The sequence below is a fragment of the Actinospineispora eucalypti genome, assembly GCF_039543365.1.
Lineage (GTDB): Bacteria > Actinomycetota > Actinomycetes > Mycobacteriales > Pseudonocardiaceae > Pseudonocardia > Pseudonocardia eucalypti.
The window spans coordinates 1-96983 of record NZ_BAABJP010000056.1 but is presented as its reverse complement, the minus strand read 5'-3'; the positions used below and the strand labels follow the sequence as shown (position 1 = coordinate 96983).

Sequence of the window (96983 nt, the reverse complement as noted above, 5' to 3'; positions counted from 1 at the left end):
ACCACCCCGCCCTACCCGACCCGTGGACACGCACCCGACACACCCACACCCGCGGTGACGTGCTCGCCCGCTTCGTGGTCCGCGCCGAGGAAATCAGTGCATCTCTCGCCCTGATCACCTCACTGGTCGAGGTACTGGACGGACGCCTCACCGCCACTGCCCCGGCGCGCCCCGCCGACAACCCGCCCGATCGGGGAGCGCGTTCCGGGGTGGGGATCGTGGAGGGCTGGCGCGGCGCCGTCACCCACCGCGTCGAACTCGCCCCCGACGGCAGGTTGACCCGCGTGAAGATCGTCGACCCCAGCTTCTTCAACTGGCCCGCGCTGCCCGTCGCGCTCTCCGACACGATCGTCCCTGACTTCCCCCTCACCAACAAAAGCTTCAACCTCTCCTACCCCGGCAACGACCTCTAACCCGCGCCGTCGCGGAAGCCCTGCCCCGCAGGCGCAGGTGCGACGGATCGCACGATCCAGCACTTGCGAACTTCATCGGGCGGGCAGCGACGACAACGAACACGGCGACCGAAGATGTGGCATGCATGCCACCGCAAGGCGTTTGAGCGACCGCTCAAGGGCTGTGATAGCGTTGCCTTAAGCGATCGCTCAACACTGGGGGTTCGATGGCAACCGCAGGTCAGGCCGGGTCGGTGCTGAACGATGTGCGGTACGCCGAGGCTACGGTGCCACTGCGTATGGACCCGATCACCGCCGGGGCCGAGCTGACCCGCTCGGCGGGCGAGGGCTACATGCTCTACGAGCGGCCGGGCGAGGTTTCGGTCGGTTTCGGCGCGGCGGCGGAGATCGTGCTGACCCGCTCGCAGATCCGGTTCCGGGGTCCGCGGCGCGCCGACTGGACCGTCGAGCCGATGCCGGACGAGCCGCTGCACCGGGTCTCCGAGTTGCTCGCCGAGTGCGGCGTGGACGGTTGGCGGGCCTACGGATGGCTGGGGTTCGAGCTGAGCTACCTGCGGTTCGGCCGGCCGGAGGTGCCGGAGGGGCTGACCCTCGGTCACCTGGTCGTGCCGAGCCGGGAGGTGCGGCTGGGCGCCGGCACCGCGCTGCTGCGCGCGCTGCGCTGGGATGACCTCGCCGAGCTGCACGACCAGCTGGAACGGCTGCGCGAACCGGCCGGCTGGCCCGGCGTGGACGCCCCGGTGGACGACACCGTGGACCACGACGGCTACCGGGACGCGGTCGCCTCGGCGGTGGCGGAGATCCGGGCGGACCACATGCGCAAGGTGGTGCTTTCCCGCGAGGTGCCGGTGCCCGGCGGGATCGACCTGGCGGCCACGTACCAGGTCGGCCGCCGGAGCAACACCCCGGTGCGTTCCTTCCTGCTGGACCTCGGGGGGCTGCGGTCGGCCGGGTTCAGCCCGGAGACGCTGTTGGAGGCGCGCGGCGACGGGTCCGTGTCCACCCAGCCGCTGGCCGGCACCCGCGCGCTGTCCGGGGACCCGAGCCGCGACGCCGCGCTGCGCGACGAGCTGGTGAACGACGCCAAGGAGGTCTTCGAGCACGTCGTCTCGGTGCGGGCCGCGCAGGAGGAGCTGCGTGCGGTGTGCCGGGAGGGCTCGGTGCTGGTCGAGGAGTTCATGACGGTCGGGCGCCGGGGGAGCGTGCAGCACCTGGCCTCCCGGGTCACCGGGAAGCTGGCCGACACCCGCACCGGCTGGCACGCGCTGGCCCGGATGTTCCCGGCGGTGACCGTGTCCGGCCTGCCCAAACCGGCCGCCTACCAGGCGATCGCGCGCTATGAACGGGAGCCGAGGGGACTGTACGGTGGCGTGGTGGTCACCGCCGACGCACACGGGGCGCTGGATGCCGCCGTGGTCCTGCGCGCGGTCTACCAGGACGGTGAACGGACCTGGCTGCGCTCCGGGGCCGGCGTGGTGGCCCAGTCCCGGCCGGACCGGGAGTTCGAGGAGACCCGGGAGAAGCTGCGCAGCATCGCCCCGTTCCTGGTCCCCGCGCCCGTAGGGACGGCAACGGGGCCGACATGAGCACGGAGTCGACCACCGAGGCACCGGCGGGACGCGCCCGCGCGCAGGCGCGGGACGGCGCCGACACCCGGACCCGGTTGCTCGAGGGCGCACTGGAGACCCTCCGGGACCGGGGCATAGCGGGCGCCTCGGCGCGGGTGATCGCGTCGGCGGCCGGGGTGAACCAGGCGTTGATCTTCTACCACTTCGGCAGCGTCGGCGAGCTGCTCACCGAGGCCTGCGCGCACGGCTCGCGGGAACGCGCCGCCGTGTACGCCGCCGAGTTCTCCTCGGCCGACTCGCTGTCCGACCTGTTGGAGCTGGGCGTGCGGATCCACAAGCGGGAGCGCGCCGAGGGCAACGTGATCATGCTCGCGCAGATGCTGGCCGGCGCGCAGGCCGAGCCGAAGCTGGCCGAGGCCAGCGCCGCCGCGCTCAGCATGTGGGTCAGCCAGCTGGAGGGCGTGCTGGAGCGCGCGCTGTCCGGTTCGGTGTTCGCCGAGTGCCTGGACGTGCCCGGGCTGGCCCGGGCACTGGCGGCCGCGTTCGTCGGTTTCGGACTCTACGACGCCGCGGACCACGAGGCCGCCGAGCAGGCGCTGGCGGCGATGGGCCGCCTGGGCGCGCTCATCGAGATGGTCGACGACCTCGGCCCCATGGCCCAGACCATCCTGCGCGCCAAACTCCGCAAGGCGGCCGGCGCGGACTCGGTGGTCGGCTGAAGATCACGGACAGGGCGGGCGGTACGGCAGGTCCGCGGAGACGTACTCCCGCCATTCGGCCTCGGTGAGCACGTTGTGCGTGTTGGCGCAGATGTTCTGGATGGTCTGGTCCAGGTCCAGCCGCCAGATCCGGACGGTTTGATCGGCGCCGGCACTGGCCAGCAGCCGGCCGTCCGGGCTGAAGGCGATCGCGTGCACCGGCCCGGTGTGTCCGGTGAGCGGTTGCCCGAGGAGTTTCGGCGCCGCCGGATCGGTGACGTCCCAGCGCCGGACGGCCCGGTCGGTGCCGGCGGCGGCCAGTACCCGGCTGTCCGGGCTGAACGCGATGGCGTGCACCCCGCTGGTGTCTCCGGTGAGCGGCGGATCGACGAGCCGGGGGTGGGCCGGGTCACTGATGTCCCAGAGGCGGATGGTGTCGTCGGTGCTCCCGGCGGCGAGCATGCGGTCGTCCGGACTGAACGCGACCGCGTTCAGGAATCCGCCGCTCCCGGTGGGGAACGGCTCCCCGAGCGCCACCGGGTTGGCCGGGTCGGCGACGTTCCACAGCCGCACCTGCCGGTCGGCGCTGGCGTGCGCCAGGAGGCGACCGGAGTGGCTGAACCCGATCGCGTTGACGTAGCTCACCCGCATGCCGGGAACCGGCTGGCTCAGCGGGGGCCGTCCGGCCGGGCCGGTGGCGCTCCACAGCGAGAGGCTCTGGTCGGTGCCGGCCATGGCGAACACGCTCGCGTCCGGGCGCAGTGCCAACGCACCGAGGTGGGCGTTGCGCGGCGCGTCGGTCGCGCTCGCGGGGTCGGAGATGCGCCAGAGCCAGGGGACGAGGTCGGCACCGTTGGTCACCGGCGTACGGCCGTCGGGGCCGACGCCCAGCACGCCGATCTGGCCGCCGGAATCCAGGCCGTCCAGCGCCGCCGGCCGGCTCGGGTCGGTCAGGTCCCACCGCCGCACCGTGCGGTCCGCGCCGCCGCTGGCCAGGGTGCGGCCGTCGGGGCTGAACGCCAGCGCGTTGACCACACCGGTGTGCCCGGTCAGCACGGTCGCCGGCAGGTGCCACAACCGCACACTTCGGGCCGCGCCGATGGAGAACAGGGTGTGTCCGTCCGGGCCGAAGCGCAGCGCGCGGATCGCGCTGGAGTGGCCGGTCAGCGGCTGGCCGAGCGGCACCGCGTGCGCCGGGTTCGTGAGGTTCCACATGCGGATCGTGCGGTCGCCGTTGGCACTGGCCAGGATCCTGCCGTCGGGGCTGAACCCGATGGCTGTCACGTCGCCCGCGCCGACGGTCAGCTCCTGGCTCGGTCCGGCCGGGTCGGCGACGTTCCACAGCCGGACGCTCTGGTCGGCGCTCGCGCTGGCCAGCGTGCGGCCGTCGGGGCTGAACGCCAGCGAGTTGACGAAGCTCCGGTGGCCGGTGAGGAACCGCCCGGCGCCCGCCGGGTCGGCGATGTCCCACAGCCCCACCGTCCGGTCCGCGCTGGCCGTGGCCAGGGTGTGGCCGTCGGGGCTGAACACCAGCGCGTTGATGTAGCTGCGGTGGCCGGTGCGGGGCTGGCCGATCGGCACCGGCCGGCTCGGGTCCGCCACGTTCCACACCCGCACGCTGTGGTCGGTGCGGCTGGCGCCGGCCAGGGTGTGACCGTCCGGGCTGAACGCGAGCACGCCGACGCGGCCCGGCTGCAGCGGCTGGTTGGTCAGCGACGGGTCGACGACGTTGCGCAGCTCGCTGAGCTGTACCGGGTTGGCCGGGTCGGTGATGTTCCACAGCCGCACCGACTCGTCGACGCTGGTGCTGGCCAGCAGGCGGCCGTCCGGGCTGAACACCAGCGAGTTCACGTGGGCGGCGTGGGCCAGTGGGGACCGCCCGACCGGCTCCAGCACTCTCCGGTCCCGGATTCGCCACAGCTGGATGTGGTGATCCTGGGTCGCGGTGGCGATGGTCAGCCCGTCGGGGCCGAACGCCACCGCGTCGAAGTCGTCCAGCCGGCCGGTCAGCGGTTCGTTCAAGGGTGAGTCGTTCGCCCTGCTCAGCAGGGTGGCGCCGAGGTCGGTGCCGGGGCGCATCCGGTACGCGGTGAGGGTCAGCTGGGCGGCCATCGAGGCGTCCGAGCGGGCCAGCCGGGCCGCCTGGGCGGCGACCCGTTCGTACACCGCGCTGTCTCGCTCCCGCTGGGCCTGTTGGTTCGCCTCGAGTATCAGGGTCATGCCCAGCGCGACCAGGACGACCAGTGCGGCCAGGCCGATCCGGCGCATCCGGGCCAGCCGGCCCTGCTCGGCATCGGATGCCTTGACGAAGTCCTTGGCCGTCTCGTTCAACAGATCCTGACGACGCTCGTGCAGCTCGCGCGCCGAGGCCAGACGGTCGCCCCGGAGCAGGTGGTCCCTCGGCTGGCGGGCGTTCGTCCAGCGGTCGGCATCCCGCTCCAGGTTCTCCCGGGCCTCGTTCTCCTCCCGGTTGTTCTCGATCAGCCGGCGCAGCCGGCCCCATCTGCGGGCCAGGATCAGGTGGGCGAGCTCGACGGTCGGCTCGCCGGTGTCCGGGTCCCGGTCGCGGACGATCAGACGTTCGTCGGTCAAGATCCGCAACACCCGCTCGGTGGACGCGTCGGGATCGAGGCGTTCCTCCAGCACGCGCCGGCGGGTGTCCTCGCTTTCCCGCTCACCCAGGCGGACCAGGCGGACCAGGATCCTTTGCGCGGTGGCCCGGTCTTCCGGGCGAAGCTGGTCGTAGCAGGCGTCGGCACCTTGGCTGATCGCCTCGGAAACAGTTCCGATCTCGAGGTAGCTGGTGAGATCGAGTTCCCCGCTCGGCGCGCGTCGGCACATCTTCGACAGGGTGTAGGAGAGCAACGGCAGAGCGCCGTGTTCCGTCGGGCGGCCACCGCCATCGCTCACCATGAGATCGCTGAGCAGACGGTCGGTCAGGCCCGGCGCCAGCGTCAGGTTGGCCCGTCTGGCGGGTTGTTCGATGACCGCCCGGAGCTCCCGCTCAGTCATCACCGGCACGTTCAGCTGGTGATCGAACGCCCGGGCCCACCACGCCTCGGCCGCACAGAGCGGGTAGAAGTCGGAGCGCAGCGCGAGCACCACCAGCGCGCTGTCCCGGGAGGCCGCGCGCAGCGCCGCCACGAAGGCCAGCCGGTCGGCCTTCTCGCGGCAGGTGGTGAACACCTCCTCGAACTGGTCGACGATGAGAATCAGCCTGCGGTCGCCTGGCTGCCCGCCGGAGCCGCCGGCCAGCGCCCCGCGTATCGCCGAGCCCAGTGCCTCCGGCTCCGCGCCGAGTTGTTCGGCCAGCTCGTCGGCGTCGGCCTGGATGGCCGGCGCGAGCCGGATGGCCAGCGTGCGGAGCGGCTCGGACCCCGGCGCGCACACAATGACCGGCCAGGCGGACGAACCGGGAACCCCGGGCAGGCCCTCGCTCTCCAGCTCCGGGATCAGGCCGGCGCGCAGCAACGAGGACTTGCCCGAGCCGGAGGGGCCGACCACGACCAGCATGCGGCCGTCGGTGTCGGCCGACCGTGCGGTCAGCCGCTCCTTCAGCCGGGAGCGCAGCCGCTCGACTAGGTCCTCACGACCGAAGAAGTAGTCCGCGTGCTCCTTCTCGTATGCGGCCAGGCCGCGATAAGGGTTGTGCGGCCGGTGCCGGGGGTTCGGGGCGATCCGCAGCGTGCCGGCGTGCCCGGAAACCACCCGTTGGGGCGTCGGCAGGTTCCGGTCGTGCAGGTCCCGTTCGAGGAACTCGAACAGCGAGTCGAGGGTCCAGGCCGCCGGCCCGTTCGGCCGGCCCTCCGAGATGAGCTTGAGCAGCGTTCCGCTGAACGCGGTGTGCCGGGCGCCGTCCGGTGCGATGGAGACTTCCCCCGGTGCCGAGGACGCCAGCAGGTAGCTCCCGTCCGTGCGGAACGACTCGAGAGCAGGTAGGCCGTTCGTGGCGGTCAGTCCGCCGGCGCTGCCGGAGAAGCAGCAGTCGAGAACCACCGCCACCGTCCGCGCCCGGCACGGGCCGAGTTGCTCGCGCAGCTCGGCGAAGGCGTAGGCCCGGCGCCTCAGCCCGTCGGTGGGCCGCCGCGTGGCCCCGGTGGCCAGGTAGAGCTGGCCGTGTTCGTCGAGCAGTCCGTGGCCCACGTAGTGCACCAGCAGCACGTCCTCGGCCGCCCGCACCGCCGCGTCCACCGTGTCGCCGAACTCCTGGACGCCCGAAGGGTCGTGGCACACCGACACCCGGTCACGCGGTACCCCGCATTGGCGCACGTAGACGTCCGCCAGGTCCTCCAGCGTGGTCCGCACCGCCGGCAGGTTGGGCAGCTCGGATCGGTCGTAGCGGCCGGTGCCGATCAGCAGCACGCGGGTCCGCGTCCCGCCGAGGCCCGTCACCGGGGCTCACTCCGCGGCGCGGGGGCAGTGGTGCAGGGTCGCCGCGAGATCGGCGATCGCCTCGGGGGTCGGGTTGGGCACCTGCTTGGCTTCGATCGTGGTCTCCCGGCCGCAGGCGCAGGTGGCGCGTAGCGTCACCTCGCCGGTCCGCTGTTTGATCCAGGAGATCAGCACGCTGGCCAGCGCCGCCGCCACCCCGCTCGGCCCGAGCGCCACCACCAGCACATCGGTCACCGACCCCATGGTGCCCGGCTCCGGTGCCCTTGACCGGCGGCTCACCCGCCCCCTGAGTTCGTTGCGGCCGGACAGCCAGGAATTCAACGATCGCAGGTCGGCCGGATCCCCGGACCCGTCGATGCGCAGCGCAACGGCCATCAGCGCTCCCCTCGGCAGCGCGACCGACAGTATCGGTTGACCGCCGCGCCGCCGGTCCGACCAGTGGGATGTTGGGATACCGAGACGTTCGGCTACCGAGTTGTTACCCGGCGTTACTGGCGGTCCTCCAGGTCGGACTCGGTGTCCAGGTAGGCCTGGCGGAGGCGGTCCAGGGTGTCGGGTTCGGGGTGCTGCCACATGTCCCGGTCGGCGGCCTCGAGCAGGCGCTCGATGATGCCGTGGCGCGCCCACGGATTGGACTCGGCCAGGAACTTGGCGGTCTCCGGGTCGAAGACGTAGGCCTCGGCCAGCTTCTCGTACATCCAGTCGGCGACCACGCCGGTGGTGGCGTCGTAGCCGAACAGGTAGTCCACCGTGGCGGCCAGCTCGAACGCGCCCTTGTACCCGTGCCGGCGCATCGCGGCGATCCACCGGGGGTTGACCACCCGCGCGCGGAACACCCGGCTGGTCTCCTCGGACAGCGTCCGGGTGCGCACCGCGTCCGGCCGGGTGGAGTCGCCCACATACGCCGCCGGTGCCCGGCCGGTCAGCGCGCGCACCGTGGCGATCATGCCGCCGTGGTACTGGTAGTAGTCGTCCGAGTCGGCGATGTCGTGCTCGCGGGTGTCCACGTTCTTGGCGGCCACCGCGATCCGCCGGTAGGTGTGCTCCATGTCGGCGCGCGCCTCCCGGCCGTCCAGGCCCCGGCCGTAGGCGTAGCCGCCCCACGTGGCGTACACCTCGGCCAGGTCGGCGTCGTCGCGCCAGTTGCGGCTCTCCATCAGCGGCAGCAGGCCGGCGCCGTACGCGCCCGGCTTGGAGCCGAAGATGCGCGTGGTCGCCCGCCGCTCGTCGCCGTGCTCGGCCAGGTCGGCGGCCGCGTGCGCGCGCACGAAGTTGCGCTCCGGTGGCTCGCGCAGCCCGGCGGCCAGCCGCACCGCGTCGTCCAGCATGGTCACCACGTGCGGGAAGGCGTCCCGGAAGAAACCGGAGATGCGCACGGTGACGTCGATCCGGGGGCGGCCCAGTTCGGCCAGGCTGATCGGCTCCAGCCCGGACACCCGCCGGGACGCCTCGTCCCACCGCGGCCGCACACCGAGCAGCGCGAGGATCTCCGCGACGTCGTCGCCGGCGGTGCGCATCGCCGAGGTGCCCCAGGCGGACAGGCCCACCGAGCGGGGCCAGTCGCCGTGGTCGTCCTTGTAGCGGGCCAGCAGCGACTCGGCCATCGCCGACCCGGTCTCCCAGGCCAGCCGGCTGGGCACCGCGCGGGGGTCGATGGAGTAGAAGTTGCGGCCGGTGGGCAGCACGTTCAGCAGGCCGCGCAGCGGCGACCCGGACGGGCCCGCCGGGATGTAGCCGCCGTCCAGCGCGTGCAGCACGTGGTCGATCTCGTCGGTGGTGCGGGCCAGCCGGGGCACCACCTCGTTGGCGGCGAACCGCAGCACGGCGCCGACCCGTTCCAGGTCCGGGCCGTCGGTGATCCCGGCATCCGCCGCCCGGGGCGCCGCGACGCTCGACTCGCGGACCACGTCGCTGGTCGCGGCCGGGTCCCAGCCCCGCGCCTCCATGGCCTCCACCATCTCCCGGGCCTGGCGCTCCGCCTCGTCCGTGCGGGCGCCGGTCTCGCTGCCGTCCTCGCGCAGCCCGAGCGCCTCCCGCAGGCCGGGCAGCGACTGCTCGCCGCCCCACAGCTGGCGGGCCCGCAGCATGGCCAGCACCAGGTTCACCCTGGCCTCGCCGGTGGGGGCCGCGCCGAGCACGTGCAGGCCGTCGCGGATCTGCGCGTCCTTCACCTCGCACAGCCAGCCGTCCACGTGCAGCAGGAAGTCGTCGAACTCGGCGTCGTGCGGCCGGTCGGTGATGCCCAGGTCGTGGTCCAGCCGGGCGGCCTGGAGCAGGGTCCAGATCTGCTGCCGGATGGCCGGCAGCTTGGCCGGGTCCAGTGCGGCGATGTTGGCGTGCTCGTCCAGCAGCTGTTCCAGCCGGGCGATGTCCCCGTAGCTCTCCGCGCGGGCCATCGGCGGCACCAGGTGGTCCACCAGCGTGGCGTGCACCCGGCGCTTGGCCTGGGTGCCCTCGCCGGGGTCGTTCACCAGGAACGGGTAGATCAGCGGCAGGTCCCCGACGGCGGCGTCCGGGCCGCACTCGGCGGACAGGCCGGCCGTCTTGCCCGGCAGCCACTCCAGGTTGCCGTGCTTGCCGACGTGCACGATGGCGTCGGCCTTGAACCCGTCGGCGATCCACCGGTAGGCGGCCAGGTAGTGGTGGGTGGGCGGCAGGTCCGGGTCGTGGTAGATGGCGATCGGGTTCTCCCCGAAACCGCGCGGCGGCTGCACCATCACCACCACGTTGCCGGCTTGCAGCGCGGCCAGCACGATGTCGCCCTCGTGCACGTACAGCTCGCCGGGGGCCGCGCCCCAGTGCTCCTCCATGGACTCGCGCAGCGCGGCGGGGAGGGTGTCGTAGTAGGCCCTATAGCTCTGCGTGGAAATACGCACAGGGTTGCCGGACAGCTGCTCCTCGGTGAGCCAGTCCGGGTCCTGCCCACCGGCCGCGATCAGCGCGTGCATCAGCGCGTCGCCGTCCTCGGCGGCCAGTCCGGGCAGGTCACCGACCTGGTAGCCGGCTTCGCGCATGGCGGTCAGCAGCCGCAGCACGCTGACCGGGGTGTCCAACCCGACCGCGTTGCCGATCCGGGAGTGTTTGGTCGGGTAGGCGGACAGCATCAGCACCACCCGCCGCTCGGCGGCCGGGATGTGCCGCAGGCGGGCGTGCCGCACCGCGATGCCGGCCACCCGGGCCGCGCGTTCCAGGTCGGCCACGTAGACGCTCAGGCCGTCCCGGTCGATCTCCTTGAACGAGAAGGGCACGGTGATCAGCCGGCCGTCGAACTCGGGGATGGCGACCTGGGTGGCCGCGTCCAGCGGGGACAGCCCGTCGTCGTTCTGCTCCCACGCGGTGCGCGGCGACGTCAGGCACAGCCCCTGCAGGATCGGCACGTCCAGGGCGGCCAGCGCGCCGACGTCCCACGCCTCGTCGTCGCCGCCGGCCGACGCGGTGGCCGGGGTGGACCCGCCGGCCGCGAGCACGGTGACCACCAGCGCGTCGCACTGTCGCAGCTCGTCCAGCAGGTCGGGTGGGGCGGTGCGCAGTGAGGCGCAGAACAGCGGCAGCGGGCGGGCGCCGTGCGCCTCGACGGCCCGGCACAGCTGGTCGACGAACGCGGTGTTCCCTGCCAGCTGGTGGGCGCGGTAGTAGAGCACCCCGACCACGGGGGCGCCGTCTTCGGTCCGCGCGGCGTCGGGGCGGTCCAGGTGGCCCCAGACCGGCGTCGGCTCGGGCGGGGCGAAGCCGTGCCCGGTGAGCAGCACCGTGTCGGAGAGGAACCGGGCCAGCTCGGTGAGGTTGGCCGGCCCGCCGTGGGCCAGGTAGTTGTGCGCCTGGGCGCACACCCCGGCCGGCACCGTCGAGCACTCCATCAGCTCGGCGTCCGGAGCCTGCTCGCCGCCGAGCACCACCACCGGGCGCGGACCGGCGAGCAGCTCGTCCAGCCCGTACTCCCAGGCCCGCCGCCCGCCGAGCAGGCGCACCACGACCAGGTCCACGCCGTCGAGCAGCGCGGGCAGATCCGGGACGTCCAGCCGGGCCGGGTTGCCGAGGCGGTACTCCCCGTCGGAGGCGCGGGCGCTGAGCAGGTCCGTGTCGGACGTGGAGAGCAGCAGGATCACTGTTGCCACTCTATGGCACCAAATTCGGGATAGATAGCCCGGAAGGCTGACCCGGTCGTGTGTCACATTCTCGCTGGCCAGGGGCCAATTTGACCCCTTCGGAATACCCCCAGGGGAGTGTTCTCAATAGGCCGTTCGCGTGATTCAATTTCCTGATATACCGCACGTCAAAGGAGATGTCGTGACCCGGTTCGTTGCCCCCATGGACGCGGTCTGGCTGTGGATCGAGTCCGAGACCAGCCCGACCCACGTGGTGGTGCTGCAGATCTTCCGCCCGCCGGCCGGTTCCGGCCCGGAGTTCCTGGACGGGCTGTACGCGTCGATGCTCGACCCGACCTGGGTGAAACCCGGCTTCCGCCGGCGCGCGTACAAGTCCGCCAGCACCGGCGGCCAGTTCGCCTGGGCGCGGGACGACGAGCCGGACATGGCCGCCCACGTGCAGCGGGCCACGCTGCCCGCGCCGGGGCGGATCCGCGAGCTGCTGGAGTACGTCGGCCGGCTGCACGGCTCCGGCCCGATGACCAGGGAACGCCCGCAGTGGGAGGCCCGGCTGGTGGACGGGCTGGCCGACGGCCGGTTCGCGCTGTGCACCAAGCTGCACCACTCCATGTTCGACGGGGTGAACATGGGCCGGCACATGGTGAGCGGGCTTTCCCCCGAGGCGGACGCGAGCGACTGCGTCGCGCCGTGGATCACCCCGCCCCGGCACCGGGACCGTATCGAGCCGGCTCCGGAGGAGGGGCGGGGCTTCGTGGCCGGGGCCAAGCAGGTGTTCAGTACCGCCGGCGACGTGCTCGGGTCGTTCAGGACGCTGGCCAAGACGGTCCCGGCGACCATGCGCGAGCGGGAGGTGCCGTTCGCCGCGCCGGACTCGATCTTCAACGGCCGGGTGGGCATCGACCGCCGGTTCGCCGGCCAGGCCTGGCCGATCGCCCGGCTGAAGGACGTCGCCAAGCGCACGGGGACCAGCATCAACGACGTCAGCCTGGCCATGTGCGGCGCGGCGCTGCGCAGCTACCTGGTGGAGCGGGAGGCGCTGCCGGAGCGCTCGCTGGTCGCCGGGGTGCCGGTGTCGCTGTCCGGCACCGCCGCCGATGCGGCCAGCCGGGACGGCAACGCGATCGGCGCCGTGCTGTGCAACCTGGGCACCGACCTGGACGACCCGATCGAGCGGCTGCGCCGGGTACACGCGTCGATGGCCAACAACAAGTCCATGATGGCCGGCATCGACCCGCTCACCACCACGGCCATCACCTCGGGCAACATGGCCGGCTTCCTGCTCGGCGCGGTGCCTTCGCTGCCGAAGCTGCCCCGCCCGGCGTTCAACCTGGTGGTCTCCAACGTTCCCGGGCTGCGCCGGAGCCTCTACTGGAACGGCGCCGAGATGACCGACTACTACCCGTCCTCGGTGGTGATGAACGGGCAGGCGCTGAACATCACGCTGCTGTCCTACCGGGACGAGATCGCGGTCGGCCTCACCGCAGACCCGGACGTGGTGCCGCACACGCAGCGGTTGCTCATCCATTTGGATAACGCACTTACCGATTTGGAGAAGGCCTCGCTCGGGTAGGGGTTGGGTTTAAAGATTGCTTGGACGGGGCGGCGTGGGCGGTCTTCCGTGGCTTGGGTGCGGCCCGTTGCGTTCGGGTCGGGTGCACCGATGAGGCGGATGAGGCAGGTGCGGCCATCGGGTCGGCGTCGGCGGCTGATCAGTGATCAGCATGACATGGTGGTCGTCCCGGAGCGTCTCAGATGACCCTCATGTCATGGTGACCATGTAAGCGGTGATCAACAGGGCATGAGGGTCGTTTTGGCGCGCCTGACGCGGCCGCCATGCGCTGCTGGTCATGGGAAATCGTTTGCCGAAGTGGATGATCGTCGACTGTGGCGGTTCAGCCGCGAATTTCGCGGTCAAACCGCCAGGAACGACGATCACCCACTCCGGCACCCCACACGACGTAACGGGCCGCACCAGCCACATCCGCCTCACCGGCGCGCCTGACCCGAACGCAACGGGCCGCACCCAAGCCACGGCAGACCAGCCCACGCCGCCCCGTCCAAGCGATCCCTAAACCGCACCACCCACCGAACGGGATCAGCCCCCGGTCGTAACCCGGATGAACCCCAACGCCTGCGGCCACGACAACCGCGTGGCGGCCGCGTTCACCGGATCCTCCCGCCGGCCGGCCTCCATGAACCCGTGCCCCGCCCCCGGGTAGACCTGGATCAAACTCGGCCCGCTTTCCCGCCCGTCCAACGCATCCCGCAACGCGCGGAACGTGCTCGCCGGCACCAGGTGGTCTGCCCCGGGGTAGATCATCAGTACCGGGCAGGTGATCCGGCCGGCCGCCGCGACGGCGTCCTCCGGGCGGTTCGCCGGCGCCTCGGCGGGCACGGTGGGGTGGTAGGCGACGCAGCTGGCCAGCCTGGGCTCGCGGGCGGCCAGCAGGAACGCGTACCGCCCGCCCAGGCACCAGCCGATCACGCCGGCCCGCTGAACACCGAGCGGGCCGTACAGGTGGTCCAGCAGCTGGGCCTGTTCGGGCAGCGCGCGGTCGTCGCTCAGGTCGGCCATCAGCTCGGTGAGCTGCTCCCGGTCGTGGTCGTCGCCGGTCGGCCCGTGCCACGGGTCCCAGGCCAGCGCGGTCACCCCGGCGCGGGCGATGTCGTCCGCGTAGGCCCGCAGCTGTGCGCCCAGGCCGGTGATCATGGGGAGCAGCAGCATCCCGGCCGCCGATCCGCCGGCCGGGCGGGACAGGTAGGCGGTCAGCTCGCCGACCCTGGTCAGCTCGGACTCGATCACGGGTTCTCCTTCGCGCCGATCGCGGTGACCAGCCGGTCCAGGAAGGGGAGCTGGCCCTTGGTGATCTTCCGGCGGGCGGTCTCCAGGTCGAACCACTCGGCCCGGTCCAGCTCGGGGAAGGTCTGGGTGCGGCCGGAGCGGGGCGGCCACTCCAGCTCGAAGGTGTTGCTCCGCATCCCGGTGACGTCGAACTCCGCGCGCACGGCGAACACCCGCACCCACTTGCCGCTGGACGTGCGGGCTTCGCCGAGGTCCCACTCCTCGCCCTCGGGCAGCGGCCCGCCCAGCTCCTCGGCGAACTCCCGCGCGGCGGCGGCCCGAGGATCCTCGTCCGGCTCGTACTCGCCCTTGGGGATGGACCAGGCGCCGTCGTCCTTGCGGGCGAAGAACGGCCCGCCGGGATGGCCAAGCAGCACCTGGGGGTCGTGCCGTTCACCGCGCACCAACAGCGCCCCGGCGCTCCGTTTCACCACGGCCCGAGCGTATGGGTCGTGGTCGGCGGGCGTCGCCACGGGAGGCCGTTAGCATGGATCGAGTGGTGCTCTCCCTCGCCAACCCGCCCTCGGTGCACGCCGGCTCGGACCGATGCCCCGGGGTCATCGCGGTACACCGGGCCGAGGACGGCGGGCTGGCCCGCATTCGGGTGCCCGGCGGCACGCTGCCGTCGGCGGCGCTGCTGGCGATCGCCGGGTGGGCGCGCGAGCTGGGCAACGGCCGGCTGGAACTGACCGGCCGGGCCAACCTGCAGCTGCGCGGCCTGGCGCCCGGCGCCGAGCTGGTGCTCACCGAGCGGCTGCGCGAGCACGGCCTGCTGCCCTCGACGGCGCACGACCGCGCGCGCAACGTGCTCGCCTCCCCGCTGTCCGGCCGCGACGGGCTCGGCGCGCTGGACGTGCGGCCGCTGGTGGCCGAGCTGGATCGGCGGCTGTGCGCGTCGCCCGAGCTGGCCGACCTGCCCGGGCGGTTCCTGTTCGCCTTCGACGACGGGCGCGGTGACGTGGCCGGGCAGCGCGCCGACGTGGCGGTGCTGGCGCTGCCCGACCAGCGGGTGGCGCTGCTGCTCGCCGGGCAGGACACCCGGCTGCGGCTGCCGGTCGCCGACGCGGTGACCGGCGTGCTGGTCGCCGCATCGGCCTTCCTGCGCCGCCGCCCGGATGTCGGCGTGTGGCGGGTGGCCGAGCTGCCCGGCGGGCCGTCGCCGCTGGTCGACGACGTGCGCGCGGAGCTGGGCGGGATCATCGGCGTCGAGGTCAGCGTGCCCGAGCGGGATCCGATCGGGCCGGTGGGGCGGATCGAGCAGTCCGACGGGCGGGTCGCGCTGGCCGCCTCGGTGCCGCTGGGCGAGCTGACCCCGGCCCGCTGCCAGGTGCTGGCCACGGTGGCCGCCCGCGAGGTGGTGCTCACGCCGTGGCGCGGGGTGGTGCTGCCGGACCTGGAGCCGCCGGCCCTGGCCGCCGCCAAGCGCCGGCTGACCGCCGCCGGGCTGGTCCTGGACGGCTGCTCCCCGGCCGTCGGGGTGTCCGCCTGTACCGGCCGGCCGGGCTGCGCCAAGGCGTTGGCCGACGTGCGCGCGGACGCCTCGGTCGCCGCCGGGCGGGCCGCCGGCACGGCCACCGGGGCGCTCGACATGCCGGCGTTGCCGGTGCACTGGTCCGGTTGTGAACGCCGCTGCGGCCGGCCGATCGGGGACGTGGTGGACGTGGTCGCCGAGGGTGACGGCTACCGGGTGGAGCGGGCCGGCCGGCTGGTCTACGCCGGGTCGGACCTGAACGCGGTGCGTTCCGCCGCCGCGTCGGCGCGGACCGAACGGTGAGCCCCGGGCGGCTGTACGGCGTCGGCGTCGGCCCCGGTGACCCGGAACTGGTCACCGTCAAGGCGGCCCGGCTGATCGGTGCGGCGGACGTGATCGCCTACCACTCGGCGCGGCACGGCCGCAGCACCGCGCGCCGGATCGCCGAGTCCTACCTGCGCGGGGACCAGATCGAGGAGCCGCTGATCTACCCGGTCACCGTGGAGACGGTGGACCATCCCGGCGGCTACCGGGGCGCGCTGAACGACTTCTACGCGAATGTGGCGGACCGGCTGGCCGCGCACCTGGACGCCGGCCGGACCGTGGTGGTGCTGGCCGAGGGCGACCCGTTCTTCTACGGCTCCTACATGCACCTGCACGAGCGGCTGGCGCACCGCTACCCGACGGAGGTGGTGGCCGGCGTGACCTCGGTGAGCGCCGCCGCCGCCGCGCTGGGCCGGCCGCTGGTGGAGCGGGACGAGGTGCTCACCGTGCTGCCCGGCACGCTGCCGGCCGAGGAGCTGGCCCGGCGGCTGGCCGCCACCGACTCGGCCGCCGTGCTCAAGTTGGGCCGCAACTTCCCCGCGGTGCACACGGCGGCCGAGGCCGCCGGCGTGCTCGACCAGCTGCACTACGTGGAGCGGGCCAGCACCACCGAGCAGCGGACCGCCGAGTTCGCCGAGGTGGACCCGTCCTCCGTGCCGTACTTCTCCCTGGCGCTGAAGCCGAGCCCGCTGGCCCAGGAGACGATGGCCCGCGAGGCCGGGTCGATGCCCGGGGTGTCGCATATTTCCACGCAGAGCCAAAGCCCAGGTGTGTCGCATATTTCCACGCAGAGCCATAGCGGCGAAGTGGTGGTCGTCGGGCTGGGGCCGGCCGGGCGGCCGTGGCTGACCCCGGAGGCGCAGGAGGCCCTGGCCGCCGCCACCGACCTGGTCGGCTATGGGCCGTACCTGGACCGCGTGCCGGCCAACGCCCGGCAGCGCCGGCATCCCTCGGACAACCGGGTGGAGTCGGAACGCGCCGCGTTCGCCCTGGACCTGGCCCGGGAGGGCGCGCGGGTGGCGGTGGTCTCGTCCGGCGACCCCGGGGTGTTCGCGATGGCCAGCGCGTTGGTGGAGGTGGCCTGCGAGCCCCGGTGGAAGGACGTTCCGGTGCGGGTGCTGCCCGGGCTCACCGCCGCGTCGGCCGTGGCCGCCCGGGTGGGGGCGCCGCTGGGCCACGACTACTGCGTGCTCTCGCTGTCCGACCGGTTGAAGCCGTGGTCGGTGATCGCCGAACGGTTGGCCGCCTCGGCGGCCGCCGACCTGGTCATCGCGCTGTACAACCCGGCCTCCCGCAGCCGCACCTGGCAGCTCGGCGCGGCCCGTGACCTGCTGCTCGAGCACCGCGCGCCGGACACCCCGGTGGTGGTCGGCCGGGACGTCGGCGGCCCGGAGGAGCGGGTGACCGTCACCTCGCTGGCCGAGCTGGACCCGGCGGCGGTGGATATGCGCTGCCTGCTGCTGATTGGGTCCTCGCGCACCCGGCTGGTCGAGCGGGGCGACGGCGACCGGGTGGTCTACACGCCGCGCCGCTACCCGGTCTGAGCGGTCGCCCGGTACCACTCGCCCCAGCGCTCCAGCCGGTCGGTGATGTCCCGCAGGCTCTCGCCCACCTCGGTCACCGAGTACTCCACCTTGGGCGGCACCTGCGGGTACACCTCCCGCCGGACCAGCCCGTCCAGCTCGAGCTCGCGCAGCTGGCGGGTGAGCATCCGGGGCGTGACCCCGGGCATCTCCCGGTGCAGCTCGCCGAACCGGCGGGTACCGCCGAGCAGGTGCCGCAGGATGACCATCTTCCACTTGCCGCCGAGCACCTCCATGGCCGCTTCCACGGTGCACTCGTCAGCCATTGGTTTCACGGTTCCTTACTATACAAAAAGACCGTACTTGTCATGCGTATAGTGTCGCCGCAGACTCGGGGCATGACACGGATCGAACGCGTGACGCACGACCCCGACTGGTACGAGCCGTACAAGATCTCCCTGGGTATCCGGGCCGACAACCTGATCTTCATCTCCGGCCAGGCCGGCATCGACGAAGCCGGCCGCACGGTCGGCGGTGACGACGTGGAGGCGCAGGCCAGGCGCGCCTTCCACAACCTGGCGACGGTGCTGGAGGCGGCCGGGTCCAGCCTGGCCGACGTCGTCCGGGTGACCATCATGGTCACCGACATGCCCCGCACCCTGGACGTGATCATCAAGCTGCGGGAGGAGTTCTTCACCGAGCCCTACCCGGCCGACACCCTCTTCCAGGTCGCCGCCCTGGCCAAACCCGACTGGCTGATCGAGATCGACGCGGTAGCCCTGACCCGCCGCTGACTCCGGGACTAACGGGCTACGCCGTCGCCGTGGTTGTCGAGCAGGCGTAGTTCGTCCAGGGTGGGGGCGCCTTCCCAGTCGCCGGCGACGGTGACCGCGAAGGCTCCGGTGGTGGCGGCCACGGCCAGGCGGGTCCCCGGGTCGGCGCCTCGACAGCGGCTGGCCAGGTAGCCCGCCGCGAACGCGTCGCCCGCGCCCACCGGGTCCAGCACGGTCACCCGCCGGGGCGGCACCTCGTACGCCCGGCCGTCGATGCGGGCCAGTGCGCCGCGCTCGCCGCGTTTCACCAGTACCTCGGCCGGACCGAGTCCGGCCAGGCCGTCGCGCAGTGACTCGGCGTCGAGCGAGGAGGTGCCGAGGGCCATGGCGGCTTCCTCCTCGGTGGCCAGCACGATGTCCGCCCCCTCCACCAGCTCGCGGAACGCGGCGCCGGCCTGCTCCGGTGGCCACAGCGCGGCCCGGTAGTTCAGGTCCACCGACACCGTCACGCCGTGCGCCCGGGCCAGCTCGATGCCGGCGGTCACGGCGCGCCGGGCGCTGTCGCCGAGCGCCGGGGTGATGCCGGTGAGGTGCAGGATCTGGGAGCGGGCGATCAGTTCGGGGTCCAGGTCGTCCGGGGTGAGCCGGGAGCCGGCGCTGCCCGAGCGGTAGTACTGGACCCGGGTGCGGGTGGCGGTGCGCCGTTCCTTGAACAACAGGCCGGTGGGGGCATCCGGGTCCACGATCGCGGTGGTGGCCACGCCCTGGCCGGCCACGGTGGACCGGATCAGCTCGCCGAACTCGTCGGCCCCGACCCGCCCCAGCCAGGCCGCCGGCACGCCCAGCCGGCGCACCCCGATGGCCAGGTTGGACTCGGCGCCGGCGATGCCCAGCCGCAGCGACCGGGCGTGCCGCATCGGCCCCACCCCGGGGGAGCTGAGCCGCGCCATCGTCTCGCCGAAGGTGACGACACCGCCGCCCGGCGCCGGGAGCTCGCTCACGAAGCGGCCGCGAGCGCCTGCTCGGCGCGCCGGGCGAGCGCCCCGAGGTCCGGGTCGGCCGAGCTGAGCGCATCGCCCATGAGCTGGCCGCCGAGTCCGACCGCGACGGCGCCGACGGCCAGGTAGCCGGCCACCTCGTCGATCCGCACCCCGCCGGTGGGTACCAGCGGGATGTCGTCCAGCGGCGCGCGCACCTCGCGCAGGTAGTCCGCGCCGCCCAGCGAGCGCGCCGGGAAGACCTTCACCGCCGTGGCGCCCAGCGACGCCGCGTGCTCGATCTCGGTGGGGCTCAGCGCGCCCGGGTACCAGGCCAGGCCCAGCTCGGCGGCCCGCGCGCCGACCAGCGCGTTCGTCCCCGGCGCGACGACGAACCGGGCACCGGCGCGGGCGGCTTCATCCACCTGCGCCGGGGTGCGCACGGTGCCCACCCCCACCTCGGCGCCCGTGCCGGCCAGCCGGCGCACCGCGCCGAACCAGCCGGGCGTGTTGGTGGTGACCTCCAGGTAGCGCAGCCCGGCGCCGAGCAGGGTGTCGCACACCGCGTCCAGTCGCTCGCCCCGGCTGCCCCGCAGAATCGCGATCACCCGGTCCGCCGGGCCGTCCCCGCCGATCGTCATATCGGTTCCCCCATCCGCTTGATGCCTTCCAGCAGGTCCTCGGTCTCGGCCGCCAGGGAGAGCCGGATCCAGCCCTCCCCGGCCGGGCCGAACGCGGTGCCCGGCGCCACCGCGACGCCACGTTCGCGCAGCAGCCGCAACGCCCAGCCGGCCACGTCCGGCTCGCGGCCCAGCCTCCCGGACATGTTCACCCACAGGTAGAACGCCCCGTGCGGGACCAGGTAGGCCAGCCGCTGGGCGTCCAGCGCGGCCAGCGCCGCGTCCCGGCGCCGCCGGTAGGTGTCCCGCATCATGTGTACCGCGTCCCTCGGGCCGCGCAACGCGGCGAGCGCGGCCGCCTGGGCCGGCGCGTTCACACAGGCGATCATGGCTTCCTGCAGCTTGGCGGCGTGCGCGGCGGCCGCCTCCGGCGCCACCAGGTAGCCGACCCGGACCCCGGTCATCGCGTAGGTCTTGGAGAAGCTGAACACCGAGAGCACCCGGCCGTCGGCATCGAAGATCCCGGGACTGGTGTGCGGCCGGTCGCCGTAGACCAGGGCGTCGTAGCACTCGTCGGAGATCAGCCACAGGTCGTGCCGCCCGGCGAACTCGACCAGCGCGCGGATGTCCGCCTCGGGCAGCACCGAGCCCAGCGGGTTGGACGGCGAGTTCACCACGATCACCTTGGTGCGGTCCGTGACCAGCCGGTCCAGCTCCGCCGGGTCCGGCCGGAACGACCGGGAGGCGTGCAGCGGGTAGCGCACCGGGACCCCGCCGAGCAGCTGCACGGCCATGCCGAAGTTGGGCCAGCCGGGGTCCGGGACCAGTACCTCGTCGCCGGCCGAGACGGTGAGGCTGAACGCCACGTGCAGCGCCTGGGCGCCGCCGGCGGTGACCACCAACCGTGCCGCCGGGGCGTCCAGCCCGTTCTCCGCGCGCACCTTCTCGGCCAGCGCGGCGCGCAGCTCGGGCACACCGGCGTTCGGCACGTAGTGGGTGTGGCCCTCGGTGTAGGCGCGCCGGGCCGCCTCCAGCACGTGCTCCGGCGGGGCGAAGCTGGGTTCCCCGACGTGTAGCCCGAGCACCGGCCCGGGCAGGCTCCAGGCCAGGTCCATCACCTCGCGGATGCCGGATCGGGGCATGCCGGTGGCACCGGGGGACAGCTCGGGCACTAGCTACCTCGCAGCGACGGGAACAGCCGGCGCGCGGTGCCGCCGAACAGCTCGTCGCGGCCGGCCGGGGTGAGGTCGGGCAGCGCGGCGTCCACCAGGCCCAGCAGCTCCGGGTAGCCGGGCACCCGGCTGGGCCAGGGATGGTCGGAACCCCAGAGCAGCCGGTCGGGGCCGAACGCGGCGGCCAGCTTCCGGGTCAGCTCGAACAGGTCCGGGTACGGCGGCGGCCCGGCGGACAGCGCGTACTGGCCGGAGACCATCAGGTGCACGTTGGGCGCGTCGGCCAGGCGGAGCAGTCCGGTCACCAGGTCGGTCGGGAACGGGTCGTGGAAGCGTGGCCGCAGGTGCTCGTCCACCTGCATGTCGTGCGGGCAGAAGCCGAGGTGGTTGAGCACCACGGGCAGCTCGGGCAGCGCCGTCACCAGCTGTTCGAGCAGCCCGAACTGGCTCGGCGGCAGGTAGCTCCACAAGGGCATCCCGGCCTCGGCCAGCGCGCGCAACACGGGCAGCGCGGGGGAGTCGGCCAGCGGGCGGCTGGGCGTGCCCAGCCAGCTGGTGCGCAGTGCGTCGAACGGGAACTCGGCCCGGCGCTCGCGCAGCGCGTCCACCGGGTTGCCGGCGGTCCAGCCCAGCTCGTCGCCGCCGGCCACGGCCACCGAGGCGAACCGGCCCGGGTGCCGGTCCACGGCGTCGGCCACCGCCTGGTCGGCGCGCCAGCTGCCGTCCAGCGCGACCAGCACGGCCTGCCCGACACCGCTGGCCGCCATCAGCTCTAGCAGCCCCTCCACCGGCGCGTCCCGCCCGGGTGGCACCAGCTCGCGCTCGGCCGGGGTGTCCGCGTCGATCGAGCCGGCCGGCTTGCGGGGCCGCCGGCGCGCGGGCGCGGCGGCGAACACGTGCGCGTGACCGTCGACGATCATCGTGAACGCCTCGTCACGAATACCGCCGCGGCGATCAGGATGACCACTCCGCGGATCAGTTCGGTCAGCGTGGCGGGCAGCTGCAGCACCGTGACCGAGCCGGTGACCAGGGCGAGCAGCGCGACCCCGCCCAGCGTGCCGACCAGGCTGCCCCGCCCGCCGAGCAGCGAGGTGCCGCCCAGCACCACCACGGTGATCGCGGAAAGCTCCAGGCCCACCCCGGCGGTCGGCGAGCCGATGGTGGCCCGGGCGGCCAGCAGCACCCCGGCCAGCGCGGCCAGCGCGCCGCACAGCAGGTACGCGACCACCCGCACCCGGTTCACCCGCACGCCCGCCGCCCGCGCCGCCGCCGGGTCGCCGCCGACCGCCCGCAGGTGCCGGCCGAACGCGGTGCGGCGCAGCAGGAAGGCCACCAGGGCCACCGCCACGATCAGCACCACCAGCGCGTAGGGCAGCGGCCCCAACCGGCCCAGCGCGAACCCGGACAGCGCCGAGCTGACCTGGCCCGCCGGGCCGGTACTGATCATCAACGCAACGCCCTGCAGCAGGTAGAGGGTGGCCAGCGTGACGATGAACGGGGGCAGCCGGGCGGCCGAGACGAGCAGCCCGTGGGCCAGGCCGATCAGTGCGCCGAGCATGACCACGGCCAGCACCACCGGGACGGTGCGGATCGGGTAGCCGTCGATCAGGATGGCGGTGAGCAGCGCGGCCAGTGTGGCGGTGGACCCCACGGAGAGGTCGATGCCGCCGCCGAGCACCACCAGGTGCTGGCCCAGCGCGACCAGCCCGAGCACCACCGTGCCGGCCAGGATCCCGGCCATGTTGGCCGGCGACCAGAAGCCGGGGCCGTGCGCCAGGGTGAGCCCGGCCAGCCCGGCGAGCACCACCGCCCACACCGCGCCGCCGCCCCGGATCGCCCCGGCCAGCCCGTTCCCCGGGGTCCGGCGCTCGGTGGCCGCGGCCGTCAACGTGGTCATTCCGCCACCCCCAGGGCCAGCCGCAGCGCCCGCTCCTCGGTGCGCGCCTCCCCGGACAGCTCGCCGACCACCGCGCCGCCCCGGCACACCAGCACCCGGTGGCACATCCCGAGCACCTCGGGCAGCTCGCTGGACGCGATCAGCACCGCCATGCCCCGCCCGGCCAGCCGGCTGACCAGCCGGTAGATCTCGACCTTGGCCCCGACGTCCACGCCCCGGGTGGGTTCGTCCAGCAGCAGCACCGACGGTTGCCGGCGCAGCCACTTGGCCAGTACCAGCTTCTGCTGGTTGCCCCCGGAGAGCTGGCCGGTCGGCTGGTCGGGGCCGACGGCCCGGATACCCAGTTTGGCCTGGTCCTCGGCGAACGCGGCGCGTTCCCGGCGGACGGACAGCCAGCCCCGGGGCGCCTTGGCCAGCGTGACGTTGGCCCGCGCGGGCAGCTCCAGCACCAGCCCGTCCGCCTTGCGTTCCTCGGGCACCAGCACCAGGCCGGCGGCCACCGCCCGGCGCAGGCCGCCGCGCACCTTCCAGCCGTTCACGGTGACCGTGCCGGCGGCCCTGGGCCGCGCGCCGGCCACGGTTCGCAGCAGCCGGCTGCGCCCGGAGCCGACCAGGCCGGCCAGTCCGACGATCTCCCCGGCGCGCACGGTCAGGTCCACCGGCGCCGGTGCCGGCCCGGCCGTGCGGGGCACCAGCCCGCGCACCTCCAGCACGGTCGGTTCCCCGGCTTCCAGCAGCGACGGGTAGACCAGGTCGACCTCCCGGCCCACCATCTCCCGGACCATCCGGCGCACGTCGTACCCGTGCGCGAGGCCGGAGGAGACCACCCGGCCGTCCCGCAGCACGGTGATGTCGTCGGCCAGCGTGCGCACCTCGTCCAGCAGGTGGCTGATGTAGAGCACCGCCACCCCGTCCGTGGCCAGCGCGCGGATCACCCCGAACAGCGTCTGCCGGGCATCGCCGGAGAGCACCGCCGAGGGCTCGTCCAGGATGAGCAGCCGGCCGCCCCGCACCAGCGCCCGGGCGATCTCCACCAGCTGCCGGTTGGCCAGGGACAGCTCGCCGGCTCGCCGCGCCGGGTCCAGCCCGGCCAGGCCGACCCGGTCCAGCGCCTCGGCCACCGTTCTTCCGCCGGCGCGCCGGTCCAGCCGGCCGCGCGCGGCCGGCTCCTGGCCGAGCAGCACGTTCTCCGCCACGGTCAGCTCGGGCAGCACGGTCAGTTCCTGGTGCACGGAGGCGATGCCCAGCTCCAGTGCGTGGCGGGGGCTGGGCAGGGTGACCGGGCGGCCCCGGAAGCTGATCTCCCCGGCGTCCGGGGCGGTGTTCCCGGTGAGCACCCGCACCAGGGTGGACTTGCCCGCCCCGTTCTCCCCGACCAGCGCATGCACCCGCCCGGGCCGGCAGGAGATCGCCACCTCGTCCAGCGCCGTCACGCCCGGGTAACGCTTGGTCAGCCCGGTGGCGGCGACCGCGGCTACCCCGGTACCGATCAGCACAGCTTCAGCTCGCGCAGCTGGTCCGGCGGCAGCCCGCTGGGGATGAGCAGGTTGTCCCCGCACTCCGGCCGGACGTAGCGGTCCAGCTCGGCGTTGGTGAAGCTGGGCGAGTCGATGTAGACCTTGTCCAGCACCGGCTGACCGTTCAGCACGGCCAACGCGGTGTCCAGGCATTGGGTGCTCTGTTCCGGCGGGAACGAGGAGACCGCGAACTCCAGCCGGGGGTCGCCCTTGGCCGCCTTGAGGAAGCCGTTCACCGCGTCCCCGGTGAGCGGCGGCACGGGCTTGCCGGCGTCCTTGTAGGCGGCGACCACGCCCATGTCGCCGTAGCCCGAGTCGGACCAGATGCCGTTCAGGTCGGGGAACTGGGTGACCAGGTTCGCCGCCACCGTCTTGGCCACGGTCGGTGACCACTGGGTGTACTGCTCGGTGACGACGGAGATGCCCGGGTACTTGGCGAACACCCGCTTGGCCGCGTTGCGCTGGTGCTCGGCGGTGGGCACCCCGGCCAGCCCGGACAGCATGGCCACCTTGCCCTGGCCGCCCAGCTTCTGCGCCAGCCACTCGGCGTACATGCCGCCGAGCAGCTCGTACTGCCGGGTCACCGTGGACACCGCGCCGCTGCCCGGGCCGAGACGCCCGGAGCACAGCACCACCGGGATGCCCTGCCGGGCGGCCGCCTGCACCTGGCCGGTGATCGCGTCGCCCATGGGGACCACCACCATGGCGTCCGGTTCCTGGGCGGCCAGCTGGGCGATGTTGTCCACCTGGGTGGCCGCGTCCCCGCCGGCCGAGGCGTACAGCACCTGCACGTTGCGCGCCGCGGCCTGTCGCTTGAACGCCTCCTCGCTGCTCAGGCCCCACGAGTTGGTCGGCCCCTGGGCGGCGAAGGCGATCTTGTAGCCGTCCACGCCGGGGGGTTTCGCGTACTTCGTGGTCTCCACCTCACAGACCTGCTCGGGGACCGGGTCCAGGGTCCGCAGGCCCAGCTGGGTGCGGGCGGTCTGCCAGGCCTGCCGGTAGCGGTCCTGTGCCGCGGTGGCGCCCTGGCACTGTTCGCCGCCGGAACCGCCCGAGGCGCCGGGCTCCCGCTCGGTGCCACAGGCCGCCAGCAGGGTGAGTGCCGCGACCACGCCGACAGCTACACGTTTCACCAGGACCGCCTTTCAGTGTCTTCCTCGGCGGTGCGCAGCCACACCGCCGCCAGGATCACCGAACCGGCCACCACCAGCTGCGCGCCCGGACCCGCGCCGAGCTGTACCAGCCAGGTGAGCAGCGTGGCCAGCAGAACCACCCCGGTGACCGTCTGCGTCACCCGGCCGCGTCCACCGGTGAGGGCCACGCCGCCGATCACCGCGGCGGCGATCGAGTTCAGGTCCAGGTTGCGGGACAGCCGGGCGTCCACGTACCCGAGGTAGCCGGCGTTGACCAGCCCGGCCAGCACTGCCAGCCCGGCGCAACCCAGGTAGCAGGCCGCGATGACCCAGCCGGTGCGCACCCCGGACAGCGCGGTGGCCGCCCGGTTCGCCCCGGTGGCGTACACCCGGCGGCCGAAACCGGTGCGGGCCAGCAGGAGGCCGGCGACCAGGGCCAGACCGAGGAACACCCACGCCGGCACCGGCACCCCGAGCACCCGGCCGGTGCCCAGCGGGGCCAACGCCGGCGGGATGGCGCCCGCCGGCGCGCCCCGGGTCCACGCCGTGATCGCGCCCTGCACCAGCACGAACGTGGCGAAGGTGGCCACGAAGGGCGGCACCCGCCGGGCCAGCACCAGCCCGGCGTTCACCGCGCCCACCAACAGCCCGGCTCCCGCCGCGAGGCCCACCCCGGTCGCCAGCCGGTCCGGCGAGCCGCCCGAGTAGGCGGCCACGATCACCGTGGTCAGCCCGACCACCGCGCCCACCGACAGGTCGATCCCGCCGACCAGCAGCACCCCGGTCTGGCCCAGCGCGGTGATGCCGATCAGCCCGACCTGGAACAGCACCAGGGCCAACACCTCGGCCGAGTAGAACCCGGGCGTGGTGACCAGGGCGAGCACCAGCACCAGCGCCAGCCCGGCCGCCGGGGCGAGCGCCACGCGGGTCCCGGATTTCCGGAGAGCCGTGGTCATGCCGGCCCCGGGCAGAACTCGCGCACCAGCTCCGTGTACAGGGCCACCGACCGGCGGACCGCCTCCACGGACACCCACTCGTCGGCGGCGTGCGCCCGGCGCAGCAGGCCGGGTCCGAGCGCGGGCAGCGTGGGCAGGCCCTGCGCGGCCTGGAAGAACGTGGCGTCGGTGGTGCCGGGGAACACCGAGGCCGGCGGGGCGGTGCCGAGCACCTTGTGGCAGGCGTGCGCGGCGGCCAGGGCGAGCGGGTCGGCGGCCGGCACGCGGGCCGGGGGCAGCCAGTCGTTGGGCGGTTCGTCGAACTCGTGGGCGAGCGCGGCGCCGGTGCGCCGCGCGTGCGCCCGGACCAGCGCGCCGAACGCGTCCCCGACCTGCTGCCGGGTCATCCCGGGCAGCAGCCGCACCTCGGTGTCCGCGCCGACCCGCCCGGGCAGCACCCCGTAGCCGACGCCGCCGTGGAAGGCCAGCGCGGTGTTCACCGTGGGGGTCCAGCCGGTCAGCCCGTCCGGGTTGGGCGGCACCGGCAGGCGCAGCCGGTCGGCGACCTCGGTGACCAGCCGGGCCAGGTCCACGCCGGCGTTGCGGGTGCCCGGTTCGGCGGAAAGGCTGGAGTGCCCCTGGCGCCCGGTCGCGGTCAGCCGCAACCGGGCGATGCCCCGGCTGACCAGGTGCAGCCGGTCGAAGTCGGTTTCCATGCCGCCCGGCTCGCCGATCACCACGCCGTCCGCGCGCAGCGGCTTGGTGTAGGCCACGTGCCGGGCGCCGTACGCGCCGCCGTTCTCCTCGTCGGCGGTGAACAGCAGGCTCAGCCGGCCGCGGGCCGGGGGTTCGGCGGCGCACTGCCCGGCGGCGACCAGCATGGCGGCCAGCGCGCCCTTCATGTCGGCCGAACCGAGCCCGTAGAGCCGGTCGCCGTCCAGCTCGGCGCCCAGCGGGTCGGCGGACCAGGTGGCGTCTCCGATCGGCTTGGTGTCCAGGTGCCCGGAAAGCACCAGGTGCCGGCCGCCGGCCCCGAAGTCCAGGCTGACCAGCAGGTTCGGCCGGTGGTCCAGCGCGGCCAGCACGGTCGCGGCGGGCAGCCCGAGCGCGCTCAGCGCGTCCCCGACCACGTCCGCGACGGCCCGCTCGTCGCCCGGCGGGTTGGCGCTCGGCGCCCTGACCAGTGCCCGGGCCAGCTCGATGACGTCCGTCATGACTTGTACCTGGAAGCCCAGTCCTGGCCCTGCCAGGTCTGCATGGATTTGGGTTCCAGGCGGAACAGCCAGCGCGGCTGGTCCAGCGTGGGTTCCAGGTACTTCGGGCCGTTCTCGCCCAGGTAGCGCACGCTCATCCGTTCCGCGATGGCCACCCAGGCGCCGCCGGTGTTGGGCCGCTCGACCAGCCGGGCCAGGCAGCGCGCGACTACCTTCCGCTGCGCGCCCTCCTCGTCCACGGTGATCGCGCAGCGCGGCTCGGTGGCCAGGTAGCGCGCCCAGGCCGAGCGCTGCCGGGGAATCACCCAGAACGCCTCGCCGTCCCACTCCTGCCAGCAGGGCACCACGTACGGCCAGCCCTCGCCGTCCAGGCAGGCCAGCCGGGCTATCACCGGTTCGGCCATGAACGCGGCCAGCTCCTCGTCGCTCAGCCGCCCGACCTTGCCCCGCCAGCTCTCCGTCATGACATCTCTCCCTGGTAGCCGAGCCGGGCGGACAGTGCGCCGGCGACCCGCCGCAGGTCGGGGGCCAGCCGGCGCAGGTCGTCCGGCGAGAACCGATAGGTCGGCGCGGACACCGACATGCCGGCGACCACCGCACCGGTGTGGTCGCGCACCGGCGCCGCCGCGCAGCGCACGCCCTCCTCGTTCTCCACGTCGTCCAACGCGTAGCCGCGCTTGCGCACCGCGCGCAGCTCGGCGCGCACCGCGTCCGGCTCCACCAGCGTGTTCGCGGTGCGCCGGGCCAGCGGCGGGGTCAGCGCCGCGTCCACCCGGTGCTCGGGCAGCCAGGACAGCAGCACCTTGCCGATGGCGGTGCAGTGCGGCGGGTTGCGCGAACCGGTGGTCGCGGCCGGGCGGACCGCGTGCGGGCTGTGCGCGGCGTGCACGTAGAGAACGGTGTTCTGGTCCAGTACGCCGAGGTAGCAGGTCTCCCCGCTGATCTCCACCAGCTCGGCCATCAGGTCCTCGGCGGCGGCCGGCAGGTCCAGGTCACGCAGGAAGGAGTGGCCCCAGCCGGCCACCCTCGGGCCGAGCCCGTACCGGCCCTCCCCATCCACCCGCAGCACCCCGGCCCGGCACAACACGTCCAGCAGGCGGACGGCGGTCGGCCGGGTCAGCCCGCTGGCCGCGACCAGGTCGGCCAGGCGGGCGGGACCGCTGTGGTCGGCGACCAGGTCGACCAGGGCCAGGCCCTTCACCAAGGCCTTCGCCGACGGCGCGGGGCTGGCGACCACGCCGACTTTGGACATGCCGTCCATTCTCGGCATAGTCGACTAAAGAGTGCAAGGTTTAGACTTGCCGCTCCCGGGCGGCCGAGTAGAGGTGGCTGTCGCAGCCGGGCAACGCGAGCACCTGTCCGACAATGATCACCGCGGTTCGCCGGATGCCGGCGGTGTGTACCTGTTCGGCGATGTCGGCCAGGGTGCCGCGCAGGATCAGCTCGTCCTCCCGGCTGGCGTAGGCGACCACCGCGACCGGGCAGTCCGGACCGTAGCCGGGCAGCAGCTCGGCCACCACCTCGTCGATCCGCTGCACGGCCAGGTGCAGCACCATCGTGGCGCCCAGGGCGCCCAGGCTGGTCAGGTCCTCGCCCGGCGGCATCGGGGTGGCCCGCGCGGCGGTGCGGGTGAGCAGCACGGTCTGGCCGACCCCGGGCACGGTCAGCTCCTGGCGCAGCGTCGCGGCGGCGGCGGCGAACGCCGGCACCCCGGGCACGATCTGGTACGGCACCCCGGCTACTTCCAGTCGCCGGGTCTGCTCGGCGACGGCGGAGAACACCGAGGGGTCGCCGGAGCACAGCCGGGCGATGTCGTGCCCCTCGCCGTGCCGGGCGACCAGCTCGGCCACGATCTGGTCCAGGTCGAGGTGCTGGGTGTCCACCAGCCGCGCCCCGGGCGGGCAGTGGGCCAGCAGCTCCGCCGGCACCAGGCTGCCCGCGTAGAGGCACACCGTAGCCCTGGCCAGCAGGTCCCGGCCGCGCACGGTGATCAGGTCGGCCGCGCCCGGCCCGGCCCCGATGAAGTAGACGGTCACCGCGACAGTCTGCCTGGCCCGTCCCGGCGAGTGACGGTTCGCTCGCCAGGGAGGTGCGGGGGGATACCGTCACGGGCGTGTGGGTGACCCGGTGGGACGTAGCGCCGGCCGGGGCTGACCTACCGCGAGCTGCCGCACTCGCCCCTGCCCGCCGTGCCGTACGGCGCGCTGATCTGCGCGTACACCATCGGCGCGGCCGAGATGAGCCGTCCCCGGCCGCTGGTCGCGGCGGTGCTGGTGTCCCTGATCGTCCCGGGGGAGAACTTCGAGACCTACCAGTTCGTGATCACCGGGTTCGTCGCCGCGTTCGCGCTGGGGGTGAGCACCAGGGCCAACGCGGCCCGGCGGGCGGTGGAGGCGGAGCGGGTGCGCCGGGCGGTCGAGCTGGACCCCGACGTGGATGGACATCCGCATGCCGATGCTGGACGGGGTGGCCGCCACCGCCGAGATCTGCCGCCGCACCAGGGCGAAGGTGCTGGTGCTGACCACGTACGACCTGGACGACCACGTGTACCGCGCTCCGCGCGCGGGGCCAGCGGTTTCCTGCTGAAGGACGCCTCGCGCGACGAGCTGGTCCGCGCTGTGCGGCTGGTCGCGGCGGGGGAGCCTGCTCGCGCCCTCGGTCACCCGTCGGCTGGTGGACGACATGGTTGGGGGGCGGAGCCGCCCGCTCGGAGCTGCGCCGCCGGCTGTCCGAGCTGACCGAGCGCGAAGTGGACGCGCTCCGCCAGGTCGCCCGCAGGCGCTCCACGCGGAGATCGCCGCCGAGTTGGTGGTCAGCGAGCACACGGTGAAGACGCATGTGAGCAACATGCTGAGCAAACTGGGGCTGCGGGACCGAGTTCGGGTTGGTTGCTTCGGGGGAGGGCAGCTGAGGCGGTCGGGTGGGGGTTTAGAGATCGGCTTGGACGGCGGGGCTGGGTGGGTGGTCGGGTTGGGTGCGGCCGGTTGCGTTGTCGTTCGGTGCTGGGGTCGGCCCGGTTTGGTGCGGCGCTCGGGTTCGAGGGCCGGTCACTGAGCGTTCCGGTCGTTCTTCGCCGAGGGGTAGCTCAGTGGCCTTTCGATCATGTACTCGGGCGACTGAGCTGCCACTCGGCGAAAACCGAACCCGGGAAGCCGCCACACCCGGCTACGCTCCGCAAGCCAAACGCGACCGGCCGCACCCAACCCGAGTACCGCACCAACCGGGGCCGACCCGGCACCGAACGACAACGCAACCGGCGGCACCCAACCCGACCACCCACCCCCACCGTCCAAGCCGATCTTTAAACCCCCACCCGACCGCCTCAGCCCTCCCCCGGCACGGGAAAGCACAGGATCACTCCGTACGGCGATCCGCGCCCGGCCCTCCACACGGACAATTCCCCCATGTCGCCGCCGCGAACGATCCCAGCACTGATCGCCCTCGCCCTAGCGCTGGCCGGCTGCTCCGCCTCACCGGAACCCGACAACCGGCGTTGCCTCGCGCACACCCCGGCCGGGGACATCGCCGGCACCGGGAAAGACGGGCTGTGCGTGTTCCGGGGGATTCGGTACGCGGCGCCACCCACCGGCGAGCTGCGGTTCCACCCGCCACAACCGCCGCCGGCGTGGACCGGAACGCTGCGCGCGGACGACGGCTCAAGGGTGTGCCCGCAGGTGCGATCCAGCTCGGAGGAGTACCCGGACGACCGCGAGGTGTTCGGCGACGAGGACTGCCTGCGGCTGAACGTCTGGACGCCGGTCTCGGGTAAGGGCGACCGGCCGGTGATCGTGTTCGTGCACGGCGGAGCGGCCCGGATCGGCACGGCCAACGAAGCGCGGTACGCGGGAGACACGCTGGCCAGGGTCGGGGACGCGGTGGTCGTCACGATCAATTATCGGCTGGGCGTACTGGGCTGGTCGGAGCTGGGCGGGTTGGACCCGGCGCTGCGCGGCTCGGGCAACAACGGGCTGCGTGACCAGATTGCCGCGCTGGACTGGGTGCGCACGAACATCGCCGCCTTCGGCGGCGACCCGGCGAACGTGACCGCCGTGGGGGAGTCGGCCGGCGCGTTCAGCCTGAGCGCACTGCTGGCCACCGACCGGCCGGAGCGGCTGTTCCGCCGGGTGGTGCTGCAGAGCGGCAGCGGCTACCTGGTGCACCCCCGGCCCGGCCCGCCGCCCCCGATCGGCGACCTGGCCGCGCTGACCACGATGCCGGCCGCCGACCTGGTCACCCGCCAGGAGAAGACCCTGGGCCGGATCGCGCCGGGCACCACCAGCGCGGTCTACTTCGGGCCGAGCGTGGACGGCACGCTGGTGCTGGACACGCCCGAGCGCCGGCTCGCCGAAGGGCACGCGCGCGGGGTGGACCTGCTGCTCGGCACCACCCGGGACGAGGTCAACTTCTTCGGCCAGTTCGGCCCAGACCCGGCCGCCGGCCTGGCCGCCGTGGCCGAGGACCAGCCCCGTTTCTTCCCCGCCGCGCTCCGGGACCGGCGCGCGGAGATCGCCGCCGTGTACCGCCGCGATCGCTCGCCCACGGACGCCACCCTGGCCATGTTCTCCGACCAGGTGATGCGGCTGCCGGCGATCCGGATGGCCGAGGCCCAGGCCCGCTGGCGGCCCACCTACCTGTACGAGTTCGCCTGGTCGCCGCCGGGCGGGCTGGGCGCGGTGCACACGGCGGAGCTGCCGTTCGTGTTCGGCACGCTGCGCTTCGTCGGGGTTCCCGGCGGCGCGGAGGCGCTGAGCGGTGACCGCGCGGCGCTGGAAGCGCTGTCCGGCCAGATGGTGCGCGCCTGGACGGCGTTCGCCCGCACCGGCAACCCCGATTGGCCCTCCTACCGGCCGCCGACCCGGACCACCCGGATCTGGGACGTCCGGGGCCCGGACGTGCTGGACGATCCGCGGCGGGCCGAACGCGAGGCCTGGCCGGCGCTGCCGGACGCGCTGGAGCTCAGTTCAGCCGGTCGTTGAACGGCGGCCGGATGCCGGACGGCGGGGCCAGGCCCCACTCCTCGAAGGCCAGGCGCAGGTGTTCGGCGGCGTCGATGTTCAGCGGGCCGGAGGTCCACATCGAGTAGGGCAGGTTCAGCAGCCGGTTGTGCGCCATCGCGGGCAGCTGCGCGACCCCGGGGCGGCCGCGCAGCAGGGCCACCTTCTCCGCGAAGCTCTGCGACGGGTAGTCCACGAAGACCAGCACGTCCGGCTGGCTGGCCGCCACCCGTTCCCAGGAGACCCGGGTCCAGGTGTCGGCCACGTCGCTGGTCGCGCCGCGGGCGCCGGCAGCGGTGATGATCGCCTCCGGGCCGCCGAACCGGCCGCTGGTGAACACCGTGTCGGTGGCGCTGTCGAAGACGAACACGGTGATCGGCTTCGGCGGAGCCGGTGCGCGGCGCAGCGCCTCCCGGCGGCGGTCGATGTCGGCGACCAGCTCGGCGGCCCGCTGTTGCCGGCCGGTGATCGCGCCCAGGTTGGTCAGGTCCTCGCGGACCGCCATCCACGGGTCCATGGTGCCCCGCGCGCTCTCCCCGGCCCGCTGCAGGCAGCTCTCGCTGAGGATGTACGGCGCGATGCCGGCCGCGCGCAGCGTGTCCGGGGTGAGGCCGGTGCCCATCCGGTAGCCGTAGTTCCACCCGGCCACCATGACGTCCGGGCGGCGGGCCAGCACGATCTCCATGGCCGGCTGGCGCTGCGCGGCGACCGGGATGCGGTCCACCACGTCGCCGTAGTGGCGGCGCAGCATCGGCCCGTCCGCCTCCAGGCTGGAGATCGCCGCCACCTGGTCGGCGGCGCCCAGCGCGAGCACGCTGGAGATCATGTTGCCGTCGTTGACGAACATCCTTTTCGCCGGCGAGGGGAACTCCGCCGGCTGGCCGCAATTGGTGACCGTGACCGTTGGCCCGGGTGGGGTTGGGGTGGCCGGGAACTCGGCGGCGGACCCGCAGCCCGCCACCGACCCGGCCAATGCGAGGCCCAGTGCGGCCAGTGCGCGCGACATGGGCCGGTGAAATCCGCGATATGGGCCGGTCAACGGGGGGCCTCCGGCTCTGGGCGGGTGTGGGGGGTGAAGAGGAGATGGGTGTGGCCGGTGAAGGGGTGGGCGACCGGGACCGCCTGCACGCCGAACACCTCGAGTACCGCGTCCGGGGTGAGCGCACTGGCCGCCGGGGCCGGCGGGCGGGCGCCGCCGTCGTGCAGCACCACCAGCCGGTCGCACGCGCTGGCTGCCAGGTTCAGGTCGTGCATGGCCAGCACCACGGTCCGGCCCAGCCCGCGCACCACCTCCAGCAGGGTCAGCTGGTGGCGCACGTCCAGGTGGTTGGTCGGTTCGTCCAGCATGAGCAGCGGCGCGTCCTGGGCCAGCCCCCGGGCCAGCAGCGCGCGGCGCCGCTCGCCGCCGGACAGCTGGTCCACCGGCCGGTCGGCGGCGTCGGCCAGGTCGACCTGGCGCAGCGCGCGCCGCACCGCCGCCCGGTCCGCCTCGTCCTCGCCGGCCCACGGCGGCTGGTGCGGCACCCGGCCGAGCGCGACCAGCTCGCCGACCCGCAACTCGGCCGGTGGCTCCTCCTCCTGCCCGACCAGCGCGATCCGCCGGGCCCGCCGACGGGCCGGGATGCGGTCCAGCGGCGTGCCGTCCAGGTAGACCCGCCCGGCGGCCGGCCGGTGAATCCCGGCCAGCGTGCGCAGCAGGGTGGACTTGCCGGAGCCGTTCGGCCCGACCACGCCCAGGATCTCGCCGGTGCGCACGCTGAGCGAAACCCCGCGCAGCACGGTGTGCCGGCCGATCGCGCAGTCCAGCGCCTCGGCGCGCAGCCGTTCGGTGCCGTCCGGGCCGGTCGCCGGGGCCGGAAGCCGGCGCAGCTCCTCCGTGGTCACCCCGGCCTACCCGGCCGCCGCGCCGGTGAACCGGTACCGCCGCCGGCCCATGAGCAGCAGGAACACCGGCGCACCGATCAGCCCGGTGACCACGCTGAGCGGGATCTCCACCGGCCGCACCCAGATCCGGGCCACCACGTCCACCCAGACCAGGAACACCGCGCCGGCGCACGCGGCCACCGGCAGCACCCGGCGGTGCCGCGCGCCGACCAGCAACCGGGCCACGTGCGGCAGGATCAGCCCGACGAACCCGATGCCGCCGGACACCGCGACCAGCACCCCGACCAGCGCGGCGAACACCGCGAACAGCGTGGTTCGCACCGCGCGCACCGGAATGCCCAGCGCGGCGGCGGTGTCCGGGCCGGCGGCCAGCGCGTCCAGCCAGCCGGAGCCGGCGAGCAGCAGCAGGCCCAGCGCGGCCACGGTCACCGCCGGGAGTGCCAGCCGGTCCCACTGCGCCCCGGCCAGGCTGCCCAGCAGCCAGAACAGCACCGACTCGGCCGCGCGCGGGTCCGCCGCCCGGAACACCAGGTAGCTGGCGATGGAGGCGAACGCCGAGGCCAGCACGGTGCCGGTGAGCACCAGCCGCAGCGGCGTCAACCCGCCCTGGCCGACCGCGATGGCGAACACCAACAGCGCGCCGATCAGCGCCCCGGCCAGTGCACCGAGGAAGACGCTGGCCAGCGCCCCGGCGAATGCCCCGGTGGTGATCACCGCGACCGCGCCGACACTGGCCCCGGAGGACACCCCGAGCAGGTAGGGGTCGGCGAGCGGGTTGCGCACCAGGGTCTGGATGCCGGCGCCGGCGATGGCCAGCCCGGCGCCGACCACCACGGCGAGCAGCGTGCGCGGGATGCGCAGGTCCCACACGATGGTCTGGTAGGCCAGGTCCACTGGCCCGCCGGTGAACCGCGAGCGCAGCACGTCCAGCACCACGCTCGGCGGGAGCTGCTCGGCGCCGAACCCGGTGGAAAGGACCACGCTGGCGGCGAGCAGCAGGAGCAGCGCGAGCAGTATGGCCGCGGTCGGTACCCGGGGCACCCTGTGACCTCCTCGGGCTGGCGCGGCCCATCGGTGGTGGCACGGCGGGGAGAGGACTGGCTCCCGGGCCTTGGTCTTGGCCCGGTCACAGTGGCGCGACCGCCCCGGACTCACACCGGGTTCCCTCGCTCGCCGTCGGTCCAGCGCAGCGTACGTGAACCGAACCGCGTTCCGATAGGTGTGCTCGGCCTCAGCCCTTGGGCGGCTCAGCCCTTGGACGGCTCAGCCCTTGGTGAGCCGGGGAAGCAGCGCGGCGGCGACCGTGATCATCGCCGCGGCCGCCACGAACAGCACCCCGAAGCACACCCCGAACCGCGCCGGCGATCCCACCAGCAGCCCGCGCAGCGCCTCCACCTCGTAGCTCAGCGGGTTGATGTGGTTGACCACCTTCAGCCAGCCGGGCATCAGCTCCACCGGGTACAGCGCGTTCGACGCGAAGAACAGCGGCATGGTGATGGCCTGGCCGATGCCGAGCAGGCGGTCCCGGGAGAGCACCAGCCCGGCGATGGTGATGGACAGGCAGCAGAAGAACGCCGAGCCGAGCACCAGCACGACCACCATGCCGAGCAGGCGCAACGGGTCCAGCCGCAGGTCCGCGCCGAGCAGCAGTGCGATGACCATCACCGCCACCGCCTGCACCACCGCGCGCAGCCCGGCGGCGAACGCCTTGGCGGCCACCAGGGCCACCCGGGGCGTCGGGGTGGCCATGAGCTTGGCCAGCACGCCGGCGTCCCGTTCCCAGATGATCTGGATGCCGTAGAAGATGGCGATGAACAGGGCCGACTGGGCCAGGATGCCCGGCGCCAGGAAGTCCAGGTACGGCGTCCCGCCGGTGGGTATGGCGTGCAGCTGGGTGAACACCTGGCCGAACACCAGCAGCCACAGCGTCGGCTGCACCGCCCGGGTGACCAGTTCGGTGCGGTCGTGCCGCAGCTTCTGCACCTCGACCAGGCACATCGTGTACACCCGGGAGAACACGGTGCCTACCGCGCGCAGCGGCGAGGCCTCGATCGGCACGGTCATGACACCCTCCGCGCGGTCCGGCGGGCGCTGCGCACCTGGCGCATGCTCCCGTCCTCCGAGGCCTCGGCCAGCCCGTCGCCGGTGTAGGCCCGGAACACGTCGTCCAGCGTGGCGTCCGGGCCGAGGCCGGCGCGCAGCTCCACCGGGCTGCCCAGCGCGCGCACCCGGCCCCGGTGCATCAGCGCCACCCGGTCGCACCGCTGGTCGGCCTCCTGCATCAGGTGCGTGGTGACCAGCACGGTCATCCCGGTCTCCGCCTTGATCTGCTCGATGCGCGCCCACACCCCGTCCCGGGCGACCGGGTCGAGCCCGACCGTGGGCTCGTCCAGCACCAGCAGCCGGGGCGCACTGACCAGCGCCTGGGCCAGCTCCAGGCGGCGGACCATGCCGCCCGAGTAGGTCTTGGCCGGCCGGTTGGCCACCTCGGTCAGGTCCACCGCCTCGAGCACCTCGGCGACCCGGGCGGCGCGCTCCCGGCGCGGCACGTCGTAGAGCCGGGCGAACAGGCTCACGTTCTCCCGGCCGGTCAGCGTGCCGTCGGCGGACAGCTGCTGCGGCACGTACCCGAGCAGCCGGCGGACCGCCGTGCGCCGCTTGCCGGCGTCCACGCCGAACACGGCGATGGAGGACGGCGGCGCCGGCAGCAGTGTGGTGATCATGCGGATGGTGGTGGTCTTCCCGGCGCCGTTCGGGCCGAGCAGGCCGAACACCTCACCCGGGCGCACCTCCAGGTTCAGGCCGTCCACCGCGACGGTGTCGCCGAACCGCTGGTGCACGTCCGTGCAGCGCACGGCGGGTACCTCCGTTACCCGCCCCGCCGGCTTCGCCGGGTTGCCGTCCCCCGTGTCGGGCATCAGGGTGCCTCCTCGCGTTCGTCCAGTTCGGTGAGCAGCCGGTGCAGTGCCGGCATCGCGTCGGCCAGAGCCCGCCGGTCGGCCTCGGGCAGCCGGTACAGCGCCTTGTCCACGAGCTCCGCCCGGGCCGCCCGCCAGCCGGTCAGGTGGTTGCGCGCGCCCTCGGTGAGCTCCAGCCGCGCGGCCCTGCGGTCCGCCGGGTGAGACTCGCGCCGCAACATCCCGTCCCGCACCAGCTGGTTGACCTGGGTGCTCACCGAGTTGCCGGCCAGGTGCAGCGCACGGGCGGCCGCGGCCACCCCCGTACCCGGGTGCCGCTCCACGTAACGCAGCAGCTCGATGTGCCCGCTGGCCGGGTGGCTGCCGTTCCCGTGCGGCCCCGGCAACCGCTGGCGCAGCCGCCGCCGCACCACCCGGCGCAACGCGGCCAACGCCGTCATCAGCTCTTCCCCGGTCACCTGGCTCACGGAAACATATTACCTCTGCGAACGAGATACCTGCACCCCCAGTTTCCCGAGTCGGCGGTCCCAGCACTCCGAGTCGACGCTTCCAGCACACCGGGATTGCTCGCCGACCCCGTTTCATCAAATCTTGCTCAATTCCGGTTTGCCGATCCGTCCCGACGGCAAATCTAGCGGCAGCTAGCCCATTGGCACTGGTGAGGAGGGGTTCACGATGACCGGATTCGTGATTGTTGTTATCTTGATCGCATTCATTGTGCTCATCGGAATTGTCGGTGGAAAGGCCAACCGAGCGGCCGCCCGCAACTCCGGCAGCCGTTACCGTTCGTACTCCTCGTCGTACACCGGCTCCGGTGACGGCGGCGGTGGGTTCGGGGGCTTCGGCGGGTTCGGCGGCGACGGGGGCGGTAGCTGCGGTGGTGGGGACGGCGGCGGCGGTGGCGGCGGGAGTTGCTGATCCGTCCGCGTCCAGCCGGAGCCGACCCGCCCATCTGCTCTACGGCGAATGGCTGCGCCGCGAGCGCCGCCGGGGCGAGGCGCGCGAGCAGCTTCGTACCGCGCACAGCATGCTCGAGGCCATGGGCATGGCGGCCTTCGCCGAGCGGGCGGGCCGGGAATTACGGGCCACGGGCGAGACCGCCCGCAAACGGGCCGACGCCGCCCGGCACGAGCAGTTGACGGCCCCGGAGGCCCAGATCGCCCGCCTCGCCCGGGACGGCTTGTCCAACCCCGAGATCGGCCCGCGCCTGTTCATCAGCGCGCACACCGTCCAGTACCGCCTCCGCAAGGCCTTCGCCAAGCTGCGCATCAACTCGCGCAGCCAACTTGACCGCGTGCTGCCCCACGAATTCGGCAGCGATCGAGATGCTCACTAATCCTCACTTTCAAATCTTTACGCGGTGATCAATGTCCGGGGTTTTCGGCGTGGTGTTTGGGTGAGGTCTATCCATTTTGGAGGGATGAATTCGGGCCATCCGTTGTGGATGCGGATCTCCCACCCGGCGTGGTGGATCATCCGGTGATGCGCCCAGCAGAGCATCACCAAGTTGTTGAGGTCGGTGCGACCACCGTGCGCCCAGGGGATGAGGTGGTGGATTTCGCAGTGTCGGGGTTTCTTCCCGCAGCCGCGGAAGGCGCAGCCTCGGTCGCGGGCGGCGATGGCGCGGCGTTGGTAGCGGTCCACGGTCCGGCGGATGCGTCCAACGTCGACAACCATGCTGTCCCCGTCCAGCACGACTGGGAGGACGGAGCAGTCGCAGGCGAGTTGGCGGATCTGAGCGGCGGTGGCCCAGCCAAGTCCCAGGGTGGCCCCGCGCATCCGCTCCCGCAGGTCCTTCTCCTGAATGACCACGGTCAAATGGGGTCGTTCCCCACCCTGGGTGGGCAGGTCTCCGTCGTTGAGCGCCTGGACACACAGGGCGCCGAGGGCGTCAGCGTCACGTTCGGGCAGGGATTTGTCTTCGTCGTCGCCGCTGGTGCGGTGTCCTTCCAACGCCAAGGACAGAGCGGTGAAGGTCGCGGTGTCGAGCTGGCCCTTGACCCGCCCACCGCCACCATCCCGGCGGCGGTACAGGTGTAGTTCGTTGAGCTGTGGTTTCTCGTCTTCGGGTGTCGGGCCGTCTTGGTCCAGAGTGGTGAGCAGCTGAGTGCCGAGGCGGCGTAGTTCGTCGGGTCGACACGTGGTCGCCCACTCGGCGAGTTGGGCCTCGGCGCCGCTCCACATTGCCGGGTCGAGGCGTCGTCCGGTGGGGGAGTTGAGCAGGTCTTCGATGACGTCGGCGTGCGCCTGGTCGATGGTGAGCGCGCCGAGGGCGGTGGCGGTGGCGGGCATGACCGGTTCCACCGGTTGTCCGTCCAAGGTCATGGGGAACACCGAGCGGGCCACCGCGACCATTCGTCGGGCTTTACCGGGGTGGTAGCCCAACAGGTCCGCGATCGCGGCGCGGGCGGTGACACATCGTTGGTCGAACTCCCCGGACCGGTCCAGGTGGGCGATCAGTGACAGCCGTAGGTGGGCGAGGTCCCGTCCCAGTCGTTCGACGGCTTTGAGTCCTTCGATTTGGGTGGGGCCGTCGGCGGTGTCGAGGCAGGCGCGCAGGGCGGCCACCGCGGCGACCGCTTCCTGAACGCTGGACTCGAACATGCGTTCATGTTAGCATGAGATGCAGTGCGAAACCAAAATGATTGAAGAGGTGGTGTGCGTCGTGTGCCGTACCCGGCTTGCAACTCAATCCAGGACCGGAACCGCCGCGTTCCGGAGCGGGTTTCCTGGCTGTGGTCCCGTCCAAAGAAGAATCTAAGACGAGGAGGGTTTCGATCCGTTTGGATGTCGGAGACATCCGGACGGGCCGGCGCCGCACCGCGGCGCCGAACAACCCGTGCGCCCCGCAACCCCGAAAGTGAAACGTGTTCTAGTCAACACTCGGGTTGCCGCTACCAAGGAGGGCAGCGATGATCTCGCGGTGGGTTACGCGAAATTTGACCTGACCGGCCACGTCTCCCTGGTCACCGGCGGGAACAGCGGGATCGGCCTCGGCATGGCGCGCGGGCTGGTGGAGGCGGGCGCCCAGGTGTGCATCTGGGGCACCAAGGCGGACCGCAACGCCGAGGTGGTCGAGTCGCTGGGCGAGCGGGCCAGCGCGATGCGGGTGGACGTCGGCGAGGAAGAAAGCGTGGTCGAGGCGCTGGCCGAGGTGGTCGGCCGGTTCGGTCGGCTGGACTCGTGCTTCGCCAACGCCGGCGTCGAGTCCAACCGCAAACCCCTGGTCGAGACCAGTCTGGCCGACTTCCGTCGGATCACCCGGATCAACCTGGACGGTGCCTTCGTCACGCTGCGCGAGGCGGCCCGGCACATGATCGAGCTGGGCAACGGCGGCAGCCTGGTCGCCACTTCCAGCCTGTCCGTGCTGATGGGGCAGGCCGGCGGGTACGCCTACACGGCGAGCAAGGGCGGCCTGGTGACCATCGTGAAGGCGCTGGCCGTCGAGCTGGCCCGGCACGGCATCCGCGCGAACGCCCTGCTGCCCGGGTGGACCGAGTCGGGGGTCACCGCCGGCTCGTTCGCCAACGAGAAGTTCGTGAGCAACGTGATGCCGAGGATGCCGGTGCGCCGGTGGGGCGTCGGCGACGACTTCGGCGGCATCGCGGTCTACCTGGCCAGCGAGGCGTCGTCGTTCCACACCGGCGACTCGATTCTGATCGACGGCGGGTACGCCGCGTTCTGAGCCGTAGCCAGCGACTCAGTGGATCGAGGTGTCGCCGCGCTCGGCGAGCACCTTGCGCATCAACCCGGCCAGCTGGTCGCGCTCGGCCGGGTCCAGCGTGCTGAACAGGCGCGCCTCGTTGGCCAGGTGCTTGTCCATCAGCCCGTCGACCATGCTCACCGCCTGGTCGGTGAGCCGCACCTTCACCGATCGCCGGTCCGCCGCGTCGGCCTGCCGGGTGACCAGGCCCTTGGTCTCCAGGCGGTCGATGCGGTTGGTCATCGCGCCTGAGCTGACCATCGCCGCCTTGAGTAGCGCGCCCGGGGTCAGGGCGTAAGGCGCCCCGGCCCGGCGCAGCGTCAGCAGCACGTCCATCTCCCACAGCTCGAGGTCGTAGCCGGCGAAGAAGTCCTTGAGCTCGCGCTCCAGGACCCGGTTCAGCCGCTGCACCCGGCCGACCAGCCCCATCGGCCAGAGCGTGTCCGTGAGGTCCGGTCGCTCGCGCCGCCACTGGTCGGTGATCTCGTCGACCGCGTCGCGCACCGTGACACTCCTCTCAATGTGAAGAGACTTGAAATCAAGACATCTCGGATGGTGTCATGTATCTCGACGTTAAGATTATCAGTGAGGGGATTTCTGGTGACCACGGCCACGGTCAGTTCGGTAACGGCCAGCCCGGCGACGGTGCGGCCCGAACGCATTGTCGATCAGCTCCTGACCATGCTCACCCCGATCAGCTGGGGCACCACGTACGTGGTGACCGCGACCCTGCTCCCGCCGGACCGCCCGCTCCTGGCAGCGGTGTTGCGCGCGCTGCCGGCCGGCCTGCTGATCATCCTGCTGGTGCGCCGGATGCCGCCTTCGCCGACCTGGTGGTGGCGGTTCACCGTGCTCGGCGTGCTCAACTTCGGGGCCTTCTTCCCGCTGCTGTTCTTCGCCGCCTACCGGCTGCCCGGCGGCGTGGCGGCCACGGTCAGCACCGTTCAGCCGCTGCTGGTGGCCGGTTTCGCCTGGTTGCTGCTGCGCACCCGGACGCCGGTCGGCCAGTTGCTGGCCGCGCTGGTCGGAGTGCTCGGCGTGGCGCTGATGACGCTCGGCGCAAAGGCCCACCTGGACCCGCTGGCGCTGGTCGCCATGGTGGTGGCCACCGGGATGCTGGGGTTCGGGATCGTGCTGGCCAAGCGGTGGGGCAGCCCGGGGTCGCCGCTGATGAGCGCCGGCTGGCAGATGACCCTCGGCGGGCTGCTGCTCGCGCCGTTCACGCTGGCCTTCGAGGGGCTGCCGGACACGCTGACCGGGGCAAACCTGCTCGGCTACCTCTACCTGGCCACCATCGGCGGCGCTATCAGCTACTGGCTCTGGTTCCGGGGCATCGAGCGGCTCACCCCGACCACTGTCTCGCTGCTCGGCCTGGCCAACCCGCTGACCGCGACGCTGGCCGGCCTGGTGATCCTGGGTGAGTTCCTCACCGCCGGGCAGACGGTCGGGCTGGCCGTCGCGCTGCTCGCGCTGGTGGCCGGGCAAACCGTTGGCCGACAATCATCCGGTGAGCCACAACGACCGGATTCTGGAGCAGTTCCGGCTGCAGGCGGAGACGTTCACCGACACCGGGTTCGCGACTAGCGGCCTGGAGTGGATCGTCCAGCAGCTCGGACCCCGCCCCGGCATGCAGGTTCTGGATGTCGCGGCGGGCGCGGCGCATCTGGGGCGGGCGCTGGCGCCGCACGTCGGGCACGTGTCGGCGCTGGACCTGACACCGGAGATGCTGGCCCAGGGGGACCGGCTGGCCCGCGCGGCCGGCCTGCGCAACATCACCTTCCTGCGCGGCGACGCCACCGCGCTGCCCTGGCTGGATGACCAGTTCGACCTGGTCGCCTGCCGGTTGACCCTGCACCAGGTAGCGGACGCGGCCGCGGTGGTGCGCGAGATGGTGCGGGTGTGCCGGCCGGGCGGCCGGATCGGCGTCTCCGACATGCTGCTCCAGGGACCCGGGGTGGCCGAGGAGAACACCCGCGTCGAACGGCTGCGCGACCCCAGCCACAACCGCACGCTCACCGCCGAGGAGATCCACGGGCTGCTGCGCGCGGCCGGCGCCACCGTGACCGGCACGACCAGCCGGCCGAACCCGCTGGACCTCGAGGACTGGATGACGCGCAGCCAGACCCCGGAGGGAGACCGCGTGGAGATCCGCCGCACCCTCGACGCCGAGCTGGCCGGCGGCCCGTCGACCGGGCTGCGGCCCGAGCGGCGCGACGGCGTGCGCACCCTCACCCACGTGTGGGGCACCATCACCGCCGAAGCCGGACGTTAGGGCAGCTGCTCCGGCTCGCTGCCGTGCGCGTCGACCGGTTCGCCGCAGCGGGCGCAGCGCACCTGGGAAACCACCTGGCCGCCGCAGTCCCGATGGGTCAGCCGCAGCGTGGGTCGCTCGGTCAGCCAGCGCTCGCCGAACCGCAGCAGCTCCACGATGAGCGGGAAGAAGTCCCGGCCGAGCTCGGTCAGCCGGTATTCGTGGCGGACCGGTTTCTCCTGGTAGGCGACGCGTTCCAACACCCCGTCGGCGACCAGCCGGCCGAGCCGTTCGGACAGTGGCGTGCGGGCGATGCCCAGGATGCGCTGCAGGTCGGAGAACCGGCGCACGCCGAAGAACGCCTCCCGCAGGATCAGGAACGTCCACCGGTCGCCGGCCAGTGCGAGGGTGGCCAGCACCGCGTCCTGGTCCGGCGGCGGCCGGCGGACTTCCCCGGGCATGAGGGGCAGGCTAGCGCGTCGCTTGACACGACACCCGAGTCGGTCTTTATTTGAGACCTACTGCCGGAGGAGATCACCGATGATCGAAGTCGAGGCGGCCGACGGCGTCGCCACGCTCACCCTCAACCGCCCGGAGGCGAAGAACGCGCTGTCCATCGAGCTGCGCGACCTGATCGCCGACGCGCTGGAGGAGCTGTCCGCCCGCGAGGACGTCCGGGCGATCGTGATCACGGGGACCGGTGACGTGTTCAGCGCGGGCTTCGACCTGCGTGAGTTCGCCCGGGCCCAGGACGACCGGGCGCTGCACCGGCGCATCTGGGACTCCAGCGACCGGTTCCACCGAATGGTGCTGCACTGCCCGACGCCCACCGTGGCCGCGGTGAACGGCCCGGCCATCGCCGGCGGCTTCGACCTGGCCGTGATGTGCGACCTGCGGGTGGCCGCCGAGCACGCCCGGTTCGAGCACCCGGAGATCGGTTTCGGTGACGTGGTCTACGGGCCGCTGCGTGAGCTGGTCGGCGGGTCGATGGCCCGCGAGCTGGCGCTCACCGGGCGGAGGGTGTCGGCGGCGGAGGCGCTGGAGCTGCGCCTGGTCAACAAGGTTGTGCCGGCCGATGCGGCGCTGCCCGAGGCGCGCGCGATGGCGGCCGCCATCGCCGCCAGCCCGCGCTGGGTGAGCCGGCGGACCAAGGCCAAGATCATCCGGCGGGCCGCCATCCACCCCGGCGACACGCTGGATCTCTGAGGGCGGCCGCGCTAAGCCGGTCCGAAGGCGTTGGCGGTGCGGTCGCGCAGCGCGTCCAGCGCCGCCGGGTACATGCGCTGCTTGATCACGCCCAGGGTGGCGGGCGGCTTGCCGGTGAGCGGTCCGGCCAGCTCGAGGGCCACGTCGAGCACCTTGTCCGCGTCGGCGGTGGCGTCCACGATGTGCGCCTGCAGCGCGGCCGGGCCGGGGTAGCGGCGGCCGGTGGTCATCGCCTCGTGCGCCGCCTTCGGGCTCAGCTTGGCCTGGATCAGTGCGCTCATCCCGGGGGTGAACGGGATGTGGATGTCCACCTCGGGCAGGCAGAAGAACCCCCGGTCGCCGCGCATCACCCGGAAGTCGTGGGCCAGCGCCAGCATCGCGCCGGCGGCGAACGCGTGGCCCTGCAGTGCGGCCACCGTGGGCACGGGCAGGGCGAGCATCCTGGCCAACAGGTCGTGCACCTCGGCGACGTGCTCGTTGAGCTGGTCCGGGTGCTGGCCGATCCAGTCCAGGTCCAGGCCGTTGGACCAGAACTTCCCGCCGGCCGTGGTGACCAGTGCGCGCGGCCCCTCGGTCGACTCCACCCGGTCCAGCGCCTGGTTGACCTCCCGCAGCCAGTCGGGATGCAGGCGGTTCTCGGTGTCCCCGAGGTCCAGTACGAAGACCTCGCCGACGCGGTGCAGACCGGGCATGAACGCTCCTCGGGTTCGGGGCGGGCTGGGAGGGACAGCCGAGTGTAACGCTGTTATTCGGGCGCTGACTCGGCGACCAGCAGCGCCTCGCCGTGATTTTCGGCCCACCGGGTGAGGGTGTCGATCGGGTCGATCAGGCTCTGGCCCAGCTCGGTCAGCGTGTACTCCACCCGGAGCGGCACCTCGGCGTAGGCCTGCCGGTCCACCAACCCGTAGCGCTGCAGCCGGCGCAGCGTCTGGGTGAGCATCTTCTTGGAGATGCCGCCGATCAGCTCGATCAGCTCGCCGTGCCGGCGCGGCCCCTGGCTGAGCCCGTAGACCACCACCACGGACCACTTGTCCGCGATCACTTCCACGGCCAGGCGGGCCGGGCAGTCGGCCAGGAACACGTCGCCGGGGCCGCCGTGGTCACGCATGGTGCCCAGGGTACCGACTGGTTCCCACGGGGCGTCCTACCGTGGCGCCATGCCGACCAAGATTCCGGACAGCGCCCACCGCCTGTTCGAGACCGACCGCTACGCCACCTTCGTCACCCTCAACCAGGACGGCTCGCCTCAGGTGAGCATGATGTGGATCTCCCGTGACGGCGACGATCTGCTGTTCGGCGTGGAGGGCCGCCGGGTGAAGGTGGCCAACCTGCGCCGCGACCCGAGGCTGACCGTGATGATCGAGGACACCGAGAACACCCCGGAGGGGCTGCGCCAGCATCTGGTGGTGCGGGGCACGGTCAGCTTCACCGGGCCGGACCTCGGCGAGAAGTGGACCGACTTCATGGACCGCGAGTCGCACCGCTACCTGGGCACCGACTTCCCGTTCCCCAACCGGATCTCCAGCACCGGCCTGATCGGCCGGATCACGGTGGAGAAGGTCTCCGGCGTCGGCCCTTGGGCGAGCTGAGCCGTATTGCTCCGGTAAGTCCCCGGCCGTAGTTTTGCCCGGTGGTCGGGGACTACCGGAGCTACCTCAGGAAACTGCCCAAGGTCGAGCTGCACTGCCACGTGGAGGGCACGCTGCGGCCGGCCACCGTGGTCGAGCTGGCCGGCAAGCACAGCATCCGGCTGCCCACCACCGAGGTCGACCAGATCTACCGGTACGACACGATCTACGAGTTCCTGGAGATCTACAAAACGGTGAACTCCACGGTCATCGACCGGGACGACTTCGCCCGGATGGCCTACGAGACCCTGGAGGACGGGGTCCGGCTCGGCAATCTGAAGTACCGTGAGATGTTCTTCAACCCGACGCTGCACACCGCGCGGGGCATTCCGATGGCCACCGTGATGGACGGGCTGGTGGACGGCATCCGGGCGGCCGAGCACGACCTCGGGGTGCGCTGCGCGCTGATCGCCGACGTCTACCGGCAGGACCCGCCCGAAGTGGCGCGGCGGATGGTCGAGGAGGTGCTCGAGCACCGCCGCCCGGAGCTGATCGGGCTGGGCATGGACGCCGCCGAGGCCCCCGATCCTCCCGAGAAGTTCGTCGAGGCGTACCGGGTGGCCAAGGCCGGCGGGCTGCGGCTGACCAGTCACTGCGCCGAGGACGGCCCGGCGAAGAACGTGACCACCTGCCTGGACCTGCTCGGCTGCGAGCGGCTGGACCACGGCTACCACGCGCTGGAGGACCCGGCCGTGGTGGCGCGGTGCATCGACCAGGGGGTGACGTTCACCGTCTGCCCGACCTCCACCGCCGTGGTCTACGGCTGGCCCGACCTGACCACGCACCCGATCACCCGGATGATCGAGGCCGGCATGTCGGTGATGCTCAACTCGGACGACCCGACCATGTTCCACACCGACATCGGCAACGAGTACGCCGAGTTCTGCGCCCAGAACGACTACCCGCCCGGGCTGGTCCGGCGGCTGGTGATGCAGGGGGTGGAGGCCGCCTGGCTGGACGACTCGGACAAGGCGGCGATGCGTCGCGCGTTCGAGGCGGAGATCGACGAGCTGGACCGGGAGTTCGGCATCTAGTGCGGCGTGGTCCGGGCGCCGGTGCGTTCGGCGCCTATGCCGGCCACGACCACGCAGGCGATGCCGATCACGGCGGCGATCCCGGGGATCTGGTGCAGGGCCAGCAGGCCGATGATCAGGGCCATGGCCGGTTCCAGGCACATCAGCGTGCCGAATGCCGACGTGGTCAGCCGGCGCAGTGCCAGCATCTCCAGCGCGAACGGGACCACCGGGAGCAGCAGGGCCAGGCCCAGCCCGGCCAGCAGCAACTGCCAGCTCAGGTGCTCGAACGCCGCCCACCCGCCGATCGCCGTGGCCACCAGCCCGGCCACCGGCATGGAGACGGCCAGGCCGTGGAGGCCGGACAGCTCGTCGCCGACCCGCTGGGTGAGCAGGATGTACCCGGCCCAGCAGGCGCCCGCGCCCAGCGCGTAGAGCACACCCAGCGGGTCCACCGTGCCGTGCCACGGCTCGGTGAGCAGCAGCACGCCCACCGCGGCCAGCGCCGGCCACACCTTCCGCCCGCCGCGCCCGCGTGCCACGGCCACCCCCAGTGGGCCGAGGAACTCGAGCGCGCTGGCGGTGCCCAGCGGCAGCCGCGCCACGGCGGCCATGAACAGCAGCGTCACCCCGGCGGTGACCACGCCCAGCGCCACGCAGGCCAGCAGGCCGGAGCGGGTGTACGCGGACGGCCGGGGCCGCAGGATGACCAGGAAAAGCACGCCCGCCCACGCCAGTCGCAACCAGGCGACGCCCTCCGGCGGGATCCGTTCCAGCAGCCCGACCGAGACGGCCAGTCCGAGTTGCACGCACAGCATGGCCACCACGGCCATCCCCGCGCCGACCCGCGTGTCACCCGGCTGGCTGGTCGTGGTCGTCGAGGAGGTCACGCGTTCGAGTACACACGGCACGAATCGTCCGTGTCCACCTCATAATCATGGACAAAACGTTCGCGAATTCTTCACAATCGCCCATATGGACAGCCGGCGGCTGCGCTATCTGCTGGAACTGGCCCGGCTCGGGTCGATGCGTGCGGTCGCGGACGCCCTCGGCACCACGACGTCGACCGTGTCACAGCAGATCGCCGTGCTCGGCCGGGAGACCGGGGCGGTCCTGGTGGAGCCGGAAGGCCGCCGCGTGCGGCTGACCCCGGCCGGACGCCGGCTGGCCGCGCACGCGGTGACCATCCTGGCCGCGATCGAGGCCGCCCAGGCCGACCTGGACCCGGGCGCCGACCCGGCCGGCACCGTGCGGGTTTCCGGGTTCGCCACCGCGATCCGCCGGTCGTTGTTACCGGTGGCCGCCTCGCTGGGGGAGAGCCACCCGAACGTCCGGCTGATCATGTACGAGCACGAGCCGGCCGAGGCGCTGGCCCTGCTCGCCGGCAACGACGTGGACCTGGCGCTCACCTACGACTACAACCTGGCCCCGGCGGTGTTCGACACCGGGCTGGCGGTCACCCCGCTGTGGTCGACGCCCTGGGGGCTGGCGGTGCCCGCCGGGCCGAGGGCGCCGCGCGACGGCGACACCCCGGCGGTCTTCCGCGCGTTCCGGAGATACGACTGGATCGGGAACTCGCGCAACCCGGCGGACGAGCGCGTGGTGCGCACGCTCAGCTCGATGGCCGGGTTCGAGCCCAGGCTGACCCATGAGGCGGACAGCCTGGACCTGGTGGAGGAGCTGATCCTGGCCGGCTTCGGAGTCGGCCTGCTGCCCGCCGACCGCCCCGCGCGCCCCGGCATCCGCCTGCTCCACCTGAGCGGTCCCGAAGTGCGCCTGCGCGCCTACGCGGTCACCCGCCACGGCCGGTCCACCTGGCCCCCGGTCACGTTGCTCCTACACCTGCTCACGGGCCGACTGCTGGAGTGACCGAATCAGGGTGCTGAAGGCACTGAATCGGGGTGCTGGAGGCACTGAATCAGGGGGTGGGGGTGAGGATTTGGATGCCGGGGCGGGGGGTGGTGGGCGTGCCGGGTTCGGGGGCGGGGGTGTGGACGACTATGCGGGTGCGGTCGGCCCGGAAGAGGTCGTGGGAGAACTCGATCGGGCCGCCCGTCCGGTCGGTGGTGGTGCGGGTGCGACTAGACGAGTAAGCCCGAATCCGCGTCGATCGGTGCGCGACGCCGGATTTCAAGATCGGCTTGGACGGCGCCGGCCGGGTGGTCTGTCGGCTGGGGCGTCGCCCGTCGCGTCGGGTTGCGAAGCGTAGCCGGCAGGTGGCGGCTCCCCGGGGTTCGCTTCGACGAGCGGCGGACGCCCGGCGCGAACCGTCAGCACGCACCGTCCGACACTCACCCTGAGTGACCGTCGAGTGACGGGTGGGACAGTCGAGACGGTGAGCCCGGCCGCGCTGAGGGTCGCCACCACCGAACGCAAGGCCAGTCCCGTTTTGATCAAGGAATGAGCGGACTGAGCTTGGTCTCGACGGCCAGTGGCGACCACACCCGGTCACGCTTGGTGAGACACCCCCGGACCGGAGCGGCACAATGCCAACCGGAAACTCCGACCGGACAGTCCGCTGAACGTGAGGGCCGGACTCAGGCCCGGGCCGCGGCCTCCCGGCAGACTTCGGTTGGAGGTGGGGTCATCCCTACCAAAACAGTAGGGATGACGTCCCCCCGAATCGGGGGGTTCGCACGATTCCCCGCGCCTCCCGAAACGGCGAGACTGGCTCTGCGACCCGACGAGGCCTCGATCATCCGGGGCCGTCGGCTCTTCCCCGCCCTTTCCCGTGGGGCGGGGGAGGCCGAGGTTAAAGGGCTGCGCCGCGGCTCTGCCGTCCGAGTAGCTGGTCGGGGAGTTCGGCGATGGCGCGGCGGAAGGGGGCGCCATCGCCGAACAGGCGGCCGTGCACCAGGCCGCCTTCGATGCGGACGAAGGCGTCCTCCGCCGCCGCGTTCGCCTCGCCGGCCGGGCGGCCGCCGCGCTGGGCCGCGTCGGCCATGGTGGTGATCCAGGTGCGGGCCACCGAGGCGGCCTTGGTGCGCACCGGCTCCGGCGCGCCGCTCAGCGGCAGGGTGTCCAGCGCGCAGGCGAGCAGCCCGCCGCCGTAGATGTCGGTCAGCCGCTCGGCCGAGGCGGCGATGCCGGCGCGGGGGTCCGGGTCGGTGCGCATCGGCTCGAGCACGTCGGCGAACAGCCGGCCCACCCGGTCCAGCACCGCCTCGGCCATCTCCGCCTTGCCGCCGGGGAACCGGTGGTAGAGGCTGGCCCGGCGCAGGCCGGCGGCCTCGGCCAGCGCGCCCAGCGATGCGCCCTCGTAGCCGGCCGAGCGGAACACCTCGGCGAGCCGGTCGTACAGCTCGTCGTCCCGCACGGTCACTGGCCTAGGCATGCCTCCCATGTTACCGAACGTCCTGTCGAAATTCCGTCTCGGCTGATTCTCAGGCTATGGCTCTTGCCACATTGCTTTACCGGTCGTTCGGTAATAGCTTCTGAAGCACCGAGCAAGACGGGACTTCGGAAAGGGACCAGGACAATGCCGTACATCACCGTCGGCCAGGAGAACAGCGCCGAGATCAAGCTGCACTACACCGACCGGGGCACCGGCCAGCCGGTCGTGTTGATCCACGGTTACCCGCTCTCCGGTGCGTCGTGGGAGAAGCAGGAGGACCGGTTGCTGGAGGCCGGCTACCGGGTCATCACCTACGACCGCCGGGGTTTCGGGCAGTCCAGCCAGCCCAGCGTCGGCTACGACTACGACACCTTCACCGACGACCTGGACAAGGTGCTCACCACCCTGGACCTGAATGACGTGGTGCTGGTCGGCTTCTCCATGGGCACCGGCGAGGTGGGCCACTACCTGGGCCGGTACGGCGCCGCGCGGGTGGCCAAGGTGGCCTTCCTGGCCTCCCTCGAGCCGTTCCTGCTGAAGACCGACGACAACCCGGGCGGCGTGGACCAGAGCGTGTTCGACGGCATCCAGGCCGCCGCGCGGGGTGACCGGTACGCCTGGTTCAGCCAGTTCTACAACGACTTCTACAACCTGGACGAGAACCTGGGCAGCCGGATCAGCGAGGAGGTCGTGCGGTCCAGCTTCGCGGTGGCTTCCGGGGCCGGGGCGAAGGCCTCCTGGGCGGTCGTGCCCAGCTGGCTGACCGACTTCCGCGCCGACCTGCCGAAGATCGCCGAGACCGGTGTGCCGGTGCTGATCGTGCACGGGACGGGGGACCGCATCCTGCCCATCGACGCCACCGGCCGCCCGTTCGCCAAGGCGCTGCCCAAGGCCCGCTACCTGGAGATCGAGGGCGCGCCGCACGGGTTCCTGTGGACGCACGCCGACGAGATCTCCGACGCGTTGGTGTCCTTCCTGGCCGACTGACGCGGGCTACTAGCCTGGCCTGGCCCCGTGCGGCGCGGGACCGGGCCGGGCGCGGGCAACGGGAGGGTGGGATGTCGCTCTTCGGGCGGGAGCTCGAGCTGAAGCGGCTCGCCGAGCTGATCGACGGGGTGGACCACCGAGGTGGCGCCCTGCTGGTACGCGGCGAGGCCGGAATCGGGAAGTCGGCGCTGGTGACCGAGGCGCGCGCGCTGGCCGGGACATCCCGGACCCGGGTGCTCACCACGGTCGGCGTGCCGGCCGAGCAGCACCTGCCCTACGCCGGGCTGCACCAGCTGGTCTACCCGCTGCGCGCGGGGGTGAACGGGTTGCCCGGGCCGCAGCGGGAGGCCATGGGCGCCGCGCTCGGCCTGCGCGACGGTGAGGTGCCGGACGGGCACCTGGTCGGCATGGCCACGCTGAACCTGGTGGCCGACGCGGCAGTCGAAGAACCCCTGTTGCTCATCGCCGAGGACGCGCACTGGCTGGACCCGTCGACCGTGGACGCGCTGGCCTTCCTGGCCCGCCGGCTGGACTCGGAACCGATCGTGCTGGTCGCCACCCTGCGGGACGGCGAGCCGTCCGGGCTGGACGAGGTCGGGCTGCCCGAGATGACCGTGCCGAGGTTGCCCCCGGACACCTCGGCCGAGCTGCTCGACTCGGTGGCGCCCGGCCTTTCCCCGGTCGTCAGGGCGCGGGTGCTGCACGAGGCGGCGGGGAACCCGTTGGCGCTGACCGAGCTGCCCGACGCGCTGCGTTCCCCGGGCGATCCGCCGGCGGACGGCCTGCCGCTGACCGCCCGGCTGGAGCGGGCGTTCGGCGCGAAGGTGGCCGAGCTGTCGGAGGCCACTCGCACCGCGTTGCTGGTCGCCGCGCTGCACGACGGGGACGCGGTGGCCGAGGTGCTGGACGCCGCGGGCCGCGCGCTGGACACCGGGGTCGGCCTGCCCGACCTGGCGGCGGCGGAGCAGGCCCGGCTGATCGAGCTGACCCCGGCCGAGGTGCGGTTCCGGCACCCGCTGATGCGTTCGGCGATCGCCCGGGCGGCCGGCCCGGCGGAACGCCAGGCCGCCCACCGGGCGCTGGCCGAGACGTTGCGGGAGTGGCCGAGGCGGCGGGTCTGGCACCTGGCGGCGGCCGCCGCCGGCCCGGACGAGGAGGTCGCCGGCGAGCTGGCCGACGCCGCCGAGCTGGCCCGCCGGCGGGGCGCGGTTGCTACCGCCGTCGCCGCGCTGGAACGCTCCGCGCGGCTGACCGGGCGGCCGGAGCCGAAGGCCGAGCGCCTGCTCGGCGCGGCCGAGCTGGCGGTGGAGGCCGGCCGGCCGGAGACGGTGACCCGGCTGCTCGCCGAGGTGGCCTCGCTGGACCTGCCGGCGTGGCAGCGGGCCTGGGCGGCGTGGATCCCGACCGGGTTCGACGACGGCGTGCGGGAGCACCTGGCGGCGCCGGGGGAGTTGGCCGGGGTGGCCGAGGCGATGGCCGCCGACGGGAACGTCGACCTGGCCGGGCGCATTCTCTGGGGCGCCGGGATGCGCTGTTTCTGGGTCGAGCCCGGGGCGCCGGCGCGCGAGCGGATCGCCGGGGTGACGGACCGCATGCCGTTGCCGCCCGGCGACCCGAGGGCGACGGCGATCTCCGCCTACGTGGCGCCGTTCGAACGCGGCGGCGCGGTGCTGGCCCGGCTGGCCGAGCTGGGCGGCGACCCGGCGGGCGACCCCGCCGTGGCCCGGTTCCTGGGCAGCGCGGCGCTGCAGGTGGGGGCATTCGACCTGGCGGCGCGGTTCGCCGCCGCCGCCCAGCCCGGACTGCGCGCGCAGGGCCGGTTGGGCCTGCTGGCCCGCACGCTGGCCGTTCAGGCGTGGAGCTGCACCCGGCTGGGCGACCTGGCTACCGCGCTCCCGGCCGCCGAGGAGGCGGCGCGGCTGGGCGAGGAGACCGGCCAGACCTACATGTACGGCCTGGCCCGGGCGGTGCAGGCGGAGATAGCCGCGCTGCGCGGCGACTACCGGCAGGCCGAGGCGCTGGCCGCGCTGGCGGAGCGGGTGGGTCTGGCCGCCGGGGCGCGCCCGGTGCTGGCCACCACCCGGCTGGCGCTCGCCCTGGTCGCGCTGGGCGAGGGGCGGCACGACGACGCGTTCGCCGAGCTGCGCCGGCTGCACGACCCGGCCGACCCGAGCTACCAGCTGGCCCTGCGCTGCTACGTCACCGCCGAGCTGGCCGAGGCGGCACTGCGTGCGGAACGCACCGACGGGCTGGCGGAGATCCTGCGCGAGCTGGAGGAGCTGGCCCCGGTCACGCCCTCGCCCGCGCTGCACGCCGGCCTGCGCTATGCCCGCGCGGTGCTCGCGCCGGACGACGAGGCGGAGCGGCTGTTCGAGGCCGCGCTGGCCGCCGACCTGACCGGTTGGCCGCTGGAGCGCGGCCGGGTCCAGCTGGCCTTCGGCGAGTGGTTGCGCCGGCACCGGAGGGTGGCCCAGGCGCGGCCGCACCTGCGCGCCGCTCGGGAGACCTTCGACGCGCTGGGCGTGACCGGGTGGAGCGAACGAGCCCGCGCCGAGCTGCGCGCCGCCGGCGAGACCAGCCCGAACCGCGACCCGGACGCCCGCGACCAGCTCACCGCGCACGAGCTGAGCATCGCCCGGCTGGCCGCCGACGGCCTGACCAACCGGGAGATCGGCCAGCGGCTGTACCTCTCGCACCGCACGGTGAGCACCCACCTGCACCGGATCTTCCCCAAGCTGGGCGTGGCCTCCCGGGGCGAGCTCGGCGCCGTACTGGTGACGTACCCGGGCTCCGTCACCTGACGGGCGCGGCGCCGGCGCGGGCTGCCTAGCGTCGGGGTCGTGATCAGCAGGAGAACGTTCTCACGGGTCTTTGCCGGTTCGGCGGCGACACTCTGGGCGGCCGGCTGCGCCTCGACGGAAACGCCGACCCAGACGCCGGCCGGTGCGCCGGCGCCGCCCCCGGTGGCGCCGCCGGAGCCGGAGCACACCTCCTTCGAGTCGGTGAAGCAGATCGACGCGGGGGAGCTGAGCGTCGGGTACGCCGAGGCCGGCCCGGCCACCGGCGTCCCGGTGATCCTGCTGCACGGCTGGCCGTACGACGTGCACAGCTACCTGGACGTGGCGCCCCGGCTGGCGGCGGCCGGGTACCGGGTGATCGTTCCCTACCTGCGCGGGTACGGCCCCACCCGGTTCCGCTCCGAGGCGGCCTTCCGGGGCGCCCAGCAGGCCGTGGTCGCGGCGGACACCATCGCCCTGATGGACGCGCTCAAGATCGACAAAGCGGTGCTGGCCGGCTACGACTGGGGCGCCCGGACGGCGGTGGTGACCGCGGCGCTGTGGCCGGAGCGCTGCCGGGCGCTGGTCTCGGTGAGCGGCTACCTGGTCGTCAACCTGGACACCAACTCGCAGCCGCTGCCGCCGTCGGCCGAGCTGGGCTGGTGGTACCAGTACTACTTCGCCACCGAGCGCGGGGTGCTCGGCTACACCCGCAACCGCTACGAGTTCAACAAGCTCATCTGGAAGCTGGCCTCGCCGAAGTGGAACTTCACCGAGGAGACCTACCGGCGCACGTCGGCCTCCTTCGACAACCCGGACCACGTGGCCCTGGTGATCCACAACTACCGGTGGCGGCTGCGCCTGGCGCCGGGGGACCCCCGGTACGACGACCTGGAGCGGCGGCTGGCCGCCGGGCCGGCGATCGGCGTGCCCACCATCACCGTGGCCAGCGACTTCGACGGCGCGGCCAAGGACGGGATGGCCTACCGGTCCAAGTTCACCGGCCCCTACGAGCACCGCGTGCTGGACGGGATCGGGCACAACGTGCCGCAGGAGGCACCGGAGGCGTTCTCCCGGGCGGTGCTCGATGTGGCGACCCGCTGAGCGGCGGCGCCTGGCGGTGGCGGCGCTGACGCTGGCCGCCGGTCTCGCCACCGCCGCCTGCGCCGGCCCTCCGCCCATTCCGCCGGGAGAGGCCGGCTGGCTGCCGGCGCCGGTGGTGCCGCTGGACAGCCAGCCCCCGCCCCGGTTGGTGGTCGACGCGCCGCTGCCGGACCAGTTGGCGAAGGGCCTGGTGGTGCTGCGCTACCGGGCGGAGAACCTGCGGATCGTGCCGGTCTACGGGCCGAACGCGCTGGACGTCTCGCCGCGCATCGGGCACATCCACGTCACCGTGGACGACGCGCCCTGGCACTGGGCCGACGCCAGCGGCGAACCGCTGATCATCCAGTGGCTGCCGCCGGGACCGCACAAGGTGTGGATCGGGCTGGCCGACCCCACGCACAAGGTCATGGACAGCAGGACCGTCGAGTTCGTCATCCCGCCCGGCCAGGGCGGCGGAGGCCATCACTGAGGCGTTAAAAAGTAGAACCTGTTTCGGTACTTCGGACCGAGACCCGCTACGCTTGGTACTCCCGGCGTCAAGCACTTCGTCGGGGGTGAGGCCGCCGCCTGGACGTCCCCCGATCCGGGCGGCGAGCCTCGTCCCTTTTTGACCACCTTCCCCCTTGGTGGTACGCGTATTTAACCGCGTAAACAATCAGCGCTTGCATACCGACCCGGGTATTCGCGCGATCGGGTGTCACCCCTCGGGGCGCGGGCCGAACAGCGCGATCGACCCGGCCACGGCGACCTCGGCCAAATCGCTCATCCGGCCGCCGTCCTCCAGCGTCGTCGCGGTCAGCTCGCGCAACCCTCCGAGCAGCAGGATGGCGTGCTGGCGGGAGATCGGCCCCAGGCCGGCGTCCCGCCACTGGTCATTGTCGGCCAGCGTCTGGACCATCACCACGAAGCCGGCCATCGCCTCGCGCTGCAGCCGCCGCGCGGCGTTGCCCAGCGAGGGCAGGTCGCGGATCCAGCTCACCATGAGGGTCGGCGAGGACTCGGCGGACCTGATCCATGCCTCGATCGCCTGCCGCACCTGGGTGCGCCACGGCGCCGCCGGATCGACCGAGGCGGAGATGTGCCGGATCATCGCGGCGTTCGCCTCGGCGAGCAGCGCCACGTAGCAGGACTCCTTGTCCGGGAAGTGCTGGTAGAAGGTCCGCCGCGAGGTGCGGGCGCGGCGCACGATGTCGGCCACCGTGGTCGCCCGGTAGCCGTCGTCGGCGATCGACGAGGCGAGCCCGTCGAGCAGTCGTCGGCGGAAGTCCGGCGTGGCGGGCTCGGTCTGGAGCGCCGGCTCGGCCGGTTCCGGGTGCCGCGCGGTGGTCATCGGCAACACGGTATACGGCTTCGCGCTTGCGGGGACTCGGTACAGCGGCGTACCGTCGAGCTGGTACGTCAACGTACCAAGTATCGGGAGGGTTTCCATGACCACCGCGACGCTCCCGCCCGGCCCGACCGCGCCGCCGTTCTTGCAGGGGGTGTACGCGTTGACCCGGCCACTGCGCGGGCTGCCCCGGCTGCGCGCCAAGTACGGCGACGCGTTCACGGTGCATCTGCCGATCTTCGGCCGGGTGTTGGTGATCAGCGACCCGGTGGAGATCAAGCAGCTGTTCCTGAGCGGTTCGGAGCTGGTGGAGAACGTGGAGCCCAACCTCGGCCGGTTGCTCGGCCCCGGCTCGTTCTTCGCGCTCACCGGCGACGAGCACCGGGCGCAGCGCAAGCTGCTGGTGCCGCCGTTCCACGGCCGCCGCCTCAAGGCCTACGAGCGGATCATCGAGGAGGAGACGGAGCGTGAGCTGGCCGGCTGGCCGGAGGGCCGGGAGTTCGCCACGCTGCCGTCGATGATGCGCATCACGCTGAACGCCATCCTGCGCGCGGTGTTCGGCGCGGAACGCGCCGGGCGAGCGCGCGCCCAGTTCGGCGCGCGCGGGGAAAGCAGCGCGGAACGCGCCGGGCGAGCGCGCGCCCAGTTCGGCGCGTGCGGGGAAGGCAGCGCGGCCGGCGCGGAGTTCGACGAGCTGCGCGACCTGTTACCGCGCATGGTCACGTACGCCTCCCGGCTGGCGGTGCTGCCGCTGCCGCCGCGCGACCTCGGCCGGTGGAGCCCGTGGGGGCGGTTCCTGGAGATGCGCCGGCGCTACGACGACATCATCAGCCGACTGATCGACACCGCCGACCACGACCCCCGGCTGGACGACCGCAACGACGTGCTCGCGCTGCTGCTGCAGAGCCGCTACGAGGACGGCTCGCGGATGAGTCACTCCGATATCGCTGACCAGCTGCTCACCCTGCTCGCGGCCGGCCACGAGACCACCGCGACCACGATGGCCTGGGCGGTCGAGCGGTTGCGCCGGCACCCGTCGGTGCTGGCCGAGCTGGTCGACGAGGTGGATGCGGGCGGGCACGCGCTGCGCGAGGCCACCATCCTGGAGGTGCAGCGGACCCGGCCGGTGATCGACGGGGTGGGCCGGCAGGTCAAGGCGGATCATCTGCGCATCGGCCGCTGGACGGTGCCCCGCGGTTACAACATCGTGGTCGCCATCTCCCTGGTGCACGAGGACGAGGCGGTCTTCCCGGACGCGAAGGCGTTCGACCCCGGTCGGTTCGTGGACGCCAAGCCGGACCTCTACCAGTGGATCCCGTTCGGCGGCGGCACCCGCCGGTGCATCGGGGCCGCGTTCGCCAACATGGAGATGAACGTGGTGCTGCGCACCCTGTTGCGCGACTTCCGGCTGCTGCCCACGGACGCCCCGGACGAGCGTTGGCGCTCCCGGGGAGTGGCCAACGCGCCGGCCAAGGGTGGCCTGATTGCGGTGCGGCGCCGTTCCGCACCGCCGGTGCCGGCCGTGTCACAGGCGCAACAACCCCCGGTCGGGGCGGTTCATCCGCCGGCCGGAGGATTGACGGGTGGGGCGCCTGGGTTCGTAGAGTCGCCTGATGACCAGCACCCAGTCCACCCGTGACAGCGCGCTGACCGGCATCATCGAGGCCACCGCCCGTGCTTCCGAGGAGAACCCGGAGCGGGCGAGGGTCCGGTTCCACGCCGCCGGCGCCGGCACCACCGGGGTGCGCACCGAGATGAAGGTCGGCCGGCACGAGGTGGTCGTCGACGAACCACCCGCGCTCGGCGGCGAGGGTGCCGCGCCCAACCCGGTCGAGGTGGCGTTGGCCGGCCTGCTGTCCTGCCAGGTGGTCAGCTACCGGTTCTGGGCGGCCAAGCTGGGCATCCCGCTGACCGACGTGACCGTCGAGGTGGACGGCGACATGGATGTGCGCGGGTTCTTCGGGCTGGACGACCACACCCGGCCGGGCCCGACCGAGATCCGGCTCGCGGTGGACCTGCGCGGCCCGGCCCCGGCGGCCGACTACCAGCGGCTCAAGGACGCTGTGGACGAGCACTGCCCGGTGCTCGACCTGTTCCGCAACACCACCCCGGTGCGCACCCGGTTGGGGCTATAGCGCCTCGAGGACGGTGGCGTTGGCCAGGCCGCCGGCCTCGCACATGGTCTGCAGGCCGAACCGCGCGCCGCGCTCCCGCATGGCGTAGGCCAGCGTGCCCATGATCCGTGCGCCGCTGGCGCCCAGCGGGTGGCCGAGCGCGATCGCCCCGCCGTTCACGTTCACCTTGGCCAGGTCGACGCCGGTCTCCCGTTGCCATGCCAGCACCACGCTGGCGAACGCCTCGTTCACCTCGAACAGGTCGATGTCGCCGAGGGTGAGGCCGGCTCTGCGCAGGACCTTCTCGGTGGCCGGGATGATCGCGGTGAGCATGAGCAGGGGGTCGTCCCCGGTGACCGCGAAGCTGTGCAGCCGGGCCAGCGGGCGCAGTCCCAGCTGGTCCGCGCGCTCCCTGGACATGATCAGCAGTGCGGCGGCGCCGTCGTTGATCGGGCTGCTGTTGCCGGCGGTCACCGACCAGTCGATCTGGGGGAACCGGCGGGCCATCGCGTCGTCCACGAACGCCGGCCGCAGGCCGGCCAGTACCTCCGGAGTGGTGGCCGGGCGAACCGACTCGTCGATGGTGGTGTCGCCGAGCGGGGTGTGCACCGGCACGATGTGGTCGGCGAACGCGCCCCGGGCGTGCGCGGCGGCCGCGCGCGCGTGGGACTGGGCGGCGAACTCGTCCAGTTCGGCGCGGGACAGCGACCACTTGGCCGCGATCAGCTCGGCGCTGATCCCCTGCGGCACCAGGCCGTCGGGGTAGCGGGCGGCGATGCCCGGGCCGAACGGGTCCGCCCCGGGTGGCACGTTCGACCACATCGGCACCCGGCTCATCGACTCCACCCCGGCGGCGATCACCACGTCGTAGGCGCCGGCGATCACCCCCTGCGCGGCGAAGTGCACCGCCTGCTGGCTGCTGCCGCACTGCCGGTCCACCGTGGTGGCCGGCACGCTCTCCGGCAGGCCGGCGGCCAGCGCCGCCCACCGCGTGGTGTTCTGCGCCTGCTCGCCGACCTGGTCGACCGCGCCGCCGATCACGTCGTCGACCAGGGCCGGGTCGATGCCCGTCCGCTCGACCAGTGCGGCGATGGTGCCGCCGAGCAGGCTTACCGGGTGCACGCCGTGCAGCGCGCCGCCCGGCTTGCCCTTCCCGATCGGTGTGCGTACCGCGTCGACGATGACTGCTTCCGCCATGACTACCTCCTGGGTTGTCTGACCTCCTAAGTTGGATTCTAGGACTTACTCGCCGCGATACACTGTGGCCATGGCGACACCGGTCCGGGAGTGCTCGATCGCCAACGCCCTCGCCGTGGTCGGCGAGCGCTGGAGCCTGCTCGCGCTGCGCGAGGTGTTCTTCGGCGTGCGGCGGTTCGACGCGATCGCCCGCAACACCGGGGCGAGCCGGGACATCCTGGCCGCGCGGCTGCGGTCGCTGGTGGAGGCCGGGCTGCTGCGCCGGGAGCGCTACGAGGAGCACCCGCCGCGCCACGAGTACGTGCTGACCGAGGCCGGTCGCTCGCTGCACACCGTCCTGCTCACCCTGATGGACTGGGGTGACCGGTACGTCACCGAGGGCGCTCCGCCGACCGCCTGGCGGCACAGCTGCGGCGCCGAGCTGCATCCGCGCACGGTGTGCGACTCGTGCGGCGAGCCGGTGCGGCTGGGGGACTCCACGCTGGTCCACAGCTCGTGGCGCGAGTTCACCTAGGGTTCACGACTGGCCCGGCAACTTATCTATACAAGTTGTGTCAGGCTGGCGGCATGACCGAACTGATCGGCGCGCGGTACGCGCGCTGGGACGGCGTGGGCCGGCCGCTCACCGTGATCACCACCCGCACCTCGGCGACGCCCGGCGTGGGGGAGGCCCTGGTCCGGGTCGACCTGGCCACCATCTGCGGCAGCGACCTGCATACCGTGCTCGGCCGCCGGCCCTCGCCCGCGCCCGGGGTGCTGGGCCACGAACAGGTCGGCACGGTGCTCGCGGTCGGCCCCGGTGAGCCGCCCCGGTGCGTGGACGGCTCGCCGGTCGTGCCGGGCATGCGGGTGGTCTGGTCGGTCACGGTGAGCTGCGGTTCGTGTGCCCGATGTGGCCGGGGGATGCCGCAGAAGTGCTTGAGTCTGCGCAAATATGGGCACCAGCCGCTGGATCCCCGGCGGCCACTGACCGGTGGGTTCGCCACGCACGTTGTGCTGCTGCCGGGCACGGCGATCGTCCAGGTGCCGTCCGGTCTGCCGGACGTGGTGGCCGCGCCTGCCGCCTGCGCGACGGCCACGGTCGCCGCCGTGCTGCGCGCCGGTCGCACCGAGCTGGCCGGGGCGCGGGTACTGGTCACCGGTGCGGGCATGCTCGGCCTGACCGCCGTGGCGATGGCCAGCCTGGCCGGCGCGCATGTGTTGGTCGTGGATCCCGACCCGGCCCGCCGGGAGCGGGCGCACGCTTTCGGCGCCTCCTCGGTCTCCGGGGGCGAGCTGCCGGACGGTGGTGTGGACCTCGCGGTGGAGCTGTCCGGCAAAACCGACGCGGTGCAGCTTGCGCTGGATTCGCTGGACGTGGGCGGCACCCTGGTACTGGCCGGCTCGGTCACGCCCGGACCGCCGGTGAACCTCGACCCGGAACGAGTGGTGCGCGGGTTGCACACGGTGGTCGGGGTGCACAACTACCGCCCCGAGGACTTGCTCACCGCTGTGGACTTCCTGGTGGCGCACCATGATCGGTACCCGTTCGCGGAGTTGGTCGCCGGTCGGTACGGGTTGGCGGAGTTGGACGATGCGTTCGGCGTGGCTCGTGGGGGTGGGGCGGCTCGGCAAGCCGTGGTGCCGGTTTGAGGGTGCGGTTTGGGGCGGCACCGCCGCAAACCGCCGGCCGAAATCTACGGAGCGGCGGCCAACCCATACGGGGCGACGCCGGCGCGGGCGGGGCCGGTGCGGGTGATCAGTGCGCGGGCGCCCCGGGTGTTGGTGACGGTGACGGTGGCTATGTCCGGGCGGTAGCGGTCGTCCGACCACTCCAGCGGCTGGCCGGCCGAGTCGGTGGTCAGGCGTCGCTCGCGCAACAGCGGGCTCCCTACCGGTACCTCGAGCAGCTCGGAGTCGAGTTCGTCCGCCGCGACCGCGTCGAAGGTGTGCCGGGCGGAGTGCAGGTCCACGCCCTGCTCGGTGAGGAACTCGTATATCGAGCCGGCGTCCAGGTCGGCGTCCAGCAGTGGGCGGCCGACGCGTTCGGTGTAGTTCATCCGCTCCAGCATGGCCGGCTGGCCGTCCAGCAGGCGCAGCCGGACCAGCTGCACGGCCAGCGCGTCCGGTTCGAGGCCGAGCGCGGCGGCCACGGTGGGGTCGGCCCGGCGCAGCGCGATCTCCCGCAGCCGCTGGCCGGGCACGTGCCCGGTGATCTCCGCGCGCCGGGTGAAGGAGAGGAACGACTCGAACGGCTGGGCCGGGACCGCGTCCAGCACCACCGCGCGCTTGCCCTGACCCCCGCCGATCAGGCCCTCGTCGCGCAGCGCGGCCAGTGCCTGGCGGACCGGTCCCCGGGAGGCGGAGAACTCCCGGCACAGCTGGGCCTCGGACGGCAGCGAGTCCCCAATGGCCAGCTCACCGGACCGGATCCGGTCCCGCAGCTCGGCCGCGAGCAGGCGGTGCAGGGGCTCGGTCATGGGGCTTAACTATACAAGTCAGCACCCGCTCGACCGGGCGGATCGCCCTTCCAGGGGCGATCAACATGAACATGCGATGACTTGTAGATACAAGTGATTGACGCTCGTAGCGAGCCGCTGTCAACGTGTCGGGTGTGACCCAGCCGAGTGAACAGCCGGTCGACCTGGTCGTGGTCGGAGCCGGCATCGTCGGCCTCGCGCACGCCGTGGAGGCCTCCGCCCGGGGCATGTCGGTGACCGTGGTGGACCGCGACGAGCGCGCGGTCGGCGCGTCGGTGCGCAACTTCGGGCACGCCTGCATCACCGCGCAGACCGGCGAGGCGCTGGCCTTCGGCGAGCGGGCCAGGGAAGCGTGGCTGCGCCTCGGCGCCGAGGCCGGGTTCGGGGTCGCCGAGTGCGGCACCGTGGTCGTCGCCCGCGCGCCGGAGGAGATGGCCGCCCTGGAGGAGCTGGCCGCCGAGCGGGGTGGGGACGACGTGCGGCTGCTCGGCCCGGAGGGCGTCCGGGCGCGGGTTCCGGTGGCATCCACCGGCCTGTACGGCGGCGCGTTCCTGCCCCGCGACCTGCGCATCGAGCAGCGCCGCGCGGTCGGCGCGATCGCCGAATGGCTGGCCGGCCGCGGCGTCGGGTTCCACTGGTCGACGCCGGTGCTGGGCGTGGAACCGGGCCTGGTGCGCACCGGCCGGGGCGAGCTGCGAGCGCGCCGCGTGGTGGTGTGCGTCGGGCACAACCTGGACCGGCTGCTGCCGGAGGTCGCCGACAAGGCCGGCCTGCGCCGCTGCGTGCTGCGCATGCTGCAGCTGCGGGTGCCCGGCGCGCGGGTGGCTCCGGCGCTGCTCACCGGCAGCTCCATGCTGCGCTACCCGGCGCTCTCCGGCACCGAGGGCGCCCGCGGGCTGCGCCGCTGCTGGCGGGTCGAGCGCCCCGAGCTGCTGGACGCGGTGGTCAACCACATGCTCACCCAGCTGCCCGACGGCGACCTGGTGGTCGGCGACACGCACGCCTACGCGGTCACGCCCGACCCGTGGGCCGACGAGGAGTGGGACGAGCTGCTCCTCGCCGAGACCCGCAAGCTGCTCGACCTGGCCGAAGCCCGGGTGGTCCGCCGCTGGCGCGGGGTCTACGCCAGCGCCGAAGGCGAGTTCCTCCGCGCCCCGGTCGAGCCCGGCGTCACCGCCGTCTCGGTGACCTCCGGGATCGGCATGACCACCGCCCTCGGGCTGGCCCCCGCCGTACTCGACACTTTCTGACCCTCCGATCGCTGCCGAAGATCCCTGCCGAAGATCCCTGCCGAACCGATCCGTGCCGAACACCCTCGAAAAACTCGGAGCTCACCATGTCCGTCCGCCGAGGACTGTTGGTCTTCCTCGCCACCGCCCTGCTCACCCTGACCGCCTGCGGCACGCCGTCCACCCCGCGGTCCGCCACCTGCCCCAACGGCAAGATCCGGTTCGGCATCGAGCCGTTCGAGGACCCGGCCCGGCTGACCCCGGCCGCCCGGGTGCTCGGCGACGCGCTGGCGAAGTCGCTGAACTGCCCGGTGGAGATCCAGGTGACGGAGAACTACTCCGCCGAGGTGCTGGCGATGCAGAACGGCCGCCTGGACGTCGCCATCTTCGGCCCACTGGGCTACGTGTTCGCCAGCCAGCGGGCGAAGGCCGAGGCGGTGGCCTCGTTCGGCAGCGCCGACGGCAAGCTGTCCAGCTACACCGCCGGCATCTGGGTCCCCAAGGACTCGGACATCACCTCGGTGGCCCAGCTGCGCGGCCGCTCGCTCGCGCTAGCCTCGGTCGGCTCCACCTCGGGTGACGCCCTGCCGCGCAAGGCACTGGTGGACGCCGGCATCCCGACCGGCGAGGTGCGCATCAACTACGCCGGCGGGCACCCGCAGGCGCTGCTCGCCCTGACCAACCACGCGGTGGACGCCGCCGAGATCAACTCGCAGCAGCTGGCCACCGCCACCGGCTCCGGCACCTTCGACCCGAACAAGTTCCGGCAGGTCTGGAAGTCCGAGCCCATCCCGAACGACCCGGTGACCGTGCGCGGCGACCTGGACCCGGCGTTCAAGAACGCGGTGCGCGACGCGCTGCTCAAGCTCGACCCGGCGGCCGTCGGCCAGATCGGCGCGCTGCTCGACGTGAGCCCGCCCGGGCCGCTGGTGGCCGTGGACCGCTCCACCTACCAGCCGCTGTTCGACCTGGCCAAGGCGCTCGGCCTGACCGAGAAGGACATCTGATGCTCACCCTGACCGGGGTCGGCGTGCGCTACGGCGACCGCCAGATACTGCACCGAGTGGACGTTCGGGTGGCGCCGGGGGAGCTGCTCGCGGTGCTCGGGGCGAACGGCTCCGGCAAGTCCACCCTGCTGCGCGCGGCGGCCGGGCTGGCCCCGTTGGCCGACGGCACGGTGACCGTGAACGGGCGCCCCCGTCACCCGCTGGACATCGCGATGGTCTTCCAGAAGATCCACCTGGTGGGCCGGCGCAGCGCGCTGGAGAACGTGTGCGCCGGGGCGCTCGGCCGGCTCCCACTGAGCCGGTCGCTGGTGCCGGCGCTGTTCCCCCGGGCGCTGCGCGAGGAAGCCATGGCCTGCCTGGACCGGGTGGGTCTGGCCGATCGCGCGCACGACCGGGCCGAGTCGCTGTCCGGCGGCCAGCAGCAGCGGGTGGCCATCGCCCGCGCGCTCTGCCAGCGCGCGCCGGTGGTACTCGCCGACGAGCCGGTGTCCGCGCTGGACCCGTCCGCCGCCGAGCAGGTGCTCGGGCTGCTCGCCGAGCTGGCCCACGGCGAGGGCCTGGCCGTGCTGGCCGTGTTGCACCAGCCCGAGCTGGCCCGCCGGCACGCGGACCGGATCGTCGGCCTGCGTGACGGGCGGGTGGTGCTCGACGGCCTGCCTACCGAACCGGTACACCACCTGTATACAAACGGCGTACTGGAGCCGGTCACATGAGCACCTCGACGCTGCCGGTTCGCCGGCTGCCGGTTCCGCCGAAGACCCGCCGCCCGCGCACGGTCGCCATCGGCTGGGTGATCGCCGCCGGGTTGCTGGTCGTGCACGTGATCGCCTGGCGGGCCACCGACGTGTCGTTCACCGCGCTGGTCGAGGGCTGGCGGGGCATGGCCGACTTCCTGGCCGAGGCGATTCCGCCGGACCTGTCCTGGAAGGTGCTCGGCCCCAGCCTGTCCGGGGCCGCCGTGACCCTGTGGATCGGGCTGCTCGGCACCACCCTCTCCGTGCCGGCCTCGCTGGCGCTGGCCCTGCTGGCCGCGCGCGACACCGCGCCGGCCGGGTGGGTCTACCAGTCGGCGCGCGGCCTGCTGTCCTTCCTGCGCGCGGTGCCGGACGTGGTGTTCGCGCTGATCTTCGTGACGGCGGTCGGGCTCGGCCCGTTCCCCGGCGTGCTGGCGCTGATCTGCCACAACGTCGGGGTGATGGGCAAGCTCTGGGCGGAGGCGTTGGAGGACGCCGACCCGGGCCCCGCCCTGGCGCTGCGCACGGCGGGCGCCGGCCGGTTGCAGATCGCCGCGCACGCCCTGCTGCCGATGGTGACGCCTCGCCTCGCCGGGCTGCTGCTCTACCGGTTCGACGTCAACGTGCGTTCCTCGCTGGTGCTCGGGCTGGTCGGCGCGGGCGGCATCGGCTTCCTGATCAACCAGTCCATCCAGCTGTTCCAGTTCGACGAGATGCTCACGCACATTCTGGTTGTGCTGGTGCTGATCGTCGCCGTCGACCGGCTCTCCGCGCTGGTCCGTCACCGTCTCGGGAGTGCTTCATGATCACCCTGGCCACGCTGGACATCGCCGGCACCACCGTCGACGAGGGCGGGGCGGTGTACCGGGTGCTGGCCGAGGTGGTGGCTGAGCACGGCACCCCGGCGGCCGAGGCGGACATCCGCCGGTGGATGGGCGCGGACAAGCGGGAGGCACTGGCCGCCCTCACCGGTGACCCGGGCGCGGCCGAGGAGCTGCACGAGAAGTTCGTGGCCCGGCTCCACACCGCCTACGCCGAGACGCCGCCCCGGCCGCTCCCCGGCGTCGCCGAGGCCATCGCCGAGCTGCGCGAGCGCGGCGTCCGCGTGGTGCTGACCACCGGGTTCGACCGCCAGGTGACCGACCCGCTACTGGCCTCGCTGGGCTGGCGGGTCGGCGAGCAGCTGGACGGCGTGGTGTGCGCGCCGGAGGTGGCGGCCGGCCGGCCGGAGCCCGACATGATCGTCGAGGCGATGCGCCGCACGGGGGTGGACAACCCGGCCAACGTGCTGGCCGCCGGCGACACCGTGCTGGACATCCGGGCCGGCCGGGCGGCCGGCGCCGCCATGGTGGTCGGGGTGCTCTCCGGCGCGCAGACCGCCGAGGAACTGGCCGGGGAGCACCCCACGCACATCCTGGGTTCCCTGGCGGAGCTCCCTTCGGTGCTGGCCGGGGAGCTCAGCCGGGGATAGCCGCGACCAACCCGCCGTCGATCACCAGGTCCTGCCCGTTCACGTAGGACGCCTCGGCGGAGGCCAGGAACGCGACTGCGTCCGCCACGTCCTCGGCGGTGCCGAAGCGGTCGGCGGCGATCCGGGCCAGCACGCCGGCGTGCTCCTCGACCGGGATCGCGTCGTGGAACATCGGCGTGGCGATGTAGCCGGGGCTGACCGAGTTGACCCGGATGCGCCGGGGCGAAAGCTCGGCGGCCAGCGTCCGGGACAAATTGTGCACCGCCGCCTTGGTGGCCGCGTAGAGGGCGGCGCCGGGCAGGCCCCGGTGCAGCGTCCAGGACGCGTTGACCACGATCGCCGCGCCGTCCGGCATCAGGGGCAGCGCCGCCCGCACGGTGAAGAAGACGCCCTTGAAGTTGATCCCCACCACCCGGTCGAACTCGGCCTCGGTGAGCTCCCCGGTGGGGACGAAGGTGGCCACGCCGGCGTTGGCGAACACCACGTCCAGCCGTCCATGGTGGTCCCGGATCGTGTCGGTCAAGGCGTCCAGATCGGCCAGGTCGGCCGCGTCGGCCCGCACCGCGAGCACCCGGTCCCCGCCGGCGAGCCGGGCCGCGGCGGCGTCCAGGCGGGTCTTGTCCCGTCCGGTGATCACCACCCTCGCGCCTCGTTCAACAGTCGCCGCGCGGTGGCCAGGCCCATGCCGCTGGTGCCGCCGGTGATCAGCGCGACCTTGTTCTCGAATCTTTCACTCATGCCCTCAGCGTGCGGCCGGGTGAGCGGCTCCGACAGGGCGTGCGTATCCGGGGTCTGGCGCCACCAGCCTGGGCAGGTACAGCTCGAGGTAATGGTTCGGGTGCTCGACCACGGCCAGCGTCGTCAGGTCGAAGATCAGCTCGCCGCGCTCCGGGTGGCGCACCGCCTTGACCGCGTTGCCGGATGTCCCCACGTCGTGGCGGGCCCACAGCTCGGCGAACTCCGGGCTGACCGTGCGCAGGTCGTCCACCAGCCGGTGGAACTCCGGGTCGCCGGGGGAGTGCGCCGCGTCGGCCCGGAACGCGGCGACCACGGACGGCGCCACCGCCGCCCAGTGCAGGTGCATGTCCCGGTACAGCGCGCTGGTGAAGAAGCTGACCAGGCAGTTGTGGTCGGTGTCCCGGTAGCCGAAGACCTCGCGCGCGGGTTCGTTCACCGCGAGCAGGTTCCAGTACCGATCGCGCAGCAGCGCCGGTCGGGGCGCCCAGGCCTCCAGCAGCCGGCACAGCTCGGCGGTGACCGGTTTCGTGCTGGTTCCCGGCTGGGGTGGATTGAGCCCGGCCAGCAGGTAGAGGTGGGTGCGCTCGGCGTCGGTCAGCCGCAGCGCCCGGGCGATGGCGTCCAGAACCTCCGGCGAGACGTTGATCTCCCGGCCCTGTTCCAGCCAGGTGTACCAGGACACCCCGACCCCGGCCAGCACGGCGACCTCCTCGCGCCGCAGGCCCGGCGTGCGGCGCCGCCCGCCCGCCGCCATGCCGACGTCGCCCGGGGTCAGCCGGGCCCGGCGGGTGCGCAGGAAGTCGCGCAGCTGCTCGCGCCGGGACTCGATGGGCACGAACCACGGTAACAACGTTCCGGGTTGTCCCGGGGCGTCCGGTCTTGTAGGTGTGGGTGATGACCGCGAGCACCCTGGCGCCGGACGAGGTGCCCTACTTCGACATCGCCGACCCGACGTTCTCCGTGCGGTCCGAACCGGTCCGGGCGGCGCGCGACGGCGGCTGGTACGCGCGGACCAACTACGGCCTGGCGGTGCTGCGGCACGCCGAGGTGAACGAGCTGCTCAAGGACCGCCGGCTGGTGCAGGGCAGCGCCCGCTGGCCGGAGCGCAACGGCGTGCACGGCGGGCCGTTCGCGGACTGGTGGTCCAAGACGCTGCTCAACCTGGAGGGCGCCGACCACACCCGCATCCGCCGGCTGCTCACCCCGGCGTTCTCGCCCAAGCTGATCCAACGGCTCACGCCGAGCTTCCAGGAGCTGGCGCACGAGCTGGTCGACGGCTTCGCCGAGCGGGGAAGCTGCGAGTTCATCGGCGAGTTCGCCGAGCCGTTCGCGGCCCAGGTGCTCACGATCATGCTGGGCATGCCCCGCTCGGAATGGCGCACCCTGGCCCGTTGGTCCGGCGACCTCGGCGCGGCGCTCGCGGTGACCATCCGGCGGGACATCGACCGGGTGCATGCGGCGCTCGAGGGGCTGTACGGCCACGCCGACACGTTGATCGCCGACCGCCGGCGCAGCCCCGGCGAGGACTTCGTCTCCCGGCTGGTGGCCGCGCAGACCGAGCAGGACCGGCTGACCGAGGCCGAGCTGCGTAACGCGATAGTGCTGCTGATCTTCGGCGGCATGGACACCACCCGCAACCAGCTCGGTTTGGCTCTGCACACATTTACGCAACACCCCGACCAGTGGCGGCTGCTCGCGGAGCGGCCCGAGCTGGGCAAGCCGGCGGTGGAGGAGGTGATGCGGGTGAACCCGACCACCACGTGGATCACCCGGGAGGCCGCCGAGGACCTGGAGTTCCGCGGCCTGCGGATCGCCAGGGGCACCACGGTTCACCTGTTCGCCGAGGCGGCCGGGACGGATCCGGCGGCGGTGCCGGATCCGGGCTTCGACATCACCGCTGAGCGCGGCGGGCACTTCGCCTTCGGCGGCGGCGTGCACTACTGCCTCGGTCACGCGGTGGCCCGGGCGGACATGGCGATTGCGCTGCCGGTGCTGGCCGCCCGGCTGCGCGCGCTCAGCCTGGCCGGCGAGCCGTTGGCGATGCCCATATCCGGCAACACCGGTTTCCTCCGCCTGCCATTGGCGTTTTCCGCGCTCAGGCGCTGAGCCTCGTGGCCAGTCGGTCACGCACGAAATCCTCCAGGCGAACGACCACGAAACCGACCGTGCCGGTGGCCACCAGTTCACGTTCGTCCCGGGCCTGCACCGACCATTCGGAATACCGCCCGTTCACCGATGTGCAACGAGCGGTTACCGACAATATGGTTCCGGCGGGGATCGGGGCCAGGTGAGAAATGGTGATCCGGCTGCCCAGCGAGCACTCGTCGTCGGTCAGGTAGGCGCGCAACGCGGCCATTGCCGGCCACTCGCACATGCCGACCAGCCAGCCCGAGGCCATGACTTCCGGCTTGCGGGTGAACTCGTCCACCTCGGGCAGCAGCCGGCGCACCATGTGCTGCTCGCCGACTCGGCACACCACGGTGTGCTCTACCCCGATCACCAGCTTGGACAGGGTGTTCACCAGGCCGTCCCGTCCTCCGCCAGGTGGCCGTCGTCGCCGTGCCGCTCGGGCAGCACACACCGCCACGACTCACCCGGGATCGGGGCCAGCCGGTCGCCGCACGGGGTCCCGAACTGTTCGGCCAATTCGGTGAGCGCATCCAGTTTGTCCGCGAATTCCATTCGCCTGACCTTTCCCAGTTTGTTACGTACGGGTTACCGGGCTCGCAGATCCGCCGGCGCGACGATGCGCGTGCCCCCGTATGGTCCACTGAATTTGAGGGATGCTCAACATAAAGTGCACCTAAAGAAATCAGGCAAATCCTTAGAAATGTCGCGTTTTGCCTGATCTTGGCCATGTCGGCGCGACGGTGATCGGCTGCGCAATGACCTGGCTAACACCTGACCGAGTGAATTCAGGAGCCTGATGATTGAAAGCTGGATAATTGCGAGACCGTCGCTATAGCGAGCCGACCAGGGTGACGGTGACCTGATCGCGCGGGCACACCCAGGTAGCCGCCCCGTCCCGGACCTCCACCCGCAGCGGATGGGTAACCGGGTGGTGCGGGCACGGTGGCCAGTTGGTCGGGGAGTCGTACCAGAGTTCCTCGATCACGAACTCCTGCACTCGTTCGGTCGCCCTGGCGATGCGGTCCGCCTCGGGCTCCCGCAGCATGATCATCACGCCCATGCCGTAGCCGTTGCGTCCGCGCAGCATTGCCGAAGCGCTGTCGGGCACCTCGTACCCCATCGGCTCCATCTCACGCAGCCGCAACGGGCGCAGGCCGGTCGCGCGGATGTCGCGCCGCACCGGCGCCAACGCTTCGACCAGCAACTCGTGCACGGCCGCACCATAGCCACCCGGGCGGTCAGCGTGGCGGCCAACCGGGCGCGGCGTCGGCGTCACCGCCGATGTCCGTGTCGATGATCAGAGCGTGCGCTCCAGGACCGCCGCGACCTCGCGGAACCGGCTGACCGGCACCAGGTGGACCCCGTCGCACGCGCCGGACTCGCGCAGTGCCAGCACCTGTTCACAGGCCGCCGCGACCCCGGCGGCCGGATCATCGGCCACCCGCCGGACCAGCTCGTCCGGGATTTCGATGTCCGGGATCGTGGCCGCGAGTCGCTTGGCCATGCCCACGCTGGCCAGCACCATCACGCCGACGTAGACCGGCAGCTCCGTCGGGTTGGCCTCGCGCCAGCGCAGCAGCGCCTCGACCGAGTAGCTGACCTGGGTCAGCACGAAGTCGGCGTCCCGCTTCCACGCCGGAAACCCCCGGCCCAGCGCGGCGGTCACCCCGACCCGGAAGGGCGCGACGCCCTCGAACGCCGCCTCGTCGGTCGCCCGGCGGGCCGCTTCGATCATGGTGCGCACGGTCAGCTGGCTGGTCCGCTGCCCGACGCTCGGGGCATCGCCCCGCACGAACAGGAACTGGTCCACCCCGTAAGCCGCGGCGGTGAGCAGGTCCCGACGGAACCCGAGCAGATTGCGGTCCCGGGAGTTGAGGCAGGCGATGCTGCGCCCGCCCATGGCCGCCACCTCGTGGGCGACCGCAATGCTGGACACGGTCGCCCGCCCGATGTGGTTGTCCGGGATCAGGAACGAGTCGGCGACCGGGGCGAGGACCCCGATCTGGTGCCGGGCATGCCGCAGGTCCGGCCGCATCGGTGGCTCGATCTCGCAGATCAGGCGAAACTCACTCACATTGATCGAGCCTACGTCGCTCGAGCCCCGACCCGAGGAGGAAGAACCTGGAGGGGGCGCGGAAGACTCTGGTCGAGATCCTGGGTGAGACGCGCACACTTCCTCCAGCAACGTGGCAAGCTCAGCGAGTGAGGGGGTGAGCAGCCCGCGCCGAGTGTGTTGCCGGCCAGGGTGAGTGTGTCGAGGGCGGCGTCGGGGTTGGTGAGTGAGTCGTTGCTGAGCCCGTGGGTCCGCCGGCCGATGACGTTGTCGATAACGACGCCGGTGCTGTAGAGCATCCCGCCGGCCGCCAGTGTGCCGCCCACCACGGCCACGGTGCCCCGGACGCCACCGTGGGCGGCCACCGCGCCGTCGGCCCCGACGACATTCGCCGGTCGGGGCTGCCGGGCGGGCCGGTGTACCCGAGCCGGGGTACCCAGTGGTCCAACCCACCTTGGTCCACCAGCCGAAGGACCCGGTCCGCAGTGAGCAGGACGGTTTGGGGCGGGTAGTACTCCATGAGGTTCGGGCCATGCCGGTCCTCGGGTCAGGCAGGTCCGGGCCGAACTGCACGCGGGCAACCGTGGGCAGCGGCGGAGGCAGCGGATAACCGAGTTCGTGGAACCGCCGCACCCGGGTTGGGCTGAGGCATCGGCCAACGCGTCGCGGCCTGGCTATTGAATCCCTTCGTCGGCGGCGCCGGCGGGTTCGTCGCAGAGGAAATAGTCGAACGCATCCAGGTCCATTGTTTCAACGACGTGTGGTTGTACTTCGGTCAGGTTCTCTGGAGTCACTGGCCACTCCAGGCCATAGCCGGGGTCGTCGTCGGGAAGTGACCAAACCCGCCGGATGAACTCCGCATCCACGCCGACGGTGGCTATCATCCTAGTCAGATACCCTAGCTCTGCCTTCTCGTATTCTTCAATTACCCATTTGATCATTTTTGTAGGCGCCTTCCTGATGCCGGCCCCTTGGTCTGGCGGCCCTGTTGATCGAACTCGCCGAGGTTCTTCTTGTTCTTGCTCCACACCTCGTAGGTTCCGCCGCCGTAGGTGGGCAGGGTTCGGTCGAGGTGTTCGAGTAGGGCGGTGTCGCGGGTTGCGCGCAGCGCGCCGGCGGCTCGGGCGGTGCCGGTGAGGATCTTGCCGGCGCCGGCGCGTAGTAGGCCTGCGCCCGGGGTGACCAGGAGCAGGGGGGTGGAGTCCTTGAGCAGGGTCTTGAGGGGTGGTTGTAGTAGCCGGTGCCGAGTTGGCTGGTGTCGCCGTGGAGCAGGGTGGCGTGGCGGTTGGTGATGTTGGCGCCGAGCTGGTGGATGCCGGCGGAGAACGGGACGAGTCGTTCGTAGGTTTCCTGGGGGTTTCACCGATCAGCGCGTGGTTGGACAGGTCGTTGGAAGCGCCGGTGAGCTGGTCCCATTGGCTTGCGTTCGGGTTGGTTGCGTGCCTCATCGAAGTGGCTCGGGATGGCGTACGACGGCGGCGGCCTCTGGCCGAGGTGCCGGAGTTCGTCGCCGGGGTGGCCGCCGCGAACTGGTTGTCCGTGGAGCAAGTATGGCGGCTGGCTCGGCGCAGTTCGGAACTCTCCGGTGTGAATACGATGCTCCACAGGGGCCCCGACCCGTCGGACCTGATGCTCGCGCCGGTGGTGGTCTTCCTTGTGGCGGGGCGCCCGTAGCGGCCGTCAGGGCTGTGCGCGCGTGGTTGGGGGAACGGATTCGCCGGAGGGCGAGTTGGCCAGGGCGTGTCGGGCGAGGTGGTCCGCTCGGCGGGTGGTTTCGGGTAGTCGGTGTCGGCACAGGCGTAGTACGTGGGCACACGCGGTGGTCAGGTTGGTGCGGTGGCCGACGGATACGAACACGGGTTTGACGTTCTCGCGGGTGCGCAGTGCCCGCCCGACGACGCCGTCGTCGTCGCGGATTTCGGTCCAGGAACCGCGTGGCGGGTCCGGCATGCGGTAGGGGCCGACCGGGGTTTTCGCCACCCCGATGGTCGGCAGGTCGAGCAGCACGCCGAGGTGGCAGGCCAGCCCGAAGCGGCGGGGGTGGGCGAGCCCGCTGCCGTCGCAGATCAGCAGGTCCGGCGGGATGGTGAGTTTCTCCAGGGCGGCGGCGATGGCGGGCAGCTCGCGGAAGGCCAGCAGGCCGGGTTGGTAAGGGAACGCGGCTCGACCGTGCGCGGTGGCGGTCTCCAGCGGGGCCAGGGTTTCCGCGTCGAGCACGACCGCGGCGGCGGCGATCACGTCGTCGTCGGTGCGGTAGGCCACGTCGATCCCGGCCACGGTGTACACCTGGTCTGGCCCCGGATCCTCGACGCGGGCCAGGGGGCGCAGCTGGTTCTGCAGCGCGATGGCCTGTTGTGGCGTGGCCGGCCATGGGCCAGCGCTGAAGCGCTCGAACTCCGCAGGGGTCGATGGGGTGCTCATGGCGTTCGGTTCTGGTTCAGGGCTCATCGGGATAGCCCGGGCCGTACTCGATTTTTCCGTGCCAGACAGTGGGGAGCTTGCGGGGTCCTTCGAGGTTGAGGTAGGGGCAGTCCGCGGATCCTTGGCGCAGGGTCATGCTGTCGTCGCCGGGCTCGATCCACTGGACGTGGCCGGAGTCGAGCCAGGGCCCAAGCTCGAAATCATAGTCCGGGGTGAACGCTCTTCTCGCGCCCCAGCCACCCCATTCACCGTTTCCGTCGTGGACCGAGTAGTCGTCTTCTGCCCAGAAGTTGTATCCGAGGTAGAAACCGCCGGGTTTGGCCGGCTGCTGGCTGGTGTAGTAGGTGATAGGCCACCCGATGTGCGGGCCGACGCCGATCTGCGCGATGACCGCGATGGTGTTCGGCCAATCGAATAGATGAGGGATGACCCCAGGCACCCCTGGGCCGGGTTCGACGTGGATGGCTTTGCTGGTCACGGGCTGGTGTAGCCGCATCGCCCCGGTGAACGCAAGAAAGCACCTCGGTGGCTTCTTCGGGATTCGCCTGATGGTTGCGTCGTAGTTCCAGGCCCAACCGTCCAGGTCGACGGTATCCAGCGCCCAGGTGAGCAACTCCCCGGTGAACGGGCAGCGAGACACCGCAACCTCCGGCAACAACTTCCGATACTTGACCAGCGCCTTGTCCATCTCCCAGCGATAATCGCCGGCTCTGATCTGGTCCGACTCGTTCTCAGAACGCTCCAGCTCGATTGCCCGCTGCTCGGCTCGGTTGCCTTCCTCCATGATCGCGTCACGCCCGGCGCGGAAGCGCTCGAACTCCGCGGGTGTTGATGGGGTGCTCATGGCATGCGGTTCTGGTTCAGGGCTAATCGGGGTAGCCCGGGCCGTACTCGATCTTGCCGTGCCGGATGGTGGGGAGCTTGCGGGGTCCGTCGAGGTTGAGGTAGGGGCAGCCGGTGGATCCTTGGTGGAGGGTCATGGTGTCGTCGCCGGGTTGGATCCATTGGAGTTGGCCGGAGTCGAGCCAGGGTTCGAGCTCGAAGTCATAGTCCGGGGTGAACGCTCTTCTTGCGCCCCAGCCAACCCATTCACCGGTGCCGTCGTGGACCGAGTAGTCGTCTTCGGCCCAGAAGTTGTATCCGAGGTAGTAGCCGCCGGGTTTGGCCGGCTGGCTGCTGGTGTAGTAGACGATGGGCCACCCGATGTGCGGGCCGACGTCGATCTGCGCGATGACCCCGATGGTGTTCGGCCAGTCGAACAGATGAGGGATGACCCCGGGCACCCCTGGGCCGGGTTCGACATGGATGGCTTTGCTGGTCACGGGCTCGTGTAACCGCATCGCCCCGGTGAACGCAAGAAAGTACTTCGGCGGCTTCGGCATGCGCCGGACCGTCGCATCGTAGTTCCAGGCCCAGCCGTCCAGGTCGACGGTGTCGAGCGCCCAGGTCAGCAGTTCCCCGCTGAACGGACAGCGAGACACCGCCACATTCGGCAGCAAAGCTCGGTACTTGTCCGAGGCCGCATGCCTGGCCCACCAGTACTCGCCGGCCATGATCTGGTCCGACTCGTTTGCGGAACGGTCCAGCTTGATGGCCTGTTGCTTGGCTTGGTTGCCTTCCTCCATGATCGCGTCGCGTCCGGCGCGGAAACGCTCGAATCCGGCTGGGGTTGAGGGTGCGCTCATTGCAGCGGGTCTCCCGTTCCGTCGACGAGCGTGGGCGGGGAGTTCGGACTGAACCGTATCAACGGTTCACCCCCTGAGCGGTGGTTGTGCACGATCCGATCGTAGATACCCTGCTCAACGGTATTGTTCGGCTTCCAGTACATGTGCGGGCCGTGCTCGACTCCCATGTCCTCGTCGAGCATCTTTCTGATCAGTTCCTTTTCCTCTTCTCTTGTGAGGCGTTCGCCGGTGTCGGTCTTCCGGATGTCGAACATGTCGTTGTCGGCCACGTACGGCTTCCACTCCCCGTGCTTGTCTTTGCCGTAGACGACTCCTCCGTCGACCTTGACCTTTCCGTCAGCAACGAGGCGGTCGAGGTTTTGCTCCTGGTCGGCGTACTCCTCCAGGCGTTGCTGGTGACGGGCTCGCAGGGCGGTCCAGTCCTGGTCGGACAGGTTTCCGCGTACCGGTTCGCGGGGGTTGAAGGAGCCGACCCGGCCTCGCTGCCCCTTCAGTTGTGGGTCGAGTATCTCGTCGTACTCGTTGATGGTCTTGTTCTTGATGTCCTTGGTCTTGGGGATTCCGGTGCCGGCGAGGCGGTCGGCCAGGGAGAACAAGCTGGACGGGCGGACAGTGATCGTAAGGCCCAGCCGGTCGGCGAATCGCTGGAACGCCCGCTGGTCCTTGGCCGGCATGCCGTGCTTGTTCTGTATCTCCCCGGCGCTGGGGAAGCCGGTGACGTCGCGCTGGCGTCCGCCGACCGAGTCCTCCAGGAGCCTTCTGTCCGGGTGGCCTGGGGGGTGGGTCGACCGGCCCGACAGGCTGGTGGCCCCCTCGGTCATGCGGTGGCAGTTGGCGCAGTTGGGGATCGGTGTCCACGTACGTTTCCGCCAGTCGAGGTGGCGGTTGACGATGAGGAACTCGTTCAGTGTCGCGGCGTCCGTGTGCTTGCCGCGCCGCCACAGCAGCTCGTTCACGCCCTTCATCTCGGCGTGCCGCAACGGGTCCGCCATGTACGGGAAGTCCGAACTCACGAGACGGCCGTTCTTCGTGAGTGGTTCCCCGGTGCGCCGGTCAAACTGCGGGTACGGCCCGTCGGCGCGCAGAACGCCGTACCGCTCGCCCATCACGGGGTGCACCGATCCCGCGGCCAGCGAGGTACGGCCATTCACGTACGGCACGAAGTCGCCGGTGCGTAGGTCCACCATGATCGACACATTCGGGCCTATGTCGCCCCTGCGCAGGGTTCCGGAAGCCTCCAGGTCCATGATGCGGGCGGCGTGCTTGTCGACAAGATCGTTGGCAGCCCGTTCCACGGGCATCCCGCCGACGTGAGTGATCAAGCCGCCCCGGTCTCTGGTCACCGACTCTTCACCGAACCGGGACGAGTGGCCGGCCGCCAGGGCTGGGTCCGGCTCGCCGGCAAATCCGGCCTTGTGGTTGGTCGCTCCGGTCCACCGCGGGTGGAGGCGGCGTACGAAGTCGCGGTCGTGTGCGCGGAAGGTGGCGTAATCGGGGTGGCTGGCGAGTAGTTCGGGGAGGCCCGCGCGTTGTTTCTTGGTGAGGTCGAGGTCGTCGGCGAAGGCCGCTCGGTGGGCGGGGACCTGGCCGTCGAGGCGTTGGGCGAGCGAGGCAACGCGATGGGCATTGACGCGCGGGCGGATGATTGATTTGACGAGCCCACCGGCGCCGGTGGCCATGAGGACGACGTTGGCGTCCTCGAGGACGGTTTGCAGGGGTCGTTCGTAGTAGTCCTTGCCGAGTTGTTTCCCGCCCTCGGTGAAGGGTGATTTCCAGCGGTTGGCGAGGCTGGCGCCGTACTCCTTGAGGCTGTCCACGTATTCGTGGCTGAACGGGAAGAGCCTGCGGGAGGCCTGTTGGTCTGTTTCGCCGCCGAGGCGGTGGTCGGTCAGGTCGAGGCCGGATGCCAGATGGCCCCACATTGCGTCTTGGGCGGTATGTGCTTGGCCCTTGCCGGTGTTGCCCCATTCGGCTGCGAGGTCCGATGCGTGTCTGGGGAGGCCGGCCAGCGTGCCGCTGACGATCTCGTTGAGGTCGTCAGCCGCGTTGTTGACGATCGGGGTGTCGAGCCAGCCGCCCTGCCAGGAGTGGGGTTTGCCGCGGTCTTGCCGGATCTGTTGGGCTGCCTGCTCGCCGCCCCGGAGCAACAGGTCGATCTTGTTGTCACGGATGTAGCTGTCTAGCTCTGCCCGGTCTTGCGGGGAGAACCCGGCGGTGTACGAATCGAGACCGTTCCCGCTGGCGAGGATGTCCTTGAGCGCTTCCGCGGCGTCGTGGTCGGCCTTTGTCCGAGGGTTGTTGAGCCGGTCGAAGCCGGGCATGTCCAGGCCCAGCTTGCCGAACAGGTCGCGGACGCCCGACGGGTCACCTTGCTGGGCAATGCGGTGGACTGCCTCGTGAACCGGCAGCCCACCGGCCGTCACAAGCCGGCGCATCCCCTCGTTTCCGAACAGCTCACGGGCTCTGCCCGCGACCTCCTGGTACTTCTTGATCGCGGACACGTCGGTGTTGATCCGCTCGGTCAGTAGCGCGTCACGGCGCTGGTCGAGATCCCGTGCTTGGGCGTTCAGCTCTTCGGCCTGCTTGGCTGTCCCACCCTTGGCCCGGAAGTCCGCGACCCTCTGGTTGTGGGCCGCTTGCAACGCGTCCAGCGAGGCGTCCTCGTCGGCGAGGCGTTTCTCCGTCTTCGGGTCGCGGGTGACCCTGCCGCGGTCGACCTGCGACTGCTGCCGGATCAGTGACTCGGCGGCGCGCTGGGCGCGTCGCTCGGGGGTTTCCGAACCGCCCGGGCCGGCCGGGGCCAGCGCATCGAGGGTGCGTGGCCGGTTCTTGAGCACCTCGGCCAGGTTGTCGCGTGCCCGCAGGACCTCCTCGCGGGTGGGTTTGCGATCGTGATCGGTGTAGTCGGGGTTGAAGCTCGACACCGTCTCGGGTGAAGACTCGGCGCTCTCCCGCAGCTCGGGGCTCAAGCCCTCCTCGCCGCCCAGGTACTGCTTGGCGTAGTCCTCGAGCTGCTCCGTGCTCAGACCAGATCCGGGGAGCTCACCGCTGCTCGGCCGGGGCTCGCCCCGGGAGGAGCTCCCTGGCTCACCAGGGGTGGGGAGCAGGGACGGCTTACCCGGGTCCTTGTAGGGCGCCAGGATTCCCGCGATGGGATCCGTGGTGCTCGGCTTGCCTCCGCCCAGGTTCGGCGAGGTGTCCGATCCCCGGTCGGGATCGATCAGCGGGGACAGCGACTTCGGGGAGGCGCGGGGCTGGCGTGGCGAGGTTCGGGGGTCGTTGGGCTGAGGAGTCGTCGTCCGGTTCAGCGCCTGGCGAGCGCGTTCGGCGTCGTCGAGTTCCTGGTCGGGGTTGGTGGCGCTGTTGTGGTTGGTGCCCCCGGCCTGGCCGGTGCCGCCGTTGGGGTTGGTGAGATTGCTCGTGCCGGGGGGCGCCGGGGCGGTCGGCAGCTCGGGTTTCTGGTCACCGTCACCGGGCTGTTCGCCACGGCCGGGATTGGCCAGATCGGGACGGAGGATCAAGTTGCCGAGTTCTCTGGCCCGGTCGTCCTGGGGCTCTGGGGACTCAGCAGAGTTGGTAGCCGGGTTGGTGGACGGAGCAGCGCCGGGTTGCTGGCCGGGGGGTGTGCCTGGGCAGGTGCCGGCGCCGCATGGGACCGGCGCCTGGGGGTTGTTCACCGCCGGGCTGTCGGAGGTCGCCTGCTCGTTGGGGCGCCGCTGTGGGACTGCCAGTGAGGCGTTGCGCGCCGTCGCGGTGGTGGCGGTGGAACCGCGGTTGGCCGTGGTGTTGGGCTGTGCGCCCGCCGTGACGGCCCTGGTGGTGGTTGCGCCGGGGGAGTGGGTCAGGTTCGCGTTGGTGGCGTTGGTTCCCGGGGTTGGGGGGTCCGCGCCGGCGAGGGTGTCCTGGGGGCGGTTGTCGGTGCGCTGAGCGGAGTCCGGCTCGGCGGAGGCGTTGCGGGCGTCGGCCTGGCCGGCGTTGGCTTGCTGGCCCGTGGCGGCGGTGGGCGCGCCGGCGTTGCCGGTCTGGCCGCCGTTGCCCACCGTGGCCGGGCTGCCCGGGTTGGATTGGCCGGGCGGTTGTTGGTCCGGTTGGGGCTGAATGGCCGTCTCGGTTGACCTGGCCGTCCGGGTGGGGCCGGTCCCGGTGCCGCCTTGTCGGGCGGCCTGGCCGGGGGAGACGCAGCCGGTGCCGCCGGCGGCTTGGCAGGTCTGTTCGCCGGTGGCCTGGTGTTCGCCGTCCTGTGGGCGGGTCAGGTTGGCGGTCTGGGCGGTGCAGGTGCCGGATTGGCCGCAGTCACCGGTGGTGGTTGTGCCCGCGTTGTCGGTGGGGCGGGGCCGGGCGGCGAAGGTTTGCGGCTCTTCGGTCTGGGCGCCGGTTTGGGTCGCGGTCGGGTGCCCGGGTTGGCCGGTGGCGGTGTTGACCGGTTGCCGATCGGGTTGCGGCTGCTCGCCGGTGCCCGCCCTGCCGGGCTGGTTCTGCCGGGTGCGGGCCGCCGCGTCGGTCTGTTCCCGGTCGGGCTGCTGGCCGGTCCGCTGGCTCGCCGGTTGGCCGGTGTGACCGGTCCGGGCGTTACCGGGGTTGCGGTCGCTGTTGCTGGCCGCGTTGTCGGCCTGCTGCTCGTCCGGTCCGCGCTCACGCGGGGTACCACCGGACTGGCCGCCGTTCTGGCCGTCGGGGTTGCCCTTGTCACTCTGGCCGGCGGCCTTGCCGGTCTGGTCCTCGCCGGGACCTTTGTCGGACTTGCTCCCGCCGGACTTGCCGCTGGAGTTGCCGCCGCTGGAGTCCTTGCTTCTGGCATTACCCGACCCGTCGTGTTCACCGCCACCGCCACCGCCACCGCCACCGTTGCCATCGCCGCCGCTGCCGGCGGGTTCGGCGGAACGCAACGGCGTCGCGAGGGCGACCGTGTCGACAACCGGGCCAGAGACCGACTCGGACTGCGCGTGGACCGGTGACAGCCACGCCACCGCGAACCACGCCAACCCGATCCCGGCCAACAACACCGAAAGCGGCAACCGCGATGCCACCCGCAACACGGTGGGCAGGGACGACGGCAGCACGACCGGTGGCACGACGCAGCCGCGTCGCCCCCCAGCCCTGACCGTCGCCCACGACATCGCGAAACCACTCCAGGCAGACTCGGTGACCGAAACCAACACACCTGCGCCCGCGAGCCCGCCGGCGGACAGCTTTCTGCCCACCGCACGAAAACCCAGGAAGAAGAGACGGATCGACCGGCTTGCCGCGGCTGGCCTACACGCGGGAGCCCGACACCACACACCCCGAGTCCGGAGCGCGCGACATCGACCCAGGTCGACTGGCCAGCCGCGGTGCAACTCACGCGGAGACCGTGCCCCAAGTGCCGGACGCCGGCAACGTTGGGTACATCGACCAGGACACACACCAGTGGTGCGTGCGAATCAAGCATACCGGAGCGTCCTTTCGCCGCAAGGCTGATTCGCCGCATAGGATTCATTCGGTTGCAGCGGTGCACGTCATGGCTATCCTGTGATCACCGTCGTTCTCGGCACGTTGCCGCACGGCACCAAGCGGCGACAGCCGGAGCTGAGGTCTTCCGCGTGAGTCGTACCGTGGATGAACCGCTGGGCAGGGCCTGGGTGAAGTAGCCCCGGAGCGACCCGTCCGCCAGCTCCGCATGTTCGTCGTTCCCACGCTTATACCCGCTTTGACCTGCACAGACGCTTCCTGGAGTGGTGATCACGATGTCCCGTCCGAGCCCTGCCGTCGCGTTGCCCGGGCTGGCTGCGGCGTTGCTCGCCGGGGCGCTGGCCGTCCAGCCGGTGTCCGCGCCGGCCGCCGAGATGACCCCGGTTCGGCTGGTCGCCGAGGCGGGGCCGCTGGTGCCGGAGCGGTCGCCGGACAACGACGAGGGCGACGTCGGCTCGGCCGACGGCTCCTCGAGGAGCGACCGCTCGGACTTCGGGCTGAGCAGCGGGGGCTCGGGGAAGAAGGGCGACGAGCAGCAGGACATCCTCGAGGGGGAGTCCGGGTCGGGTAAGCCCAGGTCGTCCGGTGCGCAGGGCGGCGGCAAGCACTCCGGGAAGGACGACGAGGGTGACGGCGGCTCCTGGATCGGGAAGCTGCTGGACTCGATCTTCAGCGGGATCGCCAAGGCTCTGGGCTGACCCTGAACTGCCCCTGAGCCGACCCGCGGCGGAAACGCCCGCCGGCGCCGTCACCGGTGCCGGCGGGCGTTTCAACTGTCCGGGCATAGTCGGCCGGCTGTGGCCAAATCCGCTGGCCACGGGGGTGCAGTCAGGTGGCCACGGTGGCCATGGTGGGCGTGGGCGGGTCCGTGTCCGCCGGGGTGGGGGCGGCCATCGGTGGCCGGTCACGCCCGCCAGCTGGCCGCTGGGCGGCCGGGCCGGGCGGCCACGAGCGGGGTGGCCAGCCGGCCGAGCCGCGGCCGCGGACAGCCGTTGCGGGCGCCCGGGGTGGCCGCGGCCGGCGGGCCGGCCACGGGTCCGGGGGCAGCCAACCGGGCGGTACTTGATCGTCGCCGAGTTGTGATTGTCCACGGAGGGGGTGGTGTCTACCCTGGAAGGTGCCTGGAGCTTCGCGGGTTCCGGGTGCCTGGTAGCTCCAGCGACTGCGAGGACTCAGCGCATTCGGTGGAGCCGGCGTCCCTCGGTGTGAATGTGCCACGGACGGACCTCCGGGTAGCGGGTACGCGCAGGTCAGCGCTCTGGAGGCGCTTACCTCTAGTTTGCTGCGCTCTTTTTCAGCCAGGTTGGGCGGTGCGGTAGCCGTCCGGCGTGGGCAGATTCGGGTGCCGGTGGACGGCCCGCCTCCTGATGTCCCGTGCCGTATCGAGGCCACTGGTCCGCGACCGGCCTCCACCGACTTTCGTCCGCGCACCGGCGACGCGCGGACGCGGGAGCCGTCATGCACGCGCCGTCAATATTCCGGACCCCTCTCGACGAGCGGCCGCGGTCGACCGGACACGCCCCGGTGACCCCGGCCAGGATGGCCATGCCCACGGCCGCTGGACACGGCTGGGGACGCCCGGCGGAGACCCCGGGCCGCGGCGCCGCGGCCACGTCCGCCCCGGCCACCGCCCGGGTTGGCCGGCTGGCCGTGACCGGGGCCACTCCGGTGGCCACGGCGGCCGAGGTCCCGGTGGCCACGCGGACATCCGTGGCCACGGACGCCTCGGTGCGCACGAAGGCCCCGGTGGCCACGGAAGCCTCGGCGGCTGCAGCCGCCCCGGTGGCCACGGAGAGCCCAGTTGTACCCCCGGCCACGAAGACCTCAGTGGCCACTCCGGAACCAGCGGTCGACGGGGGGTGGCGTCGGTGAGCGGCGCCAAGGTGTGCGGCCTGGCCGGCTGCGACAACCCGATCCCGGAGGACGACCCCCGCCGCTACTGCAGCGCGGGTCACCGCAAGCTCGCGCGCCGGCAGCGGCGGGCCACCACGATCACGACTACGCACGCTCCGAGTACCAAACCCGCGGGTCAGGCGGCACCGGTCCGGGTTGCGGCGCCGTCGGCAGCCGCGGTCACAACCGCGGCAACGACTACCACCACAGCGACCACGACGGTGGACGGCGGCGGGCCGGACGAGCCGGAGCCGCCGACCGTGCGGATCCCGAGAGCCAGCGGTTATCGACGGCTGGTCCCGGAGCCCCGGCCCGGTTGGTGGCGTCGCGTGGCGCGCCGGCCGTTCGGGGCCACCGTGACGCTCCCGCCGCGTACCGACGACGCCCTGGCGCCGCTGCCCTCGCACCCGGAGTGGCTCTGGCCCTCGTCCTACCGTTCGGAACCCCCGGCCCGTCCGGTGCCACCGGCCCGGACCGAGCCGACTCGTGCCGTCCTACCAGGGCGTTCGTACCCGGCACGGCCGCCGTACCCGCCCCAACCGGCCTGGCCGGGGGAGCGGCGCCCCGCCCGAAGCCGGCCCCAAAAGTCGGCGACGACCGACCCGAGAGTGGCGTTCGCGCTGGTCAGCAGGGCCGTCCCGACGAGGTCGAGCCTGGGTGTGCAGGCCGGGCAGCTGCGGGAGGCGCTGGGCGCGGCGCTGCACAGCCTGACCAACAACCGGCTGCGCTCACTGCTCACCGCCGTGGGGATCATCGCCGGCGTCATGTCGGTGATCGTGCTGATGGCGATGGGCAACGGGATGCGGGTGAACTTCGACCGGGAGTTCGCCAAGCTGGCCAACCAGGTCACCATCACGCCGGCGAAGGGGCAGGTGCCGGACGGCGGGGTGCCGCAGCACCTGACCGACGCGGACGTGGCCGAGCTGTCCGACCCGCGCAAGGTTCCGCACGTCACCGCGGTCTCCCCGGCCATGGTGGCCACGGTGGTGACGGCCGCCGGCCAGCGGAAGGCGAAGGCCACGCTGATCGGGGCCACGGAGAACTACCTGGAGATGATCGACCGCAAGATCACCGCTGGTTCCTGGCTCACCGCCAAGCAGATCGAGAACGACGAGCGGGTGGTCGTGCTCGGCGAGGAGGCCATCAACCTGCTCTACGGCTCCTCCTACCCGAGCGAGAAGGTGGTCGGGCAGCGGATCCGCCTGGCCCAGAGCGTGTTCCGGGTGGTCGGCGTGCTCAAGCCGGACGGGCAGAACGACAACGCCGCGATCGTGCCTTTCGGCACGTCACGGGCCTACCTGGTGGGCAACGAGAACGGCAAGGTGGACCAGGTCATCCTGAAGTCGACCGACGCGAGGACGGTGGACGCCCTCGCCGCCGAGGCGACCGCCGTCCTGGACGCCCAGCACCGCGTGCGCACGCCGTCGGGCCGGGACTTCAACGTGAAGACGTTCACCGAGCTGCTCCGCGAGTCCACCCGCTACATCGACTTCCTGGCCATCTTCATCGTCGCGGTCGGGGCGATCTCCCTGTTCGTGGGGGGTGTCGGGGTCGCCAACATCATGCTGGTCTCGGTCACCGAGCGGACCCGGGAGATCGGCATCCGGAAGGCCGTCGGGGCGACGACCACGGCCATCATGCGGCAGTTCCTGTCCGAGGCGGTGCTGCTGACCGCACTGGGCGGGTTGGTCGGGGTGGTGTTCGGCATCGGCCTGGCGAAGCTCGGTGAGTCGGTGATGCTGGGCATCGACGAGGAGCTGCCGGTGCCGATGCTCACCTGGCAGCCGGTGCTGGTGGCTTTCGGGGTGAGCCTGCTGATCGGGCTGCTGGCCGGCGGATATCCGGCCCGCCGGGCGGCCCTGATGCGGCCGATCCAGGCGCTGCGGTTCGAGTAGTTCGAATAGGTACGGACCCGGGCGGGGCCATGGGGCGGTTCGCTGGCCGCGCCCGGGGCCGTTACCTACTCTGACGTGCGATTTCAGGCGCTGGCTGCCATCCCTTCCCGGCTTACGTCAGCCGAGATCGGCGCCCGGGGGGTCGGCAGCGGACGTGGCGCGGCCGAGGTGCGGTTGGGCGGGTCGAGTTCGTCGAGCGTGCCGCGAAGCGCGCGCAGCGCCTCGCCGAGGGTGTGTTCCTCGGCGGCGGTGAGGCCCTCGCGGCCGGTCTCGCGCAGCACGGTGTCGAGCGCCTCGACGTAGCGCTGCCAGGAGCGCAACCGGGCCAGCGAGCGGCCGTCGGCGACCTCGGCCAACGACTCGATGCGGGTGTGCAGTTCCCAGGAAAGGCGGTACAGCGGCAGTTCATCGGTGATGAACGACTTGATCGTTTCTCGCAGTCCGTCAGCGACGAACCTGACCAGCGGATACTGCTTGATCGGTGGCATCGGAGCATGTCCAGACGTACGGGGACGGCCCGCGCGCACGCGGGCACGACCAGGAAACATGTGGATGAAACCTGGCCTCCGCGGCGTAGTCACACCGAGACCCTGAGCGCTCGGGGCGGTGAGGGTGGTCGTGTTCACACCGACACCTGTGCCGAGCTGGAACGACTTTAGCTGCCCTTAGCGTTCGGAGTCAACGCATGCGGCCGGCCACCTGACCAGGTGACAAGGTCACCGAGATGTAACGGTGTCGGCGGCCCCCGGCGAACTAACCGACGTACAAGCTGTCCAGACCGGGGGGTTGAAATGGATCCGATGACGCCGCTCTTCGACGAACTGACCACGTGGTCGGGCTGGGTGGACGCGAGCGTTTCGGCGCCCAGCCACCCGGACATCTATCAGGAGATGTGCCAGGAGTTCGGGGACGTCCGCGACTGGGCTCCGAGCACGCTCGACTCGATCCGCCCGCTGGAGGGCACCGCGCCGCACGAGCAGCGGCCGATTCCGGTGCACTACGTCGAGCAGCGGAACTGGTTCGCCGCCTGAGCGCTCGAGTCAGCCGATGCGGCGCAGCAGCGGTCCGATGCGGTACGGCACCAGCTCGCGCATGACCAGCGCGGTGTCGGTGCGCTCCACCCACTCGATGGCCAGGATCTGGCCGGCGATCCGGTAGAGGTCGTCGGCGTCGGCGGCCACCACGCGCACCATCAGGTCGGTCTGACCGGTGATGCCCTGCACGCTCAGCACCTCGGGGATCTCCGCCAGCGCGGCGCTCACCTCGTCCAGCCGCCGCTGCGTGACCCGGGTGGTGACGAACGCGGTGAGCGGGTAGCCCAGTGCGGCCGGGTTGATCCGCTGCTCGAAGGAGTCCAGCGCGCCCCGTTGTTCCAGCCGGGCCAGCCGCGCGGCGGCGGTGTTCCGGGAGAGGCCCAGGCGCTCGGCCAGCGCCACCGCGGTTGCCCTCGGCTGCTCCACCAGTGCCCGCAGCAGCCGGGCGTCCGTGACGTCGATCCGGTCGACCTTGCGCAGGGTGCCCGCCTCCATCGCCCACGAACCCGCTTGAAGCGAGCACTTTGCTCAATCTTCTCGGTCTCATTTGAGCAGACCGGCCATGACTGATGCAATGGAGCATCATTCTGCCCAGCGCAGCGAGTGGAGCAACGTCATGACCAGCACCGCCCGGCCCCGAGACGCGGCCGCCGAGATCGGCACACTCGGCGAGATCGAACGCCGGGCGCTCTGGCTCTCCAGCGCGATCGTGCACCATGCCAACCGGGTGCGGCCCAACCCGTCGGGCCTGAAGGTGGGCGGACACCAGGCCTCCTGCGCGTCGATGGTGTCGATCATGACCTCGCTGTGGTTCCGGCATCTCGCGCCGGGGGACCGGGTGTCGGTCAAGCCGCACGCCTCGCCGGTGCTGCACGCGATCAACTACCTGCTCGGCGAGCTGGACGAGCGGTACCTCACCACGCTGCGCGAGTTCGGCGGCCTGCAGAGCTACCCGAGCCGGTCCAAGGACCCGGACCCGGTGGACTACTCGACCGGCTCGGTCGGTATCGGCGCGACCGCACCGATCTGGGGCGCGCTGTCGCGGCGCTACCTGCGCAGCACGGTGGGCGCGAAGACCGGCGGCGGCCGGCAGTTCTCGCTGGTCGGCGACGCCGAGCTGGACGAGGGCGCGATCTGGGAGGCGATCCTGGACCCGGCGGTGGCCGAGCTCGGCGAGCTGGTGTGGATCGTCGACCTGAACCGCCAGTCGCTGGACCGGGTGGTGCCGAACATCGCCGCCGAGCGGTTGGCCGGGATGTTCGGCGCGGCCGGCTGGCAGGTGCTCACGCTGAAGTACGGCCGGCTGCTGGAGGAGCTGTTCGTCCGCCCCGGCGGCGCCGCGCTGCGGCACCGGATCGACGCGATGAGCAACCCCGAGTACCAGCGGCTGCTCCGCTGCACCGCCGCCGAGCTGCGCGAGCGGTTGCCCGGGGAGGAACCCGAGGCCGTTAGGGCGCTGATCGACGACCTGGACGACGCAACGCTGCTGGACGCCATCCGCAACCTGGGCGGGCACGACCTGGACGCGCTGGACCACGCGTTCGCCGAGATCGACGACTCGCGCCCGACGGTGATCTTCGCCTACACCGTCAAGGGCTACCGGCTGCCCACCCAGGGCCACCCGCAGAACCACTCCTCACTGCTCACCGACGAGCAGATGCGCACGCTGGCCGGCGAGGTCGGCGCCGATCCGGACCGGCCGTGGCTGGGCTTCCCGGCCGGCAGCGCGGCCGCGTCGCTGTGTAGCGAGGTGGCCGCCCGGCTGCACCGGGAACCCGTCTCGCCGGTGGGACCCCCGGCCCTGCCGGAGGACATCGGCCGGCCGGCCCCCACCGGAACCGCCACCACCCAGGCCGCCCTCGGCCGGGCGCTGCTGGACCTGACCCGGAGCGCGCCGGAAGCGGCCCGGCGGGTGGTCACGGTCAGCCCGGACGTCAGCTCGACCACCAACCTGGGCGGCTGGGTGAACAAGGTGGGCGTCTGGTCGGCCACCGAGCGCCGCGACTGGTTCGCCGACGACGCCGAGACGATCCTGCACTGGCGGGAGAACCCGGCCGGCCAGCACATCGAGCTGGGTATCGCGGAGACCAACCTGGTCGGGCTGCTCGGCGAGCTCGGCGCCACCTGGAGCCGGTGGGCCGAACCGCTGCTACCCATCGGCGTGATGTACGACCCGTTCGTGGAGCGGGCGCTGGAGCCGTGGTCGTTCGGCATGTACGCCGGCGGGCAGTCCATCCTGGTCGGCACCCCGTCCGGGGTCACCCTGGCGCCGGAGGGCGGCGCGCACCAGTCGATCACCACGCCGTCCATCGGCATCGAGCAGCCCGGCTGCGTCAGCTACGAGCCGGCGTTCGCCATCGACGTGGAGTGGACGCTGCTCGCCGCGCTGGCCCAGCTCGGCCGGCCGGACGGCGAGTCGGCCTACCTGCGCCTGTCCACCCGCCCGGTGGACCAGTCACTGGCCGCCGTGCCGGCCGACCCCGCCGCCCGGGAGCGGCGCCGCCGCCAGGTGGTGGCCGGGGCGTACCCGCTGCGCCGGGGTTCGGCGGCCCCCAAGGTGACCATCGCCGCGATGGGCGCCATGGTCACCGAGGCGCTGCAAGCCGCCGACCGGCTGGACCAGGTCGGGGTGGCCACCGAGGTGGTCTGCGTGACCAGCCCGGACCTGCTCTTCCGCGCCCTGCGCTCGCGCCGGGGCCAGGGCGACGCGCCGAGCTGGATCCTGGACCAGGCCTTCCCGGCGGACCGGGCCGCCCCGCTGGTCACCGTGCTCGACGGCCACCCGCACACACTGGCGTTCCTGGCCGGCGTGCACCAGGTGCCGCACGTGCCGCTCGGGGTGACCGGGTTCGGCCAGTCCGGCTCGTTGGACGAGGTCTACCGCTACCACGGCATCGACACCGACAGCATCATCCGCGCCGCCCTGGACGTAGTCGCCTAACTCCGGCTACCGGTTTGCACGATGTCATTCACGTTGTGCTCCTTCGACGGGGTAGAGCGAGGCGAGTTCGGTGGCTGCCTTGGTCATGGCGGCGCGCAGGTCGTCCGGGGCGAGTACCTCCACATCGCCGCCGAGGCGTAGGAGCTCGGGGACGGCCCATTCGACGGATTCGATGGGCAGTTCTACCTCGTGCCGGCCGTCGGGGGTCGTGGAGAGGACGCTCGCGCCGGGCAGGTGGGTGAGTGCGCCGGGGGTGACGCGGAGTTTGGCGGTGGCCCGGTGGCGGCGGCGGTCGAACTGGTCGAGGTAGTCGGTCCAGTAGGCGGCGAGGTCGAAGCCGGTCGGGCGGTCGAAGGTGTCGTCCAATACCGCCAGCTCGAGGATCCGGGAGACCCGGTAGGTGCGGATCCGCTCGGCCTGGGCGACCAGGTACCAGGTGCCGGCCTTGACCACCAGGCCGAGCGGCCGGACGGTGCGCTCGATCTCGTGCGGCTGGGCCCAGCGCAGGTAGCGCAGCCGGACCGGCCGGCGTTGCCAGACCGCTTCGGCCAGCTCGGCCAGGCGGGGCACGTGCTCGCGGTCGCGGTACCAGCCGGGGGCGTCCAGGTGGAAGCAGTCGGCCAGTTGGCCCGCGCGCTCGCGCAGCTCGGCGGGGAGCGCGGCGAGCAGCTTGAGGCGGGTGGCGGCGAGCAGCGGGCCCACGCCGAGCTCCGAGGCGACCCCGGGCAGGCCGGTGAGGAGCAGCGTCTCCGCCTCCGCCGCGGTGAGGCCGGTGAGCCTGGTCCGGTACCCGCCGAGCAGGCGGTAGCCCCCGTCGTGGCCCGGCTCGCCGACCACCGGCACGCCGGCCGCGATGAGCGACTCGACGTCCCGGTAGATGGTGCGGACGGACACCTCCAGCTCCTCGGCCAGTTGCCGGGCGGTCAGCCGTTGCCGGTTCTGCAGCAGCAACAGGACGGACACCAGGCGGCTCGCGCGCATGTCTTCGAGTCTGCCCAACTCCACTGACGAAAGGTGTCAGGGAAGCGGGCTTAGCGTTCGGGCATGACCGATATCGAGCAGTTGGTGAACCGGTACGTGGCGGTGTGGAACGAGCCCGACCCGGGGGTGCGGGAGAAAGAGGTGGCCGCGCTCTGGGCGCCGGACGCCGTGCAGTACCTGGAGGAGCGCACCTTCAGCGGCCAGGCCGAGCTGACCGTCCGGGTCGCCGAGGCGTACGAACAGTTCGTCCGGGACGGCGGGTTCGAGTTCCGCTGCGCCGGGGACGCGGTCGGGCATCACGACCTGGTGCGCTTCTCCGTGTACATGGTGCCGGCGGCCGGCGGCCCGGTCGCCTGGACGGGTTTCATCGTGCTGCGGTTGGACGGTGCGGGCCAGGTGCTGGCCGACCACCAGTTCGCCGAGGCGCCGGCGCCCGCGGTGGCCACCGGGGCGAACCCGGGGACCCGCGCCGCCGTCGAGGAGTTCCTCCGCCGCATCGGCGGGCCCGACGTCGACCGGCTGGTCGAGCTGTACGCGCCGGAGGTGGACTGGTCGGTGTCCTGGCCGGTGGCCGAGCACCCGCTGGTGGACTGGATCCGCCCGCGTGCCACCCGGGCCGAGGTGGCCGACCACTTCCGGGTGTTCCGGTCGGTGTGCCCGCCGGACAAGGGGCGGGTCCGGGTGGACCGGATGCTGTTCGACGGGGACAACGCGGTCCTCTTCGGCCGCAGCGATCAGTTGGTGGCGCGCACCGGCCGGCGGTTCGACATGGCCTTCGCCCTGCACCTGACGGTATCCGGCGGCTTGATCACCAGATACCACGTCTACGAGGACAGCCTGGCCGTGGTGGAGGCGTTCGGGGGGTGACAGCGGCCGGCTTCCGTGCGACTATATGGCGAACATGCCATTTAAAGTGAGGGCGAGGAGGCCGGCGTGCGCGCACTGGTGATCGGCGGCACCGGGTCGACCGGGGTGGACGTGGTGCGCGGGCTGGTCGGGCGTGGGCACGAGGTGCGGGTGCTGCACCGGGGCGTGCACGAGCCGGAGGGACTGCCGGACGTGGTGCACATCCACGCCGACCCGCACTTCGCGGAGAGCCTCGCCGAGGCGGTCGGCGGTGAGACGTTCGACGTGGTGCTGGCCATGTACGGCCGGGTGAAGGTGATCGCCGAGGTGTTCGCCGGGCGCACCGGCCACCTGGTCGGCGTGGGTGGGGTGCCGGCGTACCGGGGCTGCCTGGAGCCGGACCGGAACACCCCGTTCGGCATGCGGGTGAACGCCCGCGAGGACGGCCCGTGCTCGGACGAGTCGGACCACGTGCCGAAGTTCGCCCGCCCGATCATCGCCGCCGAGCGGGCGGTGTTCGGGCACCGGGCGAGCGGCGCGTACCGGGCCTCCTACGTGCGCTTCCCGGCGATCTACGGGCCGCGCAGCCTGGTGCCGTGGGAGTGGTCGGTGATCAAGCGGGTGCTGGACGGCCGGCGGCAGATGATCCTGCCCGACGACGGGCTGGGCATCATCTCCCGCTGCGCCGCGCGCAACGCGGCCGAGTTGCTGCTGAAGATCGTGGACCAGCCGGAGGTGGCGGACGGGCAGGTGTACAACGCGGCCGACGACGACCAGTTCTCCATCCGGCAGTGGGCCGAGACGGTGGCCGGGCTGCTCGGCGCGGAGCTGGACTTCGTCGGCATCCCCTCGGTGATGGCACCCTCCGCGCTGGTCGAGCTGTACCCGCCGACCGGCCGCCCGCACATGCTGCTGGACGCCACCAAGGCGCGCCACGAGCTGGGCTACCGCCAGGTGGTCGGCGCCGAAGAAGCGATGCGGGAGGCGGTGGACTGGTTCCTGGCCCATCCGGTCACCGCCGAGGAGTACCCGATGTACCCGGCGAAGTTCGACTACGCCATGGAGGACCGGCTGATCACCGCCTACGCGGCGGCCGTGGAGCGGGTCCGCGCGGAGGCCCCGGACCAGGCGCCGCCGACCGCCCACCCGATGCCGCACCCCAAGGCGCCGGCGTTGGCCCGCGACGAACGCGGCCGCTGATGCGGCCCGCTCCCGCGACCGACTGGGTGGCCTACAACGCCCGCCACCATCCCGACGCGCCCGCCCTGGAGGACGCGGCCACCGGGCGGGCGTGGACCTGGCGGGCCACCGAGGACCGGGTGGCCCGGTTGGCCCGGGTGCTGGCCGACCGGTTGGGGGTGCGCCGGGGTGACCGCGTTGCCGCGCTGGCGCACAACGACACCCGGCTGCTCGAGCTGCAGTTCGCCTGCTGGCGGATCGGCGCGATCTTCGTACCGTTGAGCTGGCGGCTGAGCGTGGCCGAGCTGGAGCTGTGCGTCGCCGACTGCGCGCCGGCCGCGCTGGTGCACGACGCCGCCTGGGCGGAGAAGGCCCACGCCCTGGCGGTGCCGGCCAGAGCCAGCTGGGGAACACCCGGCGCCGAACACGACCTGGACGCCGCCCTGGACACCGCCGAGCGGGCGCCCGCCGCGCACGACAACACGCTCGACCAACCGGCGCAGCTGTTGTACACCTCCGGCACCACCGGCCGGCCCAAGGCGGCGATCATCACCTTCGGCACGCTGGTGTGGAACGCGGTGAACATGGCCGGCCCGGCCCGGGTCACCGGCGAGGGGGACCGGCACCTGGCCGCATTGCCGCTGTTCCACGCCGGCGGGCTGAACGGGGTAACCAACCCGATGCTGCTCGGCGGCGGCTGCGTGCGGGTGGCGGCCGGGTTCGACCCGGAAGCCACGCTGGCCGCGCTGAGTGAACCAGGCGTGACGCACTTCTCCGGTGCGCCGGTGATGTACCTGATGATGTCCGGGTTGCCCGGGTTCGACCGGGCCGACTTCTCCGGCCTGCGCTACGGCCAGCTCGGCGGCGGTTACCTGGAGGCGGAGCTGGCCGGGGCCTACGCGGAACGCGGTGTGCCGCTGCTGCCCAGCTACGGCGCCACCGAGATGGGGCCTTCGGTCACCTCCATGACCCGGGGAAGCGCTGCGGGCAAGATCGGTTCCTGCGGCTTCCCGGTCCGGCACACCCAGCTGCGGCTGGTGGACGAGTCCGGCCGGGACGTGCCGGAGGGCGCGGTCGGCGAGGCCTGGGTGCGCGGCCCGAGCATCACCCCGGGCTACTGGGGGCGGGACCCGGCGGAGTCGTTCGAGCCCGGCGGTTGGTTCCGCTCCGGGGACGCGCTGCGGATGGACGCCGACGGCTTCTGCTACGTCACCGGCCGGCTCAAGGACATGTACAAGTCCGGCGGGGAGAACGTGTTCGCCGCCGAGGTGGAGGACGTGCTGGTCGGCCACCCGGACGTGGCGGAGATCGCCGTGATCGGGGTGCCGGACCCGAAATGGGGCGAGGTGGGCCGCGCGGTCGTCGTACCGCGCCCGGGCGCACCGGAACCGACGGTCGCGGCGTTGGCCGAGTTTGCCGCCGGCAAGCTCGCCCGGTTCAAGCTTCCGCACGGCGTGGTGTGCGTGGAGGCCCTGGAGCGCAACGGCTCCGGGAAGGTCGTGAAGGACGTCCTGCGAAGGAAGTACGGGTCATGACGGAACGGGACTACCCGGCATTGCTGCGCCAGTTCGACCTGTTCGACCCGGCGCACGAGGAATGGAAGTACGACGCGTTCGCCTACGCCCGGGAGCACTGCCCGATCGTGCGCACCGAGGCGGGCACCGGATTCTGGTTGATCACCCGGTACGAGGACATGCGGCGAATCCTGGAGGACTGGGAGACGTTCTCCTCGGTGCAGGGTTCGCCGGCGCCGACCCCGGTACGGCTGGGCCCGCTGGACGCCGACCCGCCGATGCACACCGGCCTGCGCAAGCTGCTGAACCCGGTGTTCTCCCGCACCTTCGCGCTGCGCTACTCCGACGAGATGCGGCGCAACTGCCGGGACATCATCGACGGCTGGATCGATGACGGCCGGGTGGACGTGATCAACCAGTACGCCGGGCCGTTCGTGTCCCGCACGCTGGCCCGGATGGTCTTCGACGAGGACGACCCGGAGAAGATGGCCCGGGCCATCGAGGTGGTGGACCGGGTCACCGAGGAGGGCACCCCGGAGTCGTTCTTCGACCTGGCGATGCTCTCCGCCGAGTACCTGGCCGCCGCGCAGGACCACCCGCCGGAGCGCGACGGGGTGCTGCGCGCACTGGTCACCGGGGAGATCGACGGGCGGCCGGTGCCCGAGGACGAGGCGCTCGGCTCGCTGAACGTGATCTTCCTGGGCGGCCTGGACACCACCAAGTCGGCCATCGGGCACATCGCCATGCAACTGGCGCTGAACCCGGAGCTGGAGTCGCGGGTGCGCGACCCGAGGTGGGTGCGCCAGGACATGGACGAGTTCATCCGGTTGCAGTCCCCGGTGGCCACCTTCGCGCGGAACGTGACCCGGGACGTCCGCGTCGGCGGTGTCGAGATGAAGGCCGGCGACCGGGTGCTGATCCGGTTCGACTCGGCCAACCGGGACGACGCGAAGTTCCCCGACGGCTCGTGCCTGCGGTTCGACCCGCCGCGCGGCGGCAACGCCGGGTTCGGGCTGGGCATTCACCGGTGCATCGGGGCGCACCTCGGCCGGGTGCAGATCGCCATCGCGTTCGAGGAACTGCTGGCGCGCGTGACCCGGCTCGAACTGGACTGTGCACCGGAGGACATCGTGTGGAAACCCGGCATCGCCAACTGCCCGGAGAGCATTCCGGTCCGGTTCAAGAAGGTGAGCTCGTGAGCGCCTGGCAGCGGTACCGGGACCTGACCGGCATCGACTACCCGATCGTGCAGGACGGCATGGGCCCGCAGCCGACCACCGTGCTGGCGGCGGCGGTGAGCAAGGCGGGCGGGCTGGGCACGGTGAGCAGCCCGAGCATCGTGGAGACCTCGGAGAGCTCGCTGCGCACCCGGTTCCGGGCGGCGATCGAGTACGTGGCCGAGCACACCGACCGTCCGTTCGCGGTGAACGTGCCGGTCGGCCGGGTGGAGACCGGGGAGCTGCTGCTGGTCAGCGAGACCTGCATCGACGAGGCGATCGCCGCCAAGCGGGACGGTGGCCGGGTCGGTTCCCAGCTGGTTGCGCTGACCACGTCGGCGGGTTACCCGGGGGAGTTCATCTCCCGGATCCAGGCGGCCGGGCTGATCCACCAGGCCAAGGTGGGTTCGGTCCGGCACGCGTTGAAGGCCCGCGCGGCGGGCACCGACGTGATCATCGCGTCCGGCTACGAGATGGGCGGGCACACGCACGTGAACGGCGTGCACACCATGGTGCTGGCGCCCCAGGTGATCGGGCGGCTGGACTGCCCGGTGCTGGTGTCCGGCGGGCTGTGCGACGGGCGCGGGCTGGCCGCCATGCTGGCCATGGGGGCGGCCGGGATCGCCATGGGTACCCGGTTCATCGCCACCGTCGAGCACGAGTGGCACCAGCGGTTCAAGCAGCGGGTGGTGGACACCCCGGAGTGGGGCGACGCCGTGTTCCAGGGGGTGTACGCGCCGTGCCGGGGCCTGAAGAACCCGGGCCTTTCGCGACTCCCGGATGCGCTGGCGCGGATGTCCCCGGACGAGTTCCAGGCCTGGGAGGAGGGCGAGATGCGGCGGGCCATGCGGGAGGGCGACATCGAGAACGGGCTGCTCCCCGGTGGCCAGGTGGCCGCCGCGCTCGACGACATGCCCACCGTCGCCGAGCTGGTCACCCGGATCGTCACCGAGGCTTCTTCGCTGCTCGGGTTGGCGGGCGCGACCGCCCCCGAGCTGCTCGCGCCGCACGGCGCCGGAGTGACACACTGACCGCATGGCCACCGATCTCGCCGCGTTCGCCGAACTGGTTCCGCTCGACCACGGCCTGTGCGTGGTCAGCACGCTGAGAGCCGATGGGGGAGCGCAGTCCTCGGTGGTCAACGCCGGGGTGCTGGACCACCCGGTGAGCGCGGGCGCCGTGGTCGGTTTCGTCACCGCCGGCGGGTCCCGAAAGCTGCACCACCTGCGCGCCGACCCGCGCACCACGGTGGTCGTGCGCGCGGGCTGGCGCTGGGCGGCCGTGGAGGGGGACGCCGAGATCATCGGCCCGGACGACCCGCACCCCTCGGTGGACGCCGAGGCGCTCCGCCAGCTGCTGCGGACCGTGTTCCGCGCGGCCGGTGGCAGCCACGACGACTGGGACACCTTCGACCGGGTGATGCGGGAGGAGCGCCGGGCCGCCGTGCTCGTGATCCCCCGCCGCGCGTACACCAACCCGTCGGCCGGATGAACCGCTCGGAGGTGCTCGAGCTGTGCGCCAGCCTGCCGGGCGCGGTGGAGACCTATCCGTTCGGCGACCACGTGATGGTGTTCAAGGTCGGCGGCAAGATGTTCGCGCTGGTTCCGCTGGAGGGCTCGCCGGCCACCGTCAACCTCAAGTGCGACCCCGCGCTGGCCCTGGAGCTGCGGGCGTCCCATGCGGCGGTGAAGCCCGGTTACCACCAGGACAAGCGGCACTGGAACACCGTCGAGCTGGACGGCACCATCGACGACGAGCTGCGCTGGATGGTCGACCACTCCTACGACCTGGTCGTCGCCAAACTGCCCCGAGCTGTGCGGGAGCGGTTGCCCGTCGGCGACTGACCGGCGCGGCGGCTCGGCGATCCCCCGGGCGTCATCCCAGCCTGAGAGTTGTCCTAACCCGGCCCAGCACACTATGGCTCTGCGTGGAAATACGCGACATTTCGGTGTGCTCGAGCCGCCCGGGGATACCTGCGGTCATGACGATCTTCGTCCCCGGGAGGTTGCAAGAAGGCTGACCAGGCCGCTGAGTGTCGCGTATTTCCACGTTATGCCATTGCTGCCGAGGACATGTCACTGACCAGGCGAAACATA

The 96983-nt window shown here is 72.2% G+C and carries 93 protein-coding genes, 1 pseudogene and 1 riboswitch; of the genes and pseudogenes, 45 read left to right on the top strand and 49 right to left on the bottom strand.

Translation table 11 applies throughout. The annotated features are described in order from the left end of the window. From ABEB12_RS36960 to ABEB12_RS36950, 3 genes and pseudogenes are all read left to right on the top strand, one after another. Positions 1-413 (top strand): annotated as a pseudogene (locus ABEB12_RS36960) (formate hydrogenase); the annotation flags it as partial. A gap of 206 nt (positions 414-619) precedes the next feature. Then, positions 620-1999 carry a salicylate synthase gene (locus ABEB12_RS36955; RefSeq protein WP_185066384.1) on the top strand — a complete coding sequence of 460 codons (1380 nt, stop codon included), beginning with the start codon at positions 620-622 and terminating at the stop codon, positions 1997-1999. Continuing rightward, the gene (locus ABEB12_RS36950) at positions 1996-2700 is read left to right on the top strand and encodes a TetR family transcriptional regulator (protein ID WP_185066383.1); all 705 of its coding nucleotides are present in this window, start codon (positions 1996-1998) and stop codon (positions 2698-2700) included. The genes ABEB12_RS36955 and ABEB12_RS36950 overlap by 4 nt, the downstream gene beginning before the upstream one ends. Before the next feature lie 3 nt (positions 2701-2703). On the opposite strand, the gene ABEB12_RS36945 is transcribed toward ABEB12_RS36950, so the two are convergent. The 3 genes from ABEB12_RS36945 to cobN all read right to left on the bottom strand — a co-directional run bounded on the left by ABEB12_RS36945 (position 2704) and on the right by cobN (position 11177). After that, positions 2704-7071, bottom strand: coding sequence for a caspase, EACC1-associated type (locus ABEB12_RS36945; RefSeq protein ID WP_185066382.1), 4368 nt, complete (start codon positions 7069-7071; stop codon positions 2704-2706). 6 nt (positions 7072-7077) lie between these two features. Further along, positions 7078-7446: an effector-associated constant component EACC1 gene (locus ABEB12_RS36940; RefSeq protein ID WP_185066381.1), complete on the bottom strand. Its 369-nt coding sequence runs from the start codon at positions 7444-7446 to the stop codon at positions 7078-7080. Between the two features lie 113 nt (positions 7447-7559). Continuing rightward, a complete protein-coding gene (cobN, locus tag ABEB12_RS36935) occupies positions 7560-11177 on the bottom strand; it encodes a cobaltochelatase subunit CobN (protein WP_185066380.1) in 3618 nt (1205 codons plus the stop codon). Positions 11178-11358: 181 nt separating this feature from the next. Between cobN and ABEB12_RS36930 the strand changes: the two genes are divergently transcribed. Beyond that, the gene (locus tag ABEB12_RS36930; protein ID WP_185066379.1) at positions 11359-12747 is read left to right on the top strand and encodes a wax ester/triacylglycerol synthase family O-acyltransferase; all 1389 of its coding nucleotides are present in this window, start codon (positions 11359-11361) and stop codon (positions 12745-12747) included. 189 nt (positions 12748-12936) lie between these two features. Here ABEB12_RS36930 and ABEB12_RS36925 read toward each other — a convergent pair whose 3' ends face one another. The 3 genes from ABEB12_RS36925 to ABEB12_RS36915 all read right to left on the bottom strand — a co-directional run bounded on the left by ABEB12_RS36925 (position 12937) and on the right by ABEB12_RS36915 (position 14450). After that, a complete protein-coding gene (locus tag ABEB12_RS36925) occupies positions 12937-13158 on the bottom strand; it encodes a hypothetical protein (RefSeq protein ID WP_185066378.1) in 222 nt (73 codons plus the stop codon). A 114-nt stretch (positions 13159-13272) separates the two neighbouring features. Then, the gene (locus tag ABEB12_RS36920) at positions 13273-13980 is read right to left on the bottom strand and encodes a dienelactone hydrolase family protein (RefSeq protein WP_345703469.1); all 708 of its coding nucleotides are present in this window, start codon (positions 13978-13980) and stop codon (positions 13273-13275) included. Further along, on the bottom strand, positions 13977-14450 hold the full coding sequence (locus ABEB12_RS36915) for an NUDIX domain-containing protein (protein ID WP_425572307.1): 474 nt from the start codon (positions 14448-14450) through the stop codon (positions 13977-13979). The genes ABEB12_RS36920 and ABEB12_RS36915 overlap by 4 nt, the downstream gene beginning before the upstream one ends. Positions 14451-14515: 65 nt before the next feature. Between ABEB12_RS36915 and cobG the strand changes: the two genes are divergently transcribed. Then, positions 14516-15793, top strand: a complete 1278-nt coding sequence (gene cobG, locus ABEB12_RS36910) for a precorrin-3B synthase (RefSeq protein WP_345703468.1) — start codon at positions 14516-14518, stop codon at positions 15791-15793. Then, positions 15790-17358: a precorrin-2 C(20)-methyltransferase gene (locus ABEB12_RS36905; RefSeq protein ID WP_185066375.1), complete on the top strand. Its 1569-nt coding sequence runs from the start codon at positions 15790-15792 to the stop codon at positions 17356-17358. Before cobG ends, ABEB12_RS36905 begins: the two co-directional genes overlap by 4 nt. On the opposite strand, the gene ABEB12_RS36900 is transcribed toward ABEB12_RS36905, so the two are convergent. After that, positions 17346-17663, bottom strand: coding sequence for a winged helix-turn-helix transcriptional regulator (locus ABEB12_RS36900; RefSeq protein ID WP_185066705.1), 318 nt, complete (start codon positions 17661-17663; stop codon positions 17346-17348). The genes ABEB12_RS36905 and ABEB12_RS36900 overlap by 13 nt on opposite strands. A 72-nt stretch (positions 17664-17735) precedes the next feature. On the opposite strand from ABEB12_RS36900, the gene ABEB12_RS36895 reads away from it, so the two are divergent. Then, entirely contained in the window at positions 17736-18131 is a 396-nt protein-coding gene (locus tag ABEB12_RS36895) for a Rid family hydrolase (RefSeq protein ID WP_185066373.1), read from the top strand. An 8-nt stretch (positions 18132-18139) separates the two neighbouring features. Here ABEB12_RS36895 and ABEB12_RS36890 read toward each other — a convergent pair whose 3' ends face one another. The 12 genes from ABEB12_RS36890 to cobM are packed head-to-tail and all read right to left on the bottom strand — an operon-like array spanning position 18140 to position 29611. Beyond that, positions 18140-19111: a sugar kinase gene (locus tag ABEB12_RS36890; RefSeq protein WP_345703467.1), complete on the bottom strand. Its 972-nt coding sequence runs from the start codon at positions 19109-19111 to the stop codon at positions 18140-18142. After that, complete coding sequence (locus ABEB12_RS36885) at positions 19108-19728, bottom strand: 2-dehydro-3-deoxyphosphogluconate aldolase (RefSeq protein ID WP_185066371.1); 621 nt, start codon at positions 19726-19728, stop codon at positions 19108-19110. The genes ABEB12_RS36890 and ABEB12_RS36885 overlap by 4 nt, the downstream gene beginning before the upstream one ends. Continuing rightward, entirely contained in the window at positions 19725-20879 is a 1155-nt protein-coding gene (locus ABEB12_RS36880; RefSeq protein WP_185066370.1) for an aminotransferase class I/II-fold pyridoxal phosphate-dependent enzyme, read from the bottom strand. Before ABEB12_RS36880 ends, ABEB12_RS36885 begins: the two co-directional genes overlap by 4 nt. Continuing rightward, positions 20879-21799 carry an amidohydrolase family protein gene (locus ABEB12_RS36875; protein WP_185066369.1) on the bottom strand — a complete coding sequence of 307 codons (921 nt, stop codon included), beginning with the start codon at positions 21797-21799 and terminating at the stop codon, positions 20879-20881. The genes ABEB12_RS36880 and ABEB12_RS36875 overlap by 1 nt, the downstream gene beginning before the upstream one ends. Further along, the gene (locus tag ABEB12_RS36870) at positions 21796-22776 is read right to left on the bottom strand and encodes an ABC transporter permease subunit (RefSeq protein WP_185066368.1); all 981 of its coding nucleotides are present in this window, start codon (positions 22774-22776) and stop codon (positions 21796-21798) included. The genes ABEB12_RS36875 and ABEB12_RS36870 overlap by 4 nt, the downstream gene beginning before the upstream one ends. After that, a complete protein-coding gene (locus ABEB12_RS36865) occupies positions 22773-24272 on the bottom strand; it encodes a sugar ABC transporter ATP-binding protein (protein ID WP_345703466.1) in 1500 nt (499 codons plus the stop codon). The genes ABEB12_RS36870 and ABEB12_RS36865 overlap by 4 nt, the downstream gene beginning before the upstream one ends. Then, positions 24266-25426: a substrate-binding domain-containing protein gene (locus tag ABEB12_RS36860; protein ID WP_345703465.1), complete on the bottom strand. Its 1161-nt coding sequence runs from the start codon at positions 25424-25426 to the stop codon at positions 24266-24268. The genes ABEB12_RS36865 and ABEB12_RS36860 overlap by 7 nt, the downstream gene beginning before the upstream one ends. Next, positions 25423-26382, bottom strand: a complete 960-nt coding sequence (locus tag ABEB12_RS36855; RefSeq protein ID WP_185066366.1) for an ABC transporter permease subunit — start codon at positions 26380-26382, stop codon at positions 25423-25425. Before ABEB12_RS36855 ends, ABEB12_RS36860 begins: the two co-directional genes overlap by 4 nt. Next, positions 26379-27575 (bottom strand): M20/M25/M40 family metallo-hydrolase, encoded by a 1197-nt coding sequence (locus tag ABEB12_RS36850; RefSeq protein WP_185066365.1) that lies wholly within the window; start codon positions 27573-27575, stop codon positions 26379-26381. The genes ABEB12_RS36855 and ABEB12_RS36850 overlap by 4 nt, the downstream gene beginning before the upstream one ends. Next, positions 27572-28039 carry a pyridoxamine 5'-phosphate oxidase family protein gene (locus tag ABEB12_RS36845; protein ID WP_185066364.1) on the bottom strand — a complete coding sequence of 156 codons (468 nt, stop codon included), beginning with the start codon at positions 28037-28039 and terminating at the stop codon, positions 27572-27574. The genes ABEB12_RS36850 and ABEB12_RS36845 overlap by 4 nt, the downstream gene beginning before the upstream one ends. Beyond that, complete coding sequence (locus ABEB12_RS36840) at positions 28036-28827, bottom strand: IclR family transcriptional regulator domain-containing protein (RefSeq protein WP_185066363.1); 792 nt, start codon at positions 28825-28827, stop codon at positions 28036-28038. Before ABEB12_RS36840 ends, ABEB12_RS36845 begins: the two co-directional genes overlap by 4 nt. A gap of 40 nt (positions 28828-28867) precedes the next feature. Then, complete coding sequence (gene cobM, locus ABEB12_RS36835) at positions 28868-29611, bottom strand: precorrin-4 C(11)-methyltransferase (protein ID WP_185066362.1); 744 nt, start codon at positions 29609-29611, stop codon at positions 28868-28870. Positions 29612-29764: 153 nt separating this feature from the next. Between cobM and ABEB12_RS36830 the strand changes: the two genes are divergently transcribed. The 3 genes from ABEB12_RS36830 (at position 29765) to ABEB12_RS36820 (ending at position 32551) form a co-directional block, all read left to right on the top strand. After that, positions 29765-30313 (top strand): response regulator, encoded by a 549-nt coding sequence (locus ABEB12_RS36830; RefSeq protein ID WP_345703464.1) that lies wholly within the window; start codon positions 29765-29767, stop codon positions 30311-30313. Then, complete coding sequence (locus ABEB12_RS36825) at positions 30258-30629, top strand: response regulator transcription factor (protein ID WP_345703463.1); 372 nt, start codon at positions 30258-30260, stop codon at positions 30627-30629. The genes ABEB12_RS36830 and ABEB12_RS36825 overlap by 56 nt, the downstream gene beginning before the upstream one ends. A 350-nt stretch (positions 30630-30979) precedes the next feature. Further along, a complete protein-coding gene (locus ABEB12_RS36820) occupies positions 30980-32551 on the top strand; it encodes a carboxylesterase family protein (protein WP_185066361.1) in 1572 nt (523 codons plus the stop codon). Here ABEB12_RS36820 and ABEB12_RS36815 read toward each other — a convergent pair. From ABEB12_RS36815 to ABEB12_RS36790, 6 genes are all read right to left on the bottom strand, one after another. Continuing rightward, positions 32532-33575: an ABC transporter substrate-binding protein gene (locus ABEB12_RS36815; protein WP_185066360.1), complete on the bottom strand. Its 1044-nt coding sequence runs from the start codon at positions 33573-33575 to the stop codon at positions 32532-32534. The two genes, ABEB12_RS36820 and ABEB12_RS36815, sit on opposite strands and share 20 nt — an antisense overlap. Before the next feature lie 29 nt (positions 33576-33604). Then, a complete protein-coding gene (locus ABEB12_RS36810) occupies positions 33605-34453 on the bottom strand; it encodes an ABC transporter ATP-binding protein (protein ID WP_345703462.1) in 849 nt (282 codons plus the stop codon). Positions 34454-34459: 6 nt separating this feature from the next. Beyond that, a complete protein-coding gene (locus ABEB12_RS36805; RefSeq protein ID WP_345703461.1) occupies positions 34460-35494 on the bottom strand; it encodes a FecCD family ABC transporter permease in 1035 nt (344 codons plus the stop codon). Positions 35495-35546: 52 nt separating this feature from the next. Continuing rightward, positions 35547-35620: riboswitch (cobalamin riboswitch) on the bottom strand. 96 nt (positions 35621-35716) lie between these two features. Further along, positions 35717-36517 (bottom strand): ABC transporter permease, encoded by an 801-nt coding sequence (locus ABEB12_RS36800; RefSeq protein ID WP_185066359.1) that lies wholly within the window; start codon positions 36515-36517, stop codon positions 35717-35719. Continuing rightward, complete coding sequence (locus ABEB12_RS36795) at positions 36514-37371, bottom strand: ATP-binding cassette domain-containing protein (protein WP_185066358.1); 858 nt, start codon at positions 37369-37371, stop codon at positions 36514-36516. Before ABEB12_RS36795 ends, ABEB12_RS36800 begins: the two co-directional genes overlap by 4 nt. Beyond that, complete coding sequence (locus tag ABEB12_RS36790) at positions 37371-37838, bottom strand: MarR family winged helix-turn-helix transcriptional regulator (RefSeq protein ID WP_345703460.1); 468 nt, start codon at positions 37836-37838, stop codon at positions 37371-37373. Before ABEB12_RS36790 ends, ABEB12_RS36795 begins: the two co-directional genes overlap by 1 nt. Positions 37839-38046: 208 nt before the next feature. Here ABEB12_RS36790 and ABEB12_RS36785 point away from each other — a divergent pair, with 208 nt between their 5' ends. Continuing rightward, on the top strand, positions 38047-38289 hold the full coding sequence (locus ABEB12_RS36785) for a hypothetical protein (RefSeq protein WP_185066357.1): 243 nt from the start codon (positions 38047-38049) through the stop codon (positions 38287-38289). Then, on the top strand, positions 38252-38707 hold the full coding sequence (locus ABEB12_RS36780) for a helix-turn-helix transcriptional regulator (RefSeq protein ID WP_345703459.1): 456 nt from the start codon (positions 38252-38254) through the stop codon (positions 38705-38707). The genes ABEB12_RS36785 and ABEB12_RS36780 overlap by 38 nt, the downstream gene beginning before the upstream one ends. Before the next feature lie 17 nt (positions 38708-38724). On the opposite strand, the gene ABEB12_RS36775 is transcribed toward ABEB12_RS36780, so the two are convergent. Beyond that, on the bottom strand, positions 38725-39975 hold the full coding sequence (locus ABEB12_RS36775) for a DUF222 domain-containing protein (protein ID WP_185066356.1): 1251 nt from the start codon (positions 39973-39975) through the stop codon (positions 38725-38727). A gap of 319 nt (positions 39976-40294) precedes the next feature. On the opposite strand from ABEB12_RS36775, the gene ABEB12_RS36770 reads away from it, so the two are divergent. After that, complete coding sequence (locus ABEB12_RS36770) at positions 40295-41056, top strand: SDR family oxidoreductase (protein ID WP_185066355.1); 762 nt, start codon at positions 40295-40297, stop codon at positions 41054-41056. A gap of 15 nt (positions 41057-41071) precedes the next feature. Here ABEB12_RS36770 and ABEB12_RS36765 read toward each other — a convergent pair whose 3' ends face one another. Then, positions 41072-41578, bottom strand: a complete 507-nt coding sequence (locus ABEB12_RS36765) for a MarR family winged helix-turn-helix transcriptional regulator (protein WP_345703458.1) — start codon at positions 41576-41578, stop codon at positions 41072-41074. 96 nt (positions 41579-41674) lie between these two features. On the opposite strand from ABEB12_RS36765, the gene ABEB12_RS36760 reads away from it, so the two are divergent. Continuing rightward, positions 41675-42658, top strand: coding sequence for an EamA family transporter (locus ABEB12_RS36760; protein WP_345703457.1), 984 nt, complete (start codon positions 41675-41677; stop codon positions 42656-42658). Continuing rightward, entirely contained in the window at positions 42582-43346 is a 765-nt protein-coding gene (locus ABEB12_RS36755) for a methyltransferase domain-containing protein (protein ID WP_185066354.1), read from the top strand. The genes ABEB12_RS36760 and ABEB12_RS36755 overlap by 77 nt, the downstream gene beginning before the upstream one ends. Here ABEB12_RS36755 and ABEB12_RS36750 read toward each other — a convergent pair. After that, complete coding sequence (locus ABEB12_RS36750) at positions 43343-43786, bottom strand: winged helix-turn-helix transcriptional regulator (protein WP_185066353.1); 444 nt, start codon at positions 43784-43786, stop codon at positions 43343-43345. The genes ABEB12_RS36755 and ABEB12_RS36750 overlap by 4 nt on opposite strands. A 79-nt stretch (positions 43787-43865) precedes the next feature. On the opposite strand from ABEB12_RS36750, the gene ABEB12_RS36745 reads away from it, so the two are divergent. Next, on the top strand, positions 43866-44531 hold the full coding sequence (locus ABEB12_RS36745) for an enoyl-CoA hydratase-related protein (protein ID WP_185066352.1): 666 nt from the start codon (positions 43866-43868) through the stop codon (positions 44529-44531). Between the two features lie 11 nt (positions 44532-44542). Here the strand turns inward: ABEB12_RS36745 and ABEB12_RS36740 are convergent, their stop codons facing one another. Further along, the gene (locus ABEB12_RS36740; protein WP_185066351.1) at positions 44543-45223 is read right to left on the bottom strand and encodes an enoyl-CoA hydratase-related protein; all 681 of its coding nucleotides are present in this window, start codon (positions 45221-45223) and stop codon (positions 44543-44545) included. Between the two features lie 53 nt (positions 45224-45276). After that, a complete protein-coding gene (locus ABEB12_RS36735) occupies positions 45277-45639 on the bottom strand; it encodes a winged helix-turn-helix transcriptional regulator (RefSeq protein WP_185066350.1) in 363 nt (120 codons plus the stop codon). Between the two features lie 49 nt (positions 45640-45688). Between ABEB12_RS36735 and ABEB12_RS36730 the strand changes: the two genes are divergently transcribed. Next, positions 45689-46120 (top strand): TIGR03618 family F420-dependent PPOX class oxidoreductase, encoded by a 432-nt coding sequence (locus ABEB12_RS36730; protein ID WP_185066349.1) that lies wholly within the window; start codon positions 45689-45691, stop codon positions 46118-46120. Positions 46121-46161: 41 nt separating this feature from the next. Beyond that, positions 46162-47193: an adenosine deaminase gene (gene add, locus ABEB12_RS36725; RefSeq protein WP_185066348.1), complete on the top strand. Its 1032-nt coding sequence runs from the start codon at positions 46162-46164 to the stop codon at positions 47191-47193. Here add and ABEB12_RS36720 read toward each other — a convergent pair. Then, positions 47190-48062, bottom strand: a complete 873-nt coding sequence (locus tag ABEB12_RS36720; protein ID WP_345703456.1) for an EamA family transporter — start codon at positions 48060-48062, stop codon at positions 47190-47192. The genes add and ABEB12_RS36720 overlap by 4 nt on opposite strands. 85 nt (positions 48063-48147) lie before the next feature. On the opposite strand from ABEB12_RS36720, the gene ABEB12_RS36715 reads away from it, so the two are divergent. Then, entirely contained in the window at positions 48148-49041 is an 894-nt protein-coding gene (locus ABEB12_RS36715; RefSeq protein ID WP_185066347.1) for a LysR substrate-binding domain-containing protein, read from the top strand. An 883-nt stretch (positions 49042-49924) separates the two neighbouring features. Here the strand turns inward: ABEB12_RS36715 and ABEB12_RS36710 are convergent. Next, complete coding sequence (locus ABEB12_RS36710) at positions 49925-50506, bottom strand: TetR family transcriptional regulator (protein ID WP_185066346.1); 582 nt, start codon at positions 50504-50506, stop codon at positions 49925-49927. Positions 50507-50650: 144 nt separating this feature from the next. Here ABEB12_RS36710 and ABEB12_RS36705 point away from each other — a divergent pair, with 144 nt between their 5' ends. The 4 genes from ABEB12_RS36705 (at position 50651) to ABEB12_RS36690 (ending at position 55843) form a co-directional block, all read left to right on the top strand. After that, entirely contained in the window at positions 50651-51493 is an 843-nt protein-coding gene (locus tag ABEB12_RS36705; RefSeq protein ID WP_185066345.1) for an alpha/beta fold hydrolase, read from the top strand. A gap of 71 nt (positions 51494-51564) precedes the next feature. Beyond that, positions 51565-54294, top strand: coding sequence for an AAA family ATPase (locus ABEB12_RS36700; RefSeq protein WP_185066344.1), 2730 nt, complete (start codon positions 51565-51567; stop codon positions 54292-54294). 39 nt (positions 54295-54333) lie between these two features. Then, positions 54334-55374 carry an alpha/beta fold hydrolase gene (locus ABEB12_RS36695; RefSeq protein WP_185066343.1) on the top strand — a complete coding sequence of 347 codons (1041 nt, stop codon included), beginning with the start codon at positions 54334-54336 and terminating at the stop codon, positions 55372-55374. Next, a complete protein-coding gene (locus tag ABEB12_RS36690) occupies positions 55358-55843 on the top strand; it encodes a DUF6130 family protein (RefSeq protein ID WP_221499053.1) in 486 nt (161 codons plus the stop codon). The genes ABEB12_RS36695 and ABEB12_RS36690 overlap by 17 nt, the downstream gene beginning before the upstream one ends. A gap of 228 nt (positions 55844-56071) precedes the next feature. Here the strand turns inward: ABEB12_RS36690 and ABEB12_RS36685 are convergent, their stop codons facing one another. Then, positions 56072-56704, bottom strand: coding sequence for a TetR family transcriptional regulator (locus ABEB12_RS36685; RefSeq protein WP_185066342.1), 633 nt, complete (start codon positions 56702-56704; stop codon positions 56072-56074). A gap of 97 nt (positions 56705-56801) precedes the next feature. Between ABEB12_RS36685 and ABEB12_RS36680 the strand changes: the two genes are divergently transcribed. Beyond that, positions 56802-58340, top strand: coding sequence for a cytochrome P450 (locus ABEB12_RS36680; protein WP_185066341.1), 1539 nt, complete (start codon positions 56802-56804; stop codon positions 58338-58340). Next, the gene (locus ABEB12_RS36675; protein ID WP_185066340.1) at positions 58315-58836 is read left to right on the top strand and encodes an OsmC family protein; all 522 of its coding nucleotides are present in this window, start codon (positions 58315-58317) and stop codon (positions 58834-58836) included. The genes ABEB12_RS36680 and ABEB12_RS36675 overlap by 26 nt, the downstream gene beginning before the upstream one ends. Here the strand turns inward: ABEB12_RS36675 and ABEB12_RS36670 are convergent. Next, positions 58831-60012, bottom strand: coding sequence for an acetyl-CoA C-acyltransferase (locus tag ABEB12_RS36670; protein WP_185066339.1), 1182 nt, complete (start codon positions 60010-60012; stop codon positions 58831-58833). The two genes, ABEB12_RS36675 and ABEB12_RS36670, sit on opposite strands and share 6 nt — an antisense overlap. 70 nt (positions 60013-60082) lie before the next feature. Between ABEB12_RS36670 and ABEB12_RS36665 the strand changes: the two genes are divergently transcribed. Then, positions 60083-60526: a winged helix-turn-helix transcriptional regulator gene (locus tag ABEB12_RS36665; protein WP_185066338.1), complete on the top strand. Its 444-nt coding sequence runs from the start codon at positions 60083-60085 to the stop codon at positions 60524-60526. A 53-nt stretch (positions 60527-60579) separates the two neighbouring features. Then, complete coding sequence (locus ABEB12_RS36660; RefSeq protein WP_185066337.1) at positions 60580-61644, top strand: alcohol dehydrogenase catalytic domain-containing protein; 1065 nt, start codon at positions 60580-60582, stop codon at positions 61642-61644. Between the two features lie 44 nt (positions 61645-61688). Here the strand turns inward: ABEB12_RS36660 and ABEB12_RS36655 are convergent, their stop codons facing one another. Then, positions 61689-62471 carry a UTRA domain-containing protein gene (locus ABEB12_RS36655; protein WP_185066336.1) on the bottom strand — a complete coding sequence of 261 codons (783 nt, stop codon included), beginning with the start codon at positions 62469-62471 and terminating at the stop codon, positions 61689-61691. Between the two features lie 134 nt (positions 62472-62605). Here ABEB12_RS36655 and ABEB12_RS36650 point away from each other — a divergent pair, with 134 nt between their 5' ends. From ABEB12_RS36650 to ABEB12_RS36630, 5 genes are all read left to right on the top strand, one after another. Continuing rightward, positions 62606-63721 carry a TIGR03364 family FAD-dependent oxidoreductase gene (locus ABEB12_RS36650; RefSeq protein ID WP_185066335.1) on the top strand — a complete coding sequence of 372 codons (1116 nt, stop codon included), beginning with the start codon at positions 62606-62608 and terminating at the stop codon, positions 63719-63721. A gap of 86 nt (positions 63722-63807) precedes the next feature. Continuing rightward, positions 63808-64707: a phosphate/phosphite/phosphonate ABC transporter substrate-binding protein gene (locus ABEB12_RS36645; protein WP_185066334.1), complete on the top strand. Its 900-nt coding sequence runs from the start codon at positions 63808-63810 to the stop codon at positions 64705-64707. After that, the gene (locus tag ABEB12_RS36640) at positions 64707-65420 is read left to right on the top strand and encodes an ATP-binding cassette domain-containing protein (protein WP_185066333.1); all 714 of its coding nucleotides are present in this window, start codon (positions 64707-64709) and stop codon (positions 65418-65420) included. The genes ABEB12_RS36645 and ABEB12_RS36640 overlap by 1 nt, the downstream gene beginning before the upstream one ends. Next, positions 65417-66247, top strand: a complete 831-nt coding sequence (gene phnE, locus ABEB12_RS36635) for a phosphonate ABC transporter, permease protein PhnE (RefSeq protein WP_185066332.1) — start codon at positions 65417-65419, stop codon at positions 66245-66247. Before ABEB12_RS36640 ends, phnE begins: the two co-directional genes overlap by 4 nt. After that, on the top strand, positions 66244-66912 hold the full coding sequence (locus ABEB12_RS36630; RefSeq protein WP_185066331.1) for a phosphonatase-like hydrolase: 669 nt from the start codon (positions 66244-66246) through the stop codon (positions 66910-66912). Before phnE ends, ABEB12_RS36630 begins: the two co-directional genes overlap by 4 nt. Here ABEB12_RS36630 and ABEB12_RS36625 read toward each other — a convergent pair. Both ABEB12_RS36625 and ABEB12_RS36620 read right to left on the bottom strand, forming a co-directional pair. Next, positions 66899-67552 (bottom strand): SDR family NAD(P)-dependent oxidoreductase, encoded by a 654-nt coding sequence (locus tag ABEB12_RS36625; protein WP_345703455.1) that lies wholly within the window; start codon positions 67550-67552, stop codon positions 66899-66901. The genes ABEB12_RS36630 and ABEB12_RS36625 overlap by 14 nt on opposite strands. A 102-nt stretch (positions 67553-67654) precedes the next feature. Further along, entirely contained in the window at positions 67655-68485 is an 831-nt protein-coding gene (locus tag ABEB12_RS36620; RefSeq protein WP_345703454.1) for a helix-turn-helix transcriptional regulator, read from the bottom strand. A gap of 59 nt (positions 68486-68544) precedes the next feature. On the opposite strand from ABEB12_RS36620, the gene ABEB12_RS36615 reads away from it, so the two are divergent. Continuing rightward, complete coding sequence (locus tag ABEB12_RS36615; protein WP_185066330.1) at positions 68545-69756, top strand: cytochrome P450; 1212 nt, start codon at positions 68545-68547, stop codon at positions 69754-69756. Here ABEB12_RS36615 and ABEB12_RS36610 read toward each other — a convergent pair. The 5 genes from ABEB12_RS36610 to ABEB12_RS36590 form a co-directional block, all read right to left on the bottom strand. Further along, positions 69746-70171 carry a thioesterase, FlK family gene (locus tag ABEB12_RS36610; RefSeq protein ID WP_185066329.1) on the bottom strand — a complete coding sequence of 142 codons (426 nt, stop codon included), beginning with the start codon at positions 70169-70171 and terminating at the stop codon, positions 69746-69748. The genes ABEB12_RS36615 and ABEB12_RS36610 overlap by 11 nt on opposite strands. Next, positions 70168-70332, bottom strand: a complete 165-nt coding sequence (locus ABEB12_RS36605) for a hypothetical protein (protein ID WP_185066328.1) — start codon at positions 70330-70332, stop codon at positions 70168-70170. Before ABEB12_RS36605 ends, ABEB12_RS36610 begins: the two co-directional genes overlap by 4 nt. 277 nt (positions 70333-70609) lie before the next feature. Further along, positions 70610-70993, bottom strand: coding sequence for a hypothetical protein (locus ABEB12_RS36600; RefSeq protein WP_185066327.1), 384 nt, complete (start codon positions 70991-70993; stop codon positions 70610-70612). Between the two features lie 84 nt (positions 70994-71077). Then, positions 71078-71854, bottom strand: a complete 777-nt coding sequence (locus tag ABEB12_RS36595; protein ID WP_221499051.1) for a methylenetetrahydrofolate reductase — start codon at positions 71852-71854, stop codon at positions 71078-71080. A 653-nt stretch (positions 71855-72507) separates the two neighbouring features. Then, on the bottom strand, positions 72508-72774 hold the full coding sequence (locus tag ABEB12_RS36590; protein WP_185066326.1) for a DUF7683 domain-containing protein: 267 nt from the start codon (positions 72772-72774) through the stop codon (positions 72508-72510). A gap of 322 nt (positions 72775-73096) precedes the next feature. Between ABEB12_RS36590 and ABEB12_RS36585 the strand changes: the two genes are divergently transcribed. Next, the gene (locus ABEB12_RS36585) at positions 73097-73507 is read left to right on the top strand and encodes a hypothetical protein (RefSeq protein ID WP_185066325.1); all 411 of its coding nucleotides are present in this window, start codon (positions 73097-73099) and stop codon (positions 73505-73507) included. A 6-nt stretch (positions 73508-73513) separates the two neighbouring features. On the opposite strand, the gene ABEB12_RS36580 is transcribed toward ABEB12_RS36585, so the two are convergent. Genes ABEB12_RS36580 through ABEB12_RS36565 form a run of 4 tightly spaced genes read right to left on the bottom strand, consistent with a single transcriptional unit; the run spans position 73514 to position 81218 of the window. Further along, positions 73514-74254 carry an endonuclease V gene (locus ABEB12_RS36580; protein WP_185066324.1) on the bottom strand — a complete coding sequence of 247 codons (741 nt, stop codon included), beginning with the start codon at positions 74252-74254 and terminating at the stop codon, positions 73514-73516. Positions 74255-74270: 16 nt separating this feature from the next. Next, the gene (locus ABEB12_RS36575; RefSeq protein WP_185066323.1) at positions 74271-75098 is read right to left on the bottom strand and encodes a hypothetical protein; all 828 of its coding nucleotides are present in this window, start codon (positions 75096-75098) and stop codon (positions 74271-74273) included. A gap of 22 nt (positions 75099-75120) precedes the next feature. Continuing rightward, positions 75121-75939: a hypothetical protein gene (locus ABEB12_RS36570; protein ID WP_185066322.1), complete on the bottom strand. Its 819-nt coding sequence runs from the start codon at positions 75937-75939 to the stop codon at positions 75121-75123. Further along, entirely contained in the window at positions 75936-81218 is a 5283-nt protein-coding gene (locus tag ABEB12_RS36565; RefSeq protein ID WP_185066321.1) for a hypothetical protein, read from the bottom strand. The genes ABEB12_RS36570 and ABEB12_RS36565 overlap by 4 nt, the downstream gene beginning before the upstream one ends. Before the next feature lie 444 nt (positions 81219-81662). Here ABEB12_RS36565 and ABEB12_RS36560 point away from each other — a divergent pair, with 444 nt between their 5' ends. Next, complete coding sequence (locus ABEB12_RS36560; RefSeq protein ID WP_185066320.1) at positions 81663-82085, top strand: hypothetical protein; 423 nt, start codon at positions 81663-81665, stop codon at positions 82083-82085. 1170 nt (positions 82086-83255) lie between these two features. Further along, positions 83256-85175, top strand: a complete 1920-nt coding sequence (locus ABEB12_RS36555) for an ABC transporter permease (protein WP_185066319.1) — start codon at positions 83256-83258, stop codon at positions 85173-85175. A gap of 83 nt (positions 85176-85258) precedes the next feature. Here the strand turns inward: ABEB12_RS36555 and ABEB12_RS36550 are convergent, their stop codons facing one another. After that, positions 85259-85663, bottom strand: coding sequence for a hypothetical protein (locus tag ABEB12_RS36550; protein WP_185066318.1), 405 nt, complete (start codon positions 85661-85663; stop codon positions 85259-85261). Between the two features lie 312 nt (positions 85664-85975). Here ABEB12_RS36550 and ABEB12_RS36545 point away from each other — a divergent pair, with 312 nt between their 5' ends. After that, the gene (locus tag ABEB12_RS36545) at positions 85976-86206 is read left to right on the top strand and encodes a hypothetical protein (protein ID WP_185066317.1); all 231 of its coding nucleotides are present in this window, start codon (positions 85976-85978) and stop codon (positions 86204-86206) included. A 9-nt stretch (positions 86207-86215) separates the two neighbouring features. On the opposite strand, the gene ABEB12_RS36540 is transcribed toward ABEB12_RS36545, so the two are convergent. After that, positions 86216-86704: an Lrp/AsnC ligand binding domain-containing protein gene (locus tag ABEB12_RS36540; protein ID WP_185066316.1), complete on the bottom strand. Its 489-nt coding sequence runs from the start codon at positions 86702-86704 to the stop codon at positions 86216-86218. A 121-nt stretch (positions 86705-86825) separates the two neighbouring features. On the opposite strand from ABEB12_RS36540, the gene ABEB12_RS36535 reads away from it, so the two are divergent. Next, positions 86826-89150, top strand: a complete 2325-nt coding sequence (locus ABEB12_RS36535) for a transketolase-like TK C-terminal-containing protein (protein ID WP_185066315.1) — start codon at positions 86826-86828, stop codon at positions 89148-89150. A 24-nt stretch (positions 89151-89174) separates the two neighbouring features. Here the strand turns inward: ABEB12_RS36535 and ABEB12_RS36530 are convergent, their stop codons facing one another. Beyond that, positions 89175-90131: a WYL domain-containing protein gene (locus ABEB12_RS36530; RefSeq protein ID WP_185066314.1), complete on the bottom strand. Its 957-nt coding sequence runs from the start codon at positions 90129-90131 to the stop codon at positions 89175-89177. Positions 90132-90194: 63 nt separating this feature from the next. Here ABEB12_RS36530 and ABEB12_RS36525 point away from each other — a divergent pair, with 63 nt between their 5' ends. From ABEB12_RS36525 to ABEB12_RS36495, 7 genes are all read left to right on the top strand, one after another. Next, entirely contained in the window at positions 90195-90998 is an 804-nt protein-coding gene (locus ABEB12_RS36525) for a nuclear transport factor 2 family protein (protein ID WP_185066313.1), read from the top strand. Positions 90999-91064: 66 nt separating this feature from the next. Further along, on the top strand, positions 91065-92177 hold the full coding sequence (locus ABEB12_RS36520; protein WP_185066312.1) for an epimerase: 1113 nt from the start codon (positions 91065-91067) through the stop codon (positions 92175-92177). Continuing rightward, a complete protein-coding gene (locus tag ABEB12_RS36515; RefSeq protein ID WP_185066311.1) occupies positions 92177-93691 on the top strand; it encodes an AMP-binding protein in 1515 nt (504 codons plus the stop codon). Before ABEB12_RS36520 ends, ABEB12_RS36515 begins: the two co-directional genes overlap by 1 nt. Beyond that, complete coding sequence (locus tag ABEB12_RS36510) at positions 93688-94869, top strand: cytochrome P450 (RefSeq protein WP_185066310.1); 1182 nt, start codon at positions 93688-93690, stop codon at positions 94867-94869. Before ABEB12_RS36515 ends, ABEB12_RS36510 begins: the two co-directional genes overlap by 4 nt. Continuing rightward, entirely contained in the window at positions 94866-95918 is a 1053-nt protein-coding gene (locus tag ABEB12_RS36505) for a nitronate monooxygenase (protein WP_221499050.1), read from the top strand. The genes ABEB12_RS36510 and ABEB12_RS36505 overlap by 4 nt, the downstream gene beginning before the upstream one ends. Positions 95919-95922: 4 nt before the next feature. Further along, a complete protein-coding gene (locus tag ABEB12_RS36500; RefSeq protein WP_185066309.1) occupies positions 95923-96378 on the top strand; it encodes a TIGR03618 family F420-dependent PPOX class oxidoreductase in 456 nt (151 codons plus the stop codon). Next, complete coding sequence (locus tag ABEB12_RS36495) at positions 96375-96731, top strand: MmcQ/YjbR family DNA-binding protein (RefSeq protein ID WP_185066308.1); 357 nt, start codon at positions 96375-96377, stop codon at positions 96729-96731. The genes ABEB12_RS36500 and ABEB12_RS36495 overlap by 4 nt, the downstream gene beginning before the upstream one ends. The last annotated feature ends 252 nt before the right edge of the window (positions 96732-96983 follow it).

Coding starts and splice junctions, on each gene's coding strand:
- ABEB12_RS36730 (WP_185066349.1), top strand. CDS start 45,689: ATGCCGACCAAGATTCCGGACAGCGCCCACCGCCTGTTCGAGACCGAC.
- ABEB12_RS36500 (WP_185066309.1), top strand. CDS start 95,923: ATGGCCACCGATCTCGCCGCGTTCGCCGAACTGGTTCCGCTCGACCAC.
- phnE (WP_185066332.1), top strand. CDS start 65,417: ATGAGCACCTCGACGCTGCCGGTTCGCCGGCTGCCGGTTCCGCCGAAG.
- ABEB12_RS36815 (WP_185066360.1), bottom strand. CDS start 33,575: ATGTCGCGCGCACTGGCCGCACTGGGCCTCGCATTGGCCGGGTCGGTG.
- ABEB12_RS36940 (WP_185066381.1), bottom strand. CDS start 7,446: ATGGCCGTTGCGCTGCGCATCGACGGGTCCGGGGATCCGGCCGACCTG.
- ABEB12_RS36665 (WP_185066338.1), top strand. CDS start 60,083: ATGGCGACACCGGTCCGGGAGTGCTCGATCGCCAACGCCCTCGCCGTG.
- ABEB12_RS36950 (WP_185066383.1), top strand. CDS start 1,996: ATGAGCACGGAGTCGACCACCGAGGCACCGGCGGGACGCGCCCGCGCG.
- ABEB12_RS36855 (WP_185066366.1), bottom strand. CDS start 26,382: ATGACCACGGCTCTCCGGAAATCCGGGACCCGCGTGGCGCTCGCCCCG.
- ABEB12_RS36495 (WP_185066308.1), top strand. CDS start 96,375: ATGAACCGCTCGGAGGTGCTCGAGCTGTGCGCCAGCCTGCCGGGCGCG.
- ABEB12_RS36545 (WP_185066317.1), top strand. CDS start 85,976: ATGACGCCGCTCTTCGACGAACTGACCACGTGGTCGGGCTGGGTGGAC.
- ABEB12_RS36530 (WP_185066314.1), bottom strand. CDS start 90,131: ATGCGCGCGAGCCGCCTGGTGTCCGTCCTGTTGCTGCTGCAGAACCGG.
- ABEB12_RS36825 (WP_345703463.1), top strand. CDS start 30,258: ATGGTTGGGGGGCGGAGCCGCCCGCTCGGAGCTGCGCCGCCGGCTGTC.
- ABEB12_RS36750 (WP_185066353.1), bottom strand. CDS start 43,786: ATGCCCGGGGAAGTCCGCCGGCCGCCGCCGGACCAGGACGCGGTGCTG.
- ABEB12_RS36715 (WP_185066347.1), top strand. CDS start 48,148: ATGGACAGCCGGCGGCTGCGCTATCTGCTGGAACTGGCCCGGCTCGGG.
- ABEB12_RS36900 (WP_185066705.1), bottom strand. CDS start 17,663: ATGGCTGACGAGTGCACCGTGGAAGCGGCCATGGAGGTGCTCGGCGGC.
- ABEB12_RS36675 (WP_185066340.1), top strand. CDS start 58,315: ATGACCAGCACCCAGTCCACCCGTGACAGCGCGCTGACCGGCATCATC.
- ABEB12_RS36700 (WP_185066344.1), top strand. CDS start 51,565: ATGTCGCTCTTCGGGCGGGAGCTCGAGCTGAAGCGGCTCGCCGAGCTG.
- ABEB12_RS36655 (WP_185066336.1), bottom strand. CDS start 62,471: ATGACCGAGCCCCTGCACCGCCTGCTCGCGGCCGAGCTGCGGGACCGG.
- ABEB12_RS36570 (WP_185066322.1), bottom strand. CDS start 75,939: ATGAGCGCACCCTCAACCCCAGCCGGATTCGAGCGTTTCCGCGCCGGA.
- ABEB12_RS36710 (WP_185066346.1), bottom strand. CDS start 50,506: ATGCCTAGGCCAGTGACCGTGCGGGACGACGAGCTGTACGACCGGCTC.
- ABEB12_RS36560 (WP_185066320.1), top strand. CDS start 81,663: ATGTCCCGTCCGAGCCCTGCCGTCGCGTTGCCCGGGCTGGCTGCGGCG.
- ABEB12_RS36705 (WP_185066345.1), top strand. CDS start 50,651: ATGCCGTACATCACCGTCGGCCAGGAGAACAGCGCCGAGATCAAGCTG.
- ABEB12_RS36525 (WP_185066313.1), top strand. CDS start 90,195: ATGACCGATATCGAGCAGTTGGTGAACCGGTACGTGGCGGTGTGGAAC.
- ABEB12_RS36515 (WP_185066311.1), top strand. CDS start 92,177: ATGCGGCCCGCTCCCGCGACCGACTGGGTGGCCTACAACGCCCGCCAC.
- ABEB12_RS36630 (WP_185066331.1), top strand. CDS start 66,244: ATGATCACCCTGGCCACGCTGGACATCGCCGGCACCACCGTCGACGAG.
- ABEB12_RS36795 (WP_185066358.1), bottom strand. CDS start 37,371: ATGCCCGACACGGGGGACGGCAACCCGGCGAAGCCGGCGGGGCGGGTA.
- ABEB12_RS36580 (WP_185066324.1), bottom strand. CDS start 74,254: ATGAGCACCCCATCGACCCCTGCGGAGTTCGAGCGCTTCAGCGCTGGC.
- ABEB12_RS36745 (WP_185066352.1), top strand. CDS start 43,866: ATGATCGAAGTCGAGGCGGCCGACGGCGTCGCCACGCTCACCCTCAAC.
- ABEB12_RS36775 (WP_185066356.1), bottom strand. CDS start 39,975: ATGTTCGAGTCCAGCGTTCAGGAAGCGGTCGCCGCGGTGGCCGCCCTG.
- ABEB12_RS36820 (WP_185066361.1), top strand. CDS start 30,980: ATGTCGCCGCCGCGAACGATCCCAGCACTGATCGCCCTCGCCCTAGCG.
- ABEB12_RS36875 (WP_185066369.1), bottom strand. CDS start 21,799: ATGATCGTCGACGGTCACGCGCACGTGTTCGCCGCCGCGCCCGCGCGC.
- ABEB12_RS36615 (WP_185066330.1), top strand. CDS start 68,545: ATGACCGCGAGCACCCTGGCGCCGGACGAGGTGCCCTACTTCGACATC.
- ABEB12_RS36510 (WP_185066310.1), top strand. CDS start 93,688: ATGACGGAACGGGACTACCCGGCATTGCTGCGCCAGTTCGACCTGTTC.
- ABEB12_RS36740 (WP_185066351.1), bottom strand. CDS start 45,223: ATGCCCGGTCTGCACCGCGTCGGCGAGGTCTTCGTACTGGACCTCGGG.
- ABEB12_RS36785 (WP_185066357.1), top strand. CDS start 38,047: ATGACCGGATTCGTGATTGTTGTTATCTTGATCGCATTCATTGTGCTC.
- ABEB12_RS36605 (WP_185066328.1), bottom strand. CDS start 70,332: ATGGAATTCGCGGACAAACTGGATGCGCTCACCGAATTGGCCGAACAG.
- ABEB12_RS36645 (WP_185066334.1), top strand. CDS start 63,808: ATGTCCGTCCGCCGAGGACTGTTGGTCTTCCTCGCCACCGCCCTGCTC.
- ABEB12_RS36735 (WP_185066350.1), bottom strand. CDS start 45,639: ATGCGTGACCACGGCGGCCCCGGCGACGTGTTCCTGGCCGACTGCCCG.
- ABEB12_RS36680 (WP_185066341.1), top strand. CDS start 56,802: ATGACCACCGCGACGCTCCCGCCCGGCCCGACCGCGCCGCCGTTCTTG.
- ABEB12_RS36690 (WP_221499053.1), top strand. CDS start 55,358: ATGTGGCGACCCGCTGAGCGGCGGCGCCTGGCGGTGGCGGCGCTGACG.
- ABEB12_RS36660 (WP_185066337.1), top strand. CDS start 60,580: ATGACCGAACTGATCGGCGCGCGGTACGCGCGCTGGGACGGCGTGGGC.
- ABEB12_RS36955 (WP_185066384.1), top strand. CDS start 620: ATGGCAACCGCAGGTCAGGCCGGGTCGGTGCTGAACGATGTGCGGTAC.
- ABEB12_RS36535 (WP_185066315.1), top strand. CDS start 86,826: ATGACCAGCACCGCCCGGCCCCGAGACGCGGCCGCCGAGATCGGCACA.
- ABEB12_RS36925 (WP_185066378.1), bottom strand. CDS start 13,158: ATGTGGCTGGTGCGGCCCGTTACGTCGTGTGGGGTGCCGGAGTGGGTG.
- ABEB12_RS36670 (WP_185066339.1), bottom strand. CDS start 60,012: ATGGCGGAAGCAGTCATCGTCGACGCGGTACGCACACCGATCGGGAAG.
- ABEB12_RS36800 (WP_185066359.1), bottom strand. CDS start 36,517: ATGACCGTGCCGATCGAGGCCTCGCCGCTGCGCGCGGTAGGCACCGTG.
- ABEB12_RS36540 (WP_185066316.1), bottom strand. CDS start 86,704: ATGGAGGCGGGCACCCTGCGCAAGGTCGACCGGATCGACGTCACGGAC.
- ABEB12_RS36575 (WP_185066323.1), bottom strand. CDS start 75,098: ATGAGCACCCCATCAACACCCGCGGAGTTCGAGCGCTTCCGCGCCGGG.
- ABEB12_RS36640 (WP_185066333.1), top strand. CDS start 64,707: ATGCTCACCCTGACCGGGGTCGGCGTGCGCTACGGCGACCGCCAGATA.
- ABEB12_RS36550 (WP_185066318.1), bottom strand. CDS start 85,663: ATGCCACCGATCAAGCAGTATCCGCTGGTCAGGTTCGTCGCTGACGGA.
- ABEB12_RS36590 (WP_185066326.1), bottom strand. CDS start 72,774: ATGATCAAATGGGTAATTGAAGAATACGAGAAGGCAGAGCTAGGGTAT.
- ABEB12_RS36885 (WP_185066371.1), bottom strand. CDS start 19,728: ATGACGATCGGCGGGGACGGCCCGGCGGACCGGGTGATCGCGATTCTG.
- ABEB12_RS36840 (WP_185066363.1), bottom strand. CDS start 28,827: ATGTCCAAAGTCGGCGTGGTCGCCAGCCCCGCGCCGTCGGCGAAGGCC.
- ABEB12_RS36895 (WP_185066373.1), top strand. CDS start 17,736: ATGACACGGATCGAACGCGTGACGCACGACCCCGACTGGTACGAGCCG.
- ABEB12_RS36850 (WP_185066365.1), bottom strand. CDS start 27,575: ATGACGGACGTCATCGAGCTGGCCCGGGCACTGGTCAGGGCGCCGAGC.
- ABEB12_RS36685 (WP_185066342.1), bottom strand. CDS start 56,704: ATGACCACCGCGCGGCACCCGGAACCGGCCGAGCCGGCGCTCCAGACC.
- ABEB12_RS36870 (WP_185066368.1), bottom strand. CDS start 22,776: ATGACCACGTTGACGGCCGCGGCCACCGAGCGCCGGACCCCGGGGAAC.
- ABEB12_RS36845 (WP_185066364.1), bottom strand. CDS start 28,039: ATGACGGAGAGCTGGCGGGGCAAGGTCGGGCGGCTGAGCGACGAGGAG.